Here is a 112,445-nt window from a genome sequence, read left to right as displayed (position 1 = left end):
GATCGTGGTCCAGCCGAGCAGCGGGTCGCCGACGCCCTGGAGCAGGCGCTGGCCGTAGATCACCCGCTCGCCCTCGTGGCTGGCATAGGGCTCCGGCATGCCGGGCAGGTAGGGGGCGTGGGCCGGGCGCACCGCCTCCTTCACCTGCAGGAAGAGCACGTCCTGGTCCGAGTTGCCGCAGAGCAGCGCCACGTAGGCGCGGGTCCCGACGCTGCCGACCCCGACGACGCGGTGGGCGACGTCGACCACGTGGTAGCGGCTCAGCATGAACCGGCGCTCGCGCGGCAGCGTCTCGGCGTAGTGCTCGAGCCCGGTGATCACCGACTCGCGGGTGTCGTCGTCGACGCGCGTGAGGATCGGGGCGTCCTCGCGGAAGCGCCAGCCTCCGTCGACGCGGCGCTCGCCGACGCGGGCGAGCAGGCTCTGGTTGTTCTTCTTGCGCGCCTTCTCCACCGCCTTGCGCACGACGGCCTGGGACGCCTCGTCGATGCGGACGCCGGAGAAATCGAGCTCGTCGGCGCGGGTGGCCTGCTGCCAGACGTCGAGGGACCCCTGCGGCGCGAGGTCCAGCATCGTGTGCTGGTAGCCGCCGACGGCGGCCATCACCGCCTGCCGGCGCTGGTCGGCGGGCACCCCGTCCTCGCGGGCCGCGACCTCGATGCTGGCGACGAGGCGCTTCAGGTCCCACTCCCAGGGGCCGATCGTGACCTCGTCGAAATCGTTGAGATCGAGCACGACGTCGCCCTGCGGCGTCCCGAACAGGCCGAAATTCGAGATGTGCGCGTCGCCGTTCATCACCACCATGATCTCGCTGCGCGGGCTGTGCGCGAGATCCCAGGCCATGACGTGGGCCGCCCCGCGCAGGAAGGCGAAGGGCGAGCTCGCCATGCGGGCGACGCGCAGCGGCACCAGCTCGGGCTGCCGGCCCTCGTGAGCGCCCGCGATCAGGTCGACCGGATCGGGCCGGTCGGCGGGCAGGTCGAGGGCGGCGTGAGCTGCATGGTCCACCACCTCGCGCAGGCGCTTGCCGGCGGCGCGGCGCTTGTCCCAGGGCTCGCCGCCGGCGCGGAGATCGATGTGCGGGTAGTCGGCCAGCGGCTCCAGGACGCCGGCTTCGGCGGCCTCGTCCGCGGCCGCGTGGTCCTGGCCGGTCTCGGCGCCGGCGGACGCGTCCTCGCCGTGGATGGGGTTCGGTCGTTCCATGGCTGCCTGCGACTCCGATCGACCGGGGACAACCTTGACCGCATAAGTTCGTTGCGGCGGCGGGGATTATGTCGCCATCGAATCCGTGGGGCGTAGCGCGGAAGGGTTACGATATCGGACGCCGGGCCGATCCGGCCTTCACGTCAGCTCCACCGTCACGGGCACGTGGTCCGATGGTTTCTCCAATCCGCGCAGGTGCTTCTGCACCGAGGCCGCAACCAGGCGGTCGGCGGCCTGGGGCGAGAGCAGCAGGTGGTCGATGCGGATGCCGAAGTTCCGCGACCAGGCGGCAGCCTGGTAGTCCCAGAAGCTGTAGAGGCCGGGGCGCGGGTCGCAGGCGCGGACCGCGTCGGTCAGCCCCTCGGCGAGGAGCGACCGGAACGCCGCGCGCGTCGTGGGCAGGTAGAGCGCGTCGTCGGCCCAGGCCGCGGGCTCGGCCGCATCCTCCGGCTCGGGAATGACGTTGTAGTCGCCGGCCAGCACCAGGGCGGTCTCCTCGCGCATCCGCGCGCGGGCATGCAGGCGCAGGCGCTCGAGGAAGGCGAGCTTGTAGGGGTATTTCGGGCTCGCCACCGGGTTGCCGTTCGGCAGGTAGATCGAGGCCACCCGAACCGGCGCGACGCCGTCCCCGGCGACCAGCGCCTCGACGTAGCGGGACTGCTCGTCCTCGGCGTCGCCCGGAAGCGCGCGCAGAACCGTCTCCGGATCGTAGGTCAGCGGCGCGCGCACCAGCAGCGCGACCCCGTTATAGGCCTTCTGGCCCACGGCCTCGACGGCGTAGCCCGCAGCCTCGATCTCGGCGCGCGGAAACGCCTCCTCCTGGCACTTCAGCTCCTGCAGGCAGACCACGTCCGGCTTGGCCTCGTCGAGGAAGGCGAGCAGGTGCCCGACCCGCTGCTTGATCGAATTGACGTTCCACGTGGTGATGCGCATCGCTGGCGTCCTGGAGAGCGGAGCCCGTCATCGGGCCTTCGCACCGCCCTGACAAGCGGAAGGCCGGACGCATCGTCGTCCGTCCCGCAACGAGGTCGCCGGTGGACTGGTTCGAGCCGATCGCCGGCTATTGCGAGCGCGGGAGCCCGGCGTTCTGGGCCGAGCCGGTCAACGCCGTCTCCAACGCCGCCTTCCTCGTCGCCGGCACCGTCGCGTTCCGGCGTGCCCGCACGGTGGACGATCGGCCCGCCGCCGCTCTCGCGCTCCTGACGGCAATCGTCGGCGTCGGATCCTTCCTGTTCCACACCCTCGCCGTGCGCTGGGCGATGCTCGCCGACGTGGTGCCGATCGCCGTGTTCATCCACGCCTACTTCTTCCTGGCGATGGTGCGGTTCCTGCGATTCGGGCTCGTGGCGGCGGCGGCGGCGACCCTGGCGTTCGCGGGCTTCGGCTTCGGGCTCGTCCCCGCCCTCGATGCCGCCGCCGGGCGCTCGGTCGAGGCCCTCACCGACGGCTCGGTCGACTACCTGCCGGCCGTGCTGGCGCTCCTCGGCGTCGCGGTCGGGCTGCGATGGCTCGGCGACCCGTCGTCGACCGCCCGGCGGCTCGCCGCGCTGGCGCTCCTGTTCGGCGTCTCACTCGCCCTGCGCACGATGGACCGCAGCGTCTGCGCGCGCGTGCCCGTCGGCACCCACGCCCTCTGGCACCTGCTGAATGCCGGCATCCTCTTCGGCCTGGTCGTCGCCGCCGTGCGGCATCGGGCGGCGTCGCGCCGCCGGTGACGGGGGGCGCCCGGAGACGACCGCGCGACCGGCCGATTTCTTGCGCCTCCCGGCAAATCGAGGCAGAAGGACGCCGCCGCAGCCGATGGGGCGCGCGGCGTACCCCGCGCCCGTCCGCGCTGGCCGACAGGCCGCCGACGGCGCAGGGCAGAAGGCTACGAAAACCAGCATGTCCCAGAGCTTCCGCCTCGGTGTCGCCGGTCTCGGCACGGTCGGTGCCGCCGTCGTCCGCATGATCGCGCGCCGCTCGGCGGCGCTCGCCGCCGCCACCGGCCGCGACATCCGCGTCGTCGCGGTCTCCTCCCGCGACCGGACGCGCGACCGCGGGTTCGACGTCGCCGGCCTGCACTGGTTCGACGACCCGGTGGAGATGGCGCGCTCGGCCGAGGTCGACTGCGTGGTCGAGCTGATCGGCGGTTCGGAAGGGCCGGCCAAGGCGGTCGTCGAGGCGGCGCTCGCCGCCGGCAAGCCGGTCGTCACCGCGAACAAGGCGCTGCTCGCCCTGCACGGCGCGGCGCTGGCGACGTCCGCCGAGACCGCGGGCGTGGCCCTAGCCTACGAGGCGGCGGTCGCCGGCGGCATCCCGGTGATCAAGGCGCTGCGCGAGGGGCTGGCCGGCAACGCGGTGAGCCGCGTCTACGGGATCATGAACGGCACCTGCAACTACATCCTCACCCGGATGGAGCGCGAGGGCCTGACCTTCGAGGCCTGCCTCAAGGACGCGCAGGCGCTGGGCTACGCCGAGGCCGACCCGACCTTCGACGTCGAGGGCTTCGACACCGCCCACAAGCTCGCGATCCTGACGAGCCTCGCCTTCGGCACCGCGATCGACGCCGAGGGCGTCTCGGTCGAGGGCATCTCCGGCGTGAAGCCGCTGGACCTGCTGATGGCCGAGGAGCTCGGCTACCGGATCAAGCTGCTCGGCGTCGCGCAGGCGACGGAGGCCGGGATCGAGCAGCGCGTGCACCCGACCATGGTGCCGAAATCCTCCAGCATCGCCCAGGTGATGGGCGTGACGAACGCGGTGACGATCGACGCGGACGCCGTCGGCGAGCTGACCCTGATCGGCCCGGGCGCCGGCGGCGAGGCCACGGCGTCGGCGGTCGTCGCCGACATCGCCGACCTCGCCGCCGGCCTGACCCGCCCGACCTTCGGCTGCCCGACCGCGCAGCTGCGCCCCGCCGAGCGGGTCGAGATGCAGCGCCACGAGGGCGGCTATTACATCCGCCTCACGGTCCACAACCGGCCCGGCGTCGCGGCGGGCGTGGCCACCCGCATGGCCGAGCGCGAGATCTCATTGGAGAGCATCCTGCAGCGCCGCACCGGGGAGACGGCGGAGAGCGATCCGCACGGGCGCTCCGGGCAGCCGGTGCCGCTGGTGCTGATCACCTACGCCGCGACGGAGGGCAACATCCGCGCGGCGCTCGACGCCATCGCCGCCGACGGGCTGCTGGCTGAGGCGCCGCAGCTCATCCGAATCGAGCGGGAATAAGCCTCCTCGGCGCTCGAAGGATAAGCACTATCGTTCCTCTTCGCTGGAAATTCGGAAACCTGAGTTATTTTCGTGCATCCTGCCTGCGCTAAGCTGTAGGAGCAGGGCACCGAAAACGTTCGGGCCGCGGGAAGGGCTTGGGAAACGATGGACGAGGCGCTCATGCAGGGCTCGCGGAGCGTCGTCGCGCGCACGCTCACCCTCGAACTCGCGCGCGTGACCGAACGCGCGGCCATCGCCGCGGCGGCCCTGCGCGGGCAGGGCAACGAGAAGGCCGCCGACCAGGCCGCCGTCGACGCGATGCGGGCCGAGCTCAACGCGCTGCCGATCGACGGCACCGTGGTGATCGGCGAGGGCGAGCGCGACCAGGCGCCGATGCTGTTCATCGGCGAGCGCCTCGGCAGCGGCGGCGGGCCGCGCGTCGACCTCGCGGTCGATCCGCTGGAGGGTACGACCCTGTGCGCCAAGGACATGCCGGGCGCCATCGCGATCATGGCGATGGCCGAGCGCGGCTCGCTCCTCGCCGCCCCCGACGTCTACATGCAGAAGATCGCGATCGGCCCGGGCTATCCGCCGGGGATCGTCGACCTCGACGCCAGCCCCGCCGACAACATCGCTGCGCTCGCCCGCGCCAAGAGCGTGCCGGCATCGCAGATCGTGGCGATCGTCCTCGACCGGCCGCGCCACGCCGACCTCGTCGCCGCGATCCGCGCGGCGGGCGCCGGGGTCCGCCTGATCTCGGACGGCGACATCGCCGGCATCATCTTCACCAACTCGCCCCACGAGACCGGCGTCGACATCTATCTCGGGACCGGCGCGGCGCCCGAGGGCGTGATCGCGGCCGGCGCGCTGCGCTGCATCGGCGGCCAGATGCAGGGCCGGCTGATCCTCGACACGCCCGAGAAGCGCCGGCGGGCGCAGGACATGGGCATCGGCGACCCGAACCGGAAATACGAGCTCACCGACCTCGCCCGGGGCGACGTCATCGTGGCGGCGACCGGCGTCACCGACGGCGCGCTGCTGCGCGGCGTGCGCTTCAGGCCCGGCGTGATCGAGACCGAGACCGTGGTCTATCGCTCGGCCACGGGCACGGTACGGCGCATCCTCGGCGAGCACCGCCGCACGGAGCGCAACGTCGACTGAGCATGCGCGAACGCCGTCCGCGGAGGCTTCCCCTGCGGACGGCGCGGTCGTTTACCCGATCAGTTCAGGACGACGACCTTGGTGCCGACGTTGACGCGGCTGAACAGGTCGATCGCATCCTGATTGATCATGCGGATGCAGCCCGACGAGACGCTCTTGCCGATCGAGTTCGGATCGAGGGTGCCGTGGATGCGGAACAGCGTGTCCTTGTTGCCCTGCCACAGGTACATGGCCCGGGCGCCGAGCGGGTTGCGGTTGCCGCCGGGGACGCCGACGCCGCTCGGCAGCGTGTCGACCTCGCGGGCGAGGTGCGGCGTCCGGGCGATCATCTCCTTGGGCGGGTACCAGTCGGGCCAGGCCTGCTTCAGGTTCACCGTGGCGGTGCCCGACCACGAGAAGCCCTGCTTGCCCACGCCGACGCCGTAGCGCCGCGCCCGGCCGTCGGCCTGGACGAGGGTGAGCTGGTGCGCCCGCGGGTCGACGATGATCGTGCCGGGCTCGTAGGGCCCGGTATAGGCGATCTCCTGGCGCAGGAACGCCGGGTTGGTCTTCTTCCAGTTGAACGCCGCCACCGGGAACGCATCGTCGGCGATCGCGGCATAGGCCTTGTCGTAGCTGATCGGGCCGTTGTCGATCGGCCGGTTGATCGCGGCGGCCATGGCCGGGGAGAGCTGGTTGGCGCCGGGCTTCGGCCCGACGGTGAGCGGCGCGGCGGGCGCGTCGGCCGGGCTCTCGGCCAGCGTCTCGGGCGGGCGCTCGGCGAGCTGCTGGCGCTCGGGGGCGAGGCGGCGCTCGGACGTCGCGGCGCGATCGGGAACGGCGCGGCCGAACTCGACGCGGCCGGCATAGGGCTCGTAGCGGCCGGCGCGGAGGCGGTAGAGCGCGCCGGTCTGGTCCTGGAACAGGCGGTCGTCGTCGCCGACGCCGTCGATGGCGCTCGAGGCGAGGGCGCCCCGTCCCTGGGCGTGACCGGGCGCGGTCGCGGACAGGCTCGCGAGGCTGGTCATCGCGCCGACGAGCAGAAGGCTTCGCAGGGTATTCGACATGGCGGTTCGAAACGTCCTTGATCCGAGGTCCCCGGGTCGGCGCGGGGCCGGCACGGAACCTTGAGTCACGCGGTCGTGCAGCGGCGGCCGCGATCCGGTGGTGACGATCCAAGGCTTAGCAAGTCCCGGCCCGTCGCGTCATCCTCCGCAGCGTCCCGGACGCCGTTTCATCGCGTGCCGTCGATTCCTTGCAACGGTCGGCCCCGAGCGCGCTCTCGTCTTCCCGGAATCTGCGGGGTCGCGAGATCTGCAGTGCAGAGCGGGCGCGTGGCCGGAACGCGAGGCGAGAGCTGGACGGCAGCATCCGGGCGCCCGTCGGCACCCGCCCTTTACCATGCCCGATCGTTCCCGGCAGAGCGGGGACAAGTTGCGGAGACGCGATTGATTTGTCGCCCCTCTTGGCGCCAACAGTATCGCAGATCACACCATCTTCGGACATCGACCCGTGTCATCCGCTTCGAACTTGCGCACGCGCCTCGCGGCGTCGCTCCTGGCGCTCGCCTGCGTCGTCGCGGTCCCGGCCGTCGCCCGGGACGCCGCGAAGCGTCCGGAGCGCCCGCGCCCGGTCCAGACCGTCGAGCCGGACGCGTCCGAGCCGAAGGCCGCCTGGACGGCGGGGACCGCGCCGCCGGATTGCACGCGTGCCCGCCGCAAGTTGTGGCAGCCCGAGCAGGGCTGGATCGTGAAGACCATCACCACCTGCCATTGAGGCTGCGATCCGGCATCCGATCTCGGAGACGTGATCGGTTGATCCGCGGGCCATGCACCCGCACGGGATGCCCGTGGATTGGGCGGATTTCGGCGATCGCATCCTGCCCAGGCATCGTTGCCCTGAAACCCGGCACCGGGTGCTCGCGGGACGGCCGCATGCCGTCCCGTCGCCGGGCCCATTGCACCCCGAAGGTTCGACCCTCCGGAGCGCCGGTTCATCAGGCCGGGGGCATCCGGCGTCGCGTCCGCGTCTGGCACGGTTGCTGCTTGGGGTGGTGCGCTGCGCCATGCGCGGCACGCTGGGCAACGAAGCCTCGCAATGCGGACGGTGTGAGTCCGGTTCCTCCGGCATGAGCGGCTGCGCCCGAGCGCCCGCCCGATCAAGACGAGCACCCACGATGGCCTCCTTCAAGACCGTGATGAAGTCGGGACATCCCCCGACGCTGTTCGCCGCCTTCCTCTACTTCGACTTCTGCTTCGCGATCTGGGTCCTCAACGGCGCCATGGGGCCGTTCATCACCGAGACCTACAAGCTCTCGCCGGCCCAGACCGGGTTCATGATCTCGCTGCCGATCCTCGCCGGCGCGATCATGCGCTTCCCGCTCGGGGTGCTCGCCCAGTACATCGGCCGGAAGAACGCCGCCATCACCGAGATGAGCGTCATCATGCTGGCGATGGCCTACGGGTTCTTCTTCATCTCCAGCTACAACGACGTGCTCGCCATGGGCGTGCTGCTCGGCATCGCCGGCGCCTCGTTCGGCGTGGCCCTGTCGCTCGGCTCGGGCTGGTTCCCGCCGGAGCACAAGGGGCTCGCGATGGGCATCGCCGGCGCCGGCAATTCCGGCACCGTGCTCGCCGTGCTGTTCGCGCCGCCGCTCGCCCAGGCCTACGGCTGGCAGGCGGTCTACGGCTTTGCCGGCTGCGTCATGGCGATCCCGCTCATCGTGATGATCGTCCTCGCCAAGGAGCCCCCGGATCTCGAGCACCAGTCCTTCAAGGACCACATCTCGTGCCTGTTCACCAAGGACGGCTGGGCCTTCTCGCTGATCTACGTCATCACCTTCGGCGGCTTCATTGGCCTGTCGAACTTCCTGCCGACGTTCTTCTACGAGCAGTTCGCGGTGACCAAGGTCGAGGCCGGCCGGCTTACCATGCTCGCCGCCTTCATGGGCTCGGGCATCCGCATCCTCGGCGGCTACTTCGCCGACCGCCTCGGCGGCATCGCCGTGCTCTCGGTCGTCCTGCTCGCCTCGATCGCCTCGTTCCTGGCGCTGACCGCGACGCCGTCGCTGGCCGCGACCACGATCCTGTTCATGCTCTGCTTCGCCGCGCTCGGCGCCGGCAACGGTGCGCTGTTCCAGCTCGTGCCGCTGCGCTACCCCACCAACACCGCGGTGTCGGGCTCGATGATCGGCGAGATCGGGGCGCTCGGCGGCGCGATCCTGCCGAACGTCATGGGCTTCTCGAAGCAGTATACCGGCGCCTTCGCCACCGGCTTCGTCGTCTACGCCGTCTTCGCCGGGATCGTGCTCGGCTGCCTGTTCCTGTGGCAGCGCAAGTGGGTCGGCACCTGGGTCGGCCCGCGCGGCAAGGTGCTCGATCCGTCGGCCACCCCGGCCGCGAACGACGGCATGCGCGCCGCCACGGCCTGAACCCTCCACCATCGTCACGGATTAGCACGGGGGCTTCGGCCCCCGTTTTTCGTTTCGCCCCCAGCCGACGGCGAGAAGGGCGAGCGGGGACGGCGAGATGCGACCGTCGCGGTCTCTGCCTCAGCCCGGCGCGAGGGACGCGCAGTCCGGTGCCGTGCTCGGCCCGCCACGGGTGCGATCGACCCGCCCCCGCCTCGCTCGCGCTGCCCGAGCCATCCCGACGCCGCCGTCGGCCGACGTCGCGGTGGATTGCGCCTGCGGAAAAAACCGGGTCTTTGTCACCGACGGTTGCACTCCGGCATCGGCCGAGCGTACTGAATACGTAATGCGAAACGTCGCATCCGGTCGCGAGGCCAGGGTGCCGGCGAGGACCGCCACAAGGCGGCTGCGACAAAAATCCTGCCGGAGGATCGACGCCATGATCAAGCGCCTGAGCGCCACGAACAGCGTGCTGTTCCTGCTCTGCCTGATGTACTTCATCACCTATCTCGACCGCGTGAACATCGCCACCGCGGGCGCCGTGATCATCAAGGATCTCGGCATGTCGAACACCCAGTTCGGCCTGATCCTCTCGGCCTTCGCCTACCCCTACGCGATCTTCCAGGTGATCGGCGGCTCGGTCGGCGACAAGTTCGGCGCGCGGCGCACTCTGCTGGTCTGCGGCCTGATCTGGGCCACGGCGACGATCCTCACCGGGTTCGTCGGCGGCCTCGTCAGCCTGTTCCTCGCCCGCGTGCTGCTGGGCTTCGGCGAGGGCGCGACCTTCCCGACCGCCACCCGCGCCATGCAGAACTGGACCGCGCCCGGACGGCGCGGCTTCGCGCAGGGCATCACCCACGCCTTCGCGCGGCTCGGCAACGCGGTCGCGCCGCCGATCGTCGCCTTCCTGATCTACCATTTCGGCTGGCGCTCGAGCTTCGTCATCCTCGGCGCGATCAGCTTCGTCTGGGTCGTGGTCTGGTACCTGTACTTCCGCGACGACCCGTCCGACCACAAGTCGATCACCCGAGCCGAGCTCGACCAGCTGCCGCCCCCGCGCAAGGTCGGCGCCAAGCAGTCGGTGCCGTGGGGCGCGCTGACTAGGCGCATCCTGCCCGTCACGATCACCTATTTCTGCTACGGCTGGACCCTGTGGCTGTTCCTCGGCTGGCTGCCGAGCTTCTTTAAGCAGAGCTACGGCCTCGACCTGAAGAACTCGGCGCTGTTCGCCTCGGGCGTGTTCTTCGCCGGCGTCGTCGGCGACACGCTGGGCGGCGTGCTCTCCGACCGGATCTTCGAGAAGACCGGCAACCTCAAGCTCGCGCGCCTCTCGATCGTCGTGATCGGCTTTCTCGGCGCGGCGGCGAGCCTGACCGGCGTGTTCTTCACCCGCGACCTCACCTACGTCGCGCTGCTGCTGTCCTCGGGCTTCTTCTTCGCCGAGCTGGTGATCGGGCCGATCTGGTCGGTGCCGATGGACATCGCGCCGAAGTTCGCCGGCACCGCGAGCGGGCTGATGAACACCGGGTCGGCGGTGGCGGCGATCGTCTCGCCGATCGTGTTCGGGCTCATCGTCGACGCGACCGGCGACTGGACGCTGCCGTTCGCGGGCTCGATCGGCCTGTGCCTGCTCGGCGCGGCCACCGCCTTCACCATGCATCCCGAGCGGCCCTTCGTGGAGCCGGCCGAGGCCGGTCTCGTCCCGCCGGGGGCGACCCTTCCGGCGCGCTGAGGGGATGCCTATGACGGAGACCCGACGCGAAGGCCCGCTCGCGGGCGTCAAGGTGGTTGAGCTCGCCCACATCATGGCGGGCCCGGTCTGCGGCCTGATGCTCGGCGACATGGGCGCCGAGGTGATCAAGGTCGAGAAGATCCCGGGCGGGGACGACACCCGCCGCTCGGTGCCGCCCGCGATCGAGGGCGAGAGCGCCGCCTACATGATGATGAACCGCGGCAAGCGCGGCCTCGCCCTCGACCTCAAGAGCGAGGCCGGCAAGGCGGTGCTGCACCGCCTGCTCGCCGATGCCGACGTGCTGATCGAGAACTACCGCGCCGGCACGATGGAGAAGCTAGGCTTGAGCTACGAGGCCCTCCGCGAACGCTACCCCGCCCTGGTCTACTGCTCGCTCTCCGGCTTCGGCCGCTCCGGCCCCTACGCCGAGCGCGCCGGGTTCGATCTCGTCGCGCAGGGGATGAGCGGGCTGATGAGCGTCACCGGCGCCGGGCCGGGCGAGCCGCCGATGAAGTGCGGGCCGCCGGTCACCGACATCACCGCCGGCATCCTCGCGGCGATGGGGGTGCTCGCCGCCTACACGCACCGGCTCAAGACCGGCCTCGGCCAGGTGGTCGACACCTCGCTGTTCGAGGCCGGCATCACCCTGACCTACTGGCAGTCGGCGATCGCCATGGCGACCGGGATCGCGCCGGGGCCAATGGGCTCGGCCCATCCGCTGAATGCCCCCTACGAGGCGTTCGAGACCGAAGACGGCTGGATCACCATCGGTGCGGCCAACCAGACCAACTGGCTGCGCCTGCTCGACGTGCTCGGCGCCGCGGAACTCGCCGCCGACCCGCGCTTCGCCCTCAATGCCGGGCGCATGGAGCATCGGATCGCCCTCGCCGAGGCGCTGGCGCCGTTCTTTCGCAGCGCCACCTCCGAGGCCTGGCTCGCGCGCCTGGAGGCGGGCGGCGTGCCGGCCGGGCCGGTGCTCGACGTCAACCAGATGCACCGCGACCCGCACACGTTGGCCCGCGAGATGGTGGTCCCGGTCGATCATCCCCGCGCCGGGACGATGACGACGCTCGGGCTGCCGGTGAAGTTCTCGGCGACGCCGGGCAAGGTCCACGGCCCGGCACCGCTCTTCGGCGAGCACTCGCGCGCGATCCTGCGCGGGGCCGGCTACGACGCGGCGGCGATCGACGGCTTGATCGCGGCGGGCGTCGTGGGCGAGACGACGGCGTGACGATTGGAGAGGACTTCCACCATGAGCGACGCCGCCCCGACCGATGAGCTGCTGGTCTCCCAGGACGGCGCGATCGCCCGCATCGTCCTCAACCGGCCGCACGCCCGCAACGCGCTGACCTTCGCGATGTACGAGGGCCTGGTCACGCAGTGCCTGCGGATCCAGGAGGACGCCTCGGTCAAGGCGCTGGTGATCACCGGCGCCGGCGAGAAGGCGTTCGCCGCCGGCACCGACATCGCCCAGTTCCGCAGCTTCGAGACCGCCGAGGACGCGCTCGGCTACGAGCGCTTCATGGACCGGGTGCTCGGCACGCTGGAGCGGATGCGGGTGCCGACCATCGCGGCGATCGCGGGCGCCTGCACCGGCGGCGGGGCGGCGATCGCCGCCGCCTGCGACCTGCGCATCGCCACGCGCGACGCCCGCTTCGGCTTCCCGATCGCCCGCACGCTCGGCAACTGCCTGTCGCAGGGCAACCTCAAGCGCCTGTCGGACCTGATCGGCCCGGCGCGGGTCAAGGACATCATCTTCACCGCCCGCCTCGTCGGCGCCGAGGAGGCGCTCGCCATCGGCCTCGTCGGCGAGGTGGTGGCCGATGCCGCCGCCCTGGCCGCGCGCGCGACGGAGCTGGCGACGCTCCTGACCGGCTACGCCCCGCTGACGATGCAGGCCACCAAGGAAGGCCTGCGCCGGCTCGCCGAGGAGGCCGCCGCCCCCGAGGGCGAGCCGCAGCCCGGCGACGACCTGATCCTCAGCTGCTACATGAGCCGCGATTTTCGCGAGGGCATGGAGGCGTTCCTCGCCAAGCGCACGCCGGACTGGCAGGGGCGCTGATCCGCTTTCCCGCACGGGCGATCGAACCTCGCTCGATCCGCATTGGGTCGCCCGTTCGCCGCGCATCCCCTCGCTCCGCCTGCGGGGAGAGGGCCGCGACGGCCTCGTCGTCGGCGCGGCGCGGCGGCAGCCGAAGGTGAGGGGGCTTCGACGAAGGAGCCTCGTTCGTCCCCTCACCCTCGCTACGGCTTCGCCTCCGCTTCCCGCAGGCACGACGAGGTGCCTTCGGGCCTCTCCCCGCGTGCGGGGAGAGGGGAGAAGGGCCGCGCTACCGCGTCGACGGCAGCAGCAGGTCCGGCAGCCACAGGGCGATGCCCGGCACGAGGCACAGGATCAGGATCGCGACCGCCATCAGCACCACGAAGGGGAGCGTGCCCCAGATGATGTCCGAGAGCGGGATGTCCGGGGCGATGTTCTTGATGACGAAGATGTTGAGCCCCACCGGCGGGTGGATCAGGCCCATCTCCATGGTGATCGTCATCACCACGCCGAACCAGACGAGGTCGAAGCCCGCGGCCTTCAGCGGCGGCAGGATGATCGGCGCCGTCATCAGGATGATCGAGACCGGCGGCAGGAAGAAGCCGAGCCCGATCACCAGCCCGAGGATCGTGACCAGCAGCACCCAGGGCGAGAGCTGCATCGCCACGATCGCGGCGGCGGCCGACTGCGAGATGTGCAGGTAGCTCATCACGTAGGCGTAGAGCAGCGACATGCCGATGATCAGCATCAGCATGGTCGATTCGCGCAGGGTCGCGGTAAGGATCGGGCTGACGTCCCGCGGGCGCCAGACGCCGTAGATCACCGCGATCAGGCCGAGCGCCAGGAGGCCGCCGAGGCCCGCGGTCTCGGAGGGCGTCGCGTAGCCGCCGTAGAGCGCGACCATCACGCCGGTGAGCAGCACCACGAAGGGCAGCACCCGCGGCAGCGTCTCGAACCGCTGGCGCATGCTGTAGGTGTCCTCGGCGAGGATCGGCGACTGGACGCCGCCCCGCTCGTAGGCGGCCTTCGCGGTGGCGTACTCGGCGCGGAAGCGGAACATCGCCCACGCCGCGAACAGCCCCACCAGCAGCAGCCCCGGCCCGATGCCGGCGAGGAACAGGCGCCCGAGCGACTGCTCGGCGGCCACCGCGTAGAGGATCATGGTGATCGACGGCGGCAGCAGGATGCCGAGCGTGCCGCCGGCCGCGATGATGCCGGCGGCGAAGCCCGGCGAGTAGCCGCGCTTGCGCATCTCCGGGATGCCGGCCGAGCCGATCGCCGAGCAGGTCGCGGGCGAGGACCCCGCCATGGCGGCGAACAGCGCGCAGGCGAAGACGTTGGCGATGCCGAGCCCCCCGGGGATGCGGTGCATCCAGGCATGCATCGCCGAGTACAGGTCCTGCCCCGCCTTCGAGCGCCCGATCGCGGCGCCCTTCAGGATGAAGAGCGGGATCGAGAGCAGGGTGATCGAGGCCATCTCCTCGTAGACGTTCTGCGCCACGGTATCGAGCGAGGCCGACGGCATGAAGAAGAACATGAACGCCAGCGCGACGAAGCCGAGCGCGAAGGCGATGGGGATGCCGGCCAGCATCGCCGAGAGGGTGGCTCCGGCATAGAGGAAGCCGATCGCGGCGGTGCTCATCGGGTGATCCTCGCGGTGTCGACGGTGTCGCCCATCGGGTCGGTGCCGCGCGGCGTCGCGTCGGGCCGCCCGTGCATGTCCTTGTTCAGGTCGGCGCCGACGCCGATCTTCGGCGCGACCCAGCCGGCGGAGTTCGGGCCGTAGGTCAGGGCCTGGACGATCTGCACGGCGAACTGGATGCCGAGCAGCGTCATGCCGACGGCCATCAGCGCGTAGGGGATGGCGAGCGGCGGGCCCCAGCTCGATTGCGAGACCTGGCCGTCGACCCAGGCCTCGTGGAACAGCGTCCAGCTCTTCCAGGCGAAGAACACCACGAAGACGAAGCTGATCACGTCGGCCATGAGCAGGCGGGCGCGGTTGACCTTGGGCGACAGGAACCCGGTCAGCGCCTCGATCGCCACGTGGCCGCGCTTGGCCTGGACCGCGGCCGCCGAGAAGAAGGTCGCGCCGACGATCAGGAACACGGCCATCTCGTCCTGCCAGTCGGTCGGCTCGTGCAGGACGTAGCGGATCACCACGCTGTAGCTCAGCACGAGGCAGGCGCCGACGAGCGCCAGCCCGCCGAGCACCATGATCACCCCGTTCAGGCGCTTCATCGCGCGATCCATGACGCCGAGCGCGCCGGGGATCCGGGGCTCGGCGACCGCCTTCGTCTCGGAGGCGGCCGAGGCCGCGTCGAAGGCGTGGCTCATCGTGTGTGCTCCCGATGCAGACGCCTCGGGAGCGTTCCGCGGCACCGGCCGGGGCGCGCATTCGCGCTTGCCGGCCGTTGGCCGGATGGCCCGGACTGCGCTTGCCTCGCGCTCATGCGACCTGCTCCGCGAGCTTGAGGAGCTCGGCGCACTGCGCGTTCTTGGAGGCGTAGTCCTTCCACGCCGTGTCGCGGGCGATGTCGCGCCACTGCCCCATGGTCTTCTCGTCGAGGTTCTGCACCTTGGCGCCGGCCTTCGCGAAGACCTGCTCGACATGGGTGTCGTCGGCCTTGGCGCCGTCCTGGCCGAAGGATTCGAGCTCGGCGCCGACGGTCATGATCAGGTCCTGCTGGTCCTTCGGCAGGCCGCTGAAGATCGACTTCGACATCATGATCGGCTCGAGCATGAACCAGTACGAGCGCTCGCGGCCGGAGGTGAGCGCCTTCGACAGCTCCTCGAGGCGGAACGAGATCAGGCTGGTGGAGGAGGTGATGACCGCGTCGCACGCGCCGGTCTGCATCGCGGCGTAGGATTCGCTCGACGGGATCGAGAGGGTGGCCGCGCCCGCCTGCTTCATCATCAGATCCATCTCGCGCGAGCCGCCGCGGACCTTGAGGCCCTTGGCGTCGGCCGGCGCGTAGAGCGGGCGCTCGCGGCTGGCGACGCCGCCCGCCTGCCAGACCCAGGAGACGAGGATGATGCCCTTGGCGTCGAGGATCTCGGTGAGCTTGCGGCCGACCGGCGCCGCCTTCCAGGCGACGCCCTGCGCGTAGGAGGTCACCAGCCCCGGCATCAGACCGATGTTCAGCTCGGGGATCTCGCCGCCGGCGTAGGGCGAGGGGTAGAGCGACATGTCGAGCGCGCCTTTGCGCATCGCGCCGAACTGGGCGTTGGTCTTCATCAGCGACGAGCCGGGATAGACCTGCACCTCCAGCGCGCCCTTCGAGCGCTCGCCGACGGCCTTCGCGAGCTTCCGGCACATGCGGTCGCGGAAGTCGCCTTCGTCGATGGTGCCGCCCGGGAACTGATGCGAGAGCTTCAGCACGGTCGCGGCCTGGGCCGCGCCGAGGCCGAAGCGCAGCAGGGCCGGCGCGGCGAGGCCGCCGGCGAGGAGGGCGCGTCGGGTCGGCATCATGATGTTTCTCCCGCGTCGCACAATCGCGACTGTATTGTTTTGCGCCGCACAATATACGGGATGCAACGCTTGGTATACATTGAAGGGGCTCTTGTATATTTTGTCAACGCCCCTGCATAATGAGCGGAGAGAAAACGTTGCGCCCGGGAGGGGTTCGGCGATGAGCCAGGCACAGCGCCTGCGGCAGACCATCGAGGACGAGATCGTGGCCGGCCGCTTGGCCGTCGGCGCGCGCCTCGACGAGGTGGTTCTCGCCGAGCGGTTCGGGGTGTCCCGGACGCCGATCCGCGAGGCGCTGCTGCAACTGGCGGTCACCGGGCTCGTCGAGACCAAGCCGCGCAAGGGCACCATCGTCAGCGCGCCGGAGCCGCAGCTCCTGCTGGCGATGTTCGAGACCATGGCCGAGCTGGAGGCGGCCTGCGGCCGCTTCGCGGCCCGGCGTCTGACGCCGGACCACGAGGCCGCGCTGAAGGCGGCGCTCGCGGCCTGCGAGACCGCCGCCGCGGCCGGCGACACCGAAGGCTACTACGCGGAGAACCACGTCTTCCACGCGGTGGTCTACGGCGCCTGCGGCAACGCCTTCCTCGCCGAGCAGGCGCGCCTGCTCAGCCGGCGGCTCGCGCCCTATCGCCGCCTGCAGCTTCGGACGCGGCATCGGCTCGGTCAGTCGCTGGCGGAGCATGACAGCATCGTCGCGGCGATCGTCGGCGGCGACGACGCGGCGGCGGCCGAACGGCTGCGGACGCACGTGGTGGTGCAGGGCGACCGCTTCTCAGACCTGGTCGCCGGCCTGCGCTCCCTCGGCAACGCCGCCTGAGTCACCGACCGGACGGAACCATCCGGCTCGGGCGGGCAGCGGGAATTGCATTTACCGCGATTGCGATCGGAGCGGGCGTCTACGCAGAACAACTCAACCACAGATTGTTTTTGATGGTACGATCCTTCGTCCTGGGGCGTGCGGGTCGGAGTCGTCGATGCTCAAGCACTTCGTGAAGACCGCGGGCCGGAAGGCGGGTCTCGACATCTTCCGGGCGAGCACCGATCCGTTCCGGTGGAGCCACACCGTCCACGATTACTATCCGGTCGCCCCGCAGGCACGCTGGCAGCCGCAGACCCTTCCGCACAGCCGCCTGCGAACGGTGCTCGACCAGGGCCGCCCGGATTACGAGCGCTTCGTGTCGGCGCTGGAGGACCACGCGGCGCTGATCCACGGGGTCGCCCACGCGCCCGACATCGCCAACCCGACCGCGCCGTGCTGGAACAACACCTGGTTCACGGCGCTCGATGCGGCGGCCCTCGTCACCTTCCTCGCCTGGAAACGGCCGGCGCGCTACGTCGAGATCGGTTCGGGCACCTCGACCTGCTTCGCCCGCTACGCCGTCGAGGCCCTGTCGCTGCCGACGCGGATGACCTCGATCGATCCCAACCCGCGCCGGCACATCGACCAGATCTGCGACCGGGTGATCCGCCAGCCGCTCGAGGTCTGCGACCTCGCGGTCTTCGACGCGCTGCAGGCCGGCGACGTGCTGTTCTTCGACGGGTCGCACCGGGCCTTCGCCAACTCCGACGTGGTGGTGTTCTTCTTCGAGATCCTGCCGCGGCTGGTCCCGGGCGTGATCGTGCACATCCACGACATCTTCATCCCCGACGACTACCCGACCGCCTGGAACTACCGGCTCTACAACGAGCAATATCTGCTCGCCGCGATGCTGATGTGCGGACGGCCGCCGTTCAAGGTCACGGCGCCGATCACCTATCTCTGCCAGGATGCCGGCTTCGGCGAGCGGGTGAAACGGGTGTTCGCGGCGCGCGCCGGCGGCCCGGACATCCCGTTCCACTACCCGAACGACACCGGCCTGCCGGGCGCCTCGTTCTGGTTCGAGATGACGGACGCCGACTAAAGCCTCAGTCGGCGGCGTCCGCCGGCAGGTCGGCGGAGGCCTCGCCGAAATTGGCGGCGATCACCGGCTTCTTGCCGCGGATGTGCTCGCGCATCAGCTGGGAGAGCGCGGTGCCGTCGCGGGCCCGCAGAAGCTGCACCATGCGGTCGTGCTCCTCGATCGCCCGGGTCCACTGCTCGGGCGTCTGGTGCGCGGAGTAGCGCGAGCGCTGGATGCGGCCCGACAGGCTGCGATAGATCCCCGCCAGCGTCGCGTTGCGGCTCGCGGCCATGATCGCCTCGTGGATCTGGCGGTTGAGGCGGAAGTAGCCGGCCTCGTCGGAGGCCTTCCACATCCCGACCATCGCGTCGTGATCCGCCTGGATCGCGGCGATCTCGTCCTCGGTGACGGTGCGGCAGGCGAGGTCGGCGGCCGTCGCCTCGAGGCCGGCGATGACCTCCATCATCTCCTCGATCTCCACCTGGGAGATGCTGGCGACCCGCGCCCCGCGATTGGGCAGCAGCTCGAGGTGGCCTTCGGTGGCCAGGATCTTGATCGCCTCGCGAAGCGGCGTGCGCGAGATGCCGAAGCGTTCGGTGAGCTCGCCCTCGTTGACGCGCGCCTTGGGCTCCATCTCCCCGGATTGAATCAGCGCCCGGATCCGGTCCGCCACCTCGTCGTGAAGATAACGTCGATTGATGCCGAGGCCGGGATCGATCTTGTTCATGCGTTCGATGCAATCGCGGGCGAGCAGGAGGCGCCCCTGTTTAGGCGCCTCCGAAATCAGTGTCGAGGCATCAGGGCTCGGTCCAGGATCCTGATCACATGTTCTGCCTCCAACCCGAGCCCGTCGTGGATCTGGTGGCGGCAGCTGGTGCCGTCCGCGACCACGAGATCGCCGGGGCCGGCCTTGCGCAAGGCCGGAAACAGCGACAGCTCGGCCATCGCCAGCGAGGTGTCGACGGTCTCGGCGCCGTAGCCGAAGGCGCCGGCCATGCCGCAGCAGCTCGATTCGATCGGGCGCACGTCGAGCCCGGGCACGCTGCGCAGCACGCTCTCGACCGCGCCCATCGCGCCGAAGGACTTCTGGTGGCAATGGCCGTGCAGATGCGCGACGCGGCCGCCCTGGTCGGCGAAGTCCGGCGCGATCAGGCCGGCCTTGAGGTCGGCGGCGAGCAGCTCCTCGATCAGCAGGCTCTGCTTGGCCAGCAGGTTCGCGTCCGGCCCGGGCAGCAGGGCGACGAACTCGTCGCGGAAGGTGAGCAGGCAGGACGGTTCGAGGCCGACGACGCGGGCGCCGGCCCTGACGAAGGGCAGGAGCGCGTCCAGCGTCCGTCGCGCCTCGGCCCGCGCCCGGTCGGTCTGGCCCGAGGCGAGCCACGTCCGCCCGCAGCAGAGCGGGCGTTTGCCCTTGGCGGGAAAGACGCGGTGCAGCCGATAGCCGGCGGCGACGAGCACCCGCTCGGCCGCCTCCAGGTTCTCGCGCTCGAAGGCGCGGTTGAAGGTGTCGCCGAACAGGATCACGTCGCGGTGCTCGCCCACCACGTCCTGCGGATGGGCCGGCTCGCCGGTCTCCTTCCAGGGCCTGCGCCAGCGCGGCAGCGAGCGCCGGGCGGAGAGGCCGGCGACCTGCTCGGAGATCCGCGCCAGCGCCGGCACCCGGTCGCGCAGGTTGAGCAGCGGCGCGAGCCGGGCGGCGATGCCGGCGTAGTGCGGCATCGCGCCGATCAGCCGGTCCTTCAGCGGCAGGCCGTGGCGGGCGTGGTAGTGGTGCAGGAACTCGACCTTCATCCGCGCCATGTCGACGCCGGTCGGACATTCGCGGCGGCAGGCCTTGCACGAGACGCAGAGGTCCATCGTGCGCTTCATCTCGGGCGACGTGAACGCGTCCTTGCCGAGCTGGCCCGAGATCGCCAGCCGCAGGGAGTTCGCCCGTCCGCGGGTCAGGTGCTGCTCCTCGCGCGTGACGCGGTAGGACGGGCACATCGCCCCGCCGGCGAGCTTCCGGCAGGTGCCGTTGTTGTTGCACATCTCGACGGCGCCGCCGAAGCCGCCGGCCTCGGGCCAGTCGAGCGCCGTCGCCTGCGGCTCGCTCACCCGGTAGTCCGGCGCGAACCGCATCAGCGTGCGGTCGTCCATCCTGAGCGGGCGCACGATCTTGCCCGGGTTCAGGCGGTTCTCCGGGTCGAACGCGTCCTTGACCGCATCGAAGGCGCGGGCGAGGCGCGGCCCGAACAGGGGCGCGATGTATTCCGAGCGCGAGATGCCGTCGCCGTGCTCGCCGGAATACGAGCCCTTGTAGCGGCGCACCAGCTCGGAGGTCTCCTCCGCGATGGCGCGCATCTTGGCGACGTCGCCGCCCAGCTTCATGTCGAGGATCGGGCGGACGTGCAGGCAGCCGACCGAGGCGTGGGCGTACCAGGTGCCCCGCGTGCCGTGCTTGGTGAACACGTCGGTGACGGCGTCGGTGTAGTCGGCGAGGTGCTCGAGCGGCACCGCGCAATCCTCGATGAACGAGACCGGCTTCGCGTCGCCCTTCATCGACATCATGATGTTGAGGCAGGCCTCGCGCACCTCCCATACGGACTTCTGGCGCGACGGCTCGTGGATCTCGACCACCGCGTCGGGGAAGCCGTGGTCGGCCATGCAGGCGTCGAGGCGCTTCAGGTCGCGCTTCAGCCCAGCGAGATTCTCGCCGGCGAACTCCGCGAGCAGAAGGCAGTTCGGCGTGCCGCGGGTGATGTCGGCGAGCGTCGCGCGAAACAGCGGGATGTCGGCGCCGAGCACCAGCACGTTGTTGTCGACGAGCTCCACCGCCACGGGGTCGAGGTCGACGATGTGCCGCGTGGTCTCCATCGCGGCGCGGAACGACGGGAAGTGGCACACCCCCATCACCCGGTGCGCCGGCAGCCGCGAGAGCTTCAGCGTCACCGAGGTGGTCGCCGCCAGGGTGCCCTCGGAGCCGACCAGCAGGTGGGCGAGGTTCGGCCGCGCCTCGATCAGCGCATCGAGGTTGTAGCCGCCGACCCGGCGCTGGACCTTCGGGTATTTGTCTCGAATTTCCTGGCGCTCCGATTCGGCAAGCGCGATCATCTTGCGCGCGAGGTCTTCCGCGCGGGCCGAGCCGGTGACGCCGTCGGACGCGTTGCCGGTCAGCCCGAAGCCGAAGGCCTCCGCATCGTGGAACAGCGCCTCCATGGCGAGCACGTTGTCGCTCATCTTGCCGAAGCGCAGCGAGCGGGCGCCGCAGGAATTGTTGCCGGCCATGCCGCCGATGGTGCAGCGGGTCGCCGTCGAGGGCTCGACCGGGAAGAACCAGCCGTCGGCCTTCACGCGGGTGTTCAGGCGCTCCAGCACCATCCCCGGCTCGACGGTGACGGTGCCGGCCTCGGCGTCGTAGTCGCGGATGCCGTTGAAGTGACGGGAACAGTCGACGACCAGCCCGGAGCCGATCGGCTGCCCGTTCTGCGAGGTGCCGCCGCCGCGCATGATCACGGGCACCCCGTGCTCGGCGGCGATCGTCAGGGTCGCGGCGATGTCGGCCGCGCTCCGCGGCAGCACCACGCCGGCCGGCATGATCTGGTAGATCGAGGCATCCGTCGCGTAGCGTCCGCGTGTGAAGGCGTCGAACCGGGCCTCGCCCTGCAACGCCTCGGCGAGACGCCGCGCCAGACCCGCTCCGTTCCGCCCCGCGACGCGTGCGCCCTGTCGTGCACCCTGGGGCGCCGTTCCAACCGCCACCTGCTCGGCCCTCCGTGCGACCGAACGCGGCCGCCTCTCCTAAATGTATTCAAAATTCATTTTTAGGGAAAGATGGCGCGCATCGCCTTCGCGATCCTGCGCGGCCATGGCACTATGGCGCCGCAACCCCGCCCAGAGGCAAGCCTTCCCGTGACGATCGATCTCTACAGCGACACCCAGACGCGGCCGACGCCGGGCATGCGGGAGGCGATGGCGCGCGCGGTGGTGGGCGACGAGCAGTCGGATTCCGACCCGACGACGCGCGAGCTCTGCGACCGGGTCGCGGCGCTGCTCGGCCAGGAGGACGGCGTGTTCATGCCCTCCGGCACGATGTGCAACCTGGTCTCGATCCTGGTGCAGACCCGGGCCGGCGACGAGATCGTGGTCGACGACCAGTCGCACATCTACAACACGGAAGCCGCCGGCTCGGCCGCGATCGGCGGCGTCTCGGTGAGGGCGCTCCCGACGTCGGCGGGCGTCTACACGCCCGAGGCGTTCCGGGCAGCGATCCGTCCGCCGGCGCGCACCGCGCCGCGCAGCGCCCTCGTCTCCATCGAGCAGACCACCAGCTTCTCCGGAGGCTCGGTCTGGGACCTGGCCGACATGCGGGCGATCCGCGACATCGCCCGCGCGCACGGCCTCAAGGCGCACATCGACGGCGCCCGTCTCCTCAATGCGGTAGCCGCCACCGGCATCCCGGCGAAGGACTACGCCGAGGGGTTCGACAGCGTCTGGCTCGACCTCAGCAAGGGTCTCGGCTGCCCGGTCGGCGCGGTGCTGTGCGGCTCCCGCGACTTCGTCGTCGAGGCGTGGCGCTGGAAGTACCGCCTCGGCGGCGCCATGCGCCAATCCGGCGTGATCGCGGCCGCCGGCCTCTACGCGCTCGACCACCACGTCGATCAGCTGAAGACCGACAACGCGCATATCCGGCTGATCCACGCGGCGATCGCCGACGTGCCCGGCCTGCATTTCGATCCGACGGCCGGGCAATCGAACATCCTGTGCTTCGGCGTCGCCGGCCTCGGCGTCACCGCCTCGGACTTCGCCGAGGCCTGCCTCGCGCACGACGTCCGCATCCGCGCCATCGGCAGCCAGATCCGGGTCACGACCCATCTCGACGTCGACCGCGCCGGCGCCGAGCGGGCCGCCGAGGTGATCCGTGCGACGGCGTTTTCGTTCGCCGGGCGCCGGGGGGGCGTTCGTTGATGGTCGAACCCTGACGGGTGATACCCACATCGAGGGTTCGCATTCGATCCCTTGCAAACATCAGAAAGGTCGCTTGCGACTGTCGACGAGGCAAAGGCCTACGGTCGGGTTGGATAGATCTCCGCCGGCCTGTGTTCTATTGTGTAAGGACGACCTTGCCGTTGACGGGCCCGACACCCTTGGGCACCGGCACGCTCGTCGCGTCGTAGTTGGCGTTCAGATACAGTGTTGGACCGTCGTAAAGGTCGAGGAGCTGCACGACGATGACCGTGTAGGCCGACTGATCGCTCACGGCCGCGCTGCCGTCGATGATGAGCCGACCGGCTGGCAGGTAGATCGTGCCCAGCATCGTGCGGGCATTGTTGCTGATGATACGGTACTCGCGCAGCGGCTTCGAGGGGGGAGATGGCGGGGGCGGGGGTGAGCCTTTCGGGCCCGGTGGTGGTGGAACCGGCGCGGACACGCTTGGCTGCTCTGTCATCAGGAAGCCCGCCAGGGGGCCGCTCACCGGTGCCGACAGGCTGATCGTGGTGTTGGCATCGAACCGCAGACCAGCGGCGTCGCCCATGAAATAGAACCCGACATTCTGACCCGACATGCTGGCTTGCTGATCCACGATCAGCGGACCGTCCTTGATGATGTAGACGCCCGGGTTGAGCGTGACCTTGGCCGTTCCGGTGATGTGCAGGCCGCCGCAATACGTGCCGGGATCAAGCGTCGTGCTGGCCGTCACCGCAACGTTGCCGGCTGCTGGTCCTCCCGGTCCCTTTCCTGGGCCAGGGCCGGCCGCCGAACTCACCGTCACGCAGCCCCCGGGGGGCGGTACGGTCACGATGCTGGCCAAAGGATCGTTGATCGCAGGGCAACCCGTGGTCACAGGCGGCGCGAAGTTGGCGCGGGCTGTGCTCGATCCACCGACGCTGCAGATCCTGTCAGCCTTGGCGATGGCGTTGTCGTCACCCTGAATGGCCTTGGCATCTTTGGAGTTGGCATAAAGGGAGCAAGACGTCGCCGACAGGTTCGCGTTCTTCTCCAGATGCAGGCTACCCGTAGCAGCGGGATCGAGGGTGAGCAGGCACAGGCGCATCTTGCCCATGACCGTCGCGGTCGAGCGGGCTGTGATCGGCACCACCTTCACGCCGACGAAGGCTCCGAAGGTGAGCTTGAGATTGTCGGTCGCGCTGGCTGAGACGCCGGTCTTGTCACTGGTGACCGAAACCTGCACGGTCAGGGGCCGATCAGGCGGGGAGGGTGCATTTTCGATGATGATCCGCTGAACGATGCTGGCCACCGCAGTCGAATTCGATGGCGCGAGCTTCAGGGCATTACCTGCCGCGAGCGTGGCATTGTCGACGGCGCTCTGCAATTGGCTACGGCGATAGGCTATGCGGCTGTAATCGATGCCGCCGCCAACCAAGCCAAGGAGGACCACGCTGGTCAACGCGAAGATCAGAGCGACTGCACCGCGGCGATCCGCATGGAAGCGTTGCCAGGTCTGCAGCGCGCGCTGCCAGTAGGGGACACGGTACGCGTGGGTGCGGCTTTGCCGAGCCATTCAGGTACCGTTTGCGAGCGCGTTCCCCCGAACGCCCACACAGCAGCACACACACGTTAAAGATGCATTGGCTCTTGGTCTTCAGCGCCTCGGCCTCTGCGACGTGCCCAGTCCCGAACCTCGCCTACACCTCGACGGCAGGCTTGGATTGAAGGCAAAACGTCCGCTTCGGGGCAAACGGCCAGGGTCCGGTTGCCACTCTTCTCGGAGGTTTGGCTACAGGTACCAAGCGTCGGATTTCGACCCCTGGCAGGGTGGGCGCCGGTCGGCAGAGCCGCACGGCGCCCGCATCGTCCCTGCGCTACTCGGCCTTGCGCTTGACGATGGCGAGGGTCTTCGGATCGAGCTTCAGGTCGAACTGCTTGCCGGAGCCGTCGACGGCATCGTCGACCTCGATCATGCCGTCGTCCAGCTCGATCTCCTTCCACTGGGTGAAGCCTTCCTGCTTCAGCATCGCCTCGACCTTGGCCTGCTGGTCCGGCGGCAGCTTCTCGTCGGCCCGCGCCGCACCGGACAGGCCGGCGGCGAGGACGAGGGCGAGGACGGTGGAAGTCGGGCGCATGGCGGTTTCCCTTCGTGGTTGTCGACCGGCGGAGAACAGCCGCGCGAGGAGCCGGTTCCTGAGGTTGTCAGGCTCATAGGCGCCGCCTAGGCTTACTTTCCCGTAAGCCGAAGGCTCCTCACGTCATGGTCACCCGCGTCGCCACCGTCGCCTTCGAGGGCATCGAGGCGCGTGCCGTCGACGTCCAGGTGCAGATCATCCCCGGCGCGGTAAACTTCACCGTGGTCGGCCTCGCCGACAAGGCGGTGGGCGAATCGCGCGAGCGCGTGCGCGGCGCGCTGATCGCCTCGGGGCTGGCGATGCCGGCCAAGCGCATCACCGTGAACCTCGCCCCCGCGGATCTGCCCAAGGAGGGCTCGCACTACGACCTGCCGATCGCGCTGGGCGTGATGGTGGCGATCGGCGCGCTGCCGGCCGACGCGCTCGCCGGCTACTGCGTGCTGGGCGAGCTGGCGCTCGACGGCACGATCACCGCGGTCAACGGCGTGCTGCCGGCGGCGATGGCGGCGGCCGCGCGCGGGCTCGGGCTGATCTGCCCGGCCGCAACCGGGCCCGAGGCGGCCTGGGCCGGCGGCGACCTCGACGTGCTGGCGCCGCGCTCGCTCATCCAGCTCGCCAACCACTTCAAGGGCACGCAGGTGATGGCCCGGCCGGTGCCGGCGGTCGCCGCCCCCGGGGCGCCCCTGCCGGACCTCCGCGACATCAAGGGCCAGGAGGGCGCCAAGCGCGCACTGGAGATCGCGGCCGCCGGCGGCCACAACCTCTTGATGTCAGGTCCCATTTGCTTGACGGTGGTAAAGCCTGGGCGATACGGTCCGGCACCATGGCAAAGGCATACAGCTACATTCGATTTTCGCGCCCCGAGCAGATGCGTGGAGACACCCAGGGCGACCAACGCGGCGGCCACGATGCGGGCATACGCCTGCGGAGGGAAGGTCTCCGCGGCCAGGGCAAGCCGGCGGAACACCTCACCGATGTGGCGCGCGGTATCTTCCGTATCCGGAGGTGGCGCGGTCAAGGCGGGGGGAGGAAGGCGCTTAAGTGGAGCGGGAATGTCGGTGTTGTCTTGGATGACATCGGTCATGGCGGACTCTCGGGCCACTGGACGTATCGACGTCAGTTAGGCCCCTGGAGCGATCCGGGAAACGGGCGCGGTCCTGCCAGATGGCAGGCGGCGGTGTCTCGCTATGAGTTCGGGGAGGGGCACGGGCTGATCTGCTTCTCAGGCCGTTCGCTTGTGAACGGATGGCGAACAAATGCAGCTGGAATTGTGGTCAGTCAACAGGCCTTGGCGGTTCCTGGCCGCCCTCGGGAACGGTTATTTTTGCGAGCGGTGGATCCCTGTGGAAGATACCCCCAAATTTATGGCAATCGACGAGCTCACCCTTACTCCTAGGGCATTGTAGATAAAACGCCTTCACCAAACTCAACCTGTGATCCTACATTTAGGTAGGCTGAGTCGTGCACGGTTTGACCGTGCTCAAGCCTTTCGAAGGGGAGCCGCTCGCTCGCCCCAGCCTCGTGACAATCGTTCGCTCACGTCATGCCGGGCGAGTACACGCTCACACATTTCCCATGGCGGCCCCGAAGCATCGACGTCACCAGCATATCGGAGATCGAATGCGTTCGCCTTTGCGCGGCGGATCGTGAAGTCGCGTAGCGCTTCATCCAACTTCTCGATGTCATCGATCCACTCGTCGTCAATCACGTCAGGCAAAGTGCCGAAAACGTCGTAGCGGTCACGCATGCGAGTCGAGAGGGTTTCGTAGACCTTTTCGTCTCGCGTTCCGTGGTAAACAAGATTCAGCATGTCGACCTTGTCCCGTCGCTGTCCGAACCGCTTGATCCGACCAATCCTCTGCTCCAAGCGGGACGGGTTCCAGGGCAGGTCGACGTTGATCAGGGTGCCGAGTGTCTGAAGGTTTAGGCCCTCGCATGCCGCATCCGTCGCGACCACAAGCCGGATCGCACGCTCCTTCACGGCTTTCTTGATCTGCTCACGCTCAACGCTGCGCCATTCTCCATCCAGCAGAAGACCGGACTTGCCGGCGCCAGCGTAAACGGAAACCGTTTCGCCGGGCATCCGAGCGCTCAGCCTCTCCGCCACCCAACGCGTGGTGTCGTAGTATTGGCTGAACACGATGCAGCCCAATTCGAGCCACCGTCGGGTGATCAGGAAGTGGAGGACTGCGTCAAGCTTGGGGTCGGAGGGGTGCGGTCCTAGGCGGTCGAGAATATCCTGTAGGTGCCGCCGTTCCTCATCCATGATCTCGGCAACCCCGTCGCCGAGATCCGACATAAGGTCGTCGTCTTCCTGCGCGCGATTTTCCAGGAGCTTGGTAGCTGTCGCGATACCGCTGGCGAAGCTCGAACAAAGCCGTTGGAGCACCAACCCTTTCAGAAGCCCGGCAGATTTCCGACGCTTGCCGAAGGCGGTAGTAAACTTGGTAGCGGCCTCGTACGCAGCGTCGAAATCGTCCGACGTACGGAGGCCCACGCCGTCGAACATGGTCGGGAGGGCCTGCCCAGGCATTGGATGGATGTCGACGGGGATGCGCGGGATCAAGCCCTTCTCTTCCAAGGTCGAGCGTTTGCGCAGTACTACGTGCCGAACGACCGGATTGTTGCGCTGGAAAAACGAGAGCCCGTTTCGGTCGGAGAGAACTTCTTCCTCAAAGAATGGCTTGTAGAATCCGTCCTCGTCAGGGATCTCGCTGTAGGGGAGATCGCACACGAACGACGTGGGGGATTGCCCGACCGCGGTCCTCATCTGCCCATAGATGACTTCGGGTTCATCGCTCGGCGCTAGCGGATTACGAAAAAGCGTCCATGCCTCGCGTTCGTCCCGTGGACGCCTCTCGCCCGTGATCAGGGGGATAGCCTGGGAGGACTTCGTCCACTCGCTCCAGGCATCCCCAAGCACCTGCGGAGCGTTTCTACTCAGGATCCTTAGGAGGTCCCAGAGATCCTCGACATCGGTTTGGATCGGGGTTGCCGTTCCTAGGAGGAGGTGTCGGGTTTTCCGGGCAGCCTCAAGCATGAAGGCGAACAGGTTGTTTGGTTTACGTTCGTCGGCGCCCAGGGCCTTTGCGCCGCGCGCCCGATGCGCCTCGTCCAGTACGATCATGCCGTACGTTTTGGTAAGAAGGAGTGTCCGCTCACGGGTATCGTGGAAGATCAGACCTGTGGAAACGATTCCGATTTGCCGAGGGCATTTCGTGATCCCCTCGGGCCCGGACCAAGGGAGCGGCATTTCATCCGGATCGAGTCGCCATGCTTTTTTCGACGAGAGCCAGACCGCAGACGGGATGTTGAGCTTGTCCTTCAGTTCGATCTGCCACTGCGTCGTCAGGGTCGACGGACAGAGGATCAGGACCGGTCCGTCCCCGAGGAGCGACGAGAGCAAGGCTGCACCGGCCAGGGAGAGGGTTTTACCCACGCCCACCTCGTCAGCGAGCAGAAGGCGGACGTCGCCATAGGTCTCGCGATGTTTGAGGAACAGGCTCACGAAGGCCCGTTGCCACGGCATCAGGCTCTCACCGCCACGATAGAGGTCGCTTTCGACAAGCGCACCCGGCAGAACCTCCTCCGGGGAAAGCTCCTCTAGCTGGACCTCGACGCGCCTGGCGCTCCGCCCGATCTCCTCGATGATAGCGTCAGGAAGGGGCTTGCCGCGTTCCCAAAGGTATTCGAACTCATCCTCTACCCAAGCCACTCCGTCCGGCGACGTGTCTTCCCAGACAAGCTCGTAGTTCGAGCTCCAGCCCTCGCGCGTCTCGTTCAGGCTGCCCATGAAGGCGGACGCCGATCCGTCCGGCCGCCTGATCACGCCCGCCTTCCCATGCAGGAAGGGCGCCTCCCTTCGAGAAACAACACGGACCTCGACGTTGCCCTTCGTCAGGATCTCGTAGAGGCGTTTGTAGCGGGGCCGGCGAAGGAAGCTTTCGACTGAGTCATCGACCTCGTTCCACCGTTCCTTGAGAAGCTGGTCGCGGGCATGTTTCGCCGCGTTGATGTCCTCGGGATCGAGGTCGGCGTTGCAGACGATTCGAACTTTTCCGATCCCACCCAACTCCTCGTTGACCAGGTCGAAGATCGACGAGCGGAAGTAGCCGGCGATCCGATGGTACTCGCTGGCACCCTGTAGCTTGTCCTTCAGGAAGACATGCGAAAGCCGGCCAAGGCGGGAGGAGAACCGGTCCAGGGTTCCACCGCCTACGATCCCGGTTGTAATCCGTCCGGCATGAAGTTGTGCCAATGGGTTCACCCGAGCCGCTCGTTGCGGATAAGGCCATAGAGGATGCCAGCGGCGCGATGCTCGCCTTCGTCGACTCCCTCTCGCTTGCGACCAATGTACGTGGTGATTGCAATGATGTCTTCGCGAGCAGCCAAATACCCTGGAACCAAGTCCTTAAGATGAGAAAGCACGATATCACCCTCGATCTCCGCCTGAAGTTCGTACAAAGCGAACAAGACGGCACGTGTAGAGGATGGTCCAAATTCACGGATCTCAAATCCACCCTTCTTAAAATCTTTAGCACGCCTTAGCCGTGCTTCATTTGGTATCATTGAAGCCATTAAGACGTCATAATCACTGACTCGAAAAGCTTTCGCAAAATTCTGATAGTTATCAAGCTTTTTTGCGCCGGTGGTTTCAACATCCATCATCTTAAAATAAAATCGCTCAACGCCTGTTAGATGCTCCCATACCTTGGCATTCATTCCTTCGGGGACCATGTGTTCATTCGCCACCTGGACGGCAAAATCGATGATGTCTGGCACCAATCCACGTTCACCCCTAACGCGTGGGCGCAACGCTTCTTTTGTCATATCGACCCCGTCAATCTTTGTGTATCTTGTCAGGATACGAAGTGCAGCCGCGTAACCAGCCATTTGAAGGTCCGCGTCCTCGAATAAGTTCTCAATACGGCCTTGCCCTTTGAGGTTTTGGTTTAAGCCAACCATTGTGTCTATCTGCTCAGCTACCTCAACACGGACCTCCTGAACTACTTCATCTTTGTAGCCATTTTCAGCCTGTCCGCGCTTACACAACACCAAAATAACAGTTCCCTGAACATACCCTCCTTTTTTTAAGTCAGAGGAAGTCTCTGTTGCGATGTACCAAGCCGCTTTGACTTGAAGACCAGAGCCCCAGAAAATCTGTGCCATATCTGCCCACACGCCTGCATCTTGGTGTGTAAACATGACAATCTGTATGCCATTATCCGGCATATTTATCGCCATTGCTGTGTAGGCGGCGACCATGGATTTGCGAAACTCTTCGCCTTCGCCTTTGATGGCGAGCGGGCGACGAGAGTCCCACAGCCACTCGTTAAATGGCGAAGGCGCTGTTTTTCTAAGCCAAGCAATAAAATATTCTGTAATCTCGTGATAATTGATGGCGTCAGCATAAGGAGGGTCAGTTACCCAAATATCGCATATCTCGCTTACATCTTTTGCATCTCGTGTAACTATGTCGACTTTCGATTCGATTGGGAAGGATTTAGTGGCAACTATAAATGACTCGCGGGTCCGTAGGAAAGCTGCTTCACCCCAGTTCGAAAGAGTATTAAGGGCCTGATTCGAAAAGACATTAGTAGTAAACTCTGATCCACCGGTGTCCCTACCTGAATTCACCCACCTTGTTAATTTACTCACAAAGTCTAGCGTTCCAGAGAATGAAACTATCATTCGAGGGTCGACAGCAGGAGCCTGCGCAATCAGTGACATGGTGAGGAGGTGTCGTTTAGAAAATAAATGGTGCCAATACGTCCACCCGCGCTCTCGCATCGGCTGACTTGTGTTGTCGCCGGGTTCAATCTCCATATCAGGAATTAGACCTGAGTTTTGCCATTCCGTAATTCTTGATCGGACGATATCTTCGACAACTTTCTCACGCTTGATATCTTCGGGAGTCACTCCCCTAAAAAAGGTTTTGTGACGAGGCTTGTCCAATGTGTCTCGCGTAATCCATTGAATGCAGTATAAACGCTCCTGAAATACATCTTCGGGCCTTGGTTGAAAATCTTCCTTAGTCCATCTCCTGAGTGTATTGCCTGATTGGCCTCGGCCCTTGTTGTAATCTCCTCGTAGCTCTGCCATTGAAATACGATACGTCTGCCCATCTAGATCATAGATTAAGTCGCGCCCTTGAAGGGTCCCAGTCTTTGCGCTTGCTGCCTCTTCATCGGTGACTGAGGTGCAAATCTCGATATCAAATCTTTTCTCATCATGATTTGGTTTAAGGCGGGCAATGACGTTTCGCTTACCGGAAATCAGCCATGTTGCTGATATTGGCACCAGCCAACCAGTTTGCGGACAGCGTGTTTCGAGGCAGTAGAGATATGTTTTTGCCCTGTTTCCTTCATCGTCAAACTCAACGCCTAAGTCTTTAAGCTGAACGTCTACATTATCCAAAAAATTTCGCTGAGATGATTGAAACTCCGACTGACAAAGTTTGTCCTTACCAACTAAGTTGAACGCAGCCCAGGTCAGCATGGCAGCGACTGGATTAAGATCCGATGCAAAGGCTTCACATCCCAGTCTAGCTGCTTCGAACGGAATGGAGCCCCCACCGCAAAACGTGTCACCGACTCGGGGCCGGTGCCCAAATCGCATTATTCCAAGCTGCCTAACAATTTCATCAACACTATCTGCGTTGGTGCCAAGATGTAAATTTATGGTATTAATATGTTCAAAGTACAAGTTTGCTTCATCAATTTCCTCGGGGCGGAAAAGCTTATCAATGCGCTTTTGATAGGGAACAAGAGCCAGCACTCCAGCCATTGCTTCAATGCGAGACGTCTTATCTTCCTTAGTGTTGCGTTTATTGTTATTAACTTTTAACAAAACCTCTTGTTGTTGACGGCTGCCAAACCGTTCGATTTCGTCTTGAGTGGGCGATATCTTTATGCGAGCGGCAATCTGCGAATTGCTAATACCCATCAGCAACTCAAATACTGCTAGATCTTTCTCGTGATCATCTGTTGCAGGAAGGAGGGCGCCCAGTATACAAGCCCTCACCAGAACAAGGGGCTTTCGTCCTTTCCAGTAAGAGCCGGTTGCAGTCAACGATTGGCCTGGCCCTGATTTTCTTTCTTTTTGTGCCTCTATTGAAATTTTCTGAACTGGCCAAAAGCTCTCAATCAGAGAAGGCATACCTCTCATTGAGTTAGGCACGACTGAAAGCGACAAGCTGGGTTTACGCATTGTTGGTCTGCCTGCCGCTTTATTTGAATAGAGGCAATTGGGGGCGGTCGATATCATTCAGTGGGCGTCGTTTTGCCCGTGTAACCGCGATCTCATCGCCACCAGGCGTTTCTGTCAGCGCAACTCTGATTGCCTTTCTCCACCCTATGTCGGTGTCTTCAGCTAAACCAGTAAGCGATGCGGACATCGAAAACAGCCACCAGCGCTCTTCCGGCTTCAAGCTCGCCCAAATCCTGATGGCATTCGGTATGAGGTCCTTGTTCGATACCTCTATACCCCAGGCGAGCACACATAGTTCGCGACCCAGTAAGCGCTCAACAGAGTTTCTACCCGACGACCATCGACTCGTCGCGAGCTCCTTTTCTTTTAAACGCTCGTTAAGGACGCGCTTAGCTTCCTCGGCAATGGCCGTCCAAGCCGCACGAGAAAGGCGGCATCGTTCAACGGCGTCCGGCAATCCACTCGATCCACTTTTTAGACCGAATCGTTCTGTAATTATCACCGGTTCTGTGCGTGCCGTAGGTATTTCGACCGTGAAATGATGCGGATCAATCTCGTCCGGAACGCCGAACCCGATAGTCTTTCTTGCGGTGGTCGTAGGCTTCTTCATTGGACCACCTCGGCAGGGTCGACCGTCACGACAGCCCCGACTTCCTCCAGGAATTCGGTTAGCTCACGTCCGCTGCCAAAGCTCATCTCCCCGAATCCGAATTCGATTTCCGCGGTTTCGTTTGCGAGGGCCTGACGGGCCGCTGCGACGAATGTTTCGATAGCTTGGGCAGTCAGATTGGCGCCTGGACCAAAGCGAGTGAGGGCGCTTACGTCTCCCTTGCCCGCGGTGACGGATACCCCGTTCCCGAACATCGTGTTGGTCCGTTTGGCCGCGCGGAGCGTGATGAACGTTTCTTCCGTGGTCGCCAGCTTGAACTTGCGTCGGACGGACGCCGGTTTGTCTGGATCGATAATGGCCTTGCCGCCGGTGACCGGCCGGATCGTGAAGGTTTTGGTCGTCGAGACGCCTGCGTCCTCGGCGTAGACGTACAATGTCAACTCGCCGTCCCCGGGGACCTCGATTGGCTTGTTGTACGGCTTGCCCTCGCGAGCGTTGGTGCCATCCAAGTTCCAGCGTATTTGACCACGCGGCTTGACGGTGAGGGCGACGGTTCGCTTCCCCATGATCTCACGCGGATCATGCGTGATCGTCAGGCTGTTTTGCCAACGTTCCGGGTCGCCGGTTTCATGCTTACCGTCCGGGTCGACCGCAAGGAACCACAACACGGTGTCGTCGCGCTCGACGATCATGTCGGAGAGCACGGGAGACGACGAGGAGACCTTATCGTCAGGCCCGACGTGAACGCGGGCATTCGGCCCAGCGTTGATTGGCGTGATCTCGATGGTGGCGACGCCTGTCGCGTCCTCGCGCTGGCGTGTTGCGGCCTTGACCGCGGTACGAGGCGCTGGGAACGGACCCTTCTCTACATACCCATCGCCGTTGTCCCGCCAGTCTCCAGTCGAGACGGAGCGGCGTTTAAGCTCCTCCAGCCCCTTGATAGGCAGCCAAGGCCAGCGCACGTTCGATATTGCGCGTTCCTCGACGTCCTTCCACCTCGCTCGTCGATCAGCCGAAACCCAGAGCTCGTTCTCGGCCCTGGCCCTTAAGCTATCCACATTCGTATCGTCGACCGCTCGCTGCAGCTTCGAAGCGCCCGTCGAGGCGAGAGCTTCCTCGACGGCTGTCTCCCCGTCGATACTGCTTCCGTCCTTACCCTTACTCGATGTCAGCTTCAGCGCGACGTGGACCAGCCCGTCACCTTCCTTCGGTATCCTGGCCGGGTAGTAGACCCGATTAAAGAGGTTGATCAGGGTTGCATTGAAGTCGAACTCTGCCTGTTCGGCCTCCTCGTTGAGCTCGGCGACATTCGGCGACCTGTCGCCACCGTCCTCGTCCCGCACCTTGGCCACAGCCCAGATGCGTCGGATCTTGTCCTCCAGCTTGCCCATGTCGGAACCGTCGCCGGTCACGACGCAAAAGTTGTTCTTCTGCGTGATGGCCATGAACAGCCGCTTCGCGTCCTCGGGGGGCACACGCTTGTCCGGACTCAGAACGAGCAACAACCGCCCGCCGTTCGGCTTGATGTCCTCGACCTTGGGAAGCGCCTCAACCTGGGCATAGGCGATCCTCCGGCGCGGTTCGAAGACGCCCATCAAACGCCGCTGCATCTCGGCATCGACCTTGGGCTGGGGAGCGGTCTCAGCGTACTTTTCGATTTTCTTCCGCAGATTCTCGTTCTTCGCGAAAACCCATGCGTCGTTTTCACGACGGTGGAGGTACCAGCACTCCGTCCTGAGGTGCTCGAATGCCTCATCGAACTGAATCGCCGACCTATGGGGAGCAACGAGGTTCTCTATGATCTGAGGCTTCGCCAAGCCCTTCACCGCGCCGTTCGCTTCCGGCAACGAGGCCATCATGACAAGGCGCGCGACTTGGCTTGCCGCGTCATTTCCCGTCTGGTCGTCAATCGTTTGGGCGTGGGCGCGCTCCGAAGCAGAACCTGCGATATCGTGTGCGATGGCGCCGGATAGGTCGTAAATATTCGTGATGGCGTCTTTGATGTCGGTCTGCGCCATGTCAATGTGTTGGCACCCTACGAGATAGACGTCGTTCAGCGGCCTCGCCTGGACGGAACGGACCATAATGGCCGCGAGGGTCATCAGACCGCGGGTCTGGCGGAAACGCTCGTTGTCCTTGAACAGCGCTAGGATATGCTTGAACGAAGGATGGAAGGGGTAGGACGCGGTAATCTCGTCGGCGATCTGGGTTGCCGATTTGGCCACCGTCTTGGACTTCACTGCGTCCGATATGGATTCTGAGAACGCCGAGGCGACGGCATCGACGATTGCCGGTTCGGGGACCTTCGTGAGGAGGCGTGTCCGAAGGATGTTGTAGATCTCGTCGGACCCGAGCTCGACCGGCGTAATCCCTTTCGCCTGCCGGCCCGCCTCGGCCTGGAAGTCGCGGGTCACCCTCTGGACGAGTGCGGTGATCTCCTTCGTCGCTCCTTCGTAGGAGCCGGTCAGGTTCGAGATGACCACGCAAAGCCGCGGGCATTCCTTCTTGAGGGCAGCGGACAAAAGGTTCGACAGGGCGTAGGTCGTGACGTCGGCCAGTGTGCCGCCGCCTACGGCCTGCGTCACCGCATTGTTGAAGTAAGGCGGCAACTCGTCGAGAAGGATGAGCGTCGGCTCGGAGCCGATCAGGGCTATCCAGTCCTTCTCATTAGGCGCACGCGGTACGCCCTTGTAGAATTCGAGGAAGCCGTCCGGCTTGCCGAGTTGCTCCGCGATATCGCCCCAGAGGTGCTTCTCTCGGGATATCGACCGACCTGAGATGGCGACCACCCTGGCCATCTCAGGTGTGAAGCCCTCCGTGACCGAACTCGGGACAAGCTTCGCGACGTCGGGATTGGCGGCCAGGTAGCCAAGCGCGAGCATCGAGTGCGTCTTGCCGCCACCCATCGCCTGCTTGAGCTCGAAAACGGCCTGCCCTGATTTCCCGGCGAGGCGCTGCAGCCCCTGGCGTAACAGGGTAGCCATGCCTCCGGTGACATAAGTTTTATCGAAAAAGGTTTCGGCCTCGCCATGCGTATGCCCGACCAGATCGGCCAAGTCCTCGATTTGGTCGCTGAGAGCATAATCGATGGCCTTCGGATCGAAGGCGCAGGCATCACGAACCGTTTGCAGCATGAACGCGTCCCTCAATCCTCAGCCGTCTTTGCGGCCTTGTCAGTCCTGCGCCTCAACCAGTCGCGCAGGGCCTCGTCCGTAATGGCCGAGGCGGTGGTATCGTCGTCGACGGCGACCTTCTTGACCTCCTTGATGACCTCCTGTGGCAGGTAGACCAAAAGCTGACGTCGACCGTCGGCACGCCGGCGGCCTGTCACCTTCTCGTCTGCCCCAGGGTCACTCACGGATAGCCAGATAGCCAAATAGCAGAATGTTGCGATTGCACCCTCGCATGCGATTCGGGGTTGTACAACCTAAACGGGGGCTTGCTCCGCGGGATCGCGCAGGAGCGCTGGAGGCACCGCATCACCGTGGGCGAGCATACCTAACCGGTGCCGCTTTCCGGCACCGTCACGATGGTGATGACCTCCCCAAGGACGGAGACAAACGACTGTTCGCGGACCTCTTCGTCAGCGCATCCCCGAAATTCGAACCAGGCATCGGCCCCAACCTTTCGGGCCGCCGTGCTTCCGGTCCCGCCGCTATGAAGAAGCTCGTACGCGAAGCTTTCCGGATCGATGTCGTTGCGAATGCGCCAACGGGCTGAGACGACCTTCGACGACCAAAACCATCGGCGCCCATCCAGACCGTCCCGGACCATCACGATGGGGAACCTGTTCGACTTGACCACCTTCAGAAGGGTTGCCGTCCGGCTTGCTTCGAAGGTGCCGGACAGGTCGTCGAGGGCCTGTAGGGAAAGCGACCGTATCCGTCTGATAGCTGGTTTGAACATGAAGGTCGGGAGCAGCAGGTCGGATGCGAAATCATCAGCCTGACGCTCGGGGTCCATGGCATTTCGGGCGAACCCACCGATGTCCTTGGATGTGCAGAACAACAGCTTGTTCCGGTGCAGCAGCCAATGCCCGATCTCGTGGGCAATCGAGAACCGTTGACGCTTTGGGATGCTGAGGCTGTTGACCGCTATGATCGCGAGCCTGTCGTTACCAACGATGGTGGCCTCGCATCGGTCCATTGGGCGGTACTTGACGTACGCTCCCTGCGAGAAGGCAATGGCTTCCAAGTCGATGTCGCGAGGATCCTTGATGCCAAGCTCGACCAGCAGTCGTTCGGCCGGGCTTACAGTGGCCATCAGAGGTCGCCCTCGTCCTTCCGAGCGCTGAGACGGTCCAGGTCGGCGAGGTCGTCCAACAACCCGTCCTGATCGCGTTCCGAAAGACCTTCGCCCTTTCGAGCCGCCATCATCATGCCGGTGGCCGAAGGCGAGCCGACGCGCATCGCCGCAAGGCGCTCGCGTCGTTGTTGTAGGTCATCGATATGACCGACGCCGGGAGTCCCGCGGAAAGCGGCGAGTTCTTCCTTGGCCTTTCCGAGGCGAGCCTGGGCGCATTCGTTTTCCGCTGCGGAAACCAATGCACGTAGGCCGGATAGAACCGACTCGGGGGAGAGCCCTTCCTCCATGAGATCCGTCAGCAACTCGCTCTCGGAGCTTTCCAGGATGTTCTCCAGGAAGGCGTCGTCGATCAACGAAACGGGATTTGTCTTCACGGGCTTGGCGGAGCTCATAACCCCAATCCCTCTGACCAGCGCTTCTCGACCGCCCGACGGATGCGCCGGATCACGTAGTGAACCCTGTTGGAGGGTAGGTCGACCTCGGCGCAGAGCGCCGCGCCCTTCAATCCCTCGGTCAGGGCGAGGATGACAAGTTGCGCCTCATCGTCCCCATCGAAGAGTGTCATGATCGCATCCACAGCATCGGTGTTCTCCCGCTCCATCAGAAGCGCTTCGGGGTCTAGGGTTGGCGAGGGTAATCGTTCAGCCAACGAACGGCTGTCGACCCGGCCTCCCGACACGACCGGGAAGGGCGTGTCGAACGGGACTTGCCGGCGGAGTTCCTTGCGGCGATGGCTCGCGGCGCTGCGGATCGAACCCGCAATGAACCTGACGAAGGCGACGTGGCGAGGGCATTTCCGCTCACGCAGGAATGCTTGGCAGAGAGCGCTTTTCAGCAGGGCACCTGGTTCGTAGTCGGTGCCGGCCCGATAGCGAGCATCGACCTTCCGTAGCCTTAGCAGTTCGGCGTCGGTCAGCGCTCCAATGGCAGCGCGGACCTCGGCGTCGTCGAGGGACCGGTCATCCGGTCCCGTCCCCCCAGCCATTCCCAACTCCCAATGCCGGGCAAAACCCCTGTCTCAGAATTTATTTTGGCGACGTAGTCCGAATCCCGCGGTGTCGTCGGCCCAGGGAGTGAGGATGCCAGCCTCTCCGGCAGACGCAACCTGCACGAGACGTGTGGAGGCCGCGGCACACGGAAATTTGCGGCTTGAGAACACCTGAGGTGACGGAATGAAACAGCCTGGTCTCGACGGTCGTCATCGCGACCAGAACGGACAGATCCGACAGAAGAACGGGACAACGCAGGTGGGCACGTTGCGTGAGCAGTACGGCGAGGGCTTCGCCGAAGGGCGCCGCTCGGACATGCACCTCAAGACGCTGCTCGAACGGGAGGGGGCCAGTTCGCTAAGCCAGCTTCTGAAGAAAGGAAGCTGAGTTCCTCGTGGCCGCACCTCGATAGGCGCGGCCGATGCGGTCTTTCCCGCGCGGAGTGTTTCATGTGGGCCGACACTGATACAGACGTCGATTATCTCAACTACTCGGAAGTGGCCGAACTGGTTGCCGAGATGGTGGGCAGCGAGAGGTTGCTGCCGCTGTCGCTTGGTGTGTTCGGGACCTGGGGCACGGGGAAGTCGACGGTTCTGCGGTTGGTGAAGCGAGAGCTTCAGAACACTCCGACCAAATACCTCTTCATCGACTTCGATGCGTGGCTCTACCAGGATTTCGACGACGCTCGTGGCGCCTTGATGTCCGTGATCGCGAAGGCACTGGCAGACGAGGCCCCGGAGGGGCTGCAAGCCAAGGCGAAGTCCTTCCTGGGACGCGTGAACAAGCTGCGGGCGCTCGGCTTGCTGGCCGAGGGCGGAGCCGCCTTTGCAGGGTTCCCGGCGTTCGGGATGTTGAGGAAAGGCGTCGAAGGTGTCGGAGACCTTCTGTCCGGTACCGCCGATGACGAAGACTACGAGGCGATGGGGAAGGCCGCCGGTGAGGTCAAAGACAAGGGAAAAGGCCTTCTGAGGCAGGCGACGAAGGTCAGTCCTCCCGAGGAGATCACCGCCTTTCGGAAAGAGTTCGAAGTGCTCCTCAAGGGCATTGATAAGACGCTCGTCGTGGTCATCGACAATCTGGACCGATGCACCCCGCCGAACGCGATCCACACCCTGGAAGCGATCCGTCTGTTCCTGTTTTTGCCCCGCACCGCGTTCGTGGTCGCCGCGGACGAGGACATGGTTCGCCACGCCGTCTCGTCGTATTTCAAGAACCCCTCCGAGCGTCTCGTTCAGGATTACCTCGACAAGCTGATCCAGGTGCCTGTGCGTGTGCCGCGTCTCGGCGTCCAAGAGGTCAGGGCCTACATGCTGCTGCTGTTCGCCGAGGCCGCAGGCATCGAGGGCGAAAAGATGGAGGCGTTGCGGAGCTACCTGATCGACCAACTGAGGCAGGTCTGGAAACCTGACGCCAACTTCAGCATCGAGCAGGTCGTCGCCGTGCTCGACATGGCCGATCCGGAACCGTTGCGGCGGACCCTCGACCTCGCCGACCGCATGGCGCCGCTTCTCGCCTACTCAGCGAACGTCAAGGGCAATCCGCGCATCATCAAGCGGCTGCTGAACATCGTCCGGATGAGGGCTTCGATAGCACGGAAGCGTGCGATGCCTATCGACGAGGCCATCATTGCAAAGCTCGCCCTCTTCGAGAGGTGCACCTCGGTTTCGGCAGTCGACGCGCTCCACGATGCCATCAACGCCGGCAATGGGAAGCCCGAGCTGCTCGCCAAGATCGAGGCGATGGACCCGAACGACGCCGATTTTGAACAGGCGCTGCCGCAATCGATGCGGACCCACCTGACCTTCCTTCGGGATTGGGTCGGCCTGGACCCCAAGCTCGGTGGGTATGACCTGCGGCCGGCGGTCTACCTCGCGCGGGAGACGGTGCCCGTCAGGACGGTGGCGACGCTGCTTTCGCCGGCAGCCCTGGCGGCGGTCGAGGTCCTTCGGGCCATCCGCACCGTGAGCTCCCCAGCCGCGCGTGACGCCCTCGCCCTGGTCGACCAGAGCGAGCACGTGCCGATGATGGACGCGCTCGTGCGGGATATGAGGCGCAACTCGGAGTGGATGCGGTCCCGGGACGACTTTCGCGGCGCGGTCTACCTCGCCGACGCCTCGGCGGGTGCCGGGTCTACCCTCTCGCGATTCATACGCTCGCTCGATCTGCCACGTCGTCCGCCTTGGATGTCGACGATGCTGAACGGCAAGCCCTGGGCGGAGGTCTGATCCCATGGGAACCTCATCCTCGGCCCGGGGGGCCTCGGGTCGCTCCGCGCTCGTCCCGCCCCATGCCGATACGGACCCGACGCTGCCGCTGCCCGCTCCCGTGGGAAATCGTTTCCAGACGTTCCGGACCGTATTCGGACGCTTCTGCGAAGGAGGCGGAAGGGGCTCGGTCCGGTCGGCGCTGGGCCACTACGCCCGCACCTCGACGGGCGGTTCGTCCATCGGCCCGAGGCGTTTCGGTCCCGCATACGCCGCAGGCGGAAGTCTGTTCGGATTACTCGGCGACCTACGGGCTGGTGGTGACGGCGCCACCTTCGCTGGCGTCGATCTGTCTGGGCTCGTGGGTCGCACGGTCGGTTTCGCGGCCCAGGAGATAGCCCGAGCCCTCGCACCGGAGAACGAGGATGCCGACCGCATCCGCGTCGCCATCCACGAGGCCATCGCGGAGGTTCTTCCAGACGTCGAGATCTTCGATCCCACCGCGATGACGGCCGACCAAGTCATCGCGGTCCTCGTGGATTTCCTCGCCCGAGTCCTATTCCGGCAGGTCACGGAGGACGCTGGCTCGGCATGGAACAAGGCACCATCCGCCGACAGGACCATCCAGGCTGAGAACGAGCTCTTCGACCTGATCAAGGTCGCCATGGACCGGCACCTTGGGCCTGCGCTGGCCGGTGGGGTCGGAAGCCTGAGGCGCGCCCAGGTCGAGCGTCTGCAGCAGCATGCGATGACCGAGGTTTGGCGGGAGTGGGAGGCATACGAATGACAAGGATCGTCTTCCATGTGCACGTCGACGACGTGCCCGATCCGAGAAGCGCAAACGACGTCCATGTCGTCCTGTATGGGGCGGGCAGAATGCCCGATGGCGTGGGTCGGATCGGCTACCAGCTCATGGATGCCACTAGCCGCTTTGGTTTCGGGTTGCGCTCCAAGGCGTTCGATTTCCTGACCTTGGCGCTCGCCGTCACGGCGGCCGACACCTTCGTCTCGCGCAACGGGGCACCGGACCGCTGGAGCCGTGATCTCGAACTACATATCCCTCTGATCGATCCCGGCCGGTGGATGCCGGTCGTCGGTAAGCTTGAGGCGGCCCTACGCTTCCTCAGTGGAGATCGATGGACCCTAGTTCTCGGGCCGGACGGACCCTTGCCGCCAAGCCAGTCCGTTGTCTCGCGCCGTCGACGGCTCATCGACCTCTCGCGGGCTGATTGTGCCTGTCTCTTCTCCGGTGGGCTCGACAGCTACGTCGGGGCGCTGGACCTGATAGGACAGGGCCGCCGACCCCTGCTCGTGAGCCATTCCTATCCCAAGGACAGCCAGTACCAGAATCGGTTGGTTCGCAGACTGCCAATCGTATGCGAGCGTTTCGCCGCCAACGCTCATCCGACCTGGAGCGGGGGAAGCGATGTCAGCATGCGTACCCGGAGCTTCAACTTCCTCGCTTATGGTGTAGCTGCCGCCAGCGTCATCTCCCTGTGGCGCGGAGGCGGCGAGGCCGACCTCTGGATACCTGAGAACGGCCACATCGCGCTGAACCCGCCGCTCACTCCGCGACGGTTCGGTGCCCATAGCACCCGCACGACGCATCCTTTCTTCCTATCCGAGATCCAGGACATCGTTCGAGCGGTCGGATTACCGGTGCGCCTTACAAACCCCCTCCGTCATCAGACGAAGGGCACCATGGTCCGGCGGCACGCGTCCGACGCGACATTCTCGGCGCTCGCCGCCACGACCGTGTCGTGCGGGAAATGGAAGCGTGAGGGCGTCCAATGCGGCCGATGCGTTCCCTGCCTCATCCGGCGGGCGTCCTTTTTCGCGGCCGGCCTCCCGGACGGTACTCCCTACCGCGCGGACGACCTACGCAACGTCCTGGGAGATGAGAACACCCGTGACGATCTGGTCTCGGTCCTCCGTGCCATCCGACGGTCTGAGGACTACGACATGGAGGCGTGGGTACTGCAGGCGGGTCCGCTACCGTCGGACGCCGAGGAGCGTTCGGCCTATGTCGACGTTTTCCGCCATGGTATGAAAGAACTCCAAGGATTCTTGAGGGCCAGCGGGATACCGTGATCGACTTCCACTGCCATCTCGACCTGTACCCAGATCCCGAGATGGCGGTGCGACAGGCGGACGAGGCCCGCGTCTACGTGCTATCGGTGACGACGACCCCAAAAGCTTGGCGGCGCACATCCGCCCTCGCCAAAAGCTGTGTGCGTATCCGGACCGCCCTCGGTCTACATCCGGAACTGGCCCACGAACGTCATACCGAACTCCCCTTGTTCGAGGGGCTTCTCCCCGAGACACGGTATGTGGGGGAGGTCGGCCTCGACGGGTCGCCGGAGTACAAGCTGCACGCAGACGTTCAGAAGCGCGTGTTCAAAAGCATTTTGAGGTTCTCGTCCCGCCAGGGTGGCCGGGTGATGTCCATTCACAGCCGCCGTGCTTCGGACGAGGTTCTGGATTGCCTTCGCGGCGAACCGGATGCGGGCACGCCTATCCTGCACTGGTTCTCCGGCAGCATGACGCAGCTTCAACGCGCAATTGACCAGGGCTGCTGGTTCTCAGTCGGGCCTCCGATGTCCAGATCTGTCAGAGGGCGCTCTTTGCTCGCGAGCTTACCCCGAGACCGTGTTCTCACGGAAACGGATGGGCCATTCGGACAGGACAATGGACGTGCCCTCAACCCCAGCGACGTCTCGGGAATGACCGAGGCTCTGGCCGGCATATGGAACTCGTCGGTGGAAGAGGTGAGCGAGCAGTTGGCGGCGAACCTGAGGCGCTTAGGTGTTGCGGTTCGAAAGCCGTCAATCGGCTCGATGCCAAACGTCTGAGACAACGCTGGCTTCATCGCCGGTTATAGCTATTTCGATTCATGCGCACCGGGTAGAGGCACCCATTTGGCTCGGTGACAGCTTCTTCACCCCATGATCGCATGATGTTCCGATATTAGTCGGGGCATTGGTCATGGTCGACAGAGTCGAGGTTTTTCGGGTCGCTGACGAGTTGAGGGCACGGCGGGATAAGGCTGTCCGGGTCTCGGTAAGGCGAGTCCGGGGCGAACTCGAAAAGGGCGGCTCATACAGCGACGTCGGACCGGTCCTGGCCGATTGGAAGTCCGTTCGCAACTACCAGCCGGTGATCGAGCTGATGGAGTTGCCTCGGGGGCTCCAATCCCGACTGGGCGCTTTTGGAAAGGCACTGTGGGACGAGGTTCGCGCCCAGGAGAGCCGCCTCGGGGATGCCGAACGCGCAAACTTCGAAATCGAGCGATCAGCCTATCGGGAGATGCTTGACGAGGCCAGCCTGACGGTCGACGTGCTGGAGGCGCGAATATCCGCGTTGAACACTGAGATCGAAAGGTTGCGGGGCACCGGCGCAAACGGGGCAGCTCCATTGGGTACGATGGCGCCCCAAAGCGAGGTTTGGGACCGGAGTGCAGCCATAGGGGAACTACGGCAGCGCAGGTCAAAGGGCGAGGTCCCCCTCGGCGCCCAGGATGCGTTCTGGCGCTCGGTGGAAGCCGAGATTCTCGGGCTGGTACAGAAACAGGGTCCGATGTCTGCCGGCGACCTGCTGACCGCATTGCCCCAGCCCTTGAAGGATCGGGGGGAGCTAGTCGAGATGCCCTTATCCGCAGGTTGGCTTGGCTTCAGATTGCGTGCCCTGAGTGAACCCGGCGGCCCCTTCCGGGAGATGAATGGCCTGTTCTGCTCTGTCGGAAACAACCAGGTCCCAGCGCCGAATGTCGTTCCGACCAACGCAAAGGAGAAGCGGCCGCCACCCTCGGAAGGTGACGACGTTATGCAGGCCGTACGAGATATCCTGCTGCAGCACGGCCCCATGAAACCGAGCCAGATCGGCCTGAGATTGTCGGATGAAACCATAGAGGCCGCTGGTCGGCACTGGCAAGGAGGGCTTAAGCGGCTTGCGAAAAACATGGGCGAACGTGCCAGTAGAGGCTTCTATTTTGTGCGGGTTGGGGGTGGCCGTTACGGAGCGAAGCCCATGGAAGCCGCCTAACATTGAATAAGACCTAGGTGTCAGAATTCTGGACGCGGCTTTGAGGTCACTTACAAGATGGCATACGACCCCACGAAGGAAAGCGACCCGGACCGGCTACGGAGCTTCATGGAAAAGGTGAAAGGAGTCGATGCAGACCTCTACGGGACAGCATTCCGTCGCCTATGCGCCCTGACAAATCGCAATCCCGATGATCCTCTGGAAGCGGAGTTCGACGCGTGTGTCGCCGCTCTCGAACAGGTCTACCTGGAGGAGAGCGGTCGACGTAAGCGGGCAAGTCGGATCACCGGGAAACGGAGCCGCGATGGTGCCCTAGAGACCTTCCGGTACCTGGTGATGAAACGAGAGCCATCGGATGGCTTTCGTCACCTTGTGGAGCATCAGCTCGCCGAGTTCACCGCCGAGCATGTCGTCCTCCGGTATCCTGGCCGGTTCCCGGATGAGGCCGTTGAGGCAGCGAGGGCCCGTCTCGGTGAGTTCGAAATTCCGCTTCCGTGACCTCCAGCGTGATCGCGCACCGTGCCTTCGAGATCCTGTCGCCGGGATGGGCAATCTGGGGTGACTTCGATGCAACCCCTGCTAGGCTCGCGAAAAGAGCGCCGGGGGGGCGGATTCGAAATGCCGACGTTCGGCTGGGTGCAAGAAGACGCTACGGAGGCATTTCTCGCCGCCACACAACGGGTACCGGATCCAAGTGGCCCTCTTCCGAGGATGTACCGCTGTCCATTCTGTATCTACATCGCGTCGGCGCCGAGGAGCCTTCAGGATCATTTGGGCAGCGTACATGCCGTGGATCGCCCGACGTTGCTGGTAGCGGGGCTTGAGCCTGGCCTAAGCTCCACGATCCGTGAGCAGCGTTCCCCTTCCGACTTCATCCTCGCCAACACAACCGCAGCCACCGTTTCAGTGGACGGCATGCGTCCTGAACCGGTCGATGGCATAACGCTGGGAACAGTTTTGTCGGGTCTAGACCGGTCGGTGGCGCGCATCGAACTAAGGAACGGTAGGCTCCTTTCAACTGAGCCCGTAACGACCAGCTACGACATTCGCTTCCGGGTGGCTTCGTCGGAAGCGCTGGACGCAGCTGACCGTGCTTTCATGGAACACATGACGGTCGTTGTGCCGACCCGGGAGACGGCGCGGCGCTTTCGACGGGACCCTCGATGTCAGGGCACCGCGTCAGACTATGCGGAGGGGATGGCCGAGTACGTCCTCGGCGTCCTGGTCAAGGAGCAGACGTACGGACAGGGTCTAACGTCGCCGCTCGACAGCTTCACGGAAGCGTTTACGGCGGCGCTCCAAAAACTGAAGCCTCACAAGAGACCTCTCCCGCATTTGTTGTGTTCCGTGATGCGGTTCGCTTTGAATCAATTTGGGAATGAGCAAATCCGCTCAGGGTACGTCGAACTCGACGCGGCGATGGAGTTGCTCCGTGGACCGACGTCACATCACGTCAATATACCCGACGTTCCGCCGGGCAGGCTGAAGGCGTGCCCACTGGACCACGGTACGGACCGACTTCTGGGCCTTGCAAAGGCAATGTCGCGGAAGGACCGATGGAGCCCGGTCCTTCGAAGCGAGTGCCTGCAGGTCGCTGCAGACCAAGCTCTGGTCCTTCCAGACCGTCAGAAGGCTCTGGCTATCTGGGCGCTTACGGCGCTGCGATTAGATGCACGCGACGAAGCGGTCGAGCCGCTCAGGCAGATATCTGCCGTGCATCCTTTCGATACATGGGCGGACGCCTGCCTTCAGACGGTGAGCAAGTGAACGAGGAAATTCCCCTAGGTCCGCCCAAGCAGGCGGGACAACCCGACGAGCCGGCGCCCGTCAAGGCAGCGGCTAAGACGACTCGCAAGATCAAAGAGCCGAAGGATTCTAAGGCGCCGAAGGAGCCTAAGGTCGAGCCGCAGTTGCAGGTTTATTTTGGCAAAACAACTCTATCGGCATCCGCTTTCGTCAAGGCGGTCGCGGAGGTTAAGGCTCTCAAGTTCTCTGAGGACGATATCGCCGAAGCTGAACGCTTACGCCTTGCTGGCGACCGTGACCATAAGCGACTTTTGGCGCTCGCCGTTCAGCCCGCCTTGCCACCTCAAATCGACACGTGGTTGTGGCCGACCATTCTGGGGATCATTCGCACCAATGCTCCAAGTGCGTTCGAACCCTTTAACATCGAGGCGGACGCATCCTTTCGGCGATTGCACCGCGAACTTTCCAGTGCGCTCGACTCAGACGTCATCGAGGCGCGACAGCCAGCCCAGGTTGTCTTGCAGCTTGGCCTCATATGGATGGCGACGAAAAGAAGCCTCGATCTCGCGACGACTCTGCACACGCTTGGCGACACCTTCGCGACCGGTGAGAAAGCCATCGGACGCTCCGTTCGCCAAGCTCTGGTTTCAGGGAGGATTGCAGACATCCAACGAGCCGTGGCGGTCTCGAAGCTCGTCGGGAAGGCAGCACGGGAGGTGGCGCAACAAAGGGATGCTGAGAAGGTTCTTCGCGCCGCGGTGGAAGAACGGTTGGACGGTGCGCGAGAAGAGATAGCAGAACTCAGACGGACCCTCGCCAGTCTCCAATCGGAGGTTTCCGACCTAAAGGAACGACTTCAGGCGTCTCAGACCGAACTCGACGATAGCCGACAGCACTGGGGGCACGACATGGTCGAGGTGAAAACCCGCCAGGCTTCACTCCTGAAGGAAAAAATTGTGCCGATGCTCGGAGACGCGGTGGACGCTCTGGAGATCGAACCGGCGGCACCGAACATCGCCCTGCGTAGGATCAGGTCGGTCCTGTCGTCCATCAAGGAGACCGACGTTTGAGCATAGTTACATTCGGCATCGATTTCGGGACGACGAACAGCTTGGCGGCCAGGATCGTGCGCGACCGCGTGCTTCCTCTGGTCGACCTTGGGAGCGGTAGACCCCACCCTTCGGTGGTCTGGTACACCGGTGACACCGTCGTCGTTGGCCGAGAAGCCAAGGATCACCTAGACCTTACCGGAGGTGGTGCACCGCCGGGCTTCCTTCGTTCGCCGAAGATGAAGCTTCGCCGGGACGGCCCGGTTTTTATCGAGGGACGGGAAGTCAATCCGGTCGACGCTGTCGCCGAGGTGCTTCGGCATATCAAAGCCGATGCCCTCAAGGCACGCAGCGTCGCCGAGGGCGTACCGCTGACCCGAGCCGTGATGACCATCCCAGTCGACTTTGGCGGCCCACAACGCCGAGCCTTGCGCGAGGCCGCCCGCGCTGCCGGTATCGCTGTCGTCCAATTCGTGCATGAACCCGTGGCCGCCCTGTATGGCTACCTACGTTCACGGCCTGATTACCGCCGTCAGATGGCACAGTTGGAAGGCCGGTCCGTGTTGGTCTTCGACTGGGGGGGCGGCACGCTGGATCTGACACTCTGCCGCATCCAGGGTGGGGCAATTATGCAGGTCGAGAACGACGGCGACAACGAAGTCGGTGGCGATGAGTTCGACCTGAGACTGATGAACCTCCTGCGGGATCGGCATGCCGCAGCACACAAGCTGAATGACATCGGCGGCATGGAGCAGCCGGGGATGGGAGCCAAGCTCCAAAATCAATGCGAGGTCGTCAAAATCGGTCTGTCGGCTCCCGGCGCAACCGAGGAAGACGTCATCATTCGGAATTACTTACGGGCAGACGGGGCAGCACAAAACCTCGTAGCGACGGTGAGCCGGGCTGATCTCGATAAGGAGTGCTCCGACCTCGTCGCGCGTGGCCTGAAGCGGATCGACGATATCCTGGCCCGTGCGAGGCTTACAAACCGAGACATCGTGATGTGTCTGGCGACCGGAGGCATGGTCAACATGCCGGCAATTGCTGACGGCTTGTTCGAGCGGTTCGTCGGACGCGTGACGGACATCGATAATGGAGACCGCATCATCGCCGAAGGCGCGGCCTGGATCGCCCACGACGGCCTTAGGCTGACGTTGTCCAAGCCCATCGAGATCCTAGTTGCTGATAGCTCCGGCCGTGGCTCCTACCACCGCCTTGTCGATGCAGGTTTCGAGCTCCCAGTTGAAAACGGATTCAAAAATCTTTCGAACACCCGGCTCTACTGCGTCGACCCCCGTGAGGGTGTTGCGGTCGTTGAGATAGCGAAGCCCGCGAAAGTCGGACTTGTCTCTCCGAACGACCCCAGATCCCTGCTGTGCGCCACGAACGTGCCAGTCGATCCGCGAGCCGATCCGCTTTTGGAGCGCATCGAGTGCCACTTGCGGATCGACCACGACTACGTGGTCACCGTGACGCTTCGCTCAACCGGCTGTCGTGCCGAGCGGACGGCAGAGTTTCACGATATCGACTTTGGACTTTCGTTGCCTGTTCCCGATGGCGGTTCGCAGGGCGAGGGCTCTGGCACGCCGTCGGGTTCCAGAGGATCATCACCGGCGTCCGCTACGAGAACTAACCTCACCCAGCGAACAAACGTGGCTGTTGATGACGACGGACGTTTGCGGCACGACGACCTGTGGCGGCTGGTACCCGGCGACTTGGTGGCGGCTTGGCGTGAGAGTCATTTCGACGTACGGACGCCGACCGCGAGCGGTCGCCAGAACAAGGAGCGTGAATTCTATCTCCCGTGTTCGATCTGCGGACGGCTGCTGACGCAGATCAAGGCTGATCCACCTGTCGAAGCATGTCGTGGGCGGCGATGCGGGGTGTTGTTGCCGCCATTAGCCCAAACTGAGATCCAGACCAACCCGTAATCTCAGTTGTAAGAAGGACGGCCTCGGCACCCGTTGACCTGCACCAATCTGGAAAGTCCCTGTGGCCTCAGATCAAATTCGCACTGCTGTCTCAACCAAAGTATCCCGGGGGGATTCAGCAGCCGAAATTACACCCAGGCCAGATCGCGACAGCTTTGTCGGCGAGGGACTGCGCACGCTCGCGGATGGCTACCTCATCCCACTTTTCGACCTTCACGATAGCGGAACTGAGGGTTAGGAGCGCATCTTCAAGGTCCGGTCGCTTGTGCTTCCATGGTCCATTGGAGAGGTGGCTATTCAGCGGCTTGGTGACGAGCGTCAGGTTGCCTAACGTATCGATGAGGGCGTCCCGTGCGGTGATGGCGTTCGCCAGAGTCGGATCTGTGACACCTACTTCATGGGCGGGGGCGAGCTCGTTGTTCGGCAGCGGCCAATGGGTGCGCCAGCCCTGAGGCATAACGTGCTCGATGGAAAGACCGGGCGGACGGCCGCCCTGCGCCTGAAATTTTGTCCGCGTGGCGAGTTCGATCTCCCACAGGATGTCCGCGATCCGCTCCTTGCGACCCATGTTACGGTAGATGGGCCCCGTGGCGAGGGCGGCGACGAACTCTGCGTCGTCGGGAAAGCGGACCGTATAGGCCGTCGCGTCCTCGAAAAATTGTCTGAACGATTGCAGCGAAGCCCCCTTGTCCAGGAAAATCGCGGACAACCTCTCGAAATTCTTGTTGTAGTTTTTCGGCGTCAGCCCGCACACCGCGCGGCGAACGATGTATGAATAAATCAATCGGTAGATGGCGTACTTTTCGGCGTCGTCAATTTCCGCAGTGGCCACCATGAAGATTGCCGGATAGATGACAGCGACTTCCCAGGTCGCAAGCTTTTCTCCCAACCAACCAAGTGCCGAACCATCCGGGCGTTCCAGAGTCCGGTATGTCGGCGCGTAGAGCGTCAGGGCGTCAAGCTCGTCAGCCACCGTCGTGAAGCGTGGCGTCCCGCGCGGTCGCGCGAAATCCCGGTACTCAGCGTAAACCTCGCGGAGGGATGTCTCGCGACCGGTCTGTGCCGTAAGGGCGTGGCTCAAGAAATGGTCGATACGGGGACGACGGGGTTTGGCCCGTGGGGAGTCCGCCTTCCAGAATGCCTCGTCCTCGAATACGGACCATTTCTCATCGAAGAGATCTTGGACGGACTCGCCTTGGGCCTCGGCGCGGTGGAAGATATTGTTGCGAACCAAGTCCATGGCCAAGAGTGGTTCGGCCTTGGAATTGAGCGTCTCGAAGATGACCTGAGCGTCGTCGTCCTCGCCCAATTGGATGACGACGAGCTTGAGATACAGCAGCAATGCCTCCTGGAGCGCCTGCAGGCGTTGCTGTTGGATTTCGGCGTCGTCTGGCCCCTGTCCTTCCGCCTGGTCCTCATCCGCATCGACGATGCCGTAGCGAACGTAGCGGTCGATTAGTTCGCGAAACAGCGCTACCGCGCGCATCGGCTTAGGGGCCTGCCCCCAAATGAGGGTCCCTTTTTTGTAAAAGTGCTGGGGGTATTTGGCTTTGACGCTGTCCCACGTCTCGGTCAGCAGAAAGCGGAACAGTTCTCGGTCAGCGGGGGTGGGGGAGAGCTTGAACCTCGCCTCCTTGTCTTTCTCGCCGACCTTGGGGACGTTGAACAAATATCCCTGCAGCGCCGCGGCCATATCCGCGAAACCCGCACCGTCCGCGGCGGCACGCAACGCTGCGATGAATAGCTGGAACGTCGTAAGGCGCTGCTGTCCGTCGACGACTTGCATGGATGGCGTCCGGCCGACGGCGGTCGTCCCTGGCGCCAGGATTAGGGCTCCCATGTAGTGCTGGAATTTAGGTTTCCCTGTTTCCAGCGCCTCTCCGGCCTTGGCGGCCACGTCCTCCCAGAACTGCTTGAGCAGGTTGTCCCCCCAAGCGTACTGTCTCTGATATATGGGCACAATGTAGCAACGAGACTCGCCGAGCACGGTAATGACAGGATGATCCTTGACGTCCATCAGGCACTCCGGCTCTCAGTTTCTTGACGATAGGTCTCGTTTAAGGATGCGGCGAAGGTCGCGCAGACGGCGGCGGTTGGCAACGCCCTCAACCCTACATCCTGCCGACTTGGGTTGAGGAGCATGTCCGGCGTCGATCACGGATGCCGGCATCAATGGTTGGAGCTCCGGCGCTTCCGCGCTAGCAGTTTCCCGACCGCAGCCAAGCGGCTCGCGGTCAATGGCTGAGCGACACCTCTACGTCCAGGCGTTTGCCCGACCTCACAGGCGTTCGAGATAATCGATAAGATCGTTGTTGCGGTCGGTGTCGTTGGCCTTCCGTGCCTTGTCAAGCGCGGTCCGTCCGTGGATATCCGCCTTGCCGACGTCAGCCCCCATGCCGACGAGGTGCTTTGCGATTGTTAGGTTGCCGCGTCGTTGTCCGAATAGACTCTGTCCGACGACAGCGAACATGAGGGCCGTCTGACCGGCGCTGTCAGCGTCGTTCACGGACGCCGAGAGCATATCGGCGACCTTGGGGTGGTAGACGCGGTAGCGTGCCATCAGGATCAGAGTTGTCCTTCTGCCTTCGCCGGTCCTGGCATGCGGGGAGATCCCGACGCCAATCAGTAGCGCGCACAGGGCCGCGGCCTTCTCCTTGTCCGCAACGCGGGCGGCCACGGCCAACGGATGGTGACCGGTTTTATCATGGATGCGCCCGAGACCAGTCGAGCAGCGGGCGATGATACGTCCGACATCCCCCACCGAACCGGCGTCGATTGCCTTGAAGAGCGAATGCGGAAAGACCTCATCGGTTTTGACAAGCCCATTCTCACAATAGGGGCATGGGCTTTCAGAGCACGTCCTGCAGAGCTTGTCGAAATCGGACTCACACGCCTCGCAAGTGCGCAGGCCACTACTCAAGCCGGCTGGCTCAGTGCAGATATCGCAGGGCCCAATATGTATCGTGAATGTCATCGTCTTCCCCATGTGGCGTCGCGACGCAAAGAGTTCCGAGGCCCTCCGGTGCCCGTCCTTGAGTCGTGGATAGGCATGCCGAAGCCCGGGCCCACATTCGGTGGGAATGGACCCGGACCTGGGATCTGCGCTTACCCGATTGCCTGGCCTGCCAGCGCGACGTCGGCCAATGTCCCGATCAGGTTGTCGGCATCGTAGTTGCCCCGCCCGATGTAGATACCGTCTTCGAGCTTTCTGAGGCTGGCCCACCGACCTTGTTCCTCGATAAGGATCGAGCCCTCCGGGTCACGCCACAGGCGTATCGCCCCAACCGTACTGTCCGGGTGCGAAAGGTCCATGTCGAGGAACCCGTCCGACAGACCCACACCGAGAAGGTCGTTGCACTCGCCGACGCTGGCGGAGAGGGCCTTGAGAAGCCTCTTCACCGATCCGTTGACGCCAGTGACGAGTTCGTTTCCGGGTCCGCGCATCTCGTCGACCGTGTCCGTGGATGACCGGATGCTCAGGAGCGCCAGGAACGAACCTGTGGGGCCGACCAACTCGTAGAACCGCAAGCTACCGTCCCGTAGGGCCCGAGCGTAATCCGCGGCGCGGGGGTGCGAAGCGGCCGTGCAAAGGCCATGCTTCACGCCGATTCGACGGAGCCTGTCGACGGTGATGACGCGCGTCCAGGTCTTGCCCTTGCACGCCTGATAGCTCTCGGCGACTGCGACGGGCGATTTGGCCGCCCGCCGGTGCCCGGAGGTCGTGATCAGGGAACGCAGATCGGCGAGCCCGTCGGTGAGCCCGTCCCAATCCAGGCGATCCAACCGAAAGCCCCTGAGCACCTTCTTCGCCGCATGAACGACCTGGACATCGGCATGGGACCGCGCGTGGCCATCTGCGAGCCGAAGGTTCTTGAGAGTCCAACCGGCATCCCGAGAGGCATCCGGCGAAAGGCGGAAGGCGTCGATTGGCTCGCCGCGACGGCTGGCACGGCGAGCTGCCACGTCGGCATCCGTGCCGAGGGTCGTGCATGCGCTTCGACAATCGGGACGGCTTGAGAGCCACTTACCGAGTGCCGAGGCGGCCCGCGTCCGGAGGTGATCGGGAATGCCGTGCTTCCGAGCGAGGCGCATGGCTGAATTCGTGGGGGACTCGGCTTTGGCAAGGAGAGGGAGTGCGTCCGAAATTGGCATTTGATGACCCAGGGCGTCGGGGAAGCTCGGCGATCGTAGAGCTCCTACGCCGCGGCGCCCCACGCCCTTAAGATAGGGTCTATTAACCTTCTTTCAAGCGCTAATCGCTTTAGAAAATCATCTAATGAGTGTAGCGCGAACCAGCGAGGCCACCCCCTCCAGGTAGGTCGCTACCTGCTCCGCCTCTTCGCGGGATACGTCCTGGGGCAGGGTGATGGTGACCTCGCCATCCCTGACTGGGAGCGCGTAGGCATGGCTTTGCACGCGCCCTTGGCCTGGTATGCTCGACAAGAAGGGGATGTCCGATGCGCCGTCCTCTTCGATATCCTCGAAGTCCGAGACGGCGATGGGCTCTTCGGCGCGTCCCTGGGCACACTCGACCACGCTCTGCGGTTCGTAGCTCCAAACGAAACGTGATTTGCTGTCGCGGCGTCCGAGTACAAAATCGCCGAGCTTTTTGGCAGCCATCTCCTTCATGATGGCGACGACTTGAGCACGGTTGAGGTCTAGGTCTTCCAGGTAGGACTTCTCGAACTCGGCGACTTCGGAGACCGTTTCGCCATCGTAGTCGATTTCGCTTGGTCGGTCGGAGTTCTTCCCCGTGTAGCCGTTGTCCACGATCCAATCGAAGAGACGTTTCGTATTCTCATCTCGATAGAGGCGCTGGATGCGGCGAGCCATAGGGCTGGCAAGCGGAGACGGTTTCATGGGGGTGAAAATCCAATTTCTTTTAGGCGCCCTAACGCTCCCATATACGATAGGGAGTGCTCCAAAAGCAAATAGGATAACTTTAGCGCATTGCAAAGTGGGGGCTGGCTCCCCCCTAGACGCGGTATGGCGTTTAGGGAGCGGCTAGACCGCTGTGTCGGCGAGGGTGGCCCGCACCGCTTGGACCGCCGCTACGACGGTCCCGGCGAACGTGCCGTCGGCCGCCTTGACCCAGGGTAATTCGCTGACACGCCAGTTACCCTCAACCGGGAAGATGCGCTCGTTCAACGAAGCGAACCGGTACCAAGGCCACGCCAGCGAGACTTTTCCCGATCCGTATTCGGCGTCCATGAGAGACGCGGTACTTTTATCAGCTGAAACTCCCGCGCCTTCCTCGCCTTTCACGCCGTAAATGAGTCGGGTGTAGCCGTAGCCTTCGAAGCTGACGGAGAACGACAAACCGAGGATGCCCGGCATCGTGATGCTGATGTTGGTCCAGCGTTCGGGACTTACATAGAACCCGGAAAGGTCGTACCCCTGAGGCAACCGTTGGCGAACCTGGCCTTCGAGCGAATTCATGATGTCAGTCTGAATTTCGGTCGCTGCCGACAAGATCTCCAGGGCGCTTCGTAGAGCTTCCGGCGACTGCCTCACGATCCTCACGAGTTGCTGGCGTTCCGTCATGTCCCGAATCCCCATGAATTCACGTCGGATGAACTGAATCAGTGCGTCGATAAACGCGGTGACGCTGGCCGCCTCGCAACGATTGCGCGCACGTTCCAGCCATGGCACCAGTCCCGGGTAACTGAGCGGTCGAAATTGATCCTCGGCGTGCCGGCTTTGGCGGTGTTTCGCGGAGATGCTTCCTTCGGCGGGCAAGACGCCCTCTGCATGCGCGAGATATACGAGGCAGCGGCGGCCCCCTGGGACCGCGAGGTCGAGCCATGCGAGATAATCCGTGACTTGGTTCGGCTGGTCTGCGGCAAAGGGCTTGTTCTCGATGCCGAGGACGGCATCTCCAAACCGGATCACGATGTCGACTCGACGACGCTCGAACGTTGGAGCCTCGACCTGGACCCTCGCACCATCGAGGTCGACCGTAGACCAGTCGAGCTGCAAGGTGTTCAGGAACTCTGCGAGAAAGAGGGAACCCTGGCCATGGGTGCCGGCAGGATCGAGCAGGGACGCGAGGATCTCGGACAGAATGAGCTCCCCGGGTCTGATAAAATCGAACACCGTGAACTCAGGGGCCCTTCGGCGTGCCTCTGAGCGCCGCTCCATCTCGAATGCCGCGCGTCGGTCGGTCAGCGTGCTGAGCAAGCTCTCTAGGGACATGTCGCTTCAATCCGTTCGAGCTACGGCGGTGTTGGCAAGGCGCAATTCGGTTTCGAAATCCCAGTCATCCCAATTGGCCTCCTCAATGCGACTGAACACGCCTGCGGCTACCAACCCTTCCAGGATGCCTATGGCCGTTTTGGTTGATGCCTGAAGCGACTCCGTCTCCGAAGCTATGTCAGGCCATGCGGAGGTCAGTTCGGCGAGGCATGTGGACGCCTCGTCTTCCTTCGGCGAGATCCAGACAAAGACGCTAGAATGATCGCTCACGGTGCATCTCTCCTGGCGCCCACAGCCAGATTGGCATCTAAGCAATTGAGAAAACAACAGATTTATTTTTATGCTGGAGGGCGCGAATTAGGCGACCTCGAACGGTTCTCCCGGTCCGATCCTGTTTCTAAATAGGCCACGACATGTTGTTCAACGGGCCGCCCGGCGCGGGCAAGTCGATGCTCGCCGCGCGCCTGCCCTCGATCCTGCCACCGCTGACGCCGCGCGAGCTGCTCGCGGTCTCGATGATCCAGTCGGTGGCCGGGGAGCTGAAGGAGGGGCGGCTGTCGGATCGGCGCCCGTTCCGGCAGCCGCACCATTCGGCCTCGATGGCGGCGCTCGTCGGCGGCGGGATCAACGCGCGGCCGGGCGAGGCCTCCCTGGCCCATGGCGGCGTGCTGTTCCTCGACGAGCTTCCCGAGTTCACCGCTATTATGGCGCTGACGCCACAAGCCCTCCGCCCCAACTAAAATGGCCGCCGGGGGCGTGAACCCTCGACGGCCAAGACGGTCATGCCGTCGTTTCATTCAGTGTCGCTGTTCTGTCAGAAAGCGAACGAACCCTGCCCGCAGCAGCGGGTGTGAGTCCGGACGACTTCTTGTCGTCCAAAGCGGATGCGCCGGTACGACCGGACGCGGTGGCAGGCACGATTAGACTTGCGCTTAGACACCGGGCTTTCTCCGATGGCCCGTTGAAAGAGCGGCGCGCAGGTGCTATAAACTTCTCGCACTTGGCGCATCTGCACGCCTTGAGAGCCGGATGAAGAGGGGGCCTACCTCAACATCCGGCGGCCTAAACAGACGGCTCGCTCGGGATCCAACCCCCTTGCGAGCCGTTTGCGTCTTCGGCTTCCTAATCATTCGCACAGTTCACATTCAGTTTCAACCGTCTGAATGTGGCGGCGCCTTGCGTTGAATCTTTGGTGCTGTATCTTGCTGTTGCGATTGGAGCACAGCGATGTCAGACACCGCCCTGCGGAATGCGATGCTTGAGCGAGATCGGCTCGCCGCAGAGATAAATCAAATTCAACAACGAGTACATGATCTTAAGTCGCGTCACCGTGAGGTGGACGACTGGATTTCGGCATGGCATTCGTTCGCTGGAACGCAGAGCGGTGACGGCGAACCCATCGCGTCAGTTCAGGAACAAGAGCAGAACATTCAGGATTTGGACCGCTCCAATTCACCTGAGGAGACGAAGGAGTCCGCTCGCGCTACTGGCAACCCAAAAAAGGAGTTCGTTGCGGCCGAGTCGCTTCGCATCATCAGCGAGGCCGGCAAGCCGCTCACGCGCTCGGAGCTGTTCGCAGCGCTCAAGGAGCGGTCGATCATCATCAATGGCAGAGACCCTGAGCAGGTTCTTTCCACCATGCTTTGGCGGGCGCAGAGAGATGGGGCGAAAATCGTACGTCTGAAAAGCGGCGGGTATTGGCTGGCGGATCACCCGCACTTTGAGAGCGCATACAATCCGGCTCGGGATATTCTTGCATCACATGAAGAAGAAGTTAAGCAGATGAGCATCATTGAGGCAGTTCAAAAAACGCTTATGAACTGCCATAAAGAAGATCTCATCGCTATCGATAGCATGCTTTCATCTGATGGATCAATTCCAGAAGCTGTATCACAATTGCTTATCAATACTTATCCAGACTTAATAAGCAATGAAATTATATCCGACAACAATTTTCTATCAGACTTTCATCATAACGTGCATGCACGGATGAAGGCCTTCGGATATGCCGACGAAGAAGAAGCTGTTTGAGCAGAGGCTCTGCTTTCTTGTTATTCACTCCGCACTTATATCCCTAAGTTGTATTGCGTCTATTTCAAGAGCTGCCAAGCACGCAAGCAAAAAGGTTGCGGCAAAGGTCCCGCGCTTTAGCTTCATTGTGATCGAAGCTTCTGTCTCATCAAACCCCTGCGTTTTCAGCCGCTCACGCAGCCCTGCGTAAGTCACGCCTGCCTCCTTCATTTTGAGCTTGAGAAAGGCGCTAGCACGCGCCTGCCATTCGGCCTCGGTCTTCGCGATCTGCATGAGGACACCTATCGTTTCCGCGAGCTATCAAAAACGATAGAATGCGCTTGACGCATCGTCAAACCTATCATATCCGTTAGCTATCGAATTCGATAGGTAGCTGACGTGGCCCAGCATTTCCTCCTCTCCTCTCGCGCCAAGACCCTGAGCCTCGCCCAGGTGATGCGGATGACGGACGACCAGGCCGAGGCGACGTTCCGCATGGTCCGTTGGCCTGAGACGAGCGGAGACCCGGTGTGCTACCACTGCGGCGGCCTCGACGCCTACGATTGCCGCCGTCCGAACGGCGCTCCGCGCTTTCGCTGCCGCGCCTGCCGCAAAGACTTCTCCATCACCTCGGGCACCTTGTTCGCCTCACACAAGCTGCCCCTGCGTGGCTACCTCGCGGCCATCGCCATCTTCGTCAACGAAGTGAAGGGCAAGAGCGCCCTAGCCCTGACGCGCGACCTGGGCGTCTCCTACAAGTGCGCTTTCGTGCTGTGCCACAAACTGCGCGAGGCGATGGCCGTCGAGATGAAGGGCCGCGTCGTCGGCGGTGAGGGCAAAACGGTTGAGGTCGATGGCGGCTACTTCGGTGGCTACATCAAGCCCGCCAACCACAAGGCCAACCGCGTCGATCGCCGGCTCGCCCGCAACCAGAACGGCAAGCGCGAGTGCGTCGTCATCGTGCGCGAGCGTGGCGGCAACTCGGTTCCGGCGGTGTTCCGCACCGAGGGCGCGGCGCTCTCCTTCATCAAGTCCCGCGTCGCTAAGGGCACCGTCGTTCACGCCGACGAAGCGTCATCCTGGGATGCGCTCCACGCGCAGTACGAGGTCAAACGCATAAATCACCAGCAGGCCTACAGCGAGGCCGGCGCCTGCACGAACATGGCTGAGGAGTATTTCTCCCGCCTACGTCGCGCCGAGGCAGGGCATCACCACCACATCGCGGGCGTGTATCTCCTTCGCTACGCCCAAGAGGCGTCATGGCGCGAGGATCACCGCCGGGAGGCGAACGGCGCTCAGTACGAACGCGTTGCCGGGCTGGCGATGAAGCGCGGCCCGTCCGTGGATTTCTGCGGGTACTGGCAGCGTCACCTAAAAGCCGCCTAACAGCTCATGCCTCCACACTCAGAAAAAGGCACGACGTACCAAATATCTCATTTAATGGGGCCAAGGTCAATACCTACTGACCGCCCCCCGTTGTTATCAGTATCGCTCCTGTAAATACATACCTGTATACGATATATGTGATAATTGCCCCAGCCAATAAATGTCCAAACCACCAAGAATTTACAAGTAGAAATGTCTTAATTCTATACCATGTCCTGTGGGGAAACTGCCAACTCCATGGGTACTCCTTCGCAAAGAGATGCGGCTTGTGGACGATCTCCCTATAGAAATCAACGTTGTCGTGGTTTATGGGGCACTCATCAAGTGCACTCTGATAGTTCCTTTGCAATTCTTCGAGGCGACCCCGTGCTGATTCAATGTCTTTCTCAAGATCAATGTTTTTTAGCTCGTAGTTGATTGTTGCAATTTTTCTAGCGCACTGGTGCAATAGCTCTCCCTGGTGGTAAAAGTTTTGTGAGCCGTCAAGCAAAGATGTGAATATTACAAAGACCGAAAGTACAACCGAGCAAGCTAGCAATATTTGATTCTGAGATTGCTCTAATTTTAGGATATTTGGTATGAGAGATAGCGCTATAACATATAATGATAGGAGCGAAACTATATACGATGATCCCCTTTGTCGACTGGCTAATCGAAGGTTGGCCTGGAAGCGTACGTCGCGGGTAATCTCAACGCTTCTTTTAAAATCCTTTAGTGCGTTCCTTAGAACCTCGTCCGACATTGAGCGCTCCCGGTTATCCTGAGACGATCTAGTTGTTACCCAGAAGCTTTCAACGGATAAGTGCGCACCCGGCCTCAAGGGGTGGGGCGGCTAGTCTCGCACCCAGCCCTTCAATTCCCCCTCTATCGGCACTTCCCGCGCGTGCTTACCCTGCTTGAGTTTCCACAGGCAGGCGCCGACCCGCTTTCGGATCATCTGCAACATGGTGGGATCGTCGGGGTTGAGCCCGCGCGCCGTCATCACGGTTCGGGCGATGTCGCGGGAGGTCACAGGACTTTCCGCGAGGCGTAGGGCTCCCATGACATGTCGCATCATCTCGCCGCGGAAAGCGGCGTGACGGGGCGGGTATTGGCGGTTCGGGATGGCTCCCGTGTCCGCGTCGGGATCGAAGATGCGGATGGCCGCGTCGATCGCGTCCAGGTCTGTGACGAGCCTTCGCAGCTCGGCCTGCGTGTGTTCGATCTGGCCAGCGATCTCGGCCCGCTTGCGGACTAAGCCGCTCAGCACATGCTCGTTTTTCATAGCCCCGAGATGGGGCTAAGGTGCTGAGAACGCTTGTGGCGTTTGCGCCCTAATACCGGAGTTCACGCCGCAGGTCCTCGATTCGCTGCGCCAGCCGATGGAGACCGGCGAGATCATGATCGCGCGCGCCAACCACCGCATCACCTACCCGGCCCGCTTCCAGCTGGTCGCCGCGATGAACCCGTGCCGGTGCGGGCAGGCGCTGGAGCCGGGCTATGCCTGCCGACGTGGCCCGAACGAACGTTGCATGGCGCAGTACGGCGCCCGCATCTCCGGGCCGTTGCTCGACCGGATCGACCTGCGCATCGAGGTCGCGGCGGTGACCGCCGCCGACCTGATCCTGCCGCCGCCGGCCGAGGGCTCGCGCGAGGCCGCCTCGCGGGTCGCGGCAGCGCGCGACCGCCAGACCGCGCGCTACGACGCCGCGGGCTTGGCCGCGGGCACCACCAATGCGACCTGCCCGGCCAGCCTGATCGAGCGGGTTGCCGCCCCGGATGCCGACGGCGCCGCGCTGATCCGCACCGCCGCCGAGAGCATGCGGCTGACCGCCCGCGGCTTCCACCGGACGCTGCGCGTCGCCCGCACGCTCGCCGACCTCGACGGCGAGCCGACGGTTCGCCGCCTCCACCTCGCCGAAGCGCTGTCGTATCGCGGGCGGGGGGAGAAGGCGGCCTCGTGAGACGGGCAACGCTGACGAGCGGAACGATGTCGCCTTGTATGGTGCCCTATATGGTACTATCCTAAGTGAAGATCCTCGAATTCATCGACGATTCCCATCGATCGCCGTTCGCCGACTGGTTCGGCAGGCTCGATCCGTTCGCTGCGGCCAAGGTGACGATCGCGCTGGCACGGATCGAGAAGGGCAATCTCTCCCATGTCAAATCCGTCGGCTCGGGGGTGCAGGAATACCGGCTCGATTTCGGTCCGGGCTACCGATTGTATTTCGGCAGAGACGGCGAAACATTGATCATTCTGCTCTGCGGCGGCACGAAGCGCCGTCAGCAAGCCGACATCGATCGGGCGATCGAGAATTGGGTCGCCTACAAGCAACGCAAGGCGCAAGGACGCTGATGCCGCTTATGCGCAGTTTCAAGGACACCGTGAAGGCGCGTGCCGCGCGCGATCCGGCCTTTCGGGAGGCCCTGCTGACGGAGGCGGTCGAGAGCTTCCTTGCCGGCGAGATCGACGTCGGCAAGACGGTGTTGCGCGACTACATCCACGCGACCATCGGGTTCGAGCGCCTTGCCACCGAAACCGGCTCCTCGACGAAGAGCTTGATGCGGATGCTCAGCGCCGCCGGAAACCCGACGGCCAGCAACTTGTTCTCGATCCTTGGCACCGTTCAGAAGGAAGCCGGCCTGCGTCTCACGGTGACGGCGGGGCGGTCGACCGCGTCCAGCTGATCGCAGTCCTCGCGTCGGCGCCCCAAGATCGCTCAGGGCCGCCGCCCCGGCGTCATCCGTCGAGCGCGGCGTAGCGGCGGAAGATGCCCTGCTCGTTGAACGGGATCCGGCGCGGGCTCGCGAGGTAGGCCGCGATCCGCGGGCGCACCGCGACCGTCGCGTGCAGCGCGGCCACGCGCGGATGGTCGGGGAGCCGCGCCGCCATCGCCTTCGGGAAGGCGTAGCGCAGCCCGTCGATCAGCTGGAACAGCGACAGGTCGGCGTAGCTCAGGCGATCGCCGACGAGGTGGGTGCCGTCGTTGCGGGTGAGCACGTGCTCGAACCACGCCAAGAACTCGGGGATGCGGTCGGCGCGGAAATGCGCGGCGCGGCGCGCGGCTTCGGTCGTCTGGTCCTCGTAGGCGAGGCCGGCCGCGATCGGGTGGTGGGTGTCGTGCGCCTCGGCCACCATGTCGGCGATGGTGAGCTGGATCTGGTGCGTCCAGATCCGCTCGCCCTCGGCCGCTCCGACCAACCCGAGCCGCGGGCCGAGATAGAGCAGGATCGCCGCCGTCTGCCCGACGACCACGTCGCCGTCGCGCAGGAAGGGCGGTGCGAAGGCCGGGCGCGGCTCGTCGAGATCCTCCAGGATCCGCGTCAGCGCCGGCAGGCCGAGACCGTCGGTCTCCGCCTCGCGGGCGACGTCGACGTAGGCCGCGCCGGCCTCTTCCAGGGCGAGGCGCACGAACTCGCCGCGGCCCTGCAGCATCGGCCATTAATAGAGCTCGTAGGGCATCGCCGCGCCGTCACGCGCGCGGCGTCACTCGCCCGGGGCCTCGTCGGCGGCGGCCTTGTCGGCCGGCGGCTCGGCGCTGGCGACGGTCTTGCGCTCCAGCATCAGCTGGAGGCGGAGCGCGAGCTGCTGGTCGAGATGGCGGGCGTAGGCGCCCTTGAAGAACTTGGCGCCGGTGCCGCCGCCGTAGAGGCGATCATGCGCCGCGATCATCGCGTCGACCTCGGGACGGCAGAGAAAGCCGATCACGCCGGCGGCCTGGAACCAGCGACCGGCGCGGGCGTGGTTCATCGCGCCCGGGTTGGCCATCACCGTCTCGGCGAAGCAATCGGTCGCGGCCTGCTGCAGCGGCGCCAGCACCTTGTCCGCCTCGGGCTTCGAACGCTCGCGCGCCGTGGCCGGCGCGAGGGCGAGGAGGAATGCGAGCGCACCGAGCAGCGGGGTCTTCATGGCGCGGGAAGCCTCGAACGAGTGATCGATCGAGGCGAGTATTCCCCAGGGATTTTGTCGGGAACAGGGCCGTCCGCGCCGCAGCGCACGCGCCGGGCGCGATCCTGCGCCATCGTCGCTTCCGCGTCACAGCGGCGCCCCCGCCACCGCCGCTTCGACCGCCGGTTTCGCCTGGGAGCGTCCTAGCCGCGGCGCTCGGCGTTCCAGCGACCGCTGCATTCGGGGCCGCCCTGGGTCGACCAGGTGCCGGTGCCGGTCCCCTGGCGGCCGAGGCGCCCGACGACGTTGGCGGTCGCCGCCCCGTTCGAGATCGTCGCGCGCACCGACCCGTTGGTCGCGACCCGGCCGCTGATCGCGAAATCGCCGCCGGGATAGCTGGCCTCGCCGCGCTGGATCCGCACGCCGTAGCGATAGGCCCGGTCGCAGATGCCGGATTCGGTGATGACCTCGATGCTCCAGTTGCCGTCGTAGCGGTCGGGGATCTGGACCTTCTTCCGGGCCGCGTCGGCGGGGCTGAGGCCGGCGGCTGCGAGGATGAGGAAGGCGGAGGCCAGCGTCAGTGCTTTCATCGGATCCCGATCGGGCGAGCGTGTCGAGTGCCCGGCACGCACCGCGCGGGCGTGCAGGCATGTCCGCTTCGAAACACGCGACGGCCGGATCGGTTGCCGATTTCCCCGCTCAGGCGCGGGCGGCCCGCCTCAGGGCGTCGTTCAGCAGCGCCAGGAGGTCGCCGCCGGCATGGAGGAAGCCGTGGACGCCCGCCGCCGCGAGCGGTTCGGCGAGATCCGCCCCCGGCTTGCCCGCGAGGTAGATCGTCCCGGCGCCGGCCGCCGCCAGGGCCTTCGCCGCGGAGACGGCGCGGGCTTCGTAGACGGCGTCGGAGGAGCACAGGCAGGCGAGCGCCGCACCCGAGACCTTGAACGCCTCGGCGAGGCTCGCATCGTCGGGGAACCCGTCGTTGCTCAGCGCCTCGATGCCGCCGGCGGCGAAGGCGTTGGCGGCGAAGGTCGAGCGGGCGTTGAACACCGCGACCGGGCCGAGATTGGCCAAGAACACCTGCGGGCGCTTCCCGGTCTTGTCGAGGAAGCCGTCGGAGGCGTCGCGCAGGGCCTCGTAGGGCTCGGCGAGCCGCTGCGACGGCAGGGCGTCGCAGGCGACCGCCGTTCCGCTGCCGAAGCTCGCCGCCGGGGGGGCGGCGACGGGCGCCACGTCGAGCACCGCGACCGACTTCTCGGCGAGGTAGGGGAATTCGGTGGCGCCGGTCAGCGCCTCGCGCCGCGTCGCGACGTTCTTCGCCCGCGTCTCCCGGGTGATCTCGATCCGGCGCTGGAGCTTGCCGACGCTGAGCGAGGCGACGATGCCGCCCTCGCGCTCGATCGCCTGGAACGCCTCCCAGCCGGCCTCGGCCAGCTGCGCGGTCAGGCTCTCGAAGCCGCCGGCGCCGGCGGCCGGATCGGCGACGCGGGCGAGGTTCGATTCCTCGATCAGCACGATCTGGCTGTTGCGCGCCACCCGCCGGGCGAAGGCGTCGGGGAGACCCAGCGCCTGGGTGTAGGGCAGGGCGGTGACGGCGTCTGCGCCGCCGAGCCCGGCCCCGGTCGCCGCCATCGCGGTCCGCAGGATGTTCACGAAGGGGTCGCGCCGGGTCATCATCCGCCACGCGGTCTCGGCCTGGAGCCGCAGCGGCTTCGGAGCGAGCCCGCAGGCCTGCTCGATGCGGGCCCAGAGCCGGCGCATCGCCCGAAACTTCGCGATGGTGAGGAACTCGTCCGCGTCGGTCACGAGCAGGATCCCGACCGCGTCGCGGGCCCGTTCCAGCGACACCCCTTCCGCCTCCAGCGCCCGGAGATAGGTCACGGCCGTGGCGAGCACCGCGCCCAGCTCGGCCGCCTCGCCGGCGCCGGCCTCGTGATAGGGCCTCCCGTCGGCCAGGAGCGCACGCCCGGTGAAGCCGGCGGCGTCGAAGTCCTTCACCGCCTGCCCGAGCTTCGGCGCGATCTCGGACCACACCGCCCCGAGGCTGCCCGAGGCGGCAAGCGTGCCCACCGGATCGATGCCGAGGTCGAGGTCGCAGGCCGACAGGTCCTCGCCGCGCGCCTTCGCCAGCTCGACCACGAGGCGGGCCGCCTCCAGCCCGAGCGGGCCGGCGTCGACGCGCAACCCGATCAGCGGCAGCATCACGCCGGCAAGCGCGGCTTCCAGCTCTTCGACCGTGCGTGCGGTCAGGCCGTAGCCGTGGGCCGCCGGCGCGCCGGAGAACACCAGGGTCAGCGCATCGGCGCCGCCTTCGAGGTCGGCCAGCGCCTGCCGGTTCGCCTGCTCGATCTCGGGATGGTCGACCCGCTGGGCGATGCGCCACGGGCCGGCCGCGCGGACCGGCTGCGGCACGGGCTCGGCCGCCTCGTAGAGCGGCTCGATGCGCAGGCCGTCCGCCGTCTTGGAGACGAGGCGCTTCTCGTAGTCGGCGCCCTTCAGAACGCCCTCGACGAGGCCGAGCCAGCGCGCGCGGGTCGCGGGCTCGAAGAGGTCGGCAAGCGGTCTGTCTTCCATCGCGGAGGGCCTTCAAACGGTGCCGGGATGCGGGTCTTTCGCCCGCTCTCCCCATCCGTCTGCCCTCGCACGGCCCCGCTGGCGAGGCAATCGACGGCGGCGACCGTATTTTTTATCCAAAGATGATCAGGCCGGCGAAGCCCGCCGAGCCGACGATGATGCGCCACCACGCGAACAGCCAGAAGCCGTGGCGGGAGACGTAGTCGAGCACCGTCCGCACCACGACGAGGGCCGAGACGAAGGCCACCACGAAGCCGATGACGATCAGCCCGACGTCGTCGCCGTTGAGGTTCTTGTAGTTGTCGAGCAGGTCCTTGGCGAAGGCGCCGGCCATGGTCGGCATCGCGAGGTAGAACGAGAACTCGGTGGCGGAGCGCTTGTCGGCGCCCATCAGCATCGCGCCGACGATGGTGGCGCCGGAGCGCGACACGCCCGGGATCATCGCCAGGCACTGGAAGATGCCGATCTTCAGGTCCATCAGCAGGGTGAAGTCGTAGACGTCGGTCTTCTTCACCTCGAGATCGGTGTCGTCCAGGACGAGCAGCACGAGCCCGCCCGCGACCAGGGTCGCGCAGACGATCCACGGGTTGAACAGGTAGGCCTTGATCACCTTCGAGAACAGGCCGCCGATGATCGCCGCCGGCAGGAAGGCGAGGAGGATGCCGAGCACGAACCGGCGCGCCTGCGGGTCGTTCGGCAGGGCGAACGCGATGCCGAGCAGCCGGCGGAAATACACCGCCAGGATCGCCAGGATCGCGCCGAGCTGGATCAGCACCTCGAAGGTGTTGTTGGGCGAGTGGAACCCGATGAAGTGCCCGACCAGGAGCTGGTGCCCGGTGGAGGAGACCGGGATGAACTCGGTCGCGCCCTCGACGACCGCGAGCACGACCGCCTTCGCGATGCTCATCGCATCCATCATCGCAGATCTCGCATCATCGCTGGTCTCGACCGTTCGCGCCGCGCCGGCCGGCGACCGGCCTGAGGAAGTGGAATCGCCGCCCGCGGCGGGACGCCCGCAGGCTTCGCCGACGATGGTGAACGAGCGGTTACCGCGTTCCGTGCGGCGTGTTAATGAGGCGGCAACGATCGAGCAATCATGATCATCCCACGCTCGGTCCCGCGGGTGTCCCGTGCGGCGCGTCCCGCCGGCCCTTTTCAGTCCGACAACGGCCTCGATGGCGACGCTCTATCACTTTCCCTTCTGCGCCAACTCGCGCTTCATCCGCCTCGTCCTGGCCGAGATGGGCCTGGAGCCGAGCCTCGTCGAGGAGCGGCCCTGGGACAGGCGCGACGAGTTCCTGCTGATCAACCCGGCCGGCACCACGCCGGTGCTGATGGAGCAGGGCGGCCTGGTCGTGCCCGGCGGCGGCATCATCGCGGAATACCTCGACGAGACCCGCGGCCTCGGCCTCACCGGGCGCCGGCTGATGCCGGACCATCCGGCCGAGCGGGTCGAGGTGCGCCGGCTGATGGACTGGTTCCTGGTCAAGTTCGAGGCGGAGGTGACCGGCTACCTCGTGACCGAGAAGATCGCCAAGCGCTTCATGACCAGCGCCACCGGCGGCGGCCCGCCGGACATGAACGCGATCCGCGCCGCCCGCACCAACGTCCGCTACCACCTGAAGTACATCGGCTACCTGATGGCGCGGCGCCGCTGGATCGCCGGCGACCACCTGACCTATGCCGACCTCGCCGCCGCGGCGCATCTGAGCTGCGTCGACTACCTCGGCGACGTGCCGTGGGACGAGGACGAGACCGCGCGCGACTGGTACGCCCGCGTGAAATCGCGGCCCTCCTTCCGCGCGCTGCTCGCCGACCGGGTCGCGGGCATGCCGCCGGCCGGGCATTACGCGGACCTGGATTTCTGACCGACCGCCGCATCTTCGCAGGCCGGGACCTGCGCCGCCTCGTCGAGGCCCGCGCCCGCCACCTGGGCTTCTGCGACCTGCAGGTCACCCGCCCGGAGGCGGTGCCGGAATTGCCCGGACGCCTCGCCGCGTGGCTGGGCGAGGGCGCCCACGGCACGATGGACTGGATGGAAGACCGCGCCGACCAGCGTGCATCGCCCAAAACCCTGTGGCCGGGGGTGCGCAGCATCATCATGCTCGCCACGAACTACGGACCGGAGACCGACCCGCTCGATCTGCTCGCGAAGAAGGATCGCGGCGCGATCGCGGCCTACGCCCAGCGCCGCGACTATCACGAGGTGGTGAAGGGCCGGCTGAAGGAGCTCGGCGGCTACCTCTCGGCCAAGGGCGACGTGCGGGTGAAGGTGTTCTGCGACACCGCCCCGGTGATGGAGAAGCCCCTGGCCGCGGCGGCCGGCCTCGGCTGGCAGGGCAAGCACACGGTGCTGCTGTCGCGCGATCACGGCAACTGGCTGCTGCTCGGCGCGATCTACACCTCGGCCGACTTGGAGCCGGACGCGCCCGAGCCCGACCATTGCGGCTCGTGCCGCGCCTGCCTCGACATCTGCCCGACCAACGCCTTCCCGGGCCCCTACCGGCTCGATGCGCGCCGCTGCATCTCCTACCTGACGATCGAGCATGCCGGCCCGATCGCCGCGGAGTTCCGCACCGCCATCGGCAACCGGGTGTTCGGCTGCGACGACTGCCTCGCCGTTTGCCCCTGGAACAAGTTCGCCCGCGTCGCGCAGGACGCGCGCATGGCCGCCGATCCCGGCCTCGACGCGCCGCCGCTGGCCGAGCTCGCCGCCCTCGACGACGCCGCCTTCCGCAGGCGCTTCGCCGGGACGCCGGTGAAGCGCACCGGCCGCGACCGCTTCCTGCGCAACGTCCTCATCGCCGTTGGCAACTCGGGAGACCCGGCGCTGGCGTCCTCCGCCGTGCGGAACCTCGCGGACCCGGCCGCGATCGTGCGGGGCATGGCGGTCTGGGCCTGCGGCAGGCTTCTCGGCGCCGCGGCCTGCCGTCCCCTTTACGAACGCCACGGGCTCGGCGAGACCGATCCGGACGTTCGGGCCGAGTGGCGTGCCGCGCTCGACCCGCCCGCGGAGATGCCATCATGACCCTGTTCGTCTTCGGCCTCGGCTTCTCGGCCCGGCGTTTCTCGGAATGCGCGCGCGGCCGGTTTCCCCAGATCGTCGCGACGGTGACCGAGCCGGACAAGGCCCGCGCGATCGAAGCGGAGACCGGGCTGTCGATGAGGGCCTTCGGCCCCGAGGCCGACGACCCGCGCATCCCCGCCGACCTCGCGGCGGCCGACGCGCTGCTCGTCTCGGTCCCGCCCGACCGCGACGGCGATCCGGTGCTGCGGCGGTTCCGCGACGACATCGCCCGGAGCCGGATCGGCTGGATCGGCTACCTCTCGACGATCGGCGTCTACGGCGACCAGGGCGGCGCCTGGATCGACGAGACCACGCCGGCGACGCCGAAGAGCGCGCGCTCGCAGGGGCGGCTGGCCGTCGAGAACGCGTGGCGGGCGCTCGGCGCCGAGACCGGCAAGGCGGTGCAGGTGTTTCGGCTGTCGGGCATCTACGGCCCGGGCCGCAACCCGATCGTGAAGCTGCGCGACGGCCGATCCCAGCGCATCGTCAAGGCGGGGCAGGTCTTCAACCGCATCCACATCGACGACATCGCCGCGACGCTGCTCGCCTCGCTCGACCGGCCGCGCAACGGCGCGGTCTACAACGTCACCGACGACGAGCCGGCGCCACCCCAGACCGTCACGGAATACGCCGCGGCGCTCACCGGCCTGCCCCTCCCGCCGGAGGTCGACTTCGAGACCGCCGACCTCTCGCCGATGGCACGCAGCTTCTACGGCGAGAACAAGCGCGTGCGGAACCGCCTGATCCGCGCGGAACTCGGCGTCGACCTCGCCTTCCCGACCTATCGCGAGGGGCTGCAGGCCTTGAAGGACGAGGCGGCCGGCTGACGGAGCCGGCCCACCGTCACGGGCGCGGCGGCACGTGCGCGTCGAGCCAGGCGGCCAGCCATGCGGCGACGTCGAGGCTGTTCCTGTCCTGCATCAGCATGTGCGAGTTGCCCGCCATGCCGACGTCGGGCAGCAGGACCAGCTCCGCCTTGCCGCCAGCCTTGTTGGCGGCCTCGACGAAGGCGCGGCAGAGCTTCAGCCGCGGGGCCCAGCGCGGCACGCGCTCGACGTAGTCGCCCCACAGCACGAGGATCGGCAGGTCCCTGTAGGGTGCCAGGTCGTCCTTGGCGGGATCGGGGCAGGCGGCTGGCTCGATCGCCACGAGGCCGCGGATGCCGGCGCGATCGAGCGCGGCGGTCTGGAACGGGTAGATGCCCGATTGCGAGTGGCTGATCAGGATCGCGCCGTCGAGCCCGGTTTTCTCGATCGTCTTGGCCAGCTCGGACAGGGCCGGCACGGTCGGGTTCGGGGTCGGCAGGGCCGCGGCCCAGTCGGCGACCATCTGCTTCCAGAACTCGGCCTGCGCCTCCAGCGGGAACTGCATCCCGGGAAACACCTCCGGATATTTCGGGCCGAAGCGGAAGATCGCCCAGGCCGGCTCCTGGCCGGCCGACACCACCGGCGGCAGCGTCTCGGGCGCCGCCTGACCGGTCTTCACCGTGTTGATCCTGGACGGGTCCACCGCCGAGCGGCCGCGACCGGCCTGGTCGATCACGTAGGTCGGGAACCCGGCGCGGACGAAGAACTCGTCCCAGCCCATGCGCCCGTCCGGCGTCGTCTCCCAGGTCTTGCCCGTGAGGCAGCAGCCGTGGATCAGGACGATCGCCGGGCGCTTGGCCTCCACCGGGATCTGGTAGCGCACGTAGACCTGGTCGACGCTGATCGTGCCCGAGGGTGCGTAGGCCGGCAGCGTCGAGAGGGTGTCGGAGGCGACGCTGCGACCGCCGACGAAGAAGCTGCCCTGCCGGGCGATCGTCAGCGGCCCTGCGGGCTTGGCCGCCGCGGCGGGCGGGGCGAGCAGGCTCCCGATCAGGGCGATGGCGGCGAGACGCCGCGGCGGCGTCGTGTTGTCCTCGGACATGCGGTTCCCGGTTCCCCGCGGCGCCGTCTTCCGTGGCGCCGCAGCCGGAACCTAGCACCGCCGCGCCCGCCGGCATCAACCGGAAGGTGCGGCGGCGCGACGATCAGGCCGAGAGTTCACGCTCGACGCGGGCCGCGGCCTCGGCCGGCACGTCGAGCGCCTCGGCCAGCATCTTGAGGAACTGCCGCTCCTGCATCGTGTCGAGGTCGATCGCCAGGGCCGCGGCGGCGTAGATCCGGGCGGCGGCGTCGGAATCGTCGACCGCGTCGGCGATCTCGTCGATCTCGGCCGGGTTGGCGAGCTCGCGCTCGAGCCAGGCGCGCCCGTCGCGATCGATGCCGGCCGCCGCGACGGCCTCGTCGAGCCGGCGCCGCTCGGCCGCGTCGACCAAGCCGTCGGCCACGGTCGCTGCTACCATCGCGCGCAGCATCAGGCGCGCCTCGTCTTCCGGCACGTCCTGGAACGCCGCCGTCTGCGCCTCGTCCGGCTTGCCGCCGCGCAGCGCCCGGAAGGCGAGGCCGCCGATCAGCGCGAGGCCGCCCAGGGCCGCGCCCGCCAGGGCTCCGCCGCGCGCCTTGACGAGGGCGTCGACGATCGACTTCGCGTCGACGGACTTCTTGGGATCGACGGGCAATTTGGCGTCGGCGGTTTTGTTCAGATCGGGCATCGCGGGCTACTCCGAACGCGGGCGGGGATCGGACCGGCAACGACCGGACGGGGCCAAGGTTCATCGGCATCTTCCGTCGCGCCGGTGGCGGTTGCCGGATTCGGGCGAGGCGGCGATAGAGGGCGGCACCAGCCGATGGCGCTCCTTCCCCGTCCCCTAAGCCGAGAGGCCATGACGACAGCCGCACGATCCAAGAGCCCGAGCCTGCCTCTGCGGGACGCCGAGCGCGCCAGGCGCATCGCGGCCGTGGCGGCAACCGCGTTGCGGCTCGAGCTCGACACCTACCCCAAGCCCGGCCTCGTCAGCCGCGTCGACAGCGGCAGCCATGCCGACATGGACGCCGCCACCTTCGCGGCGAGCACGGCGGCGATCGAGCCCTACCTCGCCGACCTCGCCGCCGCCGGCGCCCAGGAGGCGACGATGCCGGCGCTGCGCCGCATCGGCATCGCGGCCGAGGCGGCGATGCGCGCGGCGACCGGGGGCGTGAACACCCATCGCGGCGCGATCTTCGGCCTCGGGCTGCTCTGCGCGGCCGCCGGGTCGTTCACCGGCGAGACGATCCCCGCCGGCGGGCTCGGCGGCCGGATCCGCCAACGCTACGGCGACGCCATCCTCGACGGCCCGGTCCTGCTGCGCGCCCCCGGAGCCGAGGCCCGGCGCCGCCACGGGGTCGGCGGCGCGCCGCACGAGGCGGCCTCCGGCTTCCCCCACCTCTACGGGGTCGGCCTACCGGCCCTCGACCGCGGCCGGCGCCTGCGGCCGGACGATCCGGAGGCGGCGCGTGTCGAGGCCTGCCTCGCGCTCATCGCCACTTTGGAGGACACGAACCTGCTGCATCGCGGCGGCGAGGCCGGCTACGCCTTCGCCCGCGACGCCGCCGCCGGCTTCATCACGGCCGGCGGCGTCGGCCGGTCGGATTGGCGCGCCGCGGCGGAGGACCTCCACCGCGCCTTCGTCGCGCGCAACCTCAGCCCCGGCGGCGCGGCCGACCTGCTGGCGATGACGCTGTTCGTGGACGCGATCGAGGCGCCGCGCCCATGACGCTGGCGATCCTCTGCTCGGGGCAGGGCGCCCAGCATCCCGGAATGTTCGATCTCACCGCCGACCTGCCGGCGGCGCAGGCCGTGTTCACGGCGGCGCGGCCGCTGCTCGGGGCCGACCCGCGCGACCTCGCACGCGCCGGCGGCGAGGCCCTGAACGAGAACCGCACCGGGCAGATCCTGTGCTGCGTCGCGGCGCTCGCCGCCTGGACCCTCGTCTCGGAGGCGGCGCCCGGCCGCCGGATCGTCGCCGGCTACAGCATCGGCGACTTGGCCGCCTGGGGCTGCGCCGGACGCTTCTCGGCCGAGACCGTGCTGGCGCTCGCCGCGGCCCGAGCCGAGGCGATGGATGCGGCCTCCGGCTCGGGGTACGGCCTCGCCGGCATCCGCGGCCTGCCGCAGGCGCGGGTCGCGGCGATGGCGACCGCGCAGGGCTGCCACCTCGCGATCCGGAACGCGCCCGACAGCGTCGTGATCGGCGGAGCGGTCGGCGGATTGGAGGCCGTCCGCCGCGACGCCCTCGCGGCCGGCGCGCAGCGCGCGGTGCTGCTTCCGGTGCGGACGCCGTCGCACACCCCGCTCCTCGCGGACGCCGCCGCCCGCTTCCGCGAAACCCTGCGCGAGGCTCTTCCTGACAAGCCGGCGCGCACGGCGCCCCGTCTGGTCAGCGGGCTCGACGGCAGCACCGTGTTCGATGCCGCGGCCGGGCTCGACAAGCTCGCGCGCCAGATCGCCACCACGATCGATTGGGCGGCCTGCCTCGACGCCTGCCGGGAATACGGCGCCACCACCGTGCTCGAGCTCGGCCCCGGCCACGCGCTCGCGACGATGGCCGCCGCGGCGCTCCCCGACGCGCGGGTGCGGGCGCTGGAGGATTTCCGTTCCGCGGCGGGCGTGACGGAGTGGCTCTCGGCCTAGGGAACGCTGCGCCCGAAGCGCTCTCCCTCCCCCCGCGGAGGGGGGGAGGGGGGACGTGAAGCTGGGCGCCGGAGCGTTCAGTGGGCCCGGCAGCCCGGTGCCCGGCGGGCCAGCGCGCCCGAACCTGTCACGAATCGAGGGCGTCGGCCTCGTCGATGTCGAGGAGGAAGACGATGTCGGCTTCGTCCTCGTCGTCCTCGCCCTCTTCGGTGGTGGCGTCGTTGGCGGCGGCGTGGCGCGGATCGTCCTCGAAGTCGCCCTCGCCGTCGTCCTCCGCCAGCGCGTCCTCGAAGATCTCGATCTCGTCCTCGCTGGCGGCGCGGATCTTGAGCTCCGAGGTGCCGTTCCAGAGCGGCGCGCCGTCGCTCGTCATCTTCTGGATGTCTTCCTTGAAGCCGTCGCAGGTGAAGAGGTCGCGCGCGGTCTCCTCGTCGCCGTTGATGACCGCCACGGCTTTGCCCTCGATCTCGAGCGTGAACATCGCTGACTTCCCTCTGGTTACCGTGGTTGCGGAAGGCCCCGCATCCGGGCCGTTCGCGCCTGCGCCGCAAGAAAGCTCTGGAACTTCCGCGCACCGCTCTCAATCCGGTCGCGGGGATGCTGTAGGGGGGAACGGTACACCCGCCAACCCCGAATTATCGCGCCGTCCGAGCCCTCCGCGGTCCGCCTCCTGCTTGGACCCGGCGACGGCATGGCGTGGCCGGCGCCGGCCCAGGAAAGAAGGATCATCCCGGATGCGGATCAGGCTCGGCTGCGAGATGCGCTACGCCTTCCCCTATCCCGTGCCGATGGTGGTGATGCTCAACCTGCATCCCTCCTGCGCCGACGCCCTCGAGGCCCCCGATGCGATCGTCACCCATCCCGAGGTGCCGGTCGAGACGTACCGGGACAGTTTCGGCAACCTGTGCGGTCGCCTGATCGCGCCGGCCGGCGCGTTCACCATCGGCACCGACGGGGTCGTCGCCGACGACGGGTTGCCCGATCCCGCCGAGCGGGACGCCGAGCAGCACCGCGTCGAGGACCTGCCGGCCGAGACCCTGCTTTTCCTGCTGCCGAGCCGCTACTGCGAATCCGACCTGCTCGCCGACGAGGCCTGGCGGCTGTTCGGCGACGTGCCGCCCGGCTGGGCCAGGGTGCAGGCGGTGTGCGACTTCGTCCACGCCCACCTCGCCTTCGGCTACGAGTTCGCCCACCGCGACCGCACCGCGCTCGACGCCTACCAGGGCGGGCGCGGGGTCTGCCGCGACTTCACCCATCTCGCGGTGGCGTTCTGCCGGGCGCTGAACCTGCCGACCCGGTACTGCACCGGCTACATCAGCTTCATCGGCGAGCCCGAGCCGCATCCGGCGGGCGACTTCTGCGCCTGGATGGAGGTCTATCTCGGTGGGCGCTGGCACGTGTTCGACCCGCGCAACAACGCGCCGCGCATCGGCCGGGTGATGGTCGCCTACGGGCGCGACGCCGCCGACGTGCCGCTGACCCACACCTTCGGCCCGAACCCGCTGGTCGGCTTCCGGGTCTGGGCCGACGCCGTCGCGGTGATCGACCACCTCGACGCGGAGGCCGCCGAGGAGCCGGAGGAGCCACTGCCGCCGCAGACCATGACGACCCGGATGGGGTGAGGAGCGTTCATTCTTGGTCTCATGGGTCGGGACCGATGAGGCCCGGCGGACGCCCGCCGCCCCGCGGTCGCGGGGGCCGGAGCACGATCCGTGCGCAGGCCCCGCTGCCGCCGCGCGAGATCGCGCGCTTGACCACGCCCTGCACCTCGGGGTTCGAGAGGAACAGGTCGTGGTTGATCAGGCCGCCGCCGTAATCCGAGGCGTCGGCGACGCGCACGCCCAGCGCCTCCAGGCGGTCGCGGTCGGCGGCGCCGGCGCGCACGACGCCGCCGGCGATGGCGCCGGAGAGCTCGAGCGCGCGGTCGTTGGTCGACGAGATCACCGTGATCTTGTACACGTCCGCGCCGAGCTTGGCGACGCTGCCCGTGAACAGGTCGATGTCGATGTCGGGGGCGGCGAGCACCACGGCACCGATCCGATTCATCGCCGCGTCGCCGGCCTCGGCGCGCAGCATCCGCAGGGTCTCCAGCGTCAGCAGCGTCCCCATCGAGTGGGCGACGATGTTGATCCTGCCCGCGCTCTGGGTCGCCGCGAGGGCCTTCAGCAGGTCCTCGAACGCGTCGCGCGACCACAGCGCGCTCTCCCGGTCGTAGCCGTAATCGAAGGTCGCGGCGGCCGACGGCCAGGTGAACAGGCCGGAGACGCCGCGGAAGCGGATGCCGTCCGAGAGTCGGGCCGCGCTGACGGCGGCCGACTCGAACGATTCGCGGTAGCCGTGGACGTAGATCAGCACGTCGCGGCCGAGGGCGGCCTCCGCGAAGGCGTTGGCCGCGCCGGGGCCGGTCTCGACCTTCGGCACCGCGCCGATGGTCCAGTCACCGGAGATCACCGACGAGACCTTGCCGAGCAGCGACCGGTCGGGCGGGGACAGCCGCACCTCGGCGAAGCTCAGGCCGCGTCCGCGCTCGGCGTTGAAGTAGGGGGGCTTGGGCGGGCTGCCGACGGGCTTGCGCGTGGTGGCGACGAGCAGGACCGGCATCACGTCGAGGGCCGACTGCCTCTCGGGCAGCGCGACCGTCCCGGTCGAGAGGCTGTCCGTGACGCAGCCCCCGAGGGACGGCGCCAGCACGGCGGCCCCCCCGAGGGCACCGAGTCGGACGAAGGCGCGGCGGGTCGGAGGCTGGCGCAGCATGATCTCGGGTCTGTCCGGCACGAGGGGAGACGGCGATGTGTCCGGCTCCGAGACCTAGCCTGTGCCGCAGGATCATGACCATGGCAGGGCGTAAGCGTGACCGTTCGTCCGGTGGATTGCGGGCATCCGGCGCGGCGGCCGGGAGCCTCCTCCTGAACGGCGGCGGCGTACGGTGGTCGGAAGGGCAGGGGGATGTCTAGGGCAGGGGGATGCCTCACGATCGGAAAAGGACCCGCCGTGTTCACAGCGCGAAACCCTTTCGATCGCCAGGTCGTCACCGGCGCGTCGCGCGATCGGCCTGGCCACCGCCGCCTCCGTCCTGTCCGGCACCGGCGGCGCTGATGCCGGGATCGCGATCGGCGCGGGCCGACCCGGTCCGTGCCCCTCGACGAACGCCGCCCGCCCCGGCATGAAGGGCGGATGACGCCTCCTTCCCTCGACATCGATGCGCTCCGCACGCGGCTGCTCGCCGGCGACCGGGCCGCGCTCGCCCGCGCCATCACCCTCGCCGAGTCGAAGCGGGCCGATCACCGGGCGCTGGCGCGGGACCTGATCGACGCGGTTCTGCCGCAGACCGGGCAGGCGATCCGCGTCGGCATCACCGGGGTGCCCGGGGTCGGCAAGTCGACGACGATCGACGCGCTCGGCGCCAACCTGACGGCCGCCGGCCACAAGGTGGCGGTGCTGGCGGTCGACCCGTCCTCGACGCGCACCGGCGGCTCGATCCTCGGCGACAAGACCCGGATGGCCCGCCTCGCCCTCGATGCCAACGCCTTCATCCGTCCGTCGCCCTCGTCGGGTACGCTCGGCGGCGTCGCGGCCAAGACCCGCGAGACCATGCTGCTGTGCGAGGCGGCCGGGTTCGACGTGATCCTGGTCGAGACGGTGGGCGTCGGCCAGTCCGAGACGGCTGTGGCGGACCTGACCGACTTCTTCCTGGTGCTGATGCTGCCGGGTGCCGGCGACGAGCTGCAGGGCATCAAGAAGGGCATCCTCGAGCTCGCCGACATGATCGCGGTCAACAAGGCCGACGACGGCGAGGCGGAGCGGCGCGCCAACGCCGCGGCCGGCGAGTACCGCGCGGCGCTCCACATCCTGACGCCGGCCTCCGCCACCTGGACGCCGCCGGTGGTCACCATCTCGGGCTTCCACAACCTGCGCCTCGACGCGATGTGGGACCGCGTCGTCGACCACCGCCAGAAGCTCACCGCCACCGGCGAGATCGCGAGGAAGCGCCGCGAGCAGGACGTGAAGTGGATGTGGGCGCTCGTCCACGAGCGCCTGCACCAGCGCCTCGTCGGCACGCCGGAGGTGCGCAAGCAGACGGCGGAGGCGGAAGGCCGCGTCGCGCAGGGCGAAGCCTCGCCGGCCGCGGGCGCGGCCGCCATCGCCGAGCTGATCGGGCTTTGAGCCTGGCGGCTTCCAGCGGATCGCCGGTTCTTCTGATCACCGGGTTCGGCCCGTTTCCCGGCATGCCGCGCAACCCGAGCGCGGCGCTGGCGCGCCGCCTCGAAAGGTCGAGCCGCCTCAGGTCGGCCCTCGGTCGCGCCCTGCGGGTGCGGGTGCTGGACACCACCTACGACGCGATCGGCACGCAGCTCGTGCCGACGCTGGCGCAGGCGCCCGCGGCGGTGCTGATGCTCGGCGTCGCCTCCCGGGCCAAGCGCATCCGCGTGGAGGCGCGGGCCTGCAACCGGGCGAGCCGGTTCTACCCCGATGCGTCGGGGCGCCCGTCCGCCCACCTCACCCTCGATCCGGACGGACCGCCGGCCCGCCGTGCCTTCGTCGCGCCCCAGGCCCTGGCGATCCTGCGCCGGCACGGGCTGGCGGCGGGGCGCTCGCGCGATGCCGGGCGCTACCTCTGCAACGCCAGCTACTTCCGCGCCCTGGCCGAGCCCTGCCCGGTGCTGTTCGTCCACATCCCGCCGGCGGCAGCGGTGAGGCGGCCCCGCGACGCGGCGCGCCCGCGGCACGGCCGACCCGATCCCGCGGCGCAGGCGCGGGCGCTCACGGAGGTGGCCTTGTTCCTTTGCGTTCGGGGACGGGCGGCCGCCTCGAAGCGGTGATGCTGCGTCGAATGTCTCACGTCGCCGCCGCGTCGCTCACCCCAGATCCTGCAGGTGCCGCGCCGCGATCACCGAGGCGGCGGTGCGGTTCTCGACGCCGAGCTTGGCGTAGATGCCCTCCAGGTGCTTCGTCACCGTGCGCGGGCTCAGCCCCAGGATCTCGCCGATGTCGCGGCTCGACTTGCCGCGCGAGAGCCAGAGCAGCACCTCCGCCTCGCGGCCGGTGACGCGAAGCCGATCGCGCAGGCGGTCCAGGCCCGCGGCGGTGTCGTCCCGCGAGAGGCGCAGCAGGATCTCGTCGCCGGTCCGGCCGATGAAGCTGAGGACGTGGGCGCGGCCCTCGCGGTCGCGCAGGCTCAAGGGCGCCGCCGCGCCGCCGTCCAGGGCGTCGCGCAGCCAGGCGCGGCTCGTCGCCGGCAGGGCGAGCGACGCGCCGGGATCGGCCGCGAGGTCGGCGAGCAGGCGCGCGGCCTGCGGCGTGCACCAGGCCACCGCGCCGGCCGCGTCCACGGCGAACAGCGTGCGGCCCGCGGTGTCGAGGGCCGCACGCGCGCTCTGGGCGGCGCGGGCGCTCGCCAGGTGGACGCGGATGCGGGCGAGGATCTCGTCCGGCGCGATCGGCTTGGTCACGTAGTCGACGCCGCCGGCGCCCAGCCCCTTCACGATGTGCTCGGTCTCGGTGAGCCCGGTCATGAAGATCACCGGCACGTGCGCGACCTGCGGCTTCGCCTTGAGGCGGCGGCAGGTCTCGAACCCGTCCATGCCCGGCATCATCGCGTCGAGCAGGATCACGTCGGGGGTGATCTCGTCGACCAGCGCCAGGGCGAGGTCGCCCGCCACCGCCACGAGCACGGTGGCCCCGGAGCGCTCGATCGCCTCGGTGAGGAAGCTGAGGGTGTCGGGAGAATCGTCGACGACGAGGACGATGTCGCGCTGCGGCTCAGGCATCCGAGGCGAGGCCTTCCCGATCCACCGTCCGCTCCACGGCCTGCTCGGACATCTCCTGGAGGATGCGCAGGTAGCGCCGCATGTCGAAATCCGCCACGAGGCCGCGCATCTCCGCCACGAAGGCGCCCGGCACGCGCGCATCCTGCGCCATCTCGGCGAGCTTGGCCTCGATGCCGCGGATGTGGCCGATCCGGCCGAGGCGCAGCAGGTCGCCGACCTGCTCCGGCGACGGCCCGGCGGGCGCCTCCGGCGGCGGCGTGCCCGGGGCCGGCGGCGGCTCGGGCTCGGGTTCCTGCGTGCCCGACCATTCCAGGCCGAGCAGCTGCGTGATCCGCTCGAGGAAGTCGCGCAGGTCGAAGGGCTTCGCGATGATCGCGTCGTGCGGGGCGTCGTCGCCGCGGATCGGGCTGATCTCGTGGACGTTGGCCGACATCATCGCGATCCGCCCGGAAAACCCGGTCTCGCGCAGCCGCTTGGCGACCGCCCAGCCCGAGAGCCCCGGCATCGCGATGTCGAGGAGCAGCAGGTCGGGCCGATCCGCCTGCGCCGCGGCGAGGCATGCCGCCCCGTCGGCGGCCTCGATCACGACGAGGCCCTCCGGCTCGAGGATCTCGCGCATCAGCGCGCGGTGGCCGGCATCGTCGTCGGCGACCAGCACCGTCCGCCGGGCGCCGCCGTAGGCCCGGGCCGGGACGGCCAGCGGAAGCGGCGTCGGCGCGGGGCGCGAGACCGAGGCCAGCATCAGGCGGAAGCGGAAGGCGGTGCCGCGGCCGAGCTCGCTCGTCACCGAGATCTCGCCGCCCATCACCTGCGCCAGCAGGTTGGCGATGGTGAGCCCGAGCCCGGTCCCCGGCGTGCCGGCGGCGGCCGGCGTCGCGCCGCGCTCGAACGGCTCGAAGATCCGCTCGAGGTCGGCCTCGGGGATGCCGGGCCCGGTGTCGCGGATCGTGAACACCGCCACCTGGCTGCGGTAGCTGAGGTCGAGCGCGACGTGGCCGCTCTGCGTGAACTTGATCGCGTTCGAGAGCAGGTTGAGCAGCACCTGCCGCAGGCGCTTCTCGTCGGTGGCGACCACCGCGGGCAGGATCTCGGGCCGGGTGAAGCGGAAGTCGAGGCCCGCGGCCTGCGCCTGCAGCCGCACCATGTCGACGATCTGGTCGAGCACGTCGGCGATGCGGATCTCGTCGCGGTGGATCTGCAGGCGGCCCGCCTCCATCCGCGAGATGTCGAGGAGGCCGTCGATCAGGCCCGAAAGGTGCTGCGCGCTGCGCCGGATCACCCGGATGCCGTTCTGGCGCGCGGGCGGGATCGCGACGTCGCCTTCGAGCAGCTGCGCGTAGCCGAGCACCGCGCTGAGCGGCGTGCGCAGCTCGTGGCTGATGCCGACGACGTAGCGGCTCTTGGCGAGGTTGGCGGCTTCCGCCGTCTCCTTGGCCGCCTGGAGCTTGGCGTCGGTGACCTTGTGCGCCTCGATCTCGGCCTCGAGCAGCGCGGTCTGGCGCCGGGTCTCGGCCTGCGCGACGCGGCGGCTCTCGTGGGCCAGCACGAACAGCCAGGCGACGACGCCGAGGATGACGATCAGGATGAAGAACACGCTGGTCAGCGCCGCCCGCAACGCCGCGCGGTGCTCGGGATGCTCCAGCGTCGCCCCGGCATGGACGATGCCGAGGATCAGGCCGACCACGGCGACCAGCGTCAGCATCAGGGCGAGGTAGCGCCCGAGCGGCGCGCCGATCCAGGCCGCGGTGCGTGCCGGCACGATCCGGCCGAGCGCGCCTTGCGCCTGCGCCTCCAGCTTGCCGTGCGGCTTGCACAGGTCTCCGCAGCGGGCGTCGAGCGAGCAGCACAGCGAGCAGATCGGCCCGTCATAGGCCGGGCAATGGGCCATGTCCTCGCCCTCGAACGGCAGCTCGCAGACCCGGCAGACGATCTCGGAGTCCCCCCAGTCGGCCTTCGGCGTCCGGGCGAGGTAGTAGCGCCCGCCCGTCCCCCAGGCGATCAGCGGCGCCGCCGCGAACGCGACGCCGAGCGCCAGCAGCGGCGCGAACGGTTGCAGGGCGTGCCCGAGCAGGCCGGCATGGGCGAGGTAGCCGGCGAGCAGCGCCAGCGTCATCGCCCCGGTGCCCACCGGGTTGACGGCGTAGAGGTGCGCGCGCTTGAACTCGATGCCGGGCGGCGACAGGCCGAGCGGCTTGTTGACCGCGAGATCCGACGCCAGCGCCCCGACCCAGGCCGAGACCACGACCGCGTAGAGCGGCAGCGTGCTGGCGATGGTCTTGTCGATGCCGAGCTCCATCAAGAGCAGCGCGATGGCGACGTTGAACACCAGCCACACGACGCGGCCGGGATGGCTGTGGGTGAGCCGCGAGAAGAAGTTCGACCACGCGATCGAGCCGGCATAGGCGTTGGTCAGGTTGATCTTGAGCTGCGAGACCACGACGAAGCCGGTCATCAGGAGCAGCGCGGCCTCCCGCGAGGGCGTGACGTAGCCGAAGGCGACCGCGTACATCCGCGTGGGCTCGGCGGCGTTCTCCGGCGCGACGCCGTGCGCCATCGCCAGCACCGCGAGGAAGGCGCCGAGCAGGATCTTGAGCATCCCCGGCACGATCCAGCCGGCGCCGGCCGCCAGCACCGCCGCCCACCAGCGCCGGTCGATCCGCCCCGCCTGCCGCCCCTTCGCCTCCGGCACGAAGCGCAGGAAGTCGACCTGCTCGCCGACCTGCGCCAGCAGCGCCAGCAGCACGCCGACGGCGAGGCCGAAGCGGGCCGCGTCGAGTCCGGTGCCCGCGCCCGGGGCGAGGCCGGGGAAGGCGAGCATCGCCGCGAGCGGCGCGTCGCCCTTCCAGGCGATGCAGGCCAGCGGCAGCAGGTTGAGGCCGATCCACAAGGGTTGGGTCCCGATCTGGAACCGGCTGATCAGGCGGATGCCGTAGACGACGAGCGGGATCACGATCGCGGCGCAGGCGAGATAGCCGATCCACAGCGGCAGGCCGAAGCAGAGCTGCAGCGCCAAGGCCATGATCGCGGCTTCGATGGCGAAGAACAGGAACGTGAAGCTCGCATAGATCAGCGAGGTCACGGTCGAGCCGAGATAGCCGAAGCCGGCCCCGCGGGTGAGCAGGTCCATGTCGACGCCGTAGCGGGCGGCGTAGATCGTGATCGGCGCGGCGGTGGCGAAGATCAGCACGCCGACGACGAGGACGGCGGCCAGCGTGTTGGGGAAGCCGGTGGCCAGGACCAGCGTGCCGCCGATCGCCTCCAGCGCCAGGAACGAGAGCGAGCCGAGCGCCGTCTGCGCCACCTGGAACGCGGACCAGCGCCGCGCCTTCTTGGCGGTGAAGCGCAGCGCGTAATCCTCCAGCGTCTCGTCGGCGACGAGGCGGTTGTAGTCCCGGCGGATCGGGATGATGTGCTGGCGCCCGCTCATGGCGTGGTGGTCGGTCCCGAATCGTCCCCGGACGGCGTGGCCCGCGGACCGTGCGGCATCGATAGGCCGGATCGGCGCAGGATACGCAAAAATCGTGCGCCGCCCGCGCGGCTCGCGGGGGGGCGACAGCATTGAATTCGCGGGGCCGCGACGGCATATCGCCACCGCATCCGCGCCCCGGGTCCTGCGGGATAGGGCGCCGCGCGGACCTGTCCTGATGCGCTGCCCGACGACGAACCGACGTCCACTTCGTCCGGCGGCGCCTTGTGAAGTGGAGCGACGAACGTGAGCGAGACGGTGGAGCGGCACGAATTCGGTGCCGAAGTCGGGCGGCTGCTGGATCTCGTGGTCCACGCCCTCTATTCCGACCGCGAGATCTTCCTGCGGGAGCTGGTGGCCAACGCCGCCGACGCGATGGATCGCCGCCGGTTCGAGGCGCTGACCTCGGCGGCGAGCGCGCTGCCCGCCGACGCGAAGGTGCGGATCACCCCCGACAAGCCGGCGCGCACGCTGACGGTCTCGGATGCCGGCATTGGCATGAGCAAGGAGGACCTCGCCTCCAACCTCGGCACCATCGCACGCTCGGGCACGCGGGCCTTCTCGCAGACGCTGGCGGAGGCCAAGCCCGACGAGAAGCCGAGCCTGATCGGCCAGTTCGGCGTCGGCTTCTACTCGGCCTTCATGGTCGCCGACCGGGTCACCGTCACCTCGCGCCGCGCGGGCACCGACGAGGCCTGGACCTGGGCCTCGGAGGGCCAGGGCAGCTACACGCTCGAGCCGGCGACCCGCGAGGAACCCGGCACCACGATCGTGATGCACCTGAAGGAGGACGCCGACGAGTACCTGGAGAGCTACCGGCTCGACCATCTCGTGCGCAAATGGGCCGACTTCATCACCGTGCCGATCGCCATCGTCGAGGACGGCAAGGAGGAATCGGCCAACCAGGGCACCGCGCTCTGGCGCAAGCCGAAATCCGAGATCACGCCGGAGCAGTACGAGGAGTTCTACCGCTCGGTCGGGATGAACTTCGACAAGCCGTGGGCGACGCTGCACTGGCGCGCCGAGGGCGCGCTCGAGTTCTCGGCGCTGCTGTTCGTGCCCGGGATGAAGCCGTTCCAGGCGGTCGAGGGCGAGCGCGAGAGCAAGGTTCGCCTGCATGTCCGGCGCATGTTCATCACCGACGACGCCAAGCTGCTGCCGTCCTGGCTGCGCTTCGTGCAGGGCGTGGTCGACACCGAGGACCTGCCGCTCAACGTCTCGCGCGAGATGCTGCAGACCACGCCGGCGCTGGCCAAGATCCGCCGCGCCGTCACCGGCCGGGTGCTCTCCGAGCTGACGAGCCGGGCCAAGGACGCCGAGGGCTACCAGGCCTTTTGGGAGAATTTCGGTCCGGTGGTGAAGGAGGGCATCTACGAGGACCACGAGCGCCGGGCCGAGATCGCGCCGCTGCTGCGCTTCAAGTCCTCCGCGGTCGAGGGCTGGACCGGGCTCGCCGACTACGTCGCGCGGATGAAGGATGGCCAGGAGGCGATCTACTACCTCGTCGCCGACGACGCCGACGCCCTCGCGCGCTCGCCCCAGCTCGAAGGCTTCCGCGCCCGCGGGCTCGAGGTGCTGCTGCTTTCCGACCACGTCGACGCGTTCTGGCCCGAGCAGCTCGCGCGCTTCGAGGAGAAGCCGCTGCGCTCGGTGACGCAGGGCGCCCTCGACCTCTCGAAGTTCGCCGGCGACGGCGACGCGGGCGAGCCCCCGGCCGGGATCGAGGGCCTCGTCGCGAAGATCAAGGCGGCCTTGTCCGAGGACGTTTCGGACGTGCGCGCCACCGACCGCCTCGTCGACAGCGCCGTGGTGCTGGCCGCCGGCGGCAGCGGCCCCGACCTCCAGATGCAGCGCCTGCTGCGCCGGGCGGGCCGCGCCGCCGGCGGCGGCAAGCCGATCCTGGAGATCAACCCGCGCCACCCGCTGATCCGCGCGCTGGCCGAAGGCCCGGAGGACGCCGTCGCCCCGGCCGCCGGCACCCTCCTCGACCTCGCCCGCATCCAGGACGGCGACACCCCGCGCGACCCGGTCGCCTTCGCCCAGGTCGTCGCGGCGGCGCTCGCCGCGAAAGCCTGAGGCGCACGGCGACCTTCGCCGGCGACGACGATCGAAAGATCGCATTCCGGCTTGTGATCCGGCGGTGCTTCATGCTAGGCACCGCCGGTCTCGACGAGGCACCTCGCGGAGAGGTGGCAGAGCGGTTGATTGTACCGCACTCGAAATGCGGCATGGGTGCAAGCCCATCGGGGGTTCGAATCCCCCCCTCTCCGCCACTTAAACCTAAAGCTCAATCATCACGGTAAGTTGCTGACCTGCAACGGTTTCGTACGGCCCGACTGGTACATTCGGGTGGTACATATGCCTCTGCCAATGGCCCGTCCCTGGAAACATCCCGACAGCGGCATCTACTATGTCCGCAAGGCTGTACCGGCTCGGCTGCGCGCCCTTGTCGGCAAATCGCTCGAAAAGGTCAGCCTTGGGACGCACGATCCGGAGGAGGCTCGGCGGCGTCATGCCAAGGCCATTCTCGAAATCGAAGAGCGGTGGGAGGCCCTCCAGGGTGGCCCGAAGGCGTTAAGTGAGCGCGAAGCGCATGAGCTGGCTGCGCCAGCTCAAGATCGTTGGATCGCCCTGCATCGCGACAACCCAAGCCTAAATTTCTGGCAGACGGACCTCTTCGATCGTCTCTGGCAGCAGCGCCGGAAAGGACTTTGGGGGCGCCCTGATGTCGTTCATCAGGTTCTTCACGGTGAGTACGCCGACCGCGGTGAGGACGAGATGGAGGAATGGTGCCTCAAGCAGGCCGACATCCTCATCAGGAAAAAGGGTTTGCAGGTCGATCCGGACGGCCGCCGCACTCTCGCCAAGGCTGTCGCGGCGGCCATTCAGCGGGCGAGCCTGATCCTAAAGCGGCACGCGCTTGGTGATGTACCCGGAGATGACAGACCGCCGAAGACGCCCCTGGTCGCTCCCACCCCTGTAACGAGGCGGATGGATACGCAGGCGTCAGTCAAGTTCAATGACCTTGTAAACGGCTGGGCTGCCGAACGGAAGCCGGCGGAGAAGACGGTCTATGACTAGACACGGGTTATGGCGCAGCTTTCAGCGTTCCTGAAGCACGACGATGTCGGGCGGATCACCGCTGACGATCTGGTTGCCTGGAAGGACAGCTTGGTTGCGGCAGGCCTAGCTGCGAAGACGATCCGAGAGAGTCGGTTGGCGCCTGTTCGCGCGATTCTGAGATGGGGTGTCGATAACAGGCGACTTGCCGAAAATCCCGCCGAGCGCATAACAATCAGCGTGAAGCAGAAGCCTGGACAGGGGAAACGGGGATTCACGGAAGCTGAAGCCAGGGTCATCCTTGATGCGGCAGCGATAGAGAAAGACGCGGTGAGACGGTGGGTGCCCTGGGTCTGCGCCTTCACAGAGGGCCGCCTTTCAGAGGTCTGCCAGTTGAGAGTCGAAGATATCGTCGAGATCGAGGGTACGAGCGCATTGAGGTTCGATGCCGATGCAGGCTCCCTTAAAAACATTGGCTCCGAACGAACGATCCCGCTGCACTCGGCCCTGATCGCGGCGGGTTTCCTCGAATTCGTCAGCAGCCGGAATGCTGGCCCGCTGTTCCCGGAACTGTCCCCGGATAAGTTCGGCAAACGGGGCGGCAATGGTACGAAGGTGCTGGGTCGCTGGGTTCGCGACTTGGGTTTAAAAGATCCTCGGCTGGCCCCCAACCACTCGTGGCGGCACCGTTTCAAGACTCTAGCGCGCAACCATGGCCTTGCGCCCGATATCGCGGACGCTATCACCGGGCACTCCCATCGTTCCGTAGGCGACCGATACGGCGAGTACGATCTATCTGCCATGAAAAGAGAACTGGAGAAATTACCAGGGATCCCAGTTAGTTTGCCGCAGACGTGATCAAATTCAACATCACCTTATATGCCAATCTAATTACATAAATAAATGCAATCGATCTTTAAATTCATTTTAACGACAGATTGAGGCATCATTTTAGCCCCAATTCGTGATGACTTGTAACGCATCTTGCGATACTACATTGGACGATATTATCACGGCGGCGAACCCCATCACTGCCGCCCCATGGTCCTGAGATAGACGGCCCGCGCGAGGCGCGCCGCCCCCACCCGCCTGCCTGAACAACCTCAGCAAGTTTTTGTCTTTTAAGACGAGCCCCTCGTACGAAAGCAACAAGAGCCTCGACCATCCAGGCCGGCAGCCAGCAGACGTCAATCTCTTGTTGGCGGCGCAAGCCGCTTTGTGATGGGCTCCGTAAGCAAGGATTAACGCTGCGTGAGCATCGTTGTGAAACTGATCGATCAACCGTTCGGACCAGCGGGGTCCGCACAGTTGCGCTAGGAGACAGCCGGTCCATGCCTCGCTTGTTCGAACTGCTGCGCCGGAACCTCCAGATGGTTTTTGCGTGGAAGCCGGCACCTGCTCAGTTGCTTCCTCTCATCCTGGGGGTTTTCGCCTTTGCAGGTTGGGGAGCCTACGCGAACAAAGCGTCAGTCAACCGCAATCTCACGACTGAAGTCAGCCTGCTTCAAACAGAAAGAAGCGCGCTTGTGAATCGTCAGAGAGAGTTGGAGCAGGCAAACATCGACCTTGTCCGTGAGTGGCAAGGCAAACTCGCCTCCGCACGCGAGGAGCTTGGTCAAGCTGTTGCCGCGCGCGACGCGGCCAAGGGCCAGCTTGGCAGTTCACAGCGCGAGCATGTCGCCTTGAAGAAGCGCCTCGATCAGGCTCGTGAACGTGTCTCCGAGACAGGAAGCATCAAACCCGCGGAGCCGTCGAAGAAGGCCGCGAATAAGCCGTAGAGCCGCCCGAGAGCTCGGCCCTCAATGTGATGAACCCAAGCCGCGCTAATTTCCTTGGGGACTCAGCTTAGGAGGTCTGGCTGCGAGGCCTTGACCCTGTCCTGCTCCTGCGACGAGTCGCGGCCTCCGATGGCTGAGCGATGGCGAGGCTTCGGACTGGACGCTACAGAAGTGACGGAAGCCCTCGACAACATCGCAAGCGTGCTGGAAGGCACTGGCGACTACCGGGTGCTGCGGCGCGTCAGACCGTTTGTCGATTTCACGGATGCAGCCGACGAGCCGACGTTCATCGGGCTGATCCTCGACACAGAGACCACGGGCATCGATCGCGCGCGCGACGAGGTGATCGAGCTTGGCATCATCAAGTTCGAGTACGGCGCAAGCGGCCGCGTCTACCGGGTGATCGAGACGCTCAATCAGCTCCATCAACCCGGCAAACCGATCCCGCCTGAGGTCACGCGCCTGACCGGCATCACGGATGCCGACGTAGCTGGCCAGCGCATCGATGATGCAGCCGTTCGCGAGATAGCCGCTGACGCCGCAGTGGTGATCGCTCACAATGCCAGTTTCGACCGGCAGATGTGCGAAGGTCGTTGGCCGATCTTCATCGAGAAGAATTGGGCTTGTTCCTGCCATCAGGTGCCATGGCGCGACGAGGGCCATGAGGGCATGAAGCTCGGCTATCTGCTCACCGACTATGGCTTGTTCCATAAGGGTCATCGCGCCATCGACGACTGTCATGCCCTTCTGGCGCTGCTGGCGGCCCCACTGAGGTCCTCCGGTCGCCTTGCCCTGTCGTGCCTGCTCGAAACTGCCCGCAGGCCCACGGTGCGCCTTTGGGCAACTGGTTCGCCCATCGCGACAAAGGACGCGCTGAAGGCGCGCAGCTATCGCTGGAGCGGCCGGCGGCGCTGCTGGTACATCGATGTTGAAGAGAACCGATCCGAGATCGAGCGCACCTTCCTCAGCCAGCAGATTTTCAAGCGTGAGGTCCAGGACCTATCAGCCGAGCGGATCACGGCGAGGGACCGGTTCTCCGTAAGGACGAACCCCGAAGCCTCAGGGTGAGACCCGAAGCTAAGCCAGCGCATTTTCGAGCGTCACAGAAGCCTCCTCAGCTACCGATACACGATGGAACCGTTGGCACGCTCCATCGCGTACCGGCGGTGTCTGCGACCTGACCTATCGATCTGCGTATCCTCATCGACCACCGCAAAGCCCCGCGCTTTATAAAACTCTATAGCTAAAGCATTTTCTTGGAAAACGTGAAGCCAGAGGCGTCGATGGCGATCCGCTGTTGCTTGCAGTAGCGCTGATCCGGCGCCAATGCGGGTGCGACCGACGTACAACGCCGAGATGTAGCCCTCATCATCCACGGTGATAAAGCCAATCACTGAGCCGTCAAGCTCAGCAATCAGAGTTTCAGAACACCCCAACAAAAGCTTCAGATGCTGACGGCCTTCGGTATGCTCACGGCGTTCTAAGAACGAATTTAAATTTCTTCGTAGTACTAGTTTGCATGGATTTGCATTCTCGATCTAACCTATTGCTTACAATCGATTATCACTCCTAAGCTGTATCCTGAGATTATACGGGGTTGCCGAGCGCGTGCTTCCCCGGTGCTTCCCAGGAGGACACATTGGACCGTCAGAGAATTACTAAAAAGGTGGTTGAGAGCCTTAAGCCAGGAGCATCAGAATACACGCTCTGGGACAGCGACTTGAGTGGATACGGGATACGTGTACGTCCCAATGGAGCAATGTCTTACATCGCTGTGTACAGAGCAGGCCACGGCCGCAAGGCTCCGGTTCGCAAGCTGACACTGTGTGCCGTCGGTAAAATTACCCCGGATGAAGCGCGCTCGCTGGCGCGAAAGGCACTTGGCTCTGCTGCGCATGGCCAGGATCCTGCTGCCGAGAAGGCGGCATCGTGCCAATCTATGACGGTATCGGAACTGGCCGAAGCCTTTCTCGCGGAGCACGTCGAGCCGAAGCGCAAAGCGAAGACGGTTGAGGGCTACAGACACGCAATACGAAGTCACGTTGTGCCCGAAATCGGCACCGTAAAAGCGGACCAGCTCACCCGAGCAGCTGTTACTAAATTGCACTTAAAGCTCAAGGACCGACCCTCAGCCGCCAACTACGTTCTCGCCGTCGTAGGTAGTATGTATGGCTTCGGGCAGCGATGTGGGTACGTGCCAGAGGGCCACAATCCCGCAGAACGCATCGATCGCTACGCCGAGCAGAGCCGAGAACGATTTCTCACTAGCGCGGAACTAACGCGCCTTGGAGAGGCGATGAGAGAAGCCGAGACCGTGGGACTGCCGTGGGAGTTGGATGCGCACAAACCCAAGTCCAAGCACGCGCCACGGGTTGAGAACCGGCGGACGGTTTTCGCTCCATCTGCCGTAGCTGCGGTACGTCTCCTCCTGCTGACGGGCTGCCGTCTGCGCGAGATCCTTAACCTGCAGTGGTCCTACATCGACTTCGAACGAGGCATGCTCTTCATCCCGGACTCGAAGACCGGCCGCAAACCTGTCGTCCTGAACGCGGCCTCATTAGCGATCCTTGGCGCTTTGCCTCAAGACGGATTGTACGTTGTGCCAGGCAACGATCCGAAACGTCCACGTCACGACCTTCAGAGGATCTGGTCGTCTCTGACGCGGCGAGCGCAGCTGCAAGGTGTACGTCTGCACGACCTTCGCCATACGTTCGCTAGCGTCGGAGCTGCGGATGGTCTGGGCCTTCCGATCGTAGGCAAATTGCTCGGCCACGCTCAGGCAGCAACTACTGCTCGCTACGCACACCTCGACAACGATCCTGTACGGAGAGCATCAGAGCGTATCAGCTCAAAGATTCAATCAGCTCTGAATCAGTCAACGGCCTTAAACGGATGAGTGGGAATGCCTTTTTCCAGACTGGCGTTCGCCACCGTTTCACAGGGTGGGCAGAGTTCACAACCACCGGAGAGGAACGCACTTCCCATCGTTATCTGGAGTGGTAACAGTCGTTCTTGTGATTGACAGGGTTGCAGCAAACCTCTCTTCCAAGGACCAAAGCGTATGAACAAGCTTTCCGTCGGACAAGCCGCCCATAGATTAGGGATTAGCAAAAGCTGGCTCGATAAGAAGCGCGTACAGGGGGGAGGACCCACGTACATAAAGCTTGGTCGTCGTGTGCTATACGACGAAAACGATCTCGATGCCTGGGCAGACACTCATCGCCGCAGTCACACATCGCAGTGAGTTCCGTATCGCATCCGCGCTCCATCAATACCACGGCCAAGCTTGAGCCGCATTTTTCGAAGTGAAATCAATTTCAATCAAATGGGAACGGGACGATGATTGACCGATCCGCCGTGCTCCACCGAGCGAACCATCTCGTCGACAAGGCATTCGCCGATGCGATGGAACACCACGTTGATAACATGGCGGACAAGCTCCAGCGGTTAAATCATGCTGTAAAGTCGGGATCTGGGAAGCGTATCAGGAAAACCCAGGAGATTCTCCTGAAGTCGTTCTCTGCAAAGCTCTGCTGCGTGGTTCTTTCGATGGAAAAGAACGAGCAAGAGGCGCTGACCCCATTGGCTCTGTTCGAGATAGCCGAGGTCCTCGACCCATTCTCTGACCCTGGGGAGCCCGTTAGATCCTATCCCAGGATCAAATCGATACGCGGCGACTGGCGGCCGATCTGCGTGTTCGGGCCGAAGCGTAAGACCCTTCAGACGCTTGCCAGCCACCTCCTGACCGTCAAGTTTGGCTCACATCCCTTGGATTACATGGGGAAAGGTCGTGGGGCTGAGATCGCCGCAGACCGAATTACTCAATTTATCGACGACGGTATCCGCTACTTTGTGGTCGCCGACATCGCATCCTGCTTCAGGTCCGTGAAGCAAGAGGAGATCGCCACTCGGCTCGGTCTTCCTCCGGCAATGGTACGTCATTGCCTCCTGATCGGAGAGGACGTCCCTGTGACGCTTCCCTCCGTTCTCCCTACCGATACCGACCCTAAAGCCTTTAGCGAAGCGGTCCGGCAAGGACTACCCCAGGGTGCACGCTCGTCAAACCGCGTTATCAGTCTGCTTCTCGGACCTGAGCTGAGGTCTTTGACCTTGGACGATCGCATCGTTCTCTATGGAGACGATTTTGCGGTTCCGGCTGTGACGCGCGATGAAGCAGAAGCGTTTGCGAAAACCCTTCCCGAGCTTATGAAGGCTCACCCTGCCGGACCGTTTCGCCTCAAATGCTGCACGCTTCGCAACGCCAGTGATGGATTTAATTTTCTGAAGTATCACTTCAGACTCGATCATCTGACCAAACGTACGAGGCTACGCCCATCCTCCATTAGCTATCATAGATTCGCTGAAAATGTTCGGTCAATCATCGCGGAAAACCCATATCGCGATATCTACAAGGCTGTGATGATATATCGTCAACGATGGCTCGGTTCATTCAGACGATACAAAGCAAATGAGTCGGCTCTTGGATTGCTTTGGCAAAGCGCGATCGCAGATCTACCGTCGTCTTTGTATATAAAATGGCAAAGAGGATGCGAGCACTACAGAAGTGCACATATATGGCCACCTGGCATCAAGTTCGCTTGGATGGAATGAGCGGCTCAATCTGGCATGAGCTAGCGGTGGAGATCTGATGCTTGGTACCCTCCGCAAACGTCCGGGATGGGTGGTTTTCTGCCTTTCCGCTTCGGGGCGGCGAGTGCATGGAGGCGGACATCCCGGCGGGGACCGATCACGACCCTTTGCACAAGGTCGGAAGGTCCGCTTGCAGGCTACTCGGTATGGCATTCCCCGATGGCCGGGGCGGGTGAGAATGCGCGGCATCCTGACCGCCGGTGTGAAAATCTGAAACTAAAAATAAGCGGATGTCGTACCGCCTACAGACGACCCAAGAACGTTCGTGCCGAAGGCTCTGCTTAGGTACACTCTACCGCTTGGCCGAAAGGCAAATAACCATCAATTGACGAGATTTCATATATCGGAACAATGCCGGAAAATTTTTGTTGTGACGAGGGTTGAATATGGCATTCAGCACTACAGGAGATCTTGCATGAAGAAGTTCACACTCGCCCTCACCGCACTGACCGCCCTTGGCGGCATCGCATTCGTGACCGGTTCGGCCTCCGCCGCCCCGATGTCCGTCAACGGCCTCCAGTCCGAGAGCGGCGTCACCCAGGTCCGCATGATGCAGGGCGACCGGATAATGATGAAGAAGCGCATGATGCGGAAGCAAATGATGAAGCGCCGCATGATGAAGAAGCGGATGATGAACCGCGGTATGTGATTTCAAGCGCCTGACAGTCCCGGAGGTCCCGATGAAGGGATCTCCGCCCTGCAGGCCACGATTTCAAGGAAGACCTTTGGCCCGAACCTATCTCACCCGATCAGCGCCAGAGACTGATTAGGTCGAGCGTCGCCGATGGATGTTCCGGCATCCCGTCGTCATCCGCATCACGCACTGGGTGAACGCGGTCTACCTCCTGGTCCTGCTGATGAGCGGCCTGCAAATCTTCAACGCCCACCCGGCCCTTTACTGGGACAGCGTCTCGACCTTCGACACGCCGCTGATGGCGATGTCCTCGACCGAGGCCGACCCGCCCAAGGGCGTGACGACGGTGCTCGTCACGGCTTCGACACGACGAGCTGGCTCGGCTCCCCGATCCCCGTGAGGAAGAACATGACCTACCTTCGATACGCACCCGACGTCGAGAAGCCCGATCCGGACGAGCAGAAGACGATTGATGGCATCATCAACGGCATGACGCAGCAATCGGAGACCGTCGAGGCACGCGAGCACCATGCCGTGCGTGCCAGCCATGCGAAGAGCTCTGCGTGCGTCACCGGCGAGTTGATGATTGCCGCCGGCCTGCCGCCCGAACTGGCCCAAGGGCTGTTCGCCACGCCCGGCACTCACCCCGTGGCGGTTCGCTTCGCTCAGGGGCCGGGCGAGACCCTGGGCGACCGGGTCTCGACCCACCGCGGCATGTCCATCAAGGTGTTCGACGTGCCCGGCGAGAAGCTGCCCGGCCACGCCGTCGACACCCAGGACTTCGTACTCGCGACGGGCACCACGTTTCCCTCGGGCACAGCGGCCGGCTTCCTGCGGGACGGCACCGTCATCGGGAAGTCCACGGGGTTGCCGGAAGGGGTGAAGAGCGCGGTCTCGTCGACGATGCGCAACCTCAATCGCGCGCTGCACGCCTTCGGGACGGAGAGCGCGCTGGCCGACTTCTTCGGCCATCCCTACAGCCACCCCCTCGCCGACAGCTACTTCAGCCAGGCGCCGGTCCGCTACGGCGATTACGTGGCCAAGCTCGGGGTCGTTCCGGCGACGGACAGCCAGCGTGCCCTATCCGAGTGGCGGCTCGATCCGCATCAGGACGAGGACGGCTTCCGCCATGCCACGGTCGCCTTCTTCCGCGACCACGAGGTGGTGTTCGAGTTGAGGGCGCAACTCTGGGCGGACGTCGAGAGGCAGCCCATCGAGGATGCCTCGGTCGACTGGCCGGTCTCCATCAGCCCCTACCGTACGGTCGCGACGCTGCGGCTGCCCCGCCAGGATGCCTACAGCGCGGCCCGCGTGCGCTACTTCGACGAGGTGATGACCTTCCGTCCTGCCCATAGTCTCACGGCTCACCGGCCGCTTGGTTCCGTGATGCGCGCACGGCTTCGGGTCTACCAGGCGCTGAGCGATTTCCGCCACGGCAAGAATGGCGTGGCGTCCGAGGATACCGCGAGCATTGATCACGTTCCGGCCTAGGCGCGACATGACCGACATCGGACAGCCAGGGGGGGCGACATGCTGATTGATGTCGCCCGGTCGCACGCCTGTGAGTTCGAGGGCCCCTCCGTCTCCGATTGAACCGACGATGCGGTGGTGTGCAACACGCACATCGACCGCGGCGGCGCCATCCTGACGTAGACGGTCGTGATCGAAGCCCTCAGGTTCCAGATCAGGGAGCCGATCGCAAAGAACTGAAGACGATGGTGAGAAGTTCCCGGGGGCTGGATGGCTCCGTGCCGTCAAGTCTCCGTCCGTCGACCGTTTGGAGTCGGCGTGATCGCACGGACCGCGGACGACGATGCTGGCTCGGCAAGCGCCAACCCGGCCATGGGTTCATGTTCTGATCACCTGTGCAGGTTCACCGAATGCCGCGGCGGGTCACTCGACCTCAATGCGTCCGATATGAGCGGCCCGCGGACCTGACTGGCATTCTCGGCCTGACGAAATCTGCGACGGACCAGTGTTCGTATTGCAGGGCGAAAATTGAAGGACAATGCCGTCATGTCCCTACATTTCGAACGCCTCGGCACGGGCCGGCCGCTACTGATGGTCCACGGGCTGGGGGCCAATCTCCGCACCTGGGATCCGCTCTTGAGCGCATTGCGCGCCTCGCGCGAACTGATCTTGGTCGACCTGCCGGGACATGGCAAATCGGCCCGGCTCGCGGGCCGGCAGACGGTGGAGGCTTATGCAGACGCCTTAGCCGGCTTCGTGCAGTCCCATGGCCTGACGACGGCGGACCTTGTCGGCAGTTCGGTGGGGGGCCGGCTGGTGCTGGAGCTGGCGCGGCGGGGCATCGGTCGGCACTGCGTGGCGCTCGATCCCGGCGGTTTCTGGCGCGGGTGGGAAACGCGCTGGTTACACTGGACGCTCGCGGCATCGATACGCCTGGTGCGGCTGCTGCGGCCCTTCCATCCCGGCCTGTCGCGCCATGCCGTCACCCGTACGGTGTTGCTGGCCCAACTGTCGGCCCGTCCGTGGGTGCTACCACCGCAGCTTGTCGAAGAGGAGCTGCGGAGCCTGGCGGCCACACCGGTGTTCGATGCGATGCTGCGCGAGCTGGCACGCGGACCGTTGCAGCAGGGCTCGGCAAAGACGCCTGGCCGGGTCACCATCGGCTGGGGCCGCCAGGACCACCTGCTGCTGCCACGCCAGGCTGCACGCGCCCAGGTAGCCTTCCCGTCGGCCCGGCTGCACTGGTTCGAACGCTGCAGCCACTTCCCGCATTGGGATCAGCCTGCCGAGACGGCGCGCGTGATCCTTGAAACGGTCGGGGAGGATGCGCCTTGAAAGGGCTTCTTGCACCCCAGAGCCTGCGGTCATCCCCGGATCGTCAAGCATATCGGCCGAGCTTGCCGCATCCGCTCGGGATCCGGTCCATGGTCCGCTCTTTTATCGCCGCGGGAATGAAGCAGCGCTTCAAAGCCAACCTAGAGCGCGGCATTTCGAGGCTGCGCTGATCGCGCTGACCTGCTCTGGTTGCGCTTCACATGGCCCATCCCGCGAACGACCGCTTTAATTAGCCTTGCCGTTTCCAGGCTCGACAACGGACCATCTGAAGTCGCGCTCCAGGCATTCCCCATGTGTCCCAAAGGGGATCGGCTACCGAACGTTTCCGCCCACGACCGACTCGGTAATTCGGAAGGTCTGCTTTCGGGCAAACTGTACGATCCCGAGCGACCGGGTCCGACAGAAAGCTGCCTGACGGATGTGAAATGAGCAGTTGAAAATACAGACATCGCTGGCGAGCAAGCGCTTCAAGCCGTGTGAATTGTGTGGCGAGCATGTCCTGGCCATCACACAGGTGGGTTTTCGGGTGTTTCTTGAGCGACCGCCGAAACCGCGTGTCGGCGCCCCAGTTCCAGTCGGCGCCCGTAGATACCTGCCGCCTGCAGAAGGCCGAGACGGATCTTGAGGCCGACCCGGGCGCTTACTGCGTTGGATACCGCAGTCGATCGCATCAACCGAACGACGAGGGCGGCCAGAGTTGCCAGACAGACTCTGAGTTCAAGACGGCGAACACGAGGTGAGGAATGATGTCAGGGAACCGGCGACTTTTCGAGGAAGGGTTAGACCTTCTCCACGGAGCGCATCGGCAGGGGGCGGCGCAGGCGACGCGCAACAACAAGACGGCGACGCTGCCGAAGCTGAAACAGATGCTGGAGGCCGGATCGAAACAGAACATCGTTCAGCTAGAGCGGTTGGACGAGGTTTTCGACTCGATCGGCGTCAGGCCCGACCCCAGAAACGATCCCGCCATGCAGGGCATCTGCGATCTCAACGAAGCGGAAATAGCCAAGCATGGGGATGCCGCCGACCGCGACCTCATCAACATCGAGTACGGTCAAGTCGCGGCGCATTTCTACATCGCCCGGTATGGCACGCTGCGGAGGGCCGCACACGCGCTCGGACATGCCAAAGCCGTCAAGCTCTTGGATCGCACGCTCGTCGAGACCCGCGCGATTGATCGCGCCTTCACGCAGCTTTACGATCACCTGCTGTCACGCCGCACTTCGTCACGCTACCCGGGCGAGACTGCGCTAGCGACCACGGCGGCCATGCACCCCGGCCTCACGGTCGGGTTGGCGCTTGGCGGTGTCTTGGCCGCGGCCGCGCTCGTGGAAGCGGGGCGATCCAAGCGACGCTGAAGGACGGGTGGACGAGGCGCGGCTCCCACGGCGGGCCTGCCGGCAACTAAGGTCCGCCCCAGCGTGCGCGTCGCCGTCCCCTCCAGTGCCTGGCCTCGACCGTGACGGTGGGCCTAAGCATCGCGGCCACCCTCGCGGCCCTGGCCGTCGCCTTGATCGGTGACACGCACCTGCTGCCGACCTGGTTCACCCCTAGCCGCGCAAGGTCGAACGTCCGCTTTATGGCCGCCGATCAACTTCCGTTCGCCACCCCGAGCCGAAGTTGCCGGAGGCCTGACGAACGGCTGCTTTGGAGAAATGCCGATGGCGGTCCGGGCGGCTGGGTTGGGTCGCTTGCGGAATGGCAGTTCGGGGTGGTTTTCGGCCAGTCCGCTTACGAGCGGAAAGTCATCGAAGCTGACGTGGCTGCCGCGCCCGCTTCTGCCCTACGCGGCTCTACGCCATGCTACACAGGCGGTATGTTCGAAGCCTATCTGACCCGCTGGGGTCTACTTCCCGATGGCGCGCCGATAGCCACGCACGCTGCCCACCTCCTCCCCGTCATAAAGGATAGTAGGCCAGCGATGCTCAAGCTGTCCCACGAGGCAGATGAACGCCTCGGCGGCGTGCTGATGGAGTGGTGGGGCGGGGATGGCGCCGCGCGGGTGCTTGCCAGGGACGTTGACGCCTTGTTGATGGAGCGCGCAACGGGCGCGGCGTCCCTAACCGACATGGCCCGGCATGGGCAAGACGACGAGGCTTGCCGTATCCTCTGCGCGGCTGCCGCTCGACTGCACGCACCCCGCCCGAAGCCACTGCCGGAGCTAACGCCTCTCGCGGAGCGGTTTAGCGATCTGTGGCCTGCGGCGGACCGCCACGGCGGCATCCTCGCCCGCAGCGCGGAAACGGCCCGCGCCCTCCTCGCGCATCCGCAAGAGGTCGGTGCACTGCACGGCGATCTGCATCATGGCAACGTGCTCGACTTCGGCGTGCGTGGCTGGTTGGCCATCGATCCCAAGCACCTGATCGGCGAGCGGGGGTTCGACTTCGCCAATATCTTCACCAATCCCGACCTTGCAGATCCCACGCGACCCGTGGCGACGCAGCCTGGACGCTTCACACGGCGATTAGACATCGTCGCTGCGGCAGGCGGTCTGGATCGGCGACGCCTTGCATCCTGGGTATTGGCCTGGGCCGGTCTCTCGGCCTCGTGGTTCCTAGGCGACGACGATCCCCTCGCCGAGACCGACTTGCAAATCGCGGCATTGGCTGCTGCCGAGTTGGACCGGCAGGAGGAGCATCACAGGTCTTGAAGGTCCGTTTCCAAGCCGAGCCGACGTTGCGGACGTAATCGAACGGCCGTTTTGCGGGAGCACCGTCAACTGTCCCGACGACCAGCTTGGGTGGATTTCAGGCTATCTGCTGCCGAGCGCATGCTGGGGGGAAGCTGTCGTCTCCATCGCCATCGCAACCCTTGCGTTCGTGGCTACGAGGGAAAGAATGAGGGCCGATCACTGACCACGGCGTGAGTTGGCAATGGAGCTTCGTGTTCTCGGCTGCGGTGATGCTTTCGGCTCTGGCGGACGGCTACACACGTGCTTCCATGTCGAGGCATCCACTACGCGCTTCCTGATCGACTGTGGCGCCTCCGCGCTAATCGCCATGCGCCGCTTCGCTGTCGATCCCAATGGGATCGAGACGGTGTTTCTCACCCACCTGCACGGCGATCACTTCGGCGGCCTGCCGTTCCTGATCCTCGATGCGCAGCTTGTCAGCCGCCGCACCACGCCCTTGACTATTGTAGGACCGCCGGGCTTGCGCGGGCGCCTGCCAGCGTTGATGGAGGCTATGTTTCCCGGCTCATCCAAAGTCGAACGTAAGTTCGCTTTGCAAGTCGTAGAGATCGAGCCGGAGACACCAACCGAGGTCAACGGCGTCGAGGTGCGAGCTTTCCAGGTAAAACACCCATCGGGCAGCCCCTCTTTCGCCCTGCGCCTGACCTTCCGGGGCAAAGTGATTTGCTACACGGGGGACACGGAATGGGTGGATGCCTTGATCCCCGCCGCGCTTGGGGCCGACCTTCTCATTGCCGAGGCTTACACGGCTGAACGCCCCGTGCGTTACCATCTGGATTGGGCGATGCTGGAACGGCACCTTCCGGAAATCGCCGCCAAGTCCGTCCTTCTCACGCATATGAGCCCCGACATGCTTGGGCACTCTCCGCAGGCTGCGCAAAAAGCTGAAGACGGGCAGATAGTTTACTTTTGAGCAGATGGAGTTCATCCACTTCGACGCCGCATGTCTGCTTCCGGGAAAGCCGAACAACCGGCGATGCGCCCGATATGGGTCGGGAGCGGACCCAGGGCACGGGTACCATCCGTCAGATTTCGACCCACGACGAAGAGGCACCCGATTTTTTAGGATATATAATGAGGGACACTGCGAGACAAGTGTAAAGGCCTCATATAGAACAGGTTTTGATCCAAAATATCTTGAGATTATATCATCCCCTTTCATTAAAGACATCTTTAGCGCACGACAATGTCTCTTCGTTGTCGCTGACCTGTAACGGTTGTACGGCGCCGGCGTTTGACGGCGGTTTCGAGACATTTCCTCGAAGCCCGTACATTAATCTTTCCTTGGTCCGCTATAGGCCTAACGTCATAGAGGGTCTGAAGTTCTCAGCCTCCCCTTCAACGCAAGGAGAGGCAATTGATTGGACCCGACATTCTCGCGGATCTTCGCACCCGGCTCGCGCACAAGATCGCCGGCCGCCCTGCGATCCCGCCCTGCGATCCCCTGTCGATCTCGCCGTGGATCGCTATGAGCCTTCTTCAGAAGGCCATCAGACGCGGACACACGCCGCTCGCCTTGCAGGCTGCCGCGACACTTCTCATCGATTCGCCTGATCGGCTCTGGCGCCGCTGTGGCGGCATCGCCTTCGAGGACATGGGCATTGCTGACCTCGACACGCTCGGCCTCGTGACAGCTGCTTTGGGCGGCAAACGGGTGCGTCAAACCCTTGGCGGGGAATGGGCCGTCGGCAGCTTCATCGTTACTGCGATGGCTGAGGCTCGAAAGTGCCGTTCGGCAGACGATCTCCTGATGGGAGTCGAGCTTCACCCTGACCTAGCCGAAGCTCGGCACAAACAAGCCGAGCTATCCATCCATCAACTTCGCCGGATCGTACTCAGCCAAGCGACGCTGCCGGAACGTGCTCTCGCGCTCTGGTTCGTGCTCGGTACGGATCGCCGGCCATCGCCCCGTCTCGCAACGCGACGGGGAGAGCCGGCCTTCGCATTCGATCTCCTGGACGAACTCGGCTGCCCAATGACCATGGTCGAGATCGCACGGGAGGGATTCAGGCGAACCCGGGAAATGCTAAGCCCGCTCGTCGGCCTACTTATGGCCGGGGGTGCACCTACCAACCCAGCCGTCACAGATGACGACCTCGGGCACGAAGCGTTCATCGGTGCGCTCCCATGCTGGGCTCTGGATACCTACACTCGCGAAGGGCGGCGCGCTTTATCCCGTTTCGCAGCTGGTGAGTCACGGACGGCCAAGTGGGTTCGAGACCGCATTCCAGAGGGTCGTCACACAGCCTTCCTCGGAGATCTGCTGTTCCAGGTTGAGGGCGGCCTGATGCGGCGACGCCTTCGATGGGCGCTCGGCGACAGCTTGCGACGCCAGAACGAGGTTGAGTGCCGAGGCGTCTCCCCATCCGAAGCCAGTGAAATCCTGGCCCTGCTCAGCTCCGACATCCCACAGCTGAACGAGGTCCGCGCCGAGGTGATGGAGGATACCCGCCATGCTCGGTGACATCCTCACTCGTGATAATCCCTTATTATCCCGTGCCAACCGGCCAATTTCGACCAAGCTTGGCCTTAGTGAAATCAACTTCACTTGTCCGGATGATGGGGAAAAACGTGGACAGCTGAGCCCCTTCGATCCGGGTGACGAGCGGGTCGCAGCCCTCATCGAAAAAAGCATCTCGGACAACACCAGGCGGGCGTACCGTTTCGACCTCTCGCATTTCGAGATTTGGGGCGGCACGATCCCATCCACACCGGCGACAGTTGCAACCTACCTTGCGGACCATGTGCACGAGCTAAGCGTCGCCACCTTGGTCCGCCGCGTGGCAACCCTTTCAAAGGCGCACGAAGCCCGTGGTCTCGCGAATCCATGCCGATCTGAGATCGTCCGCGCGACACTGCGGGGGATCAAGCGTTCCAAGGGGACGGTGCAGAAGCAGGCGCGGGCACTCGAACGAGAAGACCTGATGCTCGTGCTCGATCAGCTCGGCGAATCAGTCCGCGACGTGCGCGACCGCGCGCTGCTTCTCCTCGGCTTCGCGGGTGGGTTCCGTCGTTCAGAGTTGGTTGGACTCAATCATGCCGATGTCGAGCACGTCCGACACGGTTTGATCGTCACACTTAATTTCTCGAAGACTGATCAGGAGGGCGCGGGACGCCAGCTTGGTATTCCTCACGGTCGCACCCGGCATTGCCCCGTCGCCGCCCTCGATGCGTGGCTAGCACTATCTGGCATCGCGACCGGCCCCATCTTCCGACCCGTCGATCGGCACGGCCATATTGGGGTCGATCGCCTGTCGGGTGAGGCGGTATCGTTGGTGGTCAGGGAGCGGGTAGGCGCCGCCGGGATCAACCCCGTCGGCTTCTCTGGTCATAGCTTGCGCGCCGGCTTCGCAACCAGCGCCGTGCGGGCCGGGGTGCCGACCCACAGGATCAGAGCACAGACAGGACACGCCAGCGACGCGATGCTCGCGCGCTATGTCCGAGAAGGAGAACTGTTCCTCGGCAACGCTGCCGGTGCGCTTCTGTGAGATCGTCCACCGCATAGGGGCTGGCCAGGCGAGCTGCTCGGTTCCAAGAAAGGATAGTACCGGTTATCTCCAAATCATCCTTTGAGTTCTTTGGAACGAGCAGATGCGCCATGCCTGGTGATGACAGCGGACTTTACCAGAGGGCGGTGCGGCTCGCCCTCGACTGGAAGGGAAACATCTTCGAACTGGCGGAAACCCTGTCGGCCCTCCGGGCGGATCACCCCGCCCAGTTCGCCGACTGGCTGAAGCGACCGGACGTGAGCCGCCGCAGGACGTACTACCTCGTGAAGATCGCAGAAGCCTACAACGAGCTTCCGATCGCCAGGGATCGCCTCAACCGCCTCGGCTGGACCAAACTGAACGAGATGGCTGAGATCATTACAGAAGCCAACGCTGACGAGTTGATCGCGCTTGCGGAACGCAGCACGGTCGTGGAGCTTCGCCGGGGTCTGGCAATGGAGCAGCCTGCCGAGAAAGCTTGCAGCATGGTGTTTCACCTGGATGCGGAGCAGCACCGCGATCTAAGCAAAGCTCTGATTTTGAACGGGGCGAAACCGGGACGCCGGGGCTTATCAAACAAAGAAGCTGCAATTACCCAAATGGCACAACTGTTTTTAGCATCGAAATACAAAATTAATAGCCATTAGATTGGTACTCAAATTTGCCTATCATCGTCAAAATTCAAAAATCTGTTTCCACGCCCAAATCGAATTTGCTTTCTTCTAAATGCGAAATTGAACGCACGATCAATTTAATCGCCGTCCGATACTATGGGCCATCACCAAAAATCTTTTTGACTGCCTTAATGCTATGTTCGAAAGCCGAGACCGCTTGAGAAAAAGCGGTCGGCAACACTAAAAGTAAGCGATCAGTCCCCTTATTGGCGATTGTCGGCTGAAGCGGACCTTCGGCCACCACTGCGACAGGCAGCGGCGTGAATTCGACCGCGACGGCTAACGGCGAAGCGATTAGGGTATTCCGTTTCGCACCATCTTGGTGCAGGATGGTGCAGGCACTCCAGGGACGATGCATGGCGGGCAAGGTAAGGTTCTCCGTGAGCGTCGATCCGAAGATTAATGCCGAGATCGAGCGGATGAGGCGGCGTCACAAGCCGGAGTTGTCGAAGAACTACATCGTTGAGTTCGCCCTTGTCCGTCTGCTCGAAGCAATGGACGGCAAGCAGCTTGCGCTCCCGCTCGTACTCGATCCTGCCGCCGATGCCTCCCTCTAAACGCGCTATCCGGTGCTGTTGGAAAAGGCCGCATCCGCCAAACTGCGGGTGTAATCTTGTATAGCTTAGGCCGCGATCTCCTTAACGAGGTCTACGGGCGGTTCGGCGAGCGCTCAGACGATCTGCTGAACGCCACTTCGCAGCCGGAGAAGTTCGCGGCGTCGGGCGAGCCCTTGGAGCGTTGGACTGACCTAGGCGATTGGCTGGGACTCGCGGAGAGGCTTGGTGCCGAGAAGGTGCTGTCCCTCCGCGGCGATCCCGTCGCGGTGTTCGCAGACGCGCGGGGTACGCCGGACGAAACTTCGCTAGGCGAGCTATACCGGCGCGCATGGTGCATGTCGGAGCCACGCTGCCTATTCATCGCGTTGCCGAACGAAGTACGCGTCTACGCTCTCAGTCTTCCGCCAAAGCGCGGCACGCCCCCTTCCGATCCCTGGCGAGTTCTCTTGACCACCGCGGACGTGTTGGAACTCACGCGCGAGGTCGACAAGTTCGGACCCGACTTGCAGGGCTTGATGGAGATTGGCGGCGTGGCGCCCGCGCGCGCCGACCGCAGACTCATCGGCGACCTTCGCATCGTGCGGTCACAACTTGAGGCGACAGGCCTATCGATGGCGGAGGCTCACGCCCTCATCGGCCGATCGATCTTGGTTCGCTATCTTGAGGATCGTGGAGTGCTGACGCGGGCCTACTTCGAGGGCGTTGCGGAAGGCGTCGCAGCGTGGCAGCACAACCTCGACTTTGAAGGTGACACGCTTGTCCTTGGGCCGCCCGGCAAGCAGCGGTTCTACGATAGAGTGCTCCGTGACGCCGACTATACGGCCGCGCTTTTCGAAAAACTCGCGGAGGACTTCAACGGCGATCTGTTCTCGCTTGGGGAGGCGCGGGGCAAGCGCTTCTCCGGCCCAGTGCTTCATATGATGAGGGCCTTCCTTCTTGGCGAGGTGGAGAGCGACCAGCGGCCGCTTTTCTTTTGGGCCTACGACTTCGAGGTGGTCCCTCTCGCCCTCATCAGCAGTATATATGAACAGTTCTACCACGATGCCTTGGATGAAGAAGGCGACGGTGCCCATACGGAGTCAGATGAGCGCGCCGAGAAATTGAAAGTTGTCCCAGATCGGCAGGCTCATCTCGATCAGAAGAATAATCAGAAGCGTGTGAAAGATCACGACGAACTCCGCCAAGAAGCTGGGACCCACTACACGCCCGCCAATCTAGTTCATGATGTGCTACGTCGTACGCTAACACCGGCCCGCCTCACTCTCGAGCCAAAGATCCTAGATCCAGCCTGCGGGTCGGGGGTCTTTCTTGTGGAAGCCTTTAGGCGCGTCGTTCGCTTCGAGGCGCAGCGGCTGCGGCGCAAGCTGTCTCCAGCGGAATTGCGCACGATCCTTCAGCGCCGGGTTTTCGGTATCGAGATCAACGCCGAGGCCGCGCGGGTGGCAGCCTTCAGCCTGTATCTCGCCCTGCTGGACCAGCAGGAGCCGCCAGACATCGCCTCAGGCGGTTCGTTGCCGTACCTTCTTCATAGCGGCGTACGCGATGAGCGGCGCTTCGGGATTATCGTCGTATCGGACGCCTTCGCATTGACGGACGAGGAGCGGCGACTGCTGTCGGATCGCGTGGCCGCCAAGCGAAGCTACGCGGGGCGTGGGGATGACCTCAAGCTGCTAGCCGCCGCTGGCACGCTTGATTTGACCCTTAACGACTTTGACGTGGTCGTTGGTAATCCACCCTGGCACGAAGCGTCCAATCGAGAGCCGGTCCCCCGTCTCTGGGCCTCAGCCTTCCAGCTGCCGGCCGGCGAAGGATCGTTCTCGCAGCTGTTCATCCACCGCGCGATTACGATGCTGCGGGAAGGAGGCGCGCTCGGACTTTTGGTCGGAATGAAGGTGTTCTGGAACGACCGCGACACGAGCAGAGCCTTCCGCCGACACCTGCTCGCCCATGCGGCAATAGCCCAGGTCGTGAACATGGCGCACGTGCGCCGCGTCTTCTTCGCCAAGGCTGTCGCGCCGTTCGCATTTATGCTGGCGGAGAAGCGCCGGCCCAACCCGGCCGAACGCGCCGTGCTCTGGAACGCCAGGCGGGTCGGCTCTGTCGAACGGCTTCGAACTATGTCCGCCGTCCCACTCGACCGTCGCGTGGTCGCCCAAGCGGACCTCGCGGAAGTGGACTACCTCTGGAAGGTTTTCTGGTGGGGAGGGCACCACGATGCCGCTCTGGTGTCCAGGTTGCGCATGGAGCGAACTCTCGGCGAAGCGGTCGAGAACTTTGACCCGCCGCCGCGCTACGGCTGGCAACGCGGCGGTGGCGAGCCGACGAGCTTGCTGGCGGTCCTGCCCGAGCTAAGCAATAAGAAGGTCCAGCCGTTTGGTCCCTTGCAGGACGAATGGTTCTTGCCACCCCCCAGGGGCGTCAAACGCGATCCCGACCAGCGCATCTACGACGGGCGCCGACTTGTCATGACGCACGGAGTGCGGGAGCCGCTCGGCCCCGTCGCGCGGCTTGAGGATCGGCCGTTCTCGTTCCGGCACAGCTTCTATTGCATCCCACTGCGCCATGTCACCGATGCCCAGGCGAAGACGGCTCTTGGCGTACTGTGGTCGTCGCTCGGTCGCTACCTACTCTTCATGACGGCAGGCAGCTGGGGTGGCTGGCACGATAAAGTGACGGCCCGCGACCTCCTCGGCATTCCAATTCGGTTCGCGCCGTCGTGGGGCATGGCGCGGGCAGAGCATGACGATGCGACCGCGCGCGTCGTCCGCGCCGTGGAGCTGCTTCGCGACTCCGCTCCAGCCGAGCCTCAGAGCCACATTTTCATCGACAGACAAAGCGGGCTGACCAGCCGGGAAAACGACTCCGCCATCCGCCTCTTGGATAACGCCGTCTTCGATCTATTCGAGCTATCGCTATCTGAACGCGACCTCGTTGAGGACTTCTGGGCCGAAGAACACGATCTCTACTGGAAGGGAGCAGCGTCAAGCGCAACGAAGCGCTTGCCGCTGTCCGGAGCGGTCGCCGGCTCCCGCACCGGCTCCGTAGACGCTTCTTTGCCGAAGGGCCTGTCACGATACCTACGCGCCTTCCTAGACGCCTGGGAAGAGCATCTGCCTGAAGTGATCGAGTTGAGCTGGCGCGTGACGCCGTCTCCTGGAGGGGATGCTCTGGCGGTGACCTTTGACCTTGTCGATCCGAGCGCATCGGACGGGATGGCCGCCAGTGGGGACTGGGCCTCCGTGGTCGCTCGCTGCGCCGCGGCTCTCTCGAGACCAGTGTCGCCTGCCTTCCACGTCAGACGCTTAGTGCGAGCGGTGACGAACAACGGCTTCGTCGTCTTAAAGGAGAACGCTCGTCGGCTTTGGACAGCAAGCACCGCCCGCGAAGACGCCGAGGCCCTATTCGTGCAGTTGGCCTCGCGCAGGAGCGCTTGATTAGATGGCGGAACTAGATGCGATCTCGACCGGTCTGTGGCCCGCCTTCGTCGATAGCGTGCAGGCGGTAATCCAGGCCGGCTTGGAGGGCTTAGCAACGGACGCGGAGGCCGGCGGCTTCGGACGGAGCAACGAAAACGACCTCAACCGCGAGTTATTCTTCCGGATAAGGCGTGTCGCCGTCGCGCGTCATAAGACTTTGCTTTCACTGACGCCGCGGCCGATCCTTAGCCGCGAGCATACCTGGAACCTAGTAGCGACCTACGAGGCGAACAACTTGCCAAGCCCCGACGATCCCGAAAGGACAAATCGGGAAAACAAGCGCCCTGACTTCCAGTGGGGTTTTCAGGACGACCAAGCAGTCGACCTTGACCGGGCTACACGGACCTACGTGGTGGAATGCAAGCGGTTGGGTACAGCTGCAGGAGCCTGGATCTTCAACGGAAACTACGTCGCCCACGGTGTGCGACGCTACGTCGACGAGTCTCATCTCTACGGCAAGGATGACATTTACGGGGGGATGATCGGCTATGTCCAATCGATGGACGTTGCGACCGTCGCGCGCGAGGTAGTCAAGGCGCTCACCGAAAGCAGCCTTCCAACGTTGCCCGTTCCCTCACCCCTTCCCGGCTCATCGGCAGTGCACGTTGCCGAACATGAACTGGATCGCAGCAATGCCGCGTCACCGTTCAAGCTGACGCACTTCTGGGTAGACCTGCGCCTGTAAATTTAGGGCCTTTTACAGATCAGCGCCATGAATAAGCTGCGACCACACGCCGAGTCAGCCTTAATGACTGGACCAGGCGACCTCCGCACGACCGCGCGCTCGTATTGGTCGGGCGTCACTTCGTGGTGAACGGGACAGAACACAACGACACGATCTTTTCCGGTGTCAGGCAGTGATGGTCAAGCCTTCTGCTTACTTCGCTCGGTAAGGTAAAAACTTTGGAAGTCGTAATGGCGGCGACGTAGGCGCGGACGGCGTTGCGTAGCCGGAGCAAGCCCGCATCTTCCATGATCCTAATCGCCGGGTCCGGCGATGCGGCGGTCTCGAAGCGCGTCTGCGGATGCACCATTAGTGGCGTGAATACGCACGTAGCGTCGTACTCTCGCCTGAACCAGACGATGGAGCCGTTCAGCTGATTGGTGTCCTTTTTGGAGATGCGCAGCGCGCCGGTGGCTCCGCTCTTACATTCGATCACAAGGTATCTAAGGCCGCCTAGCGCCCAAAGGTTGTCAGGCCCACGACCCACTTCCTCCTCCGGTCGCTCTGAGCCAAACCCCAGCAGCAGACCGAGATCTCGCATCGCCGCCTCGAATCGGCGGCTCTGCTCCTCGCCCCAGCGGAGCTCATCGAGCACGCCGTTGGTCCAGATCACAAGATCGTTGCCTTCGAGGAACCGCTGCATGAACGCGACGGCAGCCGCAGCCTGGCCGGTCGCTGGCGCACTCAGCTTCCGGTATGACACTCCTACAAGCGGCTTTAACAACCTCCGGTTCAGCCCCAGCGCCGACATCTGAACCTCCTGTGCTTGGGCGGGGTCGATGAAGTCTATGTAAGAGGCGAGTTGCTGTTTCAAAAATCCCTTCGTCATCTCGTCGCGTACCACCGCCACGGCCGCCTGCACTTTCTCAGCTGCCGCGTCGTTGCGCTTGACTCGGGCAAGATCGAATGCGTTGCGCATAAGGACTGTCCCGGCGTCGACGTTGGCATCGACACCTGGAGCAGCGTTTACCACCGCATTGCGGCCCGCAGCCACCCAATCATCGTCCTGTTCAAGGCAAAGGTCGATGACAGGTATCAGCTCCTGCAGTGGCTTACCTTTGACCTGACTTGCCACCGCCTTGCCGAGTTCAATCTGGGCTCGCGTCGCCGGCGAGAACATACCTTCCGCGTCAGGATCATGCAGCCGCTGAGTTAGGCGGCCGCCAAGCAGCAGCACGACGCAGTGGTCATCGCTGGAACGCACGCCCCGGCCCATCCCCTGCTCGATGCGCTGCACCTGTCGTAGGAGCTGAGGGCGGGTGCCGTCCAGCATAGTCATCTCCAGGCGCTCGCCCAATCCTGAAACTTCTGGCAGTCCATCGATGACTAAGAGTTCGCACCGCTACGAAGCGAAGTCGCCGTTATCCGGCAATCTTGCTTCTAAGAGCGGTAAAGATCTTAAATCACAACAACTTGGGATCTTACCAGCCCTGCCTAGAGCAACTGGTTGATTATAAATCAATCTGCGATGTGAATTTATTTTTGAGGCGCAACGCTCAGGAACTTATGCCAATTTGTAACTCTAACGCTGCAAAATGCAAGAGCAGGTTATCTATAGAAATTCAGCTTATCTTAAACAAACTTCGACCTATTTCGCTTTTAGAAACGATCTTGCAACCGTTCTATATCACCGTTTTGTGGTGTGCGAGGCCGAGCGAATGACAATCAATTTATCTAAAACTGGGACGCCTGATGTACACCTCGAAGCTCCCATATGCCATTTCAGATCATCTGGTGCTAAGAAGCTGACCCCAAACGATCGGTTTAAAAAGGTTTATTTTCGGCGCTTCGTAATCACGCTTGTAACGGTTGTATGTCTTGGCCTTGTCGTAGCCGGCGAGCAAGATATCCGGTCGGTTCCATTCACCTTAGCGTGTTTGCTCTCCATTGTTTTCGGCGCCTTTTTTGTGAGTCGCCGTCCCATATTCTCGATTGCCTGCGGATTGATTGTTCTGGCTGGATCCGCCTTTGTGTCAGCTGTTAAATTGAGAAACATGGCTGTTAAAGCGCAAGTGATCGATTTATATCTTTACTTTTCGAAGCTAGATGTAATTCGTTTTCTTGTGTCGGAGTATTTTCTGTACGTTGCAGCCTTCTTTACCCTTATCTTGCTTGGGGTGACCGTTGGAATAGCAATTTTTTATCTGGAAAATCATAAAAACACACCGCGATGGCGGATCGGCCTAGCATTAGTATCAGTTTTATTGCTCGCGCAATTCTCACGGCCGGCAGAGGCAGACACCTTTTGGTATTACGTTCGCAAAAATCACTTAATCTCTTCAATTTTTGCTTCCACGGGCGATATAGTTCGATATGCGTCTGACAGTCCGTTGAAGGTGCGCCTCGACAACCTCGGCGGCTCCACGCCGTTTGCATCGCAAAACTGCGGCGCCTCGAAGCGCCCAGACATCGTCGTGGTCCTTAGTGAGAGCGCCGTCGCACCGACGGCGTTTCCTGAGTGGAAAGCGGGTTCCCTCGCGCCTCAGGCCTTCCATTCATTCGATGGTCGAACGCGGGACTTGCGGGTCGAGACCTATGCAGGCGCGACTTGGATCAGCGAGGTACAGTTCATGACCGGCTTGTCTCCCGCCGACCTGGGTTGGCGCCGTCCTTATGCAACGCTTTTCCTCGAGGGCCGGATTCGCCATTCCCTTCCGATGCACCTCAAGGCTTGCGGTTACAGAACGATCGCAATTTCACCGCAAGGATATGGCTTCGTCAACGAAGGCGCGTTTCTAAAATCCATTGGAATAGATGAAGTTTTGGACTACAAAGCGATCGGCGCAAAAAGTACGCATGAGCCCGATGACGTGTACTACAATGCCGCGACCAAAGTTCTCAAGGAAAGATCGCAGGTAGATAACAGGCCGAATTTCGTATTCGTCATGACTATGTCAGCGCATGGTCCTTATGATTACAGGGATCAGCCGGAAACCCGCTTGCCAAGAGAGCCATTCGGGAATTCTCCTGAGGTCGATGAGTATCTGCGGCGGCTTGCGCTGGCCCGTTCATCGTACAGTCGCTTTCTCTCGGGATTGGAGAGTGTCGCCGATCGGCATGGAATCGTCGTCGCCGAGTTCGGGGATCACCAGCCGATCGTGACCGCACCGGTCATCGAGGCGCGTGAGGGTCCCGACCCCCTCCTCGACTTTCACTCGTCGGCATACAAGACCTTCTTCTCGATCAATCTCATCCATACCGCACCGGCGGCGGAGCTCCCGCCTCATTCGACACTCGATTTGACCTATCTTGGCTTGACGATACTTGAAGTCGCCGGCCTTCCGCTCGGACCGGTCTTTTCCGCGCAAAAAGTACTCCGCGACCAGTGCTCAGGTGGCTTCCATACCTGTCCAGAGCGGGACGCGGTGGATGCTTATCTTGGCCGCCTACAAGCCTCTCATTTAGCGGATTTGCCATGAGACATCAGAGAAGTAACGCCTCTCAACCTGCTCGCCTACCCTCGTCCGGTTTGAGCTGTGCCCTTCAAAATTCACTCCGTGGGCTCATGCACGTTGTGCGATCGGAGCGAGCCGTTCGACAGGAAATCATTGCGCTGGCGGTCGGGATACCGAGCGCTGTGATCATGTCCGAACACTGCTGGACGCGTGTCGCTTTGATCGGAGTACTGCTGCTCGTGATCGTGGCCGAATTACTGAATACAGCGATAGAGAAGCTATGCGATCATGTTACCCCCACACGGCATCCGGATATCGGTCGGGTGAAAGATATCGGCTCGGCTGCAGTGCTGGGTACGTTGTGCCTTGCGGCTCTCGTATGGGGGAATGCGCTCTTTTGTGTTGGTTCTTGATCTAAGTTGCTCGACCTGCATTCGACCGCGCGCCTTTCAAGCTTGAAACTGCGTGATCGTTACGATGATGCAATCAGGTTCGACCGTACACTTTTCGCTTCCGCAAATACGGGGTATTTAGGATATCTGTAATGCTGATATTCTGGCCCATTATTTGTCAAATATCAAACATTTGAAATATCGTATTTGTATATTTTGACTGAGATTGACTGACCGACTGGAGCCTAGTGGCTATGATCAGATGTCTCGAATCTTAGGGTCGAGCGCGAACTTCGTGGCAGAGGCTGCAAGCACAAGAGCGATACCGAACAGGAACGCTTGATTGATTGAGAGTTCCTCGAATGCCAGCGAGGGTGTCATGAACAGTACGGTGTAGAACATCAGTGGGCCGTACCGCTGCGGGCTGAGCACGATCCGGAACGTCCCAACAAGGAAGGCGAGCGCGACCAGGACCCCGCTTTGGAGTGCGAGGGTGACAACAGCGTTATGCGGCGTGCCGACGCCGGCCATTACGAATATTAGATTTTCTTTTGAAACGTTTCCTAGGCCAAATGGGTTAGTCAGTGAGAGTTCCAGTCCTGCGACCGTTGAGTCCAAGCGCTCCAGGATGTTATCCTCCGCGTGGCTGTCGGCAACGAACCGCTTCTCGATCGCCGACTGGAGCTGCTCGGGCACGGGGGCATAGCCGGTGGCGCTGTACAGCATGAGGAGACCGCAGACGGCGGCCGCCCCCGACAGGACGGCATAGAAGCTGACGCTCTTTCTGAGGATCAGCCCGAGGACGATCGCCGGCAGGATGAGCCCGGCACGGTTGTTGGTCAGCGGGAAGCTGACGAGGAGGCCTGCGAAGTACGCCACGTAGATCGCGCTGCGGCCGGTGCGGTACCAGAGGTAGGCCGCCGCCGCGCCGGCTAACGCGAACACGTGCCCAGTCTCGTTGCCGGCAGTCCACAAGCCGCCGAGCTTGTCTTGCATGAACAGGATGGTCTCTGGTCGCAAGTCGCTGGTCGGTACTGCGAGCCCGACGGCTGTGAGGTCGATGCCGGCCGAGGCCGCGACCAGGACCAGGAGCGAGCCGGCAAAGCCCACGAGCGTCCCGACCGCGAAGCTGTCGGCGCCCGCCGGCTCGCGGAGCAGGATCACGAGCTGCGTCGCCTGGACGAAGTACAGCAGCAGCACCAGGGTCAGGTACAGGTCGCCCTGCTGGACGTCGGCCTTCGCCACCAGCGAGGCGGCGAGCAACAGGACGACCACGCCAATCGGCAGCGCCCGCGCCAGAAGCGGGGACAGGATGCGCGGACGAAGTAAGAAGTACGGGATCGTCAGGAATGGCAGGATGTCGGACAGGCGCATGAACGGCAGCCCGAAGGTCGAGGTCATCACGTTGAACTGCAGCGCGAAGCCAACGCCGAGGATCACGAGCTGGTCGAGCCGGCTCAGGGACACGCCTCCTGACGCCGGAACCGCCCGCTGCGCCTCGGCCGGGACGCCCCCTCCCTGCGCGATCCGCATGCACACCTCCTCAACGACCGGCACTCTCAGCGGCCGATAATGGCCAACCTTGCACAGGACAGGTTTGAGAATGCTTGCACGCACGCGTGCGCATGCGGCCTGATTTTTCACCACGAGTTCAACGATGGCTGTGGGTTGCGCTTCAGCGCTGCTCGTGCCGAATTTTAAGCTGGATTGACACAAATAGCGGAAGGGGCTGCTTTCCTCTCGAGCATTCCCGCGAGCGGCCATTCTGCCAACCACCCGACCCGGTCGCTGGCCTCTGTGTCAACAGCGTGGAAGCGGACCTTCCGAGGGTCTGCAAGGGGGCGATACCGGACGGACAATTACTTGGCCCTGAATGTCCGCTGCCAGGCAGTGGGTTGATGTCTGGGTCGTGTCCCAGGCGGTGGTGTAGCTGAGGGGTGGTCATCGGCGGTTGCCGGGTAGGGTCGGGTTGCGACGACCAACCCCGAACCCGAGAGACCCCCGATGACCGACGAGATCATGGCCCTGCGCGGGCTGATGGAGAA

Annotated in this window: 99 protein-coding genes, 1 tRNA gene and 3 pseudogenes; 61 read left to right on the top strand and 42 right to left on the bottom strand. The window is 64.9% G+C overall.

Annotated features, from left to right (window positions below):
* A partial coding sequence (locus tag MKK68_RS18970) for a DUF2252 domain-containing protein (RefSeq protein ID WP_244032354.1) occupies positions 1-1,203 on the bottom strand: 1,203 nt, incomplete at its 3' end.
* A gap of 138 nt (positions 1,204-1,341) precedes the next feature.
* Complete coding sequence (xth, locus tag MKK68_RS18965) at positions 1,342-2,136, bottom strand: exodeoxyribonuclease III (RefSeq protein WP_147726667.1); 795 nt, start codon at positions 2,134-2,136, stop codon at positions 1,342-1,344.
* A gap of 101 nt (positions 2,137-2,237) precedes the next feature.
* On the opposite strand from xth, the gene MKK68_RS18960 reads away from it, so the two are divergent.
* The 3 genes from MKK68_RS18960 to glpX all read left to right on the top strand — a co-directional run bounded on the left by MKK68_RS18960 (position 2,238) and on the right by glpX (position 5,553).
* Positions 2,238-2,918, top strand: a complete 681-nt coding sequence (locus MKK68_RS18960) for a ceramidase domain-containing protein (protein ID WP_244032352.1) — start codon at positions 2,238-2,240, stop codon at positions 2,916-2,918.
* A gap of 169 nt (positions 2,919-3,087) precedes the next feature.
* Positions 3,088-4,410 (top strand): homoserine dehydrogenase, encoded by a 1,323-nt coding sequence (locus MKK68_RS18955; RefSeq protein ID WP_147726670.1) that lies wholly within the window; start codon positions 3,088-3,090, stop codon positions 4,408-4,410.
* Positions 4,411-4,557: 147 nt separating this feature from the next.
* Positions 4,558-5,553, top strand: a complete 996-nt coding sequence (gene glpX, locus MKK68_RS18950) for a class II fructose-bisphosphatase (RefSeq protein ID WP_147726672.1) — start codon at positions 4,558-4,560, stop codon at positions 5,551-5,553.
* Positions 5,554-5,612: 59 nt separating this feature from the next.
* Here glpX and MKK68_RS18945 read toward each other — a convergent pair whose 3' ends face one another.
* On the bottom strand, positions 5,613-6,599 hold the full coding sequence (locus tag MKK68_RS18945) for a L,D-transpeptidase (RefSeq protein WP_147858917.1): 987 nt from the start codon (positions 6,597-6,599) through the stop codon (positions 5,613-5,615).
* 445 nt (positions 6,600-7,044) lie between these two features.
* Here MKK68_RS18945 and MKK68_RS18940 point away from each other — a divergent pair, with 445 nt between their 5' ends.
* The 5 genes from MKK68_RS18940 (at position 7,045) to MKK68_RS18920 (ending at position 12,735) form a co-directional block, all read left to right on the top strand.
* On the top strand, positions 7,045-7,308 hold the full coding sequence (locus tag MKK68_RS18940) for a hypothetical protein (RefSeq protein ID WP_244032351.1): 264 nt from the start codon (positions 7,045-7,047) through the stop codon (positions 7,306-7,308).
* A 400-nt stretch (positions 7,309-7,708) separates the two neighbouring features.
* Positions 7,709-8,962, top strand: a complete 1,254-nt coding sequence (locus tag MKK68_RS18935) for an MFS transporter (RefSeq protein ID WP_147728409.1) — start codon at positions 7,709-7,711, stop codon at positions 8,960-8,962.
* Positions 8,963-9,380: 418 nt separating this feature from the next.
* On the top strand, positions 9,381-10,673 hold the full coding sequence (locus MKK68_RS18930) for an MFS transporter (RefSeq protein WP_147844086.1): 1,293 nt from the start codon (positions 9,381-9,383) through the stop codon (positions 10,671-10,673).
* 10 nt (positions 10,674-10,683) lie between these two features.
* The gene (locus tag MKK68_RS18925; protein ID WP_147858916.1) at positions 10,684-11,904 is read left to right on the top strand and encodes a CaiB/BaiF CoA transferase family protein; all 1,221 of its coding nucleotides are present in this window, start codon (positions 10,684-10,686) and stop codon (positions 11,902-11,904) included.
* Between the two features lie 21 nt (positions 11,905-11,925).
* Positions 11,926-12,735: an enoyl-CoA hydratase/isomerase family protein gene (locus tag MKK68_RS18920; RefSeq protein ID WP_244032349.1), complete on the top strand. Its 810-nt coding sequence runs from the start codon at positions 11,926-11,928 to the stop codon at positions 12,733-12,735.
* A gap of 268 nt (positions 12,736-13,003) precedes the next feature.
* On the opposite strand, the gene MKK68_RS18915 is transcribed toward MKK68_RS18920, so the two are convergent.
* The 3 genes from MKK68_RS18915 to dctP all read right to left on the bottom strand — a co-directional run bounded on the left by MKK68_RS18915 (position 13,004) and on the right by dctP (position 16,183).
* Complete coding sequence (locus MKK68_RS18915) at positions 13,004-14,356, bottom strand: TRAP transporter large permease (protein ID WP_147843305.1); 1,353 nt, start codon at positions 14,354-14,356, stop codon at positions 13,004-13,006.
* On the bottom strand, positions 14,353-15,048 hold the full coding sequence (locus MKK68_RS18910) for a TRAP transporter small permease (RefSeq protein WP_147843306.1): 696 nt from the start codon (positions 15,046-15,048) through the stop codon (positions 14,353-14,355). Before MKK68_RS18910 ends, MKK68_RS18915 begins: the two co-directional genes overlap by 4 nt.
* Before the next feature lie 112 nt (positions 15,049-15,160).
* Positions 15,161-16,183 carry a TRAP transporter substrate-binding protein DctP gene (gene dctP, locus MKK68_RS18905; protein WP_147726682.1) on the bottom strand — a complete coding sequence of 341 codons (1,023 nt, stop codon included), beginning with the start codon at positions 16,181-16,183 and terminating at the stop codon, positions 15,161-15,163.
* Positions 16,184-16,343: 160 nt separating this feature from the next.
* On the opposite strand from dctP, the gene MKK68_RS18900 reads away from it, so the two are divergent.
* Complete coding sequence (locus MKK68_RS18900) at positions 16,344-17,000, top strand: GntR family transcriptional regulator (RefSeq protein ID WP_147843307.1); 657 nt, start codon at positions 16,344-16,346, stop codon at positions 16,998-17,000.
* 157 nt (positions 17,001-17,157) lie between these two features.
* On the top strand, positions 17,158-18,084 hold the full coding sequence (locus MKK68_RS18895) for a class I SAM-dependent methyltransferase (RefSeq protein WP_244032347.1): 927 nt from the start codon (positions 17,158-17,160) through the stop codon (positions 18,082-18,084).
* A 4-nt stretch (positions 18,085-18,088) separates the two neighbouring features.
* On the opposite strand, the gene MKK68_RS18890 is transcribed toward MKK68_RS18895, so the two are convergent.
* Together MKK68_RS18890 and MKK68_RS18885 are read right to left on the bottom strand one after the other, a co-directional pair.
* On the bottom strand, positions 18,089-18,790 hold the full coding sequence (locus MKK68_RS18890) for a GntR family transcriptional regulator (RefSeq protein WP_147726689.1): 702 nt from the start codon (positions 18,788-18,790) through the stop codon (positions 18,089-18,091).
* 56 nt (positions 18,791-18,846) lie between these two features.
* Entirely contained in the window at positions 18,847-21,804 is a 2,958-nt protein-coding gene (locus tag MKK68_RS18885) for an FAD-binding and (Fe-S)-binding domain-containing protein (RefSeq protein ID WP_147858914.1), read from the bottom strand.
* Between the two features lie 114 nt (positions 21,805-21,918).
* Between MKK68_RS18885 and MKK68_RS18880 the strand changes: the two genes are divergently transcribed.
* A complete protein-coding gene (locus MKK68_RS18880; protein ID WP_147858926.1) occupies positions 21,919-23,010 on the top strand; it encodes a low specificity L-threonine aldolase in 1,092 nt (363 codons plus the stop codon).
* Between the two features lie 136 nt (positions 23,011-23,146).
* Here the strand turns inward: MKK68_RS18880 and MKK68_RS18875 are convergent, their stop codons facing one another.
* Positions 23,147-24,565 carry a TadE/TadG family type IV pilus assembly protein gene (locus MKK68_RS18875; RefSeq protein WP_244032346.1) on the bottom strand — a complete coding sequence of 473 codons (1,419 nt, stop codon included), beginning with the start codon at positions 24,563-24,565 and terminating at the stop codon, positions 23,147-23,149.
* A gap of 301 nt (positions 24,566-24,866) precedes the next feature.
* Positions 24,867-25,127: a PepSY domain-containing protein gene (locus MKK68_RS18870; RefSeq protein ID WP_147729719.1), complete on the bottom strand. Its 261-nt coding sequence runs from the start codon at positions 25,125-25,127 to the stop codon at positions 24,867-24,869.
* A 125-nt stretch (positions 25,128-25,252) separates the two neighbouring features.
* Between MKK68_RS18870 and MKK68_RS18865 the strand changes: the two are divergent.
* Positions 25,253-25,906: pseudogene (locus MKK68_RS18865) on the top strand (magnesium chelatase domain-containing protein); the annotation flags it as partial.
* 701 nt (positions 25,907-26,607) lie between these two features.
* On the opposite strand, the gene MKK68_RS18860 reads toward MKK68_RS18865, so the two are convergent.
* From MKK68_RS18860 to MKK68_RS18825, 8 genes are all read right to left on the bottom strand, one after another.
* On the bottom strand, positions 26,608-29,394 hold the full coding sequence (locus MKK68_RS18860) for a phospholipase D-like domain-containing anti-phage protein (RefSeq protein WP_244032345.1): 2,787 nt from the start codon (positions 29,392-29,394) through the stop codon (positions 26,608-26,610).
* Complete coding sequence (locus tag MKK68_RS18855) at positions 29,391-32,336, bottom strand: anti-phage-associated DUF1156 domain-containing protein (RefSeq protein WP_244032343.1); 2,946 nt, start codon at positions 32,334-32,336, stop codon at positions 29,391-29,393. The genes MKK68_RS18860 and MKK68_RS18855 overlap by 4 nt, the downstream gene beginning before the upstream one ends.
* A gap of 19 nt (positions 32,337-32,355) precedes the next feature.
* Positions 32,356-32,946 carry an anti-phage-associated DUF3780 domain-containing protein gene (locus MKK68_RS18850; RefSeq protein ID WP_244032336.1) on the bottom strand — a complete coding sequence of 197 codons (591 nt, stop codon included), beginning with the start codon at positions 32,944-32,946 and terminating at the stop codon, positions 32,356-32,358.
* The gene (locus MKK68_RS18845) at positions 32,943-36,080 is read right to left on the bottom strand and encodes an anti-phage-associated DUF499 domain-containing protein (RefSeq protein ID WP_244032334.1); all 3,138 of its coding nucleotides are present in this window, start codon (positions 36,078-36,080) and stop codon (positions 32,943-32,945) included. Before MKK68_RS18845 ends, MKK68_RS18850 begins: the two co-directional genes overlap by 4 nt.
* An 11-nt stretch (positions 36,081-36,091) precedes the next feature.
* Positions 36,092-36,304: a hypothetical protein gene (locus tag MKK68_RS18840; RefSeq protein ID WP_244032329.1), complete on the bottom strand. Its 213-nt coding sequence runs from the start codon at positions 36,302-36,304 to the stop codon at positions 36,092-36,094.
* Positions 36,305-36,444: 140 nt separating this feature from the next.
* Positions 36,445-37,209, bottom strand: coding sequence for an ImmA/IrrE family metallo-endopeptidase (locus MKK68_RS18835; RefSeq protein ID WP_244032322.1), 765 nt, complete (start codon positions 37,207-37,209; stop codon positions 36,445-36,447).
* Positions 37,209-37,643 carry a hypothetical protein gene (locus MKK68_RS18830; RefSeq protein ID WP_244032320.1) on the bottom strand — a complete coding sequence of 145 codons (435 nt, stop codon included), beginning with the start codon at positions 37,641-37,643 and terminating at the stop codon, positions 37,209-37,211. The genes MKK68_RS18835 and MKK68_RS18830 overlap by 1 nt, the downstream gene beginning before the upstream one ends.
* A complete protein-coding gene (locus MKK68_RS18825; RefSeq protein ID WP_244032318.1) occupies positions 37,640-38,236 on the bottom strand; it encodes a hypothetical protein in 597 nt (198 codons plus the stop codon). Before MKK68_RS18825 ends, MKK68_RS18830 begins: the two co-directional genes overlap by 4 nt.
* 187 nt (positions 38,237-38,423) lie before the next feature.
* Here MKK68_RS18825 and MKK68_RS18820 point away from each other — a divergent pair, with 187 nt between their 5' ends.
* The 10 genes from MKK68_RS18820 (at position 38,424) to MKK68_RS18775 (ending at position 49,211) form a co-directional block, all read left to right on the top strand.
* Positions 38,424-38,627, top strand: a complete 204-nt coding sequence (locus tag MKK68_RS18820; RefSeq protein WP_244032316.1) for a hypothetical protein — start codon at positions 38,424-38,426, stop codon at positions 38,625-38,627.
* A gap of 62 nt (positions 38,628-38,689) precedes the next feature.
* Positions 38,690-40,465, top strand: a complete 1,776-nt coding sequence (locus tag MKK68_RS18815) for a P-loop NTPase fold protein (protein WP_244032314.1) — start codon at positions 38,690-38,692, stop codon at positions 40,463-40,465.
* Between the two features lie 4 nt (positions 40,466-40,469).
* On the top strand, positions 40,470-41,231 hold the full coding sequence (locus tag MKK68_RS18810; protein WP_244032312.1) for a hypothetical protein: 762 nt from the start codon (positions 40,470-40,472) through the stop codon (positions 41,229-41,231).
* Positions 41,228-42,535, top strand: a complete 1,308-nt coding sequence (gene qatC / locus MKK68_RS18805) for a Qat anti-phage system QueC-like protein QatC (protein ID WP_244032310.1) — start codon at positions 41,228-41,230, stop codon at positions 42,533-42,535. The genes MKK68_RS18810 and qatC overlap by 4 nt, the downstream gene beginning before the upstream one ends.
* Positions 42,532-43,296, top strand: coding sequence for a Qat anti-phage system TatD family nuclease QatD (gene qatD / locus MKK68_RS18800; RefSeq protein ID WP_244032292.1), 765 nt, complete (start codon positions 42,532-42,534; stop codon positions 43,294-43,296). The genes qatC and qatD overlap by 4 nt, the downstream gene beginning before the upstream one ends.
* 133 nt (positions 43,297-43,429) lie before the next feature.
* Entirely contained in the window at positions 43,430-44,485 is a 1,056-nt protein-coding gene (locus tag MKK68_RS18795) for a DNA-binding protein (RefSeq protein WP_244032290.1), read from the top strand.
* A gap of 57 nt (positions 44,486-44,542) precedes the next feature.
* Positions 44,543-44,983: a hypothetical protein gene (locus MKK68_RS18790; protein ID WP_244032288.1), complete on the top strand. Its 441-nt coding sequence runs from the start codon at positions 44,543-44,545 to the stop codon at positions 44,981-44,983.
* A gap of 699 nt (positions 44,984-45,682) precedes the next feature.
* Positions 45,683-46,252 (top strand): hypothetical protein, encoded by a 570-nt coding sequence (locus MKK68_RS18785; protein WP_244032286.1) that lies wholly within the window; start codon positions 45,683-45,685, stop codon positions 46,250-46,252.
* Positions 46,249-47,301: a hypothetical protein gene (locus MKK68_RS18780; RefSeq protein ID WP_244032284.1), complete on the top strand. Its 1,053-nt coding sequence runs from the start codon at positions 46,249-46,251 to the stop codon at positions 47,299-47,301. The genes MKK68_RS18785 and MKK68_RS18780 overlap by 4 nt, the downstream gene beginning before the upstream one ends.
* Before the next feature lie 113 nt (positions 47,302-47,414).
* Positions 47,415-49,211, top strand: coding sequence for an Hsp70 family protein (locus MKK68_RS18775; protein WP_244032282.1), 1,797 nt, complete (start codon positions 47,415-47,417; stop codon positions 49,209-49,211).
* Between the two features lie 115 nt (positions 49,212-49,326).
* Here MKK68_RS18775 and MKK68_RS18770 read toward each other — a convergent pair whose 3' ends face one another.
* From MKK68_RS18770 to MKK68_RS18745, 6 genes are all read right to left on the bottom strand, one after another.
* Positions 49,327-51,228 (bottom strand): DUF262 domain-containing protein, encoded by a 1,902-nt coding sequence (locus MKK68_RS18770; RefSeq protein WP_244032275.1) that lies wholly within the window; start codon positions 51,226-51,228, stop codon positions 49,327-49,329.
* 261 nt (positions 51,229-51,489) lie between these two features.
* Positions 51,490-52,185 carry an ankyrin repeat domain-containing protein gene (locus MKK68_RS18765; protein ID WP_244032267.1) on the bottom strand — a complete coding sequence of 232 codons (696 nt, stop codon included), beginning with the start codon at positions 52,183-52,185 and terminating at the stop codon, positions 51,490-51,492.
* 131 nt (positions 52,186-52,316) lie between these two features.
* Complete coding sequence (locus tag MKK68_RS18760; RefSeq protein WP_244032265.1) at positions 52,317-53,174, bottom strand: hypothetical protein; 858 nt, start codon at positions 53,172-53,174, stop codon at positions 52,317-52,319.
* Positions 53,175-53,480: 306 nt separating this feature from the next.
* On the bottom strand, positions 53,481-53,981 hold the full coding sequence (locus tag MKK68_RS18755; RefSeq protein WP_244032263.1) for a hypothetical protein: 501 nt from the start codon (positions 53,979-53,981) through the stop codon (positions 53,481-53,483).
* A 234-nt stretch (positions 53,982-54,215) separates the two neighbouring features.
* Complete coding sequence (locus tag MKK68_RS18750) at positions 54,216-55,406, bottom strand: PD-(D/E)XK nuclease family protein (protein ID WP_244032249.1); 1,191 nt, start codon at positions 55,404-55,406, stop codon at positions 54,216-54,218.
* Between the two features lie 6 nt (positions 55,407-55,412).
* Positions 55,413-55,676 carry a hypothetical protein gene (locus MKK68_RS18745; RefSeq protein ID WP_244032236.1) on the bottom strand — a complete coding sequence of 88 codons (264 nt, stop codon included), beginning with the start codon at positions 55,674-55,676 and terminating at the stop codon, positions 55,413-55,415.
* Positions 55,677-55,810: 134 nt separating this feature from the next.
* Here MKK68_RS18745 and MKK68_RS18740 point away from each other — a divergent pair.
* Positions 55,811-56,101, top strand: a pseudogene (locus MKK68_RS18740) (ATP-binding protein); the annotation flags it as partial.
* 532 nt (positions 56,102-56,633) lie between these two features.
* A complete protein-coding gene (locus MKK68_RS18735) occupies positions 56,634-57,437 on the top strand; it encodes a hypothetical protein (protein ID WP_244032229.1) in 804 nt (267 codons plus the stop codon).
* 24 nt (positions 57,438-57,461) lie between these two features.
* On the opposite strand, the gene MKK68_RS18730 is transcribed toward MKK68_RS18735, so the two are convergent.
* Positions 57,462-57,710 (bottom strand): DUF6471 domain-containing protein, encoded by a 249-nt coding sequence (locus MKK68_RS18730; protein WP_244032227.1) that lies wholly within the window; start codon positions 57,708-57,710, stop codon positions 57,462-57,464.
* 105 nt (positions 57,711-57,815) lie between these two features.
* On the opposite strand from MKK68_RS18730, the gene MKK68_RS18725 reads away from it, so the two are divergent.
* The gene (locus tag MKK68_RS18725; RefSeq protein ID WP_244032224.1) at positions 57,816-58,802 is read left to right on the top strand and encodes an IS1595 family transposase; all 987 of its coding nucleotides are present in this window, start codon (positions 57,816-57,818) and stop codon (positions 58,800-58,802) included.
* A 73-nt stretch (positions 58,803-58,875) separates the two neighbouring features.
* On the opposite strand, the gene MKK68_RS18720 is transcribed toward MKK68_RS18725, so the two are convergent.
* The gene (locus tag MKK68_RS18720) at positions 58,876-59,544 is read right to left on the bottom strand and encodes an SLATT domain-containing protein (RefSeq protein ID WP_244032221.1); all 669 of its coding nucleotides are present in this window, start codon (positions 59,542-59,544) and stop codon (positions 58,876-58,878) included.
* 90 nt (positions 59,545-59,634) lie between these two features.
* Entirely contained in the window at positions 59,635-60,066 is a 432-nt protein-coding gene (locus MKK68_RS18715; RefSeq protein ID WP_244032219.1) for a hypothetical protein, read from the bottom strand.
* 52 nt (positions 60,067-60,118) lie between these two features.
* On the opposite strand from MKK68_RS18715, the pseudogene MKK68_RS18710 reads away from it, so the two are divergent.
* From MKK68_RS18710 to MKK68_RS18700, 3 genes and pseudogenes are all read left to right on the top strand, one after another.
* Positions 60,119-60,745 (top strand): annotated as a pseudogene (locus MKK68_RS18710) (ATP-binding protein); the annotation flags it as partial.
* A 65-nt stretch (positions 60,746-60,810) separates the two neighbouring features.
* Positions 60,811-61,137 carry a type II toxin-antitoxin system RelE/ParE family toxin gene (locus MKK68_RS18705; RefSeq protein WP_244032217.1) on the top strand — a complete coding sequence of 109 codons (327 nt, stop codon included), beginning with the start codon at positions 60,811-60,813 and terminating at the stop codon, positions 61,135-61,137.
* Positions 61,137-61,469, top strand: coding sequence for a DNA-binding protein (locus MKK68_RS18700; protein WP_244032215.1), 333 nt, complete (start codon positions 61,137-61,139; stop codon positions 61,467-61,469). Before MKK68_RS18705 ends, MKK68_RS18700 begins: the two co-directional genes overlap by 1 nt.
* 52 nt (positions 61,470-61,521) lie before the next feature.
* On the opposite strand, the gene MKK68_RS18695 is transcribed toward MKK68_RS18700, so the two are convergent.
* The 5 genes from MKK68_RS18695 to MKK68_RS18675 form a co-directional block, all read right to left on the bottom strand.
* Entirely contained in the window at positions 61,522-62,217 is a 696-nt protein-coding gene (locus tag MKK68_RS18695; RefSeq protein ID WP_244032213.1) for a glutathione S-transferase, read from the bottom strand.
* A 51-nt stretch (positions 62,218-62,268) separates the two neighbouring features.
* Entirely contained in the window at positions 62,269-62,691 is a 423-nt protein-coding gene (locus tag MKK68_RS18690) for a hypothetical protein (RefSeq protein WP_244032211.1), read from the bottom strand.
* 182 nt (positions 62,692-62,873) lie between these two features.
* Positions 62,874-63,260, bottom strand: a complete 387-nt coding sequence (locus MKK68_RS18685) for a hypothetical protein (RefSeq protein WP_147727633.1) — start codon at positions 63,258-63,260, stop codon at positions 62,874-62,876.
* A gap of 109 nt (positions 63,261-63,369) precedes the next feature.
* Positions 63,370-65,241 (bottom strand): methylmalonyl-CoA mutase subunit beta, encoded by a 1,872-nt coding sequence (locus tag MKK68_RS18680; RefSeq protein WP_147727634.1) that lies wholly within the window; start codon positions 65,239-65,241, stop codon positions 63,370-63,372.
* 112 nt (positions 65,242-65,353) lie between these two features.
* Positions 65,354-66,157, bottom strand: coding sequence for an undecaprenyl-diphosphate phosphatase (locus tag MKK68_RS18675; protein WP_244032359.1), 804 nt, complete (start codon positions 66,155-66,157; stop codon positions 65,354-65,356).
* Here MKK68_RS18675 and MKK68_RS18670 point away from each other — a divergent pair.
* The 4 genes from MKK68_RS18670 (at position 66,141) to MKK68_RS18655 (ending at position 69,135) form a co-directional block, all read left to right on the top strand.
* On the top strand, positions 66,141-66,341 hold the full coding sequence (locus MKK68_RS18670; protein ID WP_147895768.1) for a hypothetical protein: 201 nt from the start codon (positions 66,141-66,143) through the stop codon (positions 66,339-66,341). The two genes, MKK68_RS18675 and MKK68_RS18670, sit on opposite strands and share 17 nt — an antisense overlap.
* 75 nt (positions 66,342-66,416) lie before the next feature.
* Positions 66,417-67,109 (top strand): glutathione S-transferase family protein, encoded by a 693-nt coding sequence (locus MKK68_RS18665; protein WP_147727635.1) that lies wholly within the window; start codon positions 66,417-66,419, stop codon positions 67,107-67,109.
* Between the two features lie 101 nt (positions 67,110-67,210).
* Positions 67,211-68,269: a tRNA epoxyqueuosine(34) reductase QueG gene (queG, locus tag MKK68_RS18660; protein WP_244032209.1), complete on the top strand. Its 1,059-nt coding sequence runs from the start codon at positions 67,211-67,213 to the stop codon at positions 68,267-68,269.
* The gene (locus tag MKK68_RS18655) at positions 68,266-69,135 is read left to right on the top strand and encodes an SDR family oxidoreductase (RefSeq protein ID WP_244032202.1); all 870 of its coding nucleotides are present in this window, start codon (positions 68,266-68,268) and stop codon (positions 69,133-69,135) included. The genes queG and MKK68_RS18655 overlap by 4 nt, the downstream gene beginning before the upstream one ends.
* A 16-nt stretch (positions 69,136-69,151) precedes the next feature.
* Here the strand turns inward: MKK68_RS18655 and MKK68_RS18650 are convergent, their stop codons facing one another.
* Both MKK68_RS18650 and MKK68_RS18645 read right to left on the bottom strand, forming a co-directional pair.
* Positions 69,152-70,216 (bottom strand): esterase, encoded by a 1,065-nt coding sequence (locus MKK68_RS18650; protein WP_244032200.1) that lies wholly within the window; start codon positions 70,214-70,216, stop codon positions 69,152-69,154.
* A gap of 103 nt (positions 70,217-70,319) precedes the next feature.
* The gene (locus MKK68_RS18645; protein ID WP_147843403.1) at positions 70,320-70,883 is read right to left on the bottom strand and encodes a DUF533 domain-containing protein; all 564 of its coding nucleotides are present in this window, start codon (positions 70,881-70,883) and stop codon (positions 70,320-70,322) included.
* Positions 70,884-71,054: 171 nt separating this feature from the next.
* Here MKK68_RS18645 and mdcB point away from each other — a divergent pair, with 171 nt between their 5' ends.
* Entirely contained in the window at positions 71,055-71,924 is an 870-nt protein-coding gene (gene mdcB, locus MKK68_RS18640) for a triphosphoribosyl-dephospho-CoA synthase MdcB (protein WP_244032198.1), read from the top strand.
* Complete coding sequence (locus MKK68_RS18635; RefSeq protein ID WP_243934978.1) at positions 71,921-72,841, top strand: acyltransferase domain-containing protein; 921 nt, start codon at positions 71,921-71,923, stop codon at positions 72,839-72,841. Before mdcB ends, MKK68_RS18635 begins: the two co-directional genes overlap by 4 nt.
* 127 nt (positions 72,842-72,968) lie before the next feature.
* On the opposite strand, the gene MKK68_RS18630 is transcribed toward MKK68_RS18635, so the two are convergent.
* On the bottom strand, positions 72,969-73,322 hold the full coding sequence (locus tag MKK68_RS18630; protein ID WP_147728881.1) for a hypothetical protein: 354 nt from the start codon (positions 73,320-73,322) through the stop codon (positions 72,969-72,971).
* Positions 73,323-73,575: 253 nt separating this feature from the next.
* Here MKK68_RS18630 and MKK68_RS18625 point away from each other — a divergent pair, with 253 nt between their 5' ends.
* Positions 73,576-74,463, top strand: coding sequence for a transglutaminase-like domain-containing protein (locus tag MKK68_RS18625; protein ID WP_147728880.1), 888 nt, complete (start codon positions 73,576-73,578; stop codon positions 74,461-74,463).
* 19 nt (positions 74,464-74,482) lie between these two features.
* Here the strand turns inward: MKK68_RS18625 and MKK68_RS18620 are convergent, their stop codons facing one another.
* On the bottom strand, positions 74,483-75,595 hold the full coding sequence (locus MKK68_RS18620) for an alpha/beta hydrolase (RefSeq protein WP_244032357.1): 1,113 nt from the start codon (positions 75,593-75,595) through the stop codon (positions 74,483-74,485).
* A 420-nt stretch (positions 75,596-76,015) separates the two neighbouring features.
* Between MKK68_RS18620 and meaB the strand changes: the two genes are divergently transcribed.
* Positions 76,016-77,005 (top strand): methylmalonyl Co-A mutase-associated GTPase MeaB, encoded by a 990-nt coding sequence (gene meaB / locus MKK68_RS18615; RefSeq protein WP_243947029.1) that lies wholly within the window; start codon positions 76,016-76,018, stop codon positions 77,003-77,005.
* Positions 77,002-77,661, top strand: a complete 660-nt coding sequence (locus MKK68_RS18610; protein ID WP_279604201.1) for a peptidase C15 — start codon at positions 77,002-77,004, stop codon at positions 77,659-77,661. The genes meaB and MKK68_RS18610 overlap by 4 nt, the downstream gene beginning before the upstream one ends.
* Before the next feature lie 36 nt (positions 77,662-77,697).
* Here the strand turns inward: MKK68_RS18610 and MKK68_RS18605 are convergent, their stop codons facing one another.
* The gene (locus tag MKK68_RS18605; protein WP_243934987.1) at positions 77,698-78,609 is read right to left on the bottom strand and encodes a response regulator transcription factor; all 912 of its coding nucleotides are present in this window, start codon (positions 78,607-78,609) and stop codon (positions 77,698-77,700) included.
* The gene (locus MKK68_RS18600; protein ID WP_243947023.1) at positions 78,602-82,036 is read right to left on the bottom strand and encodes an ATP-binding protein; all 3,435 of its coding nucleotides are present in this window, start codon (positions 82,034-82,036) and stop codon (positions 78,602-78,604) included. Before MKK68_RS18600 ends, MKK68_RS18605 begins: the two co-directional genes overlap by 8 nt.
* 285 nt (positions 82,037-82,321) lie before the next feature.
* On the opposite strand from MKK68_RS18600, the gene htpG reads away from it, so the two are divergent.
* The 6 genes from htpG (at position 82,322) to MKK68_RS18570 (ending at position 87,981) form a co-directional block, all read left to right on the top strand.
* Positions 82,322-84,151 (top strand): molecular chaperone HtpG, encoded by a 1,830-nt coding sequence (gene htpG, locus MKK68_RS18595; RefSeq protein WP_243947014.1) that lies wholly within the window; start codon positions 82,322-82,324, stop codon positions 84,149-84,151.
* Between the two features lie 107 nt (positions 84,152-84,258).
* Positions 84,259-84,348, top strand: a tRNA-Ser gene (locus MKK68_RS18590).
* A 97-nt stretch (positions 84,349-84,445) separates the two neighbouring features.
* Positions 84,446-85,156: a DUF6538 domain-containing protein gene (locus tag MKK68_RS18585; RefSeq protein ID WP_244032189.1), complete on the top strand. Its 711-nt coding sequence runs from the start codon at positions 84,446-84,448 to the stop codon at positions 85,154-85,156.
* A gap of 9 nt (positions 85,157-85,165) precedes the next feature.
* Positions 85,166-85,993: a site-specific integrase gene (locus MKK68_RS18580; protein WP_244032187.1), complete on the top strand. Its 828-nt coding sequence runs from the start codon at positions 85,166-85,168 to the stop codon at positions 85,991-85,993.
* A 473-nt stretch (positions 85,994-86,466) separates the two neighbouring features.
* Positions 86,467-86,913 carry a hypothetical protein gene (locus tag MKK68_RS18575; protein ID WP_244032185.1) on the top strand — a complete coding sequence of 149 codons (447 nt, stop codon included), beginning with the start codon at positions 86,467-86,469 and terminating at the stop codon, positions 86,911-86,913.
* Between the two features lie 171 nt (positions 86,914-87,084).
* A complete protein-coding gene (locus tag MKK68_RS18570; RefSeq protein WP_244032183.1) occupies positions 87,085-87,981 on the top strand; it encodes a 3'-5' exonuclease in 897 nt (298 codons plus the stop codon).
* Positions 87,982-88,031: 50 nt separating this feature from the next.
* Here the strand turns inward: MKK68_RS18570 and MKK68_RS29945 are convergent, their stop codons facing one another.
* The gene (locus MKK68_RS29945; protein WP_409567270.1) at positions 88,032-88,349 is read right to left on the bottom strand and encodes a GNAT family N-acetyltransferase; all 318 of its coding nucleotides are present in this window, start codon (positions 88,347-88,349) and stop codon (positions 88,032-88,034) included.
* Positions 88,350-88,552: 203 nt separating this feature from the next.
* On the opposite strand from MKK68_RS29945, the gene MKK68_RS18565 reads away from it, so the two are divergent.
* From MKK68_RS18565 to MKK68_RS18505, 13 genes are all read left to right on the top strand, one after another.
* On the top strand, positions 88,553-89,809 hold the full coding sequence (locus tag MKK68_RS18565; protein ID WP_244032175.1) for a site-specific integrase: 1,257 nt from the start codon (positions 88,553-88,555) through the stop codon (positions 89,807-89,809).
* 165 nt (positions 89,810-89,974) lie between these two features.
* Complete coding sequence (locus MKK68_RS18560) at positions 89,975-90,157, top strand: helix-turn-helix transcriptional regulator (protein ID WP_244032173.1); 183 nt, start codon at positions 89,975-89,977, stop codon at positions 90,155-90,157.
* A gap of 95 nt (positions 90,158-90,252) precedes the next feature.
* Complete coding sequence (locus tag MKK68_RS18555) at positions 90,253-91,524, top strand: reverse transcriptase domain-containing protein (protein WP_244032171.1); 1,272 nt, start codon at positions 90,253-90,255, stop codon at positions 91,522-91,524.
* Positions 91,525-91,978: 454 nt separating this feature from the next.
* Entirely contained in the window at positions 91,979-92,212 is a 234-nt protein-coding gene (locus MKK68_RS18550) for a hypothetical protein (RefSeq protein ID WP_244032170.1), read from the top strand.
* A gap of 139 nt (positions 92,213-92,351) precedes the next feature.
* Positions 92,352-92,597: a hypothetical protein gene (locus MKK68_RS18545; protein WP_409567269.1), complete on the top strand. Its 246-nt coding sequence runs from the start codon at positions 92,352-92,354 to the stop codon at positions 92,595-92,597.
* Positions 92,598-92,605: 8 nt separating this feature from the next.
* A complete protein-coding gene (locus MKK68_RS18540) occupies positions 92,606-93,688 on the top strand; it encodes a catalase family protein (RefSeq protein WP_244032168.1) in 1,083 nt (360 codons plus the stop codon).
* Positions 93,689-94,213: 525 nt separating this feature from the next.
* Entirely contained in the window at positions 94,214-95,002 is a 789-nt protein-coding gene (locus tag MKK68_RS18535; RefSeq protein ID WP_244032166.1) for an alpha/beta fold hydrolase, read from the top strand.
* Between the two features lie 743 nt (positions 95,003-95,745).
* On the top strand, positions 95,746-96,360 hold the full coding sequence (locus MKK68_RS18530) for a DUF892 family protein (RefSeq protein WP_243932191.1): 615 nt from the start codon (positions 95,746-95,748) through the stop codon (positions 96,358-96,360).
* 458 nt (positions 96,361-96,818) lie between these two features.
* Positions 96,819-97,652: an aminoglycoside phosphotransferase family protein gene (locus MKK68_RS18525; RefSeq protein ID WP_244032355.1), complete on the top strand. Its 834-nt coding sequence runs from the start codon at positions 96,819-96,821 to the stop codon at positions 97,650-97,652.
* A 223-nt stretch (positions 97,653-97,875) separates the two neighbouring features.
* Positions 97,876-98,607, top strand: a complete 732-nt coding sequence (locus MKK68_RS18520) for an MBL fold metallo-hydrolase (protein ID WP_244032164.1) — start codon at positions 97,876-97,878, stop codon at positions 98,605-98,607.
* Positions 98,608-99,051: 444 nt separating this feature from the next.
* On the top strand, positions 99,052-100,158 hold the full coding sequence (locus tag MKK68_RS18515) for a hypothetical protein (RefSeq protein WP_244032162.1): 1,107 nt from the start codon (positions 99,052-99,054) through the stop codon (positions 100,156-100,158).
* A complete protein-coding gene (locus tag MKK68_RS18510) occupies positions 100,148-101,182 on the top strand; it encodes a site-specific integrase (protein WP_244032160.1) in 1,035 nt (344 codons plus the stop codon). Before MKK68_RS18515 ends, MKK68_RS18510 begins: the two co-directional genes overlap by 11 nt.
* A 110-nt stretch (positions 101,183-101,292) precedes the next feature.
* A complete protein-coding gene (locus MKK68_RS18505; RefSeq protein ID WP_244032158.1) occupies positions 101,293-101,829 on the top strand; it encodes a hypothetical protein in 537 nt (178 codons plus the stop codon).
* Positions 101,830-101,950: 121 nt separating this feature from the next.
* On the opposite strand, the gene MKK68_RS18500 is transcribed toward MKK68_RS18505, so the two are convergent.
* Positions 101,951-102,223, bottom strand: a complete 273-nt coding sequence (locus MKK68_RS18500; protein WP_244032156.1) for a hypothetical protein — start codon at positions 102,221-102,223, stop codon at positions 101,951-101,953.
* Between the two features lie 13 nt (positions 102,224-102,236).
* Between MKK68_RS18500 and MKK68_RS18495 the strand changes: the two genes are divergently transcribed.
* From MKK68_RS18495 to MKK68_RS18485, 3 genes are all read left to right on the top strand, one after another.
* Entirely contained in the window at positions 102,237-102,413 is a 177-nt protein-coding gene (locus MKK68_RS18495; RefSeq protein ID WP_244032154.1) for a hypothetical protein, read from the top strand.
* 446 nt (positions 102,414-102,859) lie between these two features.
* Complete coding sequence (locus tag MKK68_RS18490; protein ID WP_244032152.1) at positions 102,860-105,847, top strand: Eco57I restriction-modification methylase domain-containing protein; 2,988 nt, start codon at positions 102,860-102,862, stop codon at positions 105,845-105,847.
* Between the two features lie 4 nt (positions 105,848-105,851).
* Positions 105,852-106,574 carry a hypothetical protein gene (locus MKK68_RS18485; protein WP_244032150.1) on the top strand — a complete coding sequence of 241 codons (723 nt, stop codon included), beginning with the start codon at positions 105,852-105,854 and terminating at the stop codon, positions 106,572-106,574.
* Between the two features lie 115 nt (positions 106,575-106,689).
* Here the strand turns inward: MKK68_RS18485 and MKK68_RS18480 are convergent, their stop codons facing one another.
* On the bottom strand, positions 106,690-107,886 hold the full coding sequence (locus MKK68_RS18480; protein ID WP_244032148.1) for a hypothetical protein: 1,197 nt from the start codon (positions 107,884-107,886) through the stop codon (positions 106,690-106,692).
* 262 nt (positions 107,887-108,148) lie between these two features.
* Here MKK68_RS18480 and MKK68_RS18475 point away from each other — a divergent pair, with 262 nt between their 5' ends.
* A complete protein-coding gene (locus tag MKK68_RS18475) occupies positions 108,149-110,032 on the top strand; it encodes a sulfatase-like hydrolase/transferase (RefSeq protein ID WP_244032146.1) in 1,884 nt (627 codons plus the stop codon).
* Positions 110,029-110,421: a diacylglycerol kinase gene (locus tag MKK68_RS18470; protein ID WP_279605409.1), complete on the top strand. Its 393-nt coding sequence runs from the start codon at positions 110,029-110,031 to the stop codon at positions 110,419-110,421. The genes MKK68_RS18475 and MKK68_RS18470 overlap by 4 nt, the downstream gene beginning before the upstream one ends.
* Positions 110,422-110,658: 237 nt before the next feature.
* Here MKK68_RS18470 and MKK68_RS18465 read toward each other — a convergent pair whose 3' ends face one another.
* Complete coding sequence (locus tag MKK68_RS18465) at positions 110,659-111,933, bottom strand: hypothetical protein (protein WP_244032142.1); 1,275 nt, start codon at positions 111,931-111,933, stop codon at positions 110,659-110,661.
* Positions 111,934-112,445: the final 512 nt, after the last annotated feature.

The sequence above is a fragment of the Methylobacterium sp. E-016 genome (assembly GCF_022829745.1).
GTDB lineage: Bacteria > Pseudomonadota > Alphaproteobacteria > Rhizobiales > Beijerinckiaceae > Methylobacterium.
The sequence above is the reverse complement of the archived record's forward strand: the minus strand, read 5'-3'. Positions and strand labels throughout refer to the sequence as shown.

Coding starts and splice junctions, on each gene's coding strand:
- dctP (WP_147726682.1), bottom strand. CDS start 16,183: ATGATGCCGACCCGACGCGCCCTCCTCGCCGGCGGCCTCGCCGCGCCG.
- MKK68_RS18875 (WP_244032346.1), bottom strand. CDS start 24,565: ATGGCTCGGCAAAGCCGCACCCACGCGTACCGTGTCCCCTACTGGCAG.
- MKK68_RS18925 (WP_147858916.1), top strand. CDS start 10,684: ATGACGGAGACCCGACGCGAAGGCCCGCTCGCGGGCGTCAAGGTGGTT.
- MKK68_RS18470 (WP_279605409.1), top strand. CDS start 110,029: ATGAGACATCAGAGAAGTAACGCCTCTCAACCTGCTCGCCTACCCTCG.
- mdcB (WP_244032198.1), top strand. CDS start 71,055: ATGACGACAGCCGCACGATCCAAGAGCCCGAGCCTGCCTCTGCGGGAC.
- MKK68_RS18505 (WP_244032158.1), top strand. CDS start 101,293: ATGCCTGGTGATGACAGCGGACTTTACCAGAGGGCGGTGCGGCTCGCC.
- MKK68_RS18955 (WP_147726670.1), top strand. CDS start 3,088: ATGTCCCAGAGCTTCCGCCTCGGTGTCGCCGGTCTCGGCACGGTCGGT.
- MKK68_RS18665 (WP_147727635.1), top strand. CDS start 66,417: ATGGCGACGCTCTATCACTTTCCCTTCTGCGCCAACTCGCGCTTCATC.
- MKK68_RS18910 (WP_147843306.1), bottom strand. CDS start 15,048: ATGAGCCACGCCTTCGACGCGGCCTCGGCCGCCTCCGAGACGAAGGCG.
- MKK68_RS18785 (WP_244032286.1), top strand. CDS start 45,683: ATGGCCGAGTACGTCCTCGGCGTCCTGGTCAAGGAGCAGACGTACGGA.
- MKK68_RS18715 (WP_244032219.1), bottom strand. CDS start 60,066: ATGAAAAACGAGCATGTGCTGAGCGGCTTAGTCCGCAAGCGGGCCGAG.
- MKK68_RS18730 (WP_244032227.1), bottom strand. CDS start 57,710: ATGCAGATCGCGAAGACCGAGGCCGAATGGCAGGCGCGTGCTAGCGCC.
- MKK68_RS18465 (WP_244032142.1), bottom strand. CDS start 111,933: ATGCGGATCGCGCAGGGAGGGGGCGTCCCGGCCGAGGCGCAGCGGGCG.
- MKK68_RS18600 (WP_243947023.1), bottom strand. CDS start 82,036: ATGAGCGGGCGCCAGCACATCATCCCGATCCGCCGGGACTACAACCGC.
- MKK68_RS18695 (WP_244032213.1), bottom strand. CDS start 62,217: ATGCTGCAGGGCCGCGGCGAGTTCGTGCGCCTCGCCCTGGAAGAGGCC.
- MKK68_RS18900 (WP_147843307.1), top strand. CDS start 16,344: ATGAGCCAGGCACAGCGCCTGCGGCAGACCATCGAGGACGAGATCGTG.
- qatC (WP_244032310.1), top strand. CDS start 41,228: ATGACAAGGATCGTCTTCCATGTGCACGTCGACGACGTGCCCGATCCG.
- MKK68_RS18770 (WP_244032275.1), bottom strand. CDS start 51,228: ATGGACGTCAAGGATCATCCTGTCATTACCGTGCTCGGCGAGTCTCGT.
- MKK68_RS18645 (WP_147843403.1), bottom strand. CDS start 70,883: ATGCCCGATCTGAACAAAACCGCCGACGCCAAATTGCCCGTCGATCCC.
- MKK68_RS18620 (WP_244032357.1), bottom strand. CDS start 75,595: ATGCTGCGCCAGCCTCCGACCCGCCGCGCCTTCGTCCGACTCGGTGCC.
- MKK68_RS18820 (WP_244032316.1), top strand. CDS start 38,424: ATGAAACAGCCTGGTCTCGACGGTCGTCATCGCGACCAGAACGGACAG.
- MKK68_RS18815 (WP_244032314.1), top strand. CDS start 38,690: ATGTGGGCCGACACTGATACAGACGTCGATTATCTCAACTACTCGGAA.
- meaB (WP_243947029.1), top strand. CDS start 76,016: ATGACGCCTCCTTCCCTCGACATCGATGCGCTCCGCACGCGGCTGCTC.
- MKK68_RS18930 (WP_147844086.1), top strand. CDS start 9,381: ATGATCAAGCGCCTGAGCGCCACGAACAGCGTGCTGTTCCTGCTCTGC.
- MKK68_RS18510 (WP_244032160.1), top strand. CDS start 100,148: ATGCTCGGTGACATCCTCACTCGTGATAATCCCTTATTATCCCGTGCC.
- MKK68_RS18550 (WP_244032170.1), top strand. CDS start 91,979: ATGAAGAAGTTCACACTCGCCCTCACCGCACTGACCGCCCTTGGCGGC.
- MKK68_RS18765 (WP_244032267.1), bottom strand. CDS start 52,185: ATGACATTCACGATACATATTGGGCCCTGCGATATCTGCACTGAGCCA.
- MKK68_RS18850 (WP_244032336.1), bottom strand. CDS start 32,946: ATGAAGAAGCCTACGACCACCGCAAGAAAGACTATCGGGTTCGGCGTT.
- MKK68_RS18825 (WP_244032318.1), bottom strand. CDS start 38,236: ATGGCTGGGGGGACGGGACCGGATGACCGGTCCCTCGACGACGCCGAG.
- MKK68_RS18935 (WP_147728409.1), top strand. CDS start 7,709: ATGGCCTCCTTCAAGACCGTGATGAAGTCGGGACATCCCCCGACGCTG.
- MKK68_RS18575 (WP_244032185.1), top strand. CDS start 86,467: ATGCCTCGCTTGTTCGAACTGCTGCGCCGGAACCTCCAGATGGTTTTT.
- MKK68_RS18945 (WP_147858917.1), bottom strand. CDS start 6,599: ATGTCGAATACCCTGCGAAGCCTTCTGCTCGTCGGCGCGATGACCAGC.
- MKK68_RS18835 (WP_244032322.1), bottom strand. CDS start 37,209: ATGGCCACTGTAAGCCCGGCCGAACGACTGCTGGTCGAGCTTGGCATC.
- glpX (WP_147726672.1), top strand. CDS start 4,558: ATGGACGAGGCGCTCATGCAGGGCTCGCGGAGCGTCGTCGCGCGCACG.
- MKK68_RS18830 (WP_244032320.1), bottom strand. CDS start 37,643: ATGAGCTCCGCCAAGCCCGTGAAGACAAATCCCGTTTCGTTGATCGAC.
- MKK68_RS18655 (WP_244032202.1), top strand. CDS start 68,266: ATGACCCTGTTCGTCTTCGGCCTCGGCTTCTCGGCCCGGCGTTTCTCG.
- MKK68_RS18870 (WP_147729719.1), bottom strand. CDS start 25,127: ATGCGCCCGACTTCCACCGTCCTCGCCCTCGTCCTCGCCGCCGGCCTG.
- MKK68_RS18560 (WP_244032173.1), top strand. CDS start 89,975: ATGAACAAGCTTTCCGTCGGACAAGCCGCCCATAGATTAGGGATTAGC.
- MKK68_RS18650 (WP_244032200.1), bottom strand. CDS start 70,216: ATGTCCGAGGACAACACGACGCCGCCGCGGCGTCTCGCCGCCATCGCC.
- MKK68_RS18795 (WP_244032290.1), top strand. CDS start 43,430: ATGGTCGACAGAGTCGAGGTTTTTCGGGTCGCTGACGAGTTGAGGGCA.
- MKK68_RS18520 (WP_244032164.1), top strand. CDS start 97,876: ATGGAGCTTCGTGTTCTCGGCTGCGGTGATGCTTTCGGCTCTGGCGGA.
- MKK68_RS18680 (WP_147727634.1), bottom strand. CDS start 65,241: ATGGAAGACAGACCGCTTGCCGACCTCTTCGAGCCCGCGACCCGCGCG.
- MKK68_RS18480 (WP_244032148.1), bottom strand. CDS start 107,886: ATGCTGGACGGCACCCGCCCTCAGCTCCTACGACAGGTGCAGCGCATC.
- xth (WP_147726667.1), bottom strand. CDS start 2,136: ATGCGCATCACCACGTGGAACGTCAATTCGATCAAGCAGCGGGTCGGG.
- MKK68_RS18855 (WP_244032343.1), bottom strand. CDS start 32,336: ATGCGTAAACCCAGCTTGTCGCTTTCAGTCGTGCCTAACTCAATGAGA.
- MKK68_RS18880 (WP_147858926.1), top strand. CDS start 21,919: ATGGCGCCGCAACCCCGCCCAGAGGCAAGCCTTCCCGTGACGATCGAT.
- MKK68_RS18555 (WP_244032171.1), top strand. CDS start 90,253: ATGATTGACCGATCCGCCGTGCTCCACCGAGCGAACCATCTCGTCGAC.
- MKK68_RS18920 (WP_244032349.1), top strand. CDS start 11,926: ATGAGCGACGCCGCCCCGACCGATGAGCTGCTGGTCTCCCAGGACGGC.
- MKK68_RS18605 (WP_243934987.1), bottom strand. CDS start 78,609: ATGCCTGAGCCGCAGCGCGACATCGTCCTCGTCGTCGACGATTCTCCC.
- MKK68_RS18720 (WP_244032221.1), bottom strand. CDS start 59,544: ATGTCGGACGAGGTTCTAAGGAACGCACTAAAGGATTTTAAAAGAAGC.
- MKK68_RS18675 (WP_244032359.1), bottom strand. CDS start 66,157: ATGGATGCGATGAGCATCGCGAAGGCGGTCGTGCTCGCGGTCGTCGAG.
- MKK68_RS18750 (WP_244032249.1), bottom strand. CDS start 55,406: ATGTCCCTAGAGAGCTTGCTCAGCACGCTGACCGACCGACGCGCGGCA.
- MKK68_RS18475 (WP_244032146.1), top strand. CDS start 108,149: ATGCAAGAGCAGGTTATCTATAGAAATTCAGCTTATCTTAAACAAACT.
- MKK68_RS18845 (WP_244032334.1), bottom strand. CDS start 36,080: ATGCTGCAAACGGTTCGTGATGCCTGCGCCTTCGATCCGAAGGCCATC.
- MKK68_RS18625 (WP_147728880.1), top strand. CDS start 73,576: ATGCGGATCAGGCTCGGCTGCGAGATGCGCTACGCCTTCCCCTATCCC.
- MKK68_RS18670 (WP_147895768.1), top strand. CDS start 66,141: ATGCTCATCGCATCCATCATCGCAGATCTCGCATCATCGCTGGTCTCG.
- MKK68_RS18545 (WP_409567269.1), top strand. CDS start 92,352: ATGTTCCGGCATCCCGTCGTCATCCGCATCACGCACTGGGTGAACGCG.
- MKK68_RS18635 (WP_243934978.1), top strand. CDS start 71,921: ATGACGCTGGCGATCCTCTGCTCGGGGCAGGGCGCCCAGCATCCCGGA.
- MKK68_RS18895 (WP_244032347.1), top strand. CDS start 17,158: ATGCTCAAGCACTTCGTGAAGACCGCGGGCCGGAAGGCGGGTCTCGAC.
- MKK68_RS18690 (WP_244032211.1), bottom strand. CDS start 62,691: ATGAAGACCCCGCTGCTCGGTGCGCTCGCATTCCTCCTCGCCCTCGCG.
- MKK68_RS18685 (WP_147727633.1), bottom strand. CDS start 63,260: ATGAAAGCACTGACGCTGGCCTCCGCCTTCCTCATCCTCGCAGCCGCC.
- MKK68_RS18700 (WP_244032215.1), top strand. CDS start 61,137: ATGCCGCTTATGCGCAGTTTCAAGGACACCGTGAAGGCGCGTGCCGCG.
- MKK68_RS18540 (WP_244032168.1), top strand. CDS start 92,606: ATGACCTACCTTCGATACGCACCCGACGTCGAGAAGCCCGATCCGGAC.
- MKK68_RS18890 (WP_147726689.1), bottom strand. CDS start 18,790: ATGAACAAGATCGATCCCGGCCTCGGCATCAATCGACGTTATCTTCAC.
- MKK68_RS18525 (WP_244032355.1), top strand. CDS start 96,819: ATGTTCGAAGCCTATCTGACCCGCTGGGGTCTACTTCCCGATGGCGCG.
- MKK68_RS18580 (WP_244032187.1), top strand. CDS start 85,166: ATGGCGCAGCTTTCAGCGTTCCTGAAGCACGACGATGTCGGGCGGATC.
- MKK68_RS18630 (WP_147728881.1), bottom strand. CDS start 73,322: ATGTTCACGCTCGAGATCGAGGGCAAAGCCGTGGCGGTCATCAACGGC.
- MKK68_RS18585 (WP_244032189.1), top strand. CDS start 84,446: ATGGCCCGTCCCTGGAAACATCCCGACAGCGGCATCTACTATGTCCGC.
- MKK68_RS18915 (WP_147843305.1), bottom strand. CDS start 14,356: ATGAGCACCGCCGCGATCGGCTTCCTCTATGCCGGAGCCACCCTCTCG.
- MKK68_RS18535 (WP_244032166.1), top strand. CDS start 94,214: ATGTCCCTACATTTCGAACGCCTCGGCACGGGCCGGCCGCTACTGATG.
- MKK68_RS18735 (WP_244032229.1), top strand. CDS start 56,634: ATGTCAGACACCGCCCTGCGGAATGCGATGCTTGAGCGAGATCGGCTC.
- MKK68_RS18790 (WP_244032288.1), top strand. CDS start 44,543: ATGGCATACGACCCCACGAAGGAAAGCGACCCGGACCGGCTACGGAGC.
- MKK68_RS18810 (WP_244032312.1), top strand. CDS start 40,470: ATGGGAACCTCATCCTCGGCCCGGGGGGCCTCGGGTCGCTCCGCGCTC.
- MKK68_RS18485 (WP_244032150.1), top strand. CDS start 105,852: ATGGCGGAACTAGATGCGATCTCGACCGGTCTGTGGCCCGCCTTCGTC.
- MKK68_RS18530 (WP_243932191.1), top strand. CDS start 95,746: ATGATGTCAGGGAACCGGCGACTTTTCGAGGAAGGGTTAGACCTTCTC.